Source organism: Nonomuraea glycinis (assembly GCF_014646515.1).
Classification (GTDB): domain Bacteria; phylum Actinomycetota; class Actinomycetes; order Streptosporangiales; family Streptosporangiaceae; genus Nonomuraea; species Nonomuraea glycinis.
Genome location: NZ_BMNK01000002.1, coordinates 107,326 through 207,963, shown reverse-complemented (window position 1 = coordinate 207,963; position 100,638 = coordinate 107,326). Strand labels below are relative to the sequence as shown.

103 protein-coding genes, 3 tRNA genes, 1 other RNA gene and 2 pseudogenes (1 of these 109 only partly in view) are annotated in these 100,638 nt (G+C 69.6%); 48 read left to right on the top strand and 61 right to left on the bottom strand.

Annotation, left to right across the window (positions count from 1 at the left end):
• Positions 1 to 15: 15 nt before the first annotated feature.
• Positions 16 to 750: an ABC transporter permease gene (locus IEY87_RS06180; protein ID WP_189137517.1), complete on the bottom strand. Its 735-nt coding sequence runs from the start codon at positions 748 to 750 to the stop codon at positions 16 to 18.
• A complete protein-coding gene (locus tag IEY87_RS06175; RefSeq protein ID WP_189137516.1) occupies positions 747 to 1,652 on the bottom strand; it encodes an ABC transporter ATP-binding protein in 906 nt (301 codons plus the stop codon). The genes IEY87_RS06180 and IEY87_RS06175 overlap by 4 nt, the downstream gene beginning before the upstream one ends.
• 110 nt (positions 1,653 to 1,762) lie before the next feature.
• Here IEY87_RS06175 and IEY87_RS06170 point away from each other — a divergent pair, with 110 nt between their 5' ends.
• The 3 genes from IEY87_RS06170 to dnaN all read left to right on the top strand — a co-directional run bounded on the left by IEY87_RS06170 (position 1,763) and on the right by dnaN (position 5,014).
• The gene (locus tag IEY87_RS06170) at positions 1,763 to 3,169 is read left to right on the top strand and encodes a sensor histidine kinase (RefSeq protein WP_189137515.1); all 1,407 of its coding nucleotides are present in this window, start codon (positions 1,763 to 1,765) and stop codon (positions 3,167 to 3,169) included.
• 29 nt (positions 3,170 to 3,198) lie between these two features.
• A complete protein-coding gene (locus tag IEY87_RS06165; RefSeq protein WP_225277149.1) occupies positions 3,199 to 3,852 on the top strand; it encodes a response regulator in 654 nt (217 codons plus the stop codon).
• Positions 3,853 to 3,916: 64 nt separating this feature from the next.
• Positions 3,917 to 5,014: a DNA polymerase III subunit beta gene (dnaN, locus tag IEY87_RS06160; protein ID WP_189137514.1), complete on the top strand. Its 1,098-nt coding sequence runs from the start codon at positions 3,917 to 3,919 to the stop codon at positions 5,012 to 5,014.
• 40 nt (positions 5,015 to 5,054) lie between these two features.
• Here dnaN and IEY87_RS06155 read toward each other — a convergent pair whose 3' ends face one another.
• From IEY87_RS06155 to upp, 7 genes are all read right to left on the bottom strand, one after another.
• Positions 5,055 to 5,675, bottom strand: a complete 621-nt coding sequence (locus IEY87_RS06155) for a TDT family transporter (RefSeq protein ID WP_189137513.1) — start codon at positions 5,673 to 5,675, stop codon at positions 5,055 to 5,057.
• Positions 5,676 to 5,808: 133 nt separating this feature from the next.
• The gene (locus IEY87_RS06150) at positions 5,809 to 6,483 is read right to left on the bottom strand and encodes a FadR/GntR family transcriptional regulator (RefSeq protein WP_189137512.1); all 675 of its coding nucleotides are present in this window, start codon (positions 6,481 to 6,483) and stop codon (positions 5,809 to 5,811) included.
• A 103-nt stretch (positions 6,484 to 6,586) separates the two neighbouring features.
• Positions 6,587 to 7,930 carry a helix-turn-helix domain-containing protein gene (locus IEY87_RS06145; protein WP_189137511.1) on the bottom strand — a complete coding sequence of 448 codons (1,344 nt, stop codon included), beginning with the start codon at positions 7,928 to 7,930 and terminating at the stop codon, positions 6,587 to 6,589.
• Positions 7,931 to 8,026: 96 nt separating this feature from the next.
• A complete protein-coding gene (locus tag IEY87_RS06140; RefSeq protein ID WP_189137510.1) occupies positions 8,027 to 8,560 on the bottom strand; it encodes a PH domain-containing protein in 534 nt (177 codons plus the stop codon).
• Complete coding sequence (locus tag IEY87_RS06135; protein WP_189137509.1) at positions 8,557 to 8,715, bottom strand: hypothetical protein; 159 nt, start codon at positions 8,713 to 8,715, stop codon at positions 8,557 to 8,559. The genes IEY87_RS06140 and IEY87_RS06135 overlap by 4 nt, the downstream gene beginning before the upstream one ends.
• Positions 8,716 to 8,811: 96 nt before the next feature.
• On the bottom strand, positions 8,812 to 9,036 hold the full coding sequence (locus IEY87_RS06130; RefSeq protein ID WP_189137508.1) for a hypothetical protein: 225 nt from the start codon (positions 9,034 to 9,036) through the stop codon (positions 8,812 to 8,814).
• 131 nt (positions 9,037 to 9,167) lie between these two features.
• Positions 9,168 to 9,806, bottom strand: coding sequence for a uracil phosphoribosyltransferase (gene upp, locus IEY87_RS06125; protein WP_189137507.1), 639 nt, complete (start codon positions 9,804 to 9,806; stop codon positions 9,168 to 9,170).
• Positions 9,807 to 9,962: 156 nt separating this feature from the next.
• Here upp and IEY87_RS06120 point away from each other — a divergent pair, with 156 nt between their 5' ends.
• The 4 genes from IEY87_RS06120 (at position 9,963) to IEY87_RS06105 (ending at position 11,513) form a co-directional block, all read left to right on the top strand.
• Positions 9,963 to 10,472 (top strand): tRNA adenosine deaminase-associated protein, encoded by a 510-nt coding sequence (locus IEY87_RS06120; protein ID WP_189137506.1) that lies wholly within the window; start codon positions 9,963 to 9,965, stop codon positions 10,470 to 10,472.
• 15 nt (positions 10,473 to 10,487) lie between these two features.
• Complete coding sequence (locus IEY87_RS06115; RefSeq protein ID WP_189137505.1) at positions 10,488 to 10,961, top strand: tRNA adenosine deaminase-associated protein; 474 nt, start codon at positions 10,488 to 10,490, stop codon at positions 10,959 to 10,961.
• Positions 10,958 to 11,413 carry a tRNA adenosine(34) deaminase TadA gene (gene tadA, locus IEY87_RS06110; RefSeq protein ID WP_268241353.1) on the top strand — a complete coding sequence of 152 codons (456 nt, stop codon included), beginning with the start codon at positions 10,958 to 10,960 and terminating at the stop codon, positions 11,411 to 11,413. Before IEY87_RS06115 ends, tadA begins: the two co-directional genes overlap by 4 nt.
• Before the next feature lie 10 nt (positions 11,414 to 11,423).
• Positions 11,424 to 11,513, top strand: a tRNA-Ser gene (locus IEY87_RS06105).
• Positions 11,514 to 11,550: 37 nt separating this feature from the next.
• Here the strand turns inward: IEY87_RS06105 and IEY87_RS06100 are convergent.
• The 5 genes from IEY87_RS06100 to ypfJ all read right to left on the bottom strand — a co-directional run bounded on the left by IEY87_RS06100 (position 11,551) and on the right by ypfJ (position 15,272).
• Entirely contained in the window at positions 11,551 to 11,952 is a 402-nt protein-coding gene (locus tag IEY87_RS06100; RefSeq protein ID WP_189137504.1) for a TIGR03668 family PPOX class F420-dependent oxidoreductase, read from the bottom strand.
• 27 nt (positions 11,953 to 11,979) lie between these two features.
• A complete protein-coding gene (locus IEY87_RS06095; RefSeq protein ID WP_189137503.1) occupies positions 11,980 to 12,984 on the bottom strand; it encodes an ArsR/SmtB family transcription factor in 1,005 nt (334 codons plus the stop codon).
• A gap of 127 nt (positions 12,985 to 13,111) precedes the next feature.
• Entirely contained in the window at positions 13,112 to 14,128 is a 1,017-nt protein-coding gene (locus IEY87_RS06090; protein ID WP_189137502.1) for an ABC transporter substrate-binding protein, read from the bottom strand.
• The gene (locus tag IEY87_RS06085; RefSeq protein ID WP_189137501.1) at positions 14,100 to 14,396 is read right to left on the bottom strand and encodes a type II toxin-antitoxin system VapB family antitoxin; all 297 of its coding nucleotides are present in this window, start codon (positions 14,394 to 14,396) and stop codon (positions 14,100 to 14,102) included. The genes IEY87_RS06090 and IEY87_RS06085 overlap by 29 nt, the downstream gene beginning before the upstream one ends.
• A 48-nt stretch (positions 14,397 to 14,444) precedes the next feature.
• On the bottom strand, positions 14,445 to 15,272 hold the full coding sequence (gene ypfJ / locus IEY87_RS06080) for a KPN_02809 family neutral zinc metallopeptidase (protein WP_189137500.1): 828 nt from the start codon (positions 15,270 to 15,272) through the stop codon (positions 14,445 to 14,447).
• 99 nt (positions 15,273 to 15,371) lie between these two features.
• On the opposite strand from ypfJ, the gene IEY87_RS06075 reads away from it, so the two are divergent.
• A complete protein-coding gene (locus IEY87_RS06075; protein ID WP_189137499.1) occupies positions 15,372 to 16,013 on the top strand; it encodes a LysE family translocator in 642 nt (213 codons plus the stop codon).
• A 24-nt stretch (positions 16,014 to 16,037) separates the two neighbouring features.
• Here the strand turns inward: IEY87_RS06075 and IEY87_RS06070 are convergent, their stop codons facing one another.
• The gene (locus IEY87_RS06070) at positions 16,038 to 16,565 is read right to left on the bottom strand and encodes a PadR family transcriptional regulator (protein ID WP_189137498.1); all 528 of its coding nucleotides are present in this window, start codon (positions 16,563 to 16,565) and stop codon (positions 16,038 to 16,040) included.
• Positions 16,566 to 16,638: 73 nt separating this feature from the next.
• Here IEY87_RS06070 and IEY87_RS06065 point away from each other — a divergent pair, with 73 nt between their 5' ends.
• A complete protein-coding gene (locus IEY87_RS06065; RefSeq protein ID WP_189137497.1) occupies positions 16,639 to 17,685 on the top strand; it encodes a serine hydrolase domain-containing protein in 1,047 nt (348 codons plus the stop codon).
• A gap of 139 nt (positions 17,686 to 17,824) precedes the next feature.
• On the opposite strand, the gene IEY87_RS06060 is transcribed toward IEY87_RS06065, so the two are convergent.
• A tRNA-Ser gene (locus tag IEY87_RS06060) sits at positions 17,825 to 17,912 on the bottom strand.
• Between the two features lie 118 nt (positions 17,913 to 18,030).
• Here IEY87_RS06060 and ffs point away from each other — a divergent pair.
• Both ffs and IEY87_RS06050 read left to right on the top strand, forming a co-directional pair.
• An RNA gene (ffs, locus tag IEY87_RS06055) (signal recognition particle sRNA small type) lies at positions 18,031 to 18,126 on the top strand.
• A 30-nt stretch (positions 18,127 to 18,156) separates the two neighbouring features.
• Entirely contained in the window at positions 18,157 to 20,832 is a 2,676-nt protein-coding gene (locus IEY87_RS06050) for a DNA polymerase III subunit gamma and tau (RefSeq protein WP_225277151.1), read from the top strand.
• Between the two features lie 73 nt (positions 20,833 to 20,905).
• Here IEY87_RS06050 and IEY87_RS06045 read toward each other — a convergent pair whose 3' ends face one another.
• Entirely contained in the window at positions 20,906 to 21,796 is an 891-nt protein-coding gene (locus tag IEY87_RS06045; protein ID WP_189137496.1) for a helix-turn-helix domain-containing protein, read from the bottom strand.
• Between the two features lie 130 nt (positions 21,797 to 21,926).
• Here IEY87_RS06045 and IEY87_RS06040 point away from each other — a divergent pair, with 130 nt between their 5' ends.
• On the top strand, positions 21,927 to 22,652 hold the full coding sequence (locus tag IEY87_RS06040; RefSeq protein ID WP_189137495.1) for an alpha/beta fold hydrolase: 726 nt from the start codon (positions 21,927 to 21,929) through the stop codon (positions 22,650 to 22,652).
• A gap of 119 nt (positions 22,653 to 22,771) precedes the next feature.
• On the opposite strand, the gene IEY87_RS06035 is transcribed toward IEY87_RS06040, so the two are convergent.
• Positions 22,772 to 24,202, bottom strand: a complete 1,431-nt coding sequence (locus IEY87_RS06035) for a GAF domain-containing protein (RefSeq protein ID WP_189137494.1) — start codon at positions 24,200 to 24,202, stop codon at positions 22,772 to 22,774.
• A gap of 322 nt (positions 24,203 to 24,524) precedes the next feature.
• Here IEY87_RS06035 and IEY87_RS06030 point away from each other — a divergent pair, with 322 nt between their 5' ends.
• The 5 genes from IEY87_RS06030 to IEY87_RS06010 all read left to right on the top strand — a co-directional run bounded on the left by IEY87_RS06030 (position 24,525) and on the right by IEY87_RS06010 (position 28,416).
• Positions 24,525 to 24,875: a YbaB/EbfC family nucleoid-associated protein gene (locus IEY87_RS06030; RefSeq protein ID WP_189138137.1), complete on the top strand. Its 351-nt coding sequence runs from the start codon at positions 24,525 to 24,527 to the stop codon at positions 24,873 to 24,875.
• Between the two features lie 3 nt (positions 24,876 to 24,878).
• Positions 24,879 to 25,478: a recombination mediator RecR gene (recR, locus tag IEY87_RS06025; protein WP_189137493.1), complete on the top strand. Its 600-nt coding sequence runs from the start codon at positions 24,879 to 24,881 to the stop codon at positions 25,476 to 25,478.
• Positions 25,471 to 26,001: a DUF5063 domain-containing protein gene (locus IEY87_RS06020; protein ID WP_189137492.1), complete on the top strand. Its 531-nt coding sequence runs from the start codon at positions 25,471 to 25,473 to the stop codon at positions 25,999 to 26,001. The genes recR and IEY87_RS06020 overlap by 8 nt, the downstream gene beginning before the upstream one ends.
• Positions 26,002 to 26,086: 85 nt before the next feature.
• On the top strand, positions 26,087 to 27,361 hold the full coding sequence (locus IEY87_RS06015; RefSeq protein WP_189137491.1) for an aspartate kinase: 1,275 nt from the start codon (positions 26,087 to 26,089) through the stop codon (positions 27,359 to 27,361).
• Positions 27,358 to 28,416 (top strand): aspartate-semialdehyde dehydrogenase, encoded by a 1,059-nt coding sequence (locus tag IEY87_RS06010; protein WP_189137490.1) that lies wholly within the window; start codon positions 27,358 to 27,360, stop codon positions 28,414 to 28,416. The genes IEY87_RS06015 and IEY87_RS06010 overlap by 4 nt, the downstream gene beginning before the upstream one ends.
• Before the next feature lie 21 nt (positions 28,417 to 28,437).
• Here the strand turns inward: IEY87_RS06010 and IEY87_RS06005 are convergent, their stop codons facing one another.
• Positions 28,438 to 29,340: a hypothetical protein gene (locus IEY87_RS06005; RefSeq protein WP_189137489.1), complete on the bottom strand. Its 903-nt coding sequence runs from the start codon at positions 29,338 to 29,340 to the stop codon at positions 28,438 to 28,440.
• A gap of 35 nt (positions 29,341 to 29,375) precedes the next feature.
• Here IEY87_RS06005 and IEY87_RS06000 point away from each other — a divergent pair, with 35 nt between their 5' ends.
• The 3 genes from IEY87_RS06000 to IEY87_RS05990 are packed head-to-tail and all read left to right on the top strand — an operon-like array spanning position 29,376 to position 31,462.
• A complete protein-coding gene (locus IEY87_RS06000) occupies positions 29,376 to 30,044 on the top strand; it encodes a TetR/AcrR family transcriptional regulator (protein WP_189137488.1) in 669 nt (222 codons plus the stop codon).
• Positions 30,045 to 30,077: 33 nt separating this feature from the next.
• On the top strand, positions 30,078 to 31,046 hold the full coding sequence (locus IEY87_RS05995; RefSeq protein WP_189137487.1) for an LLM class F420-dependent oxidoreductase: 969 nt from the start codon (positions 30,078 to 30,080) through the stop codon (positions 31,044 to 31,046).
• 56 nt (positions 31,047 to 31,102) lie between these two features.
• Positions 31,103 to 31,462 carry a YkvA family protein gene (locus IEY87_RS05990; protein ID WP_225277152.1) on the top strand — a complete coding sequence of 120 codons (360 nt, stop codon included), beginning with the start codon at positions 31,103 to 31,105 and terminating at the stop codon, positions 31,460 to 31,462.
• Here the strand turns inward: IEY87_RS05990 and IEY87_RS05985 are convergent.
• The 4 genes from IEY87_RS05985 to IEY87_RS05970 form a co-directional block, all read right to left on the bottom strand.
• The gene (locus tag IEY87_RS05985; RefSeq protein WP_189137486.1) at positions 31,450 to 32,655 is read right to left on the bottom strand and encodes an amidohydrolase family protein; all 1,206 of its coding nucleotides are present in this window, start codon (positions 32,653 to 32,655) and stop codon (positions 31,450 to 31,452) included. The genes IEY87_RS05990 and IEY87_RS05985 overlap by 13 nt on opposite strands.
• Before the next feature lie 69 nt (positions 32,656 to 32,724).
• Positions 32,725 to 33,468 (bottom strand): tyrosine-protein phosphatase, encoded by a 744-nt coding sequence (locus IEY87_RS05980; protein WP_189137485.1) that lies wholly within the window; start codon positions 33,466 to 33,468, stop codon positions 32,725 to 32,727.
• Between the two features lie 9 nt (positions 33,469 to 33,477).
• Positions 33,478 to 34,272 (bottom strand): SURF1 family cytochrome oxidase biogenesis protein, encoded by a 795-nt coding sequence (locus IEY87_RS05975; RefSeq protein ID WP_189137484.1) that lies wholly within the window; start codon positions 34,270 to 34,272, stop codon positions 33,478 to 33,480.
• Positions 34,273 to 34,342: 70 nt separating this feature from the next.
• Complete coding sequence (locus IEY87_RS05970) at positions 34,343 to 34,810, bottom strand: winged helix-turn-helix transcriptional regulator (RefSeq protein WP_189137483.1); 468 nt, start codon at positions 34,808 to 34,810, stop codon at positions 34,343 to 34,345.
• A 73-nt stretch (positions 34,811 to 34,883) separates the two neighbouring features.
• On the opposite strand from IEY87_RS05970, the gene IEY87_RS05965 reads away from it, so the two are divergent.
• On the top strand, positions 34,884 to 35,381 hold the full coding sequence (locus IEY87_RS05965; protein ID WP_225277153.1) for a GNAT family N-acetyltransferase: 498 nt from the start codon (positions 34,884 to 34,886) through the stop codon (positions 35,379 to 35,381).
• A 4-nt stretch (positions 35,382 to 35,385) separates the two neighbouring features.
• Positions 35,386 to 35,982 (top strand): TetR/AcrR family transcriptional regulator, encoded by a 597-nt coding sequence (locus IEY87_RS05960; RefSeq protein WP_189137481.1) that lies wholly within the window; start codon positions 35,386 to 35,388, stop codon positions 35,980 to 35,982.
• 52 nt (positions 35,983 to 36,034) lie between these two features.
• Here the strand turns inward: IEY87_RS05960 and IEY87_RS05955 are convergent, their stop codons facing one another.
• Positions 36,035 to 36,337 (bottom strand): hypothetical protein, encoded by a 303-nt coding sequence (locus IEY87_RS05955; RefSeq protein WP_189137480.1) that lies wholly within the window; start codon positions 36,335 to 36,337, stop codon positions 36,035 to 36,037.
• A gap of 154 nt (positions 36,338 to 36,491) precedes the next feature.
• Here IEY87_RS05955 and IEY87_RS05950 point away from each other — a divergent pair, with 154 nt between their 5' ends.
• Positions 36,492 to 37,889 (top strand): DUF7059 domain-containing protein, encoded by a 1,398-nt coding sequence (locus IEY87_RS05950; RefSeq protein WP_189137479.1) that lies wholly within the window; start codon positions 36,492 to 36,494, stop codon positions 37,887 to 37,889.
• A gap of 432 nt (positions 37,890 to 38,321) precedes the next feature.
• Here IEY87_RS05950 and IEY87_RS05945 read toward each other — a convergent pair whose 3' ends face one another.
• Together IEY87_RS05945 and IEY87_RS05940 are read right to left on the bottom strand one after the other, a co-directional pair.
• A complete protein-coding gene (locus IEY87_RS05945) occupies positions 38,322 to 41,315 on the bottom strand; it encodes an AfsR/SARP family transcriptional regulator (protein ID WP_189137478.1) in 2,994 nt (997 codons plus the stop codon).
• Positions 41,316 to 41,564: 249 nt separating this feature from the next.
• Positions 41,565 to 42,815 (bottom strand): pyridoxal phosphate-dependent aminotransferase, encoded by a 1,251-nt coding sequence (locus IEY87_RS05940; RefSeq protein ID WP_189138135.1) that lies wholly within the window; start codon positions 42,813 to 42,815, stop codon positions 41,565 to 41,567.
• Positions 42,816 to 42,894: 79 nt separating this feature from the next.
• Here IEY87_RS05940 and IEY87_RS05935 point away from each other — a divergent pair, with 79 nt between their 5' ends.
• From IEY87_RS05935 to IEY87_RS05925, 3 genes are all read left to right on the top strand, one after another.
• Positions 42,895 to 43,830 (top strand): LysR family transcriptional regulator, encoded by a 936-nt coding sequence (locus IEY87_RS05935; protein ID WP_189137477.1) that lies wholly within the window; start codon positions 42,895 to 42,897, stop codon positions 43,828 to 43,830.
• Between the two features lie 187 nt (positions 43,831 to 44,017).
• Entirely contained in the window at positions 44,018 to 44,689 is a 672-nt protein-coding gene (rnhB, locus tag IEY87_RS05930) for a ribonuclease HII (protein WP_189137476.1), read from the top strand.
• Positions 44,690 to 44,828: 139 nt separating this feature from the next.
• Complete coding sequence (locus IEY87_RS05925; RefSeq protein WP_189137475.1) at positions 44,829 to 45,797, top strand: LLM class flavin-dependent oxidoreductase; 969 nt, start codon at positions 44,829 to 44,831, stop codon at positions 45,795 to 45,797.
• 45 nt (positions 45,798 to 45,842) lie between these two features.
• Here the strand turns inward: IEY87_RS05925 and IEY87_RS05920 are convergent, their stop codons facing one another.
• Together IEY87_RS05920 and IEY87_RS05915 are read right to left on the bottom strand one after the other, a co-directional pair.
• Positions 45,843 to 46,229 (bottom strand): SCO5389 family protein, encoded by a 387-nt coding sequence (locus IEY87_RS05920; protein WP_189137474.1) that lies wholly within the window; start codon positions 46,227 to 46,229, stop codon positions 45,843 to 45,845.
• 86 nt (positions 46,230 to 46,315) lie between these two features.
• Entirely contained in the window at positions 46,316 to 47,245 is a 930-nt protein-coding gene (locus tag IEY87_RS05915) for an ATP-binding protein (protein WP_189137473.1), read from the bottom strand.
• 72 nt (positions 47,246 to 47,317) lie between these two features.
• Between IEY87_RS05915 and IEY87_RS05910 the strand changes: the two genes are divergently transcribed.
• Entirely contained in the window at positions 47,318 to 47,842 is a 525-nt protein-coding gene (locus tag IEY87_RS05910; protein WP_189137472.1) for a tetratricopeptide repeat protein, read from the top strand.
• A gap of 3 nt (positions 47,843 to 47,845) precedes the next feature.
• Here IEY87_RS05910 and IEY87_RS05905 read toward each other — a convergent pair whose 3' ends face one another.
• Positions 47,846 to 49,216, bottom strand: a complete 1,371-nt coding sequence (locus IEY87_RS05905; RefSeq protein WP_189137471.1) for an LCP family protein — start codon at positions 49,214 to 49,216, stop codon at positions 47,846 to 47,848.
• A gap of 128 nt (positions 49,217 to 49,344) precedes the next feature.
• Between IEY87_RS05905 and IEY87_RS05900 the strand changes: the two genes are divergently transcribed.
• From IEY87_RS05900 to IEY87_RS05890, 3 genes are all read left to right on the top strand, one after another.
• On the top strand, positions 49,345 to 50,115 hold the full coding sequence (locus IEY87_RS05900; RefSeq protein WP_189137470.1) for a class I SAM-dependent methyltransferase: 771 nt from the start codon (positions 49,345 to 49,347) through the stop codon (positions 50,113 to 50,115).
• A gap of 40 nt (positions 50,116 to 50,155) precedes the next feature.
• Positions 50,156 to 51,595, top strand: coding sequence for an MFS transporter (locus tag IEY87_RS05895; RefSeq protein ID WP_189137469.1), 1,440 nt, complete (start codon positions 50,156 to 50,158; stop codon positions 51,593 to 51,595).
• Positions 51,596 to 51,758: 163 nt separating this feature from the next.
• Entirely contained in the window at positions 51,759 to 53,012 is a 1,254-nt protein-coding gene (locus IEY87_RS05890) for an ATP-binding protein (RefSeq protein ID WP_225277154.1), read from the top strand.
• A gap of 9 nt (positions 53,013 to 53,021) precedes the next feature.
• Here IEY87_RS05890 and IEY87_RS05885 read toward each other — a convergent pair whose 3' ends face one another.
• On the bottom strand, positions 53,022 to 53,231 hold the full coding sequence (locus IEY87_RS05885) for a hypothetical protein (protein ID WP_189137467.1): 210 nt from the start codon (positions 53,229 to 53,231) through the stop codon (positions 53,022 to 53,024).
• 146 nt (positions 53,232 to 53,377) lie between these two features.
• Here IEY87_RS05885 and IEY87_RS05880 point away from each other — a divergent pair, with 146 nt between their 5' ends.
• Positions 53,378 to 54,319 carry a serine hydrolase domain-containing protein gene (locus tag IEY87_RS05880; protein ID WP_189137466.1) on the top strand — a complete coding sequence of 314 codons (942 nt, stop codon included), beginning with the start codon at positions 53,378 to 53,380 and terminating at the stop codon, positions 54,317 to 54,319.
• A 6-nt stretch (positions 54,320 to 54,325) separates the two neighbouring features.
• Here the strand turns inward: IEY87_RS05880 and IEY87_RS05875 are convergent, their stop codons facing one another.
• Both IEY87_RS05875 and IEY87_RS05870 read right to left on the bottom strand, forming a co-directional pair.
• Complete coding sequence (locus tag IEY87_RS05875; protein WP_189137465.1) at positions 54,326 to 54,727, bottom strand: DUF234 domain-containing protein; 402 nt, start codon at positions 54,725 to 54,727, stop codon at positions 54,326 to 54,328.
• A gap of 157 nt (positions 54,728 to 54,884) precedes the next feature.
• The gene (locus tag IEY87_RS05870; protein ID WP_189137464.1) at positions 54,885 to 55,754 is read right to left on the bottom strand and encodes a LysR family transcriptional regulator; all 870 of its coding nucleotides are present in this window, start codon (positions 55,752 to 55,754) and stop codon (positions 54,885 to 54,887) included.
• A gap of 72 nt (positions 55,755 to 55,826) precedes the next feature.
• On the opposite strand from IEY87_RS05870, the gene dapA reads away from it, so the two are divergent.
• Positions 55,827 to 56,702 (top strand): 4-hydroxy-tetrahydrodipicolinate synthase, encoded by an 876-nt coding sequence (gene dapA, locus IEY87_RS05865; protein ID WP_189137463.1) that lies wholly within the window; start codon positions 55,827 to 55,829, stop codon positions 56,700 to 56,702.
• A gap of 100 nt (positions 56,703 to 56,802) precedes the next feature.
• Here dapA and IEY87_RS05860 read toward each other — a convergent pair whose 3' ends face one another.
• The 3 genes from IEY87_RS05860 to IEY87_RS05850 are packed head-to-tail and all read right to left on the bottom strand — an operon-like array spanning position 56,803 to position 64,296.
• Positions 56,803 to 61,641 (bottom strand): DNA repair ATPase, encoded by a 4,839-nt coding sequence (locus IEY87_RS05860; protein ID WP_189137462.1) that lies wholly within the window; start codon positions 61,639 to 61,641, stop codon positions 56,803 to 56,805.
• 4 nt (positions 61,642 to 61,645) lie between these two features.
• Entirely contained in the window at positions 61,646 to 63,742 is a 2,097-nt protein-coding gene (locus tag IEY87_RS05855; protein WP_189137461.1) for a flotillin family protein, read from the bottom strand.
• Positions 63,742 to 64,296 (bottom strand): hypothetical protein, encoded by a 555-nt coding sequence (locus IEY87_RS05850; protein WP_189137460.1) that lies wholly within the window; start codon positions 64,294 to 64,296, stop codon positions 63,742 to 63,744. The genes IEY87_RS05855 and IEY87_RS05850 overlap by 1 nt, the downstream gene beginning before the upstream one ends.
• Positions 64,297 to 64,426: 130 nt before the next feature.
• Here IEY87_RS05850 and IEY87_RS05845 point away from each other — a divergent pair, with 130 nt between their 5' ends.
• The gene (locus IEY87_RS05845) at positions 64,427 to 65,353 is read left to right on the top strand and encodes an NADP-dependent oxidoreductase (protein WP_308112941.1); all 927 of its coding nucleotides are present in this window, start codon (positions 64,427 to 64,429) and stop codon (positions 65,351 to 65,353) included.
• Between the two features lie 73 nt (positions 65,354 to 65,426).
• On the opposite strand, the gene IEY87_RS05840 is transcribed toward IEY87_RS05845, so the two are convergent.
• Positions 65,427 to 66,347 carry an aminoglycoside phosphotransferase family protein gene (locus IEY87_RS05840; RefSeq protein ID WP_372462247.1) on the bottom strand — a complete coding sequence of 307 codons (921 nt, stop codon included), beginning with the start codon at positions 66,345 to 66,347 and terminating at the stop codon, positions 65,427 to 65,429.
• A gap of 79 nt (positions 66,348 to 66,426) precedes the next feature.
• A pseudogene (locus tag IEY87_RS05835) lies at positions 66,427 to 67,580 on the bottom strand (RNA-guided endonuclease InsQ/TnpB family protein).
• 13 nt (positions 67,581 to 67,593) lie between these two features.
• Here IEY87_RS05835 and tnpA point away from each other — a divergent pair.
• The gene (tnpA, locus tag IEY87_RS05830) at positions 67,594 to 68,022 is read left to right on the top strand and encodes an IS200/IS605 family transposase (protein ID WP_189137458.1); all 429 of its coding nucleotides are present in this window, start codon (positions 67,594 to 67,596) and stop codon (positions 68,020 to 68,022) included.
• Positions 68,023 to 68,232: 210 nt separating this feature from the next.
• Here the strand turns inward: tnpA and IEY87_RS46600 are convergent, their stop codons facing one another.
• The 6 genes from IEY87_RS46600 to IEY87_RS05800 all read right to left on the bottom strand — a co-directional run bounded on the left by IEY87_RS46600 (position 68,233) and on the right by IEY87_RS05800 (position 71,596).
• The gene (locus tag IEY87_RS46600; RefSeq protein WP_263651763.1) at positions 68,233 to 68,355 is read right to left on the bottom strand and encodes a hypothetical protein; all 123 of its coding nucleotides are present in this window, start codon (positions 68,353 to 68,355) and stop codon (positions 68,233 to 68,235) included.
• A gap of 6 nt (positions 68,356 to 68,361) precedes the next feature.
• Positions 68,362 to 69,495 (bottom strand): ATP-grasp peptide maturase system methyltransferase, encoded by a 1,134-nt coding sequence (tgmC, locus tag IEY87_RS05820; RefSeq protein ID WP_189137457.1) that lies wholly within the window; start codon positions 69,493 to 69,495, stop codon positions 68,362 to 68,364.
• The gene (tgmB, locus tag IEY87_RS05815; RefSeq protein WP_229699300.1) at positions 69,492 to 70,445 is read right to left on the bottom strand and encodes an ATP-grasp ribosomal peptide maturase; all 954 of its coding nucleotides are present in this window, start codon (positions 70,443 to 70,445) and stop codon (positions 69,492 to 69,494) included. The genes tgmC and tgmB overlap by 4 nt, the downstream gene beginning before the upstream one ends.
• A gap of 20 nt (positions 70,446 to 70,465) precedes the next feature.
• Positions 70,466 to 70,705 carry a putative ATP-grasp-modified RiPP gene (gene tgmA, locus IEY87_RS05810; RefSeq protein ID WP_189137455.1) on the bottom strand — a complete coding sequence of 80 codons (240 nt, stop codon included), beginning with the start codon at positions 70,703 to 70,705 and terminating at the stop codon, positions 70,466 to 70,468.
• Positions 70,706 to 70,868: 163 nt separating this feature from the next.
• The gene (locus tag IEY87_RS05805) at positions 70,869 to 71,093 is read right to left on the bottom strand and encodes a DUF397 domain-containing protein (protein ID WP_189137454.1); all 225 of its coding nucleotides are present in this window, start codon (positions 71,091 to 71,093) and stop codon (positions 70,869 to 70,871) included.
• An 80-nt stretch (positions 71,094 to 71,173) separates the two neighbouring features.
• Positions 71,174 to 71,596 (bottom strand): helix-turn-helix domain-containing protein, encoded by a 423-nt coding sequence (locus IEY87_RS05800; protein ID WP_189137453.1) that lies wholly within the window; start codon positions 71,594 to 71,596, stop codon positions 71,174 to 71,176.
• A gap of 257 nt (positions 71,597 to 71,853) precedes the next feature.
• Between IEY87_RS05800 and IEY87_RS45350 the strand changes: the two genes are divergently transcribed.
• Complete coding sequence (locus tag IEY87_RS45350; protein ID WP_194511309.1) at positions 71,854 to 72,279, top strand: hypothetical protein; 426 nt, start codon at positions 71,854 to 71,856, stop codon at positions 72,277 to 72,279.
• Between the two features lie 137 nt (positions 72,280 to 72,416).
• Here IEY87_RS45350 and IEY87_RS05795 read toward each other — a convergent pair whose 3' ends face one another.
• Positions 72,417 to 73,295 carry a 1,4-dihydroxy-2-naphthoyl-CoA synthase gene (locus IEY87_RS05795; protein WP_189137452.1) on the bottom strand — a complete coding sequence of 293 codons (879 nt, stop codon included), beginning with the start codon at positions 73,293 to 73,295 and terminating at the stop codon, positions 72,417 to 72,419.
• A 44-nt stretch (positions 73,296 to 73,339) separates the two neighbouring features.
• Complete coding sequence (locus IEY87_RS05790) at positions 73,340 to 73,672, bottom strand: ArsR/SmtB family transcription factor (RefSeq protein ID WP_189137451.1); 333 nt, start codon at positions 73,670 to 73,672, stop codon at positions 73,340 to 73,342.
• An 86-nt stretch (positions 73,673 to 73,758) separates the two neighbouring features.
• On the opposite strand from IEY87_RS05790, the gene IEY87_RS05785 reads away from it, so the two are divergent.
• Positions 73,759 to 73,929, top strand: a complete 171-nt coding sequence (locus IEY87_RS05785; protein ID WP_189137450.1) for a DUF3073 family protein — start codon at positions 73,759 to 73,761, stop codon at positions 73,927 to 73,929.
• Here IEY87_RS05785 and IEY87_RS05780 read toward each other — a convergent pair.
• Both IEY87_RS05780 and IEY87_RS47115 read right to left on the bottom strand, forming a co-directional pair.
• A complete protein-coding gene (locus tag IEY87_RS05780) occupies positions 73,892 to 74,776 on the bottom strand; it encodes a cytochrome P450 (RefSeq protein WP_189137449.1) in 885 nt (294 codons plus the stop codon). The genes IEY87_RS05785 and IEY87_RS05780 overlap by 38 nt on opposite strands.
• 106 nt (positions 74,777 to 74,882) lie before the next feature.
• Positions 74,883 to 75,188 (bottom strand): annotated as a pseudogene (locus tag IEY87_RS47115) (cytochrome P450); the annotation flags it as partial.
• Between the two features lie 69 nt (positions 75,189 to 75,257).
• Here IEY87_RS47115 and IEY87_RS05770 point away from each other — a divergent pair.
• Entirely contained in the window at positions 75,258 to 75,848 is a 591-nt protein-coding gene (locus IEY87_RS05770; RefSeq protein WP_189137448.1) for a TetR/AcrR family transcriptional regulator, read from the top strand.
• A 42-nt stretch (positions 75,849 to 75,890) separates the two neighbouring features.
• Here IEY87_RS05770 and IEY87_RS05765 read toward each other — a convergent pair whose 3' ends face one another.
• From IEY87_RS05765 to IEY87_RS05755, 3 genes are all read right to left on the bottom strand, one after another.
• A complete protein-coding gene (locus tag IEY87_RS05765) occupies positions 75,891 to 76,790 on the bottom strand; it encodes an alpha/beta fold hydrolase (protein ID WP_225277155.1) in 900 nt (299 codons plus the stop codon).
• A 53-nt stretch (positions 76,791 to 76,843) separates the two neighbouring features.
• The gene (locus IEY87_RS05760; protein ID WP_189137447.1) at positions 76,844 to 79,549 is read right to left on the bottom strand and encodes a helix-turn-helix transcriptional regulator; all 2,706 of its coding nucleotides are present in this window, start codon (positions 79,547 to 79,549) and stop codon (positions 76,844 to 76,846) included.
• A 98-nt stretch (positions 79,550 to 79,647) separates the two neighbouring features.
• Entirely contained in the window at positions 79,648 to 80,148 is a 501-nt protein-coding gene (locus tag IEY87_RS05755) for a hypothetical protein (protein WP_189137446.1), read from the bottom strand.
• Between the two features lie 157 nt (positions 80,149 to 80,305).
• On the opposite strand from IEY87_RS05755, the gene IEY87_RS05750 reads away from it, so the two are divergent.
• Both IEY87_RS05750 and IEY87_RS05745 read left to right on the top strand, forming a co-directional pair.
• Positions 80,306 to 80,842 carry a peptidylprolyl isomerase gene (locus tag IEY87_RS05750; RefSeq protein ID WP_373294328.1) on the top strand — a complete coding sequence of 179 codons (537 nt, stop codon included), beginning with the start codon at positions 80,306 to 80,308 and terminating at the stop codon, positions 80,840 to 80,842.
• Positions 80,843 to 81,029: 187 nt separating this feature from the next.
• Entirely contained in the window at positions 81,030 to 81,899 is an 870-nt protein-coding gene (locus tag IEY87_RS05745; RefSeq protein ID WP_189137444.1) for a rhomboid family intramembrane serine protease, read from the top strand.
• A gap of 31 nt (positions 81,900 to 81,930) precedes the next feature.
• Here IEY87_RS05745 and IEY87_RS05740 read toward each other — a convergent pair whose 3' ends face one another.
• Positions 81,931 to 82,176: a cell division protein CrgA gene (locus IEY87_RS05740; RefSeq protein ID WP_189137443.1), complete on the bottom strand. Its 246-nt coding sequence runs from the start codon at positions 82,174 to 82,176 to the stop codon at positions 81,931 to 81,933.
• 144 nt (positions 82,177 to 82,320) lie between these two features.
• Here IEY87_RS05740 and IEY87_RS05735 point away from each other — a divergent pair, with 144 nt between their 5' ends.
• From IEY87_RS05735 to IEY87_RS05725, 3 genes are read left to right on the top strand one after another with little or no spacing between them, the layout of a single operon-like run.
• Positions 82,321 to 82,923: a class E sortase gene (locus tag IEY87_RS05735; RefSeq protein ID WP_225277156.1), complete on the top strand. Its 603-nt coding sequence runs from the start codon at positions 82,321 to 82,323 to the stop codon at positions 82,921 to 82,923.
• A 1-nt stretch (position 82,924) separates the two neighbouring features.
• Positions 82,925 to 83,083, top strand: coding sequence for a hypothetical protein (locus IEY87_RS05730; RefSeq protein WP_189137441.1), 159 nt, complete (start codon positions 82,925 to 82,927; stop codon positions 83,081 to 83,083).
• Complete coding sequence (locus IEY87_RS05725; protein WP_189137440.1) at positions 83,080 to 83,652, top strand: anthranilate synthase component II; 573 nt, start codon at positions 83,080 to 83,082, stop codon at positions 83,650 to 83,652. Before IEY87_RS05730 ends, IEY87_RS05725 begins: the two co-directional genes overlap by 4 nt.
• 230 nt (positions 83,653 to 83,882) lie before the next feature.
• Here the strand turns inward: IEY87_RS05725 and pknB are convergent, their stop codons facing one another.
• The 7 genes from pknB to IEY87_RS05690 form a co-directional block, all read right to left on the bottom strand.
• Entirely contained in the window at positions 83,883 to 85,766 is a 1,884-nt protein-coding gene (gene pknB / locus IEY87_RS05720; RefSeq protein ID WP_189137439.1) for a Stk1 family PASTA domain-containing Ser/Thr kinase, read from the bottom strand.
• Between the two features lie 85 nt (positions 85,767 to 85,851).
• Positions 85,852 to 87,237, bottom strand: coding sequence for a serine/threonine-protein kinase (locus IEY87_RS05715; RefSeq protein WP_189137438.1), 1,386 nt, complete (start codon positions 87,235 to 87,237; stop codon positions 85,852 to 85,854).
• Between the two features lie 21 nt (positions 87,238 to 87,258).
• Complete coding sequence (locus IEY87_RS05710; RefSeq protein WP_189137437.1) at positions 87,259 to 88,719, bottom strand: peptidoglycan D,D-transpeptidase FtsI family protein; 1,461 nt, start codon at positions 88,717 to 88,719, stop codon at positions 87,259 to 87,261.
• Entirely contained in the window at positions 88,716 to 90,110 is a 1,395-nt protein-coding gene (locus tag IEY87_RS05705; RefSeq protein ID WP_225277157.1) for an FtsW/RodA/SpoVE family cell cycle protein, read from the bottom strand. Before IEY87_RS05705 ends, IEY87_RS05710 begins: the two co-directional genes overlap by 4 nt.
• Complete coding sequence (locus IEY87_RS05700; protein ID WP_189137436.1) at positions 90,110 to 91,399, bottom strand: Stp1/IreP family PP2C-type Ser/Thr phosphatase; 1,290 nt, start codon at positions 91,397 to 91,399, stop codon at positions 90,110 to 90,112. Before IEY87_RS05700 ends, IEY87_RS05705 begins: the two co-directional genes overlap by 1 nt.
• Positions 91,396 to 91,866, bottom strand: a complete 471-nt coding sequence (locus IEY87_RS05695) for an FHA domain-containing protein FhaB/FipA (RefSeq protein WP_189137435.1) — start codon at positions 91,864 to 91,866, stop codon at positions 91,396 to 91,398. The genes IEY87_RS05700 and IEY87_RS05695 overlap by 4 nt, the downstream gene beginning before the upstream one ends.
• Before the next feature lie 17 nt (positions 91,867 to 91,883).
• Positions 91,884 to 92,624 (bottom strand): FHA domain-containing protein, encoded by a 741-nt coding sequence (locus IEY87_RS05690; RefSeq protein ID WP_189137434.1) that lies wholly within the window; start codon positions 92,622 to 92,624, stop codon positions 91,884 to 91,886.
• Positions 92,625 to 92,822: 198 nt separating this feature from the next.
• On the opposite strand from IEY87_RS05690, the gene IEY87_RS05685 reads away from it, so the two are divergent.
• A tRNA-Leu gene (locus IEY87_RS05685) sits at positions 92,823 to 92,905 on the top strand.
• Positions 92,906 to 93,081: 176 nt separating this feature from the next.
• On the opposite strand, the gene IEY87_RS05680 is transcribed toward IEY87_RS05685, so the two are convergent.
• Together IEY87_RS05680 and IEY87_RS05675 are read right to left on the bottom strand one after the other, a co-directional pair.
• The gene (locus tag IEY87_RS05680) at positions 93,082 to 94,119 is read right to left on the bottom strand and encodes a hemolysin family protein (protein WP_189137433.1); all 1,038 of its coding nucleotides are present in this window, start codon (positions 94,117 to 94,119) and stop codon (positions 93,082 to 93,084) included.
• Positions 94,116 to 95,462, bottom strand: coding sequence for a hemolysin family protein (locus IEY87_RS05675; protein WP_189137432.1), 1,347 nt, complete (start codon positions 95,460 to 95,462; stop codon positions 94,116 to 94,118). Before IEY87_RS05675 ends, IEY87_RS05680 begins: the two co-directional genes overlap by 4 nt.
• A 246-nt stretch (positions 95,463 to 95,708) precedes the next feature.
• Between IEY87_RS05675 and IEY87_RS05670 the strand changes: the two genes are divergently transcribed.
• The 3 genes from IEY87_RS05670 (at position 95,709) to IEY87_RS05660 (ending at position 98,629) form a co-directional block, all read left to right on the top strand.
• The gene (locus IEY87_RS05670) at positions 95,709 to 97,013 is read left to right on the top strand and encodes an LCP family protein (RefSeq protein ID WP_225277158.1); all 1,305 of its coding nucleotides are present in this window, start codon (positions 95,709 to 95,711) and stop codon (positions 97,011 to 97,013) included.
• A gap of 90 nt (positions 97,014 to 97,103) precedes the next feature.
• Positions 97,104 to 97,709, top strand: coding sequence for a TenA family protein (locus tag IEY87_RS05665; protein ID WP_189137431.1), 606 nt, complete (start codon positions 97,104 to 97,106; stop codon positions 97,707 to 97,709).
• Between the two features lie 41 nt (positions 97,710 to 97,750).
• The gene (locus IEY87_RS05660) at positions 97,751 to 98,629 is read left to right on the top strand and encodes an Fpg/Nei family DNA glycosylase (protein ID WP_189137430.1); all 879 of its coding nucleotides are present in this window, start codon (positions 97,751 to 97,753) and stop codon (positions 98,627 to 98,629) included.
• A gap of 4 nt (positions 98,630 to 98,633) precedes the next feature.
• Here the strand turns inward: IEY87_RS05660 and IEY87_RS05655 are convergent, their stop codons facing one another.
• Positions 98,634 to 100,037: an MFS transporter gene (locus tag IEY87_RS05655; protein WP_189137429.1), complete on the bottom strand. Its 1,404-nt coding sequence runs from the start codon at positions 100,035 to 100,037 to the stop codon at positions 98,634 to 98,636.
• Positions 100,038 to 100,115: 78 nt separating this feature from the next.
• On the opposite strand from IEY87_RS05655, the gene IEY87_RS05650 reads away from it, so the two are divergent.
• Together IEY87_RS05650 and IEY87_RS05645 are read left to right on the top strand one after the other, a co-directional pair.
• Positions 100,116 to 100,553, top strand: a complete 438-nt coding sequence (locus tag IEY87_RS05650; RefSeq protein ID WP_189137428.1) for a winged helix-turn-helix transcriptional regulator — start codon at positions 100,116 to 100,118, stop codon at positions 100,551 to 100,553.
• Positions 100,550 to 100,638, top strand: partial view of a rhodanese-like domain-containing protein gene (locus IEY87_RS05645; protein ID WP_189137427.1) — the start only. It continues 235 nt past the right edge of the window; the window shows 89 of its 324 coding nt (coding positions 1–89); its start codon is at positions 100,550 to 100,552; its stop codon lies off the right edge, out of view. Before IEY87_RS05650 ends, IEY87_RS05645 begins: the two co-directional genes overlap by 4 nt.

Here is a 100,638-nt window from a genome sequence, read left to right as displayed (position 1 = left end):
GCCCCCCTCGCTGTGTCATTCCCACCTGAAGAGCTTGACGGCCAGCGCGCTGAACAGCGCCAGCCCGACCACGATCACGGCCAGGTGCGGAAGTTGGGGCAGCTCGCCCGCCCAGGTGTCGCGCATGGCGTTGACGAACGGCCCGACCACTGAGTAGTCGCTGACCGTGCGCAGCGTCTCCGGCATGATCTCGCGCGGGATCCACATGCCCGCCACGAACATCAGCGGGAACATCACGACCGACCCGATGCCGGGCGCGGACTTGCTGTTGGGCGCGACCGAGGCGATCACCAGCCCGATGGCGAGCATCGCGGCGGTGCCGAGCAGGAACACCAGCAGGAACGCGACGAGATTCGCGGGGATCTGCGACCCCAGCACCAGCCACCCGGACCCGATCACCAGCACCGCGGCGGCGAGGGCCACCATCAAGTTGATCAGAAGTTGCGCGCCGAGCAGCCGTGCCGGGGGCACCGGCGTCGTCGACATCCTGCGCAGCACGCCCCGCTCCCGGTAGGTGGTCAGCACACTGGGCAGCACGGTGAAGGAGATCGTCAGCAGCGCCAGCAGGATCATCTGCGCGGGCAGCTGGGCGTCGACGAACCGCTGCCCGCCGAACGCGGGGTCAGGCTTCGACAGGTCCGGGATCTGCCCCAGGATCAGCAGCAACCCGACGGGCAACCCGATGCTGAAGGCCACGCCGGGCCAGTCACGCAGCAGCAGCTTAGCCTCGACGGCGAGGATCTTCTTCATGCCAGTTTCCTTCCGGTGAGCGCGAGGAACGCGTCGTCCAGCGAGGCCTGCTCGATGCGCAGGTCGTTGGGGACGATCTGCTTCTGGGCCAGGGCGAGGGTGACCACGTGCGCCAGGTTCCCGGTGCCGGTCACCGTCACCTGGGCGCCGCTGTGGCTGACGTCCGTCACACCGGGCAGTTCTGTCAGTACGGAGTCCGCCACGGGAGCCGACGGCCGGAACCGCACCCGCTGCTCGGCGCCCACCCGCGCGATCAGCCCGGCGGGTGAGTCAGTGGCGACGACCCGGCCGGCGTCGATGAGCGCGATCCGGTCGCAGAGCCGCTCGGCCTCCTCCATGAAGTGGGTGACGAGCACGATCGTCACGCCGGAGTCGCGGATGTTCTCGACCAGCTCCCAGGTGTCGCGCCTGGCCTGCGGGTCGAGCCCGGTGGTGAGCTCGTCGAGCACCGCGATGCGCGGCTTGCCGACCAGCGCGAGCGCGACGGACAGGCGCTGCCGCTGGCCGCCGGAGAGCTTGGCGAAGGCGGTGTCCCGCTTGCCGGACAGCCCGACCTGCTCCAGCAGCGCCCGCCAGTCGGCCGGTTCCGCGTAGAAGGAGGCGTACAGGTCCATCGCCTCCCAGACCTTGATCTTCTCCGGCAGCGCCGCGCTCTGCAGCTGGGCGCCCAGGACGCGGCGCAGCGCGTCGCGGTCCTTGGCCGGGTCGATGCCGGTGACCCGCACCGTGCCGCCGTCGGGCCGGCGCAGGCCGGACACGCATTCCACGGTGGTGGTCTTGCCCGCGCCGTTCGGCCCGAGGATGCCGAAGATCTCTCCGGCCCGCACCTCGAACGACACATCGTCCACCGCCACATGGTTGGGGTAGCGCTTGTGGAGGTTCTCGACCTCGATGACGTTCATGGCTTCGAGCCTAGGAACGGACCTTACGCGGGAGAATCGTGCTGGTTGCCGGGCCAGGGTGTATCTAGGTGCAGTGTGCGCATCGCCCCGCGTAAAGCACACTAAGGGGCATGCTGCGGAAGTTCGGTCATGTCCTGGCGCTGCTCGCGCTGCTCGTCGTCGAGCTCATCGCGCTCGCCTCGTCGGTGCTCACGCTGCTGGCGACCTTCGGCCTGGGCATGGTCTTCCTCTTCCCGCCGCAGGTCCGGATGATCCGGTGGGTGACGAGGGCGACCAGGCACGTGGTGCACGCCTCCGCCGGGGTCACGATCGAGCCGCCGTACCTGCCCCAGCCGCCGCCTCCGCAGCCGCAGTCCGACGGCATGTACCGGTCGAACCGCACCCTGTACAAGACGCCGCGGATGCCGGCCTGGAACGACCGCTGGAAGTGGCTGCTCACCGACCCGGCGACCTGGCGTGACGGCCTCTGGCTGCTGCTGGACCCGCTGGTCAAGGTGCTGCTCGTGCCGCTGTTCATCCTGCTGCCCGGCCGCGGCCTGCGGGTGTACGCGATGTGGTGCGAGATGCTGCTCGCCGCGACCGTGGCCAGCCGCCTGGCCGGCCAGGTCAACCACCTCAGCAAGGTACGCAACCTCGCCGTGGACACGCAGGCGGCCGAGATGCGCAGGATCGAGCGTGACCTGCATGACGGCACACAGGCCAGGCTGGTGGCGATCGGCATGACGATCGGCGCCGCCGAGGAGCTCATGACCACCGACGCCGCCGCGGCCAAGGCGCTGATGGCCAAGGCCAGGGAGGCGTCCGCGGAGACGCTGACGGAGCTGCGCCGCATCGTCCGCGGCATCCACCCGCCGGTGCTGGCCGAGCGCGGGCTCGCGGACGCGGTGCGGGCGCTGGCGATGGACAGCGCGCTGCGGGTGACGGTGGACGCGGACCTGCCGCACCGGCCGGAGGCCCCGGTGGAGGCGGCCGCCTACTTCGCGGTCAGCGAACTGCTGGCCAACAGCGCCCGGCACGGCGGGGCCAAGTCGGTGGTGATCGACCTCAGCTGCAACGGCCCCAACCTGCGGATCACGGTGGCCGACGACGGCTGGGGAGGCGCCGACCCGGCCAAGGGAAGCGGTCTGGCCGGCATCGAGCGCAGGCTGGCGGCCTTCGACGGGGTGATGGCGATCAACAGCCCGCCCGGCGGCCCCACCACGGTCACCATGGAGCTGCCCCGGGTGCTGCCCGAGTACTGGGCCGGCGAGCTGCCCAAGCTGCCGCGCTGGAAGCTCGTCACGGTGCTGGCCCTGCACCTGACGGCCTGGTGCCCGCTGTTCCCCCAGGGAGTCGTGGCCGCCATCTTCAAGATCTTCGGCGTCGACGAGGAGACCTGGTTCCTCGCCCTGCACCTGCCGGAGCCCTGGCAGTGGCCGGTCATCGCCTTCATGATCACGCTCGGCCTCATCATGTACGTGACGGCCGTGGCGTTGCCCGCGCTGCACGAGAAGAAGGGGGGAGCCGCGAGGTGCTAGGCGACCCCGAGCCGCCTATGGTGCCAAGCGTGCCCCTACGCGTACTCATCGCCGAAGACCTCTACCTGCTCAGAGAAGGGCTGGTCCACCTGCTGCAAGCACACGGCTTCCAGGTGGTCGCGGCCGTGGAGAGCGGCCCCGAGCTCCTCAAGGGCCTGCTGGAGCTGCGCCCGGACGTCTCCATCGTGGATGTACGGCTGCCGCCCACCTTGACCGACGAAGGGCTGCAGGCCGCGCTGGCCGCGCGCAAGCAGGTGCCCGGCCTGCCGATCCTGGTGCTCTCCCAGCACGTCCAGCAGCTCTACGCCCGCGAGCTGCTGGCCGACGGCTCCGGGGCGATCGGCTACCTGCTCAAGGACCGGGTGTTCAACGCCGAGCAGTTCGTCGACGCGGTCCGGCGGGTCGCCGCGGGCGGCACCGCGATGGACCCGGAGGTGATCGCCAAGCTGCTGGCCAGCAACGCCGCGCACGAGCCGCTGGCCGCGCTCACCCCGCGCGAGCGGGAGGTGCTCGAAGCGATGGCGGAGGGGCGCTCCAACGCCGCCATCTCCCAGCGTCTCTACCTCAGCGAGAGCGCCGTGGCCAAGCACACGGCCAGCATCTTCGGCAAGCTCGGCCTGGCCCCCTCCGACGACGACAACCGCCGGGTCCTGGCCGTTCTCGCCTACCTCAACAGCCGCTAGGGAGCTCTTTGTCGGTGGGCTCGGCTATTTTCTGTAGGGCACGCCGAGAGAAAGGGTGGATCAGGTGAAGATCCGGGTTAACCGCGATGTCCTGGCCGAGGCGGTCGCGTGGGCTGCCAGGGTCCTGCCCAGTCGCCCGGTGGCGCCGGTGCTGTCCGGGTTGCTGCTGGAGGCGGGCGAGGAGCTGAGCCTGTCCGCGTTCGACTACGACGTGTCCGCCCGCGCCACGATCGACGCCGACGTGGCCGAGACGGGCAGCGTGCTGATTCCCGGCCGGCTGCTCGCGGAGATCAGCCGGAGTCTGCCGGCCGATGACGTCGAGATCGTCACCGAGGGCTCCGAGGCGGTGCTCACCTGCGGCACCGCCGAGTTCGGCCTGATCACCATGCCGGTCGAGGACTTCCCGACCATGCCCACGATGCCGCCGAGCATCGGCGCGATCGGCGGTGGCATCTTCGCGCTGGCCGTCGGACAGGTCGCCCCGGCGTCCAGTCGCGACGACACCCTCCCTATGCTCACCGGCATCAGGGTGGACATCGACGGCGCTGCGATCACGATGGCCGCGACCGACCGCTACCGCATCGCCGCCCGCGAGTTCGCCTGGCGCCCGGTCGCCCCCGACACTTCGATCTCCGCCATGGTCCCCGCCCGGGTGCTGGTGGAGGTGGCCAAGTCGCTGCGCGGCGGCGAGGTGTCCGTGGCGCTCGGCGACGGCGTGGCCGGGTTCGAGAGCGCCGGCCGCAGCACCACCGTCCGGCTGCTCGACGAGCAGTTCATCGACTACCGCACCCGGCTGACCGCCGACTGGTCGATCAGGGCCGACGTGCGGGTGGCGCCGTTCGTCGCCGCCATCAAGCGGGTGGCGCTGGTGGCCGAGCGCAACACCGCCGTCCGGCTGTCGTTCACCCAGGGGCAGGTGCTGATCCAGGCGGGCGGCGGTGACATCGGCCGGGGCACCGAAGTGGTCGAGTGCGAGCTGCGCGGCGACGACATCCAGATCGCCTTCCAGTCGCAGTTCCTCCTTGACGGCCTGACCGGCATCGACAGCGAGCTGGCCCGCCTCAACATGGAGTCGCCGACCAGGCCCGCCCTGATCCAGGACGTTCCCGGCGACGCCGAGCCGGCCTTCCGCTACCTGGTGATGTCCCTGCGGCTGAGCTGACCGCCCGGCCCCACGGCGCGGTCTCGGCTCGGGATGCCGCTCAGGACGCGACGAGCAGGGTCTGCGGGGCGGCGGCTTTCATGCGGCCGCGTAGCCAGGCCAGCCGTGCGGTGATATCAGGGCCGCAGGTGGCGACGCAGGTGGCGACGACGTTCAGCAGGGCGCGGTCGCGTGCGCCGGCGGCAGCCTGTCCGACCAGCACCCAGGTGATATCGACCAGGTGGGCAAGCTGGTAGAGGTCCTGTAGATCGCGTAGCAGCCCGATGGGTCCGGCGCGGGCCACGGAGATCGCCGGCGGGCTCAGCCGGTCGGATTCGGCCTGCCGCCGATCCTGATATCGCCGCAGGATCGGCGTGAGCGTCCCGGCGTGCTGGGTGCAGCGGTGGTCGAAGTGGACGCAGGAGCAGCGTACCCCGGTCAGCATCAGGTACAGGATCACGCCGATCCCCCAGAAGCCCACGGCCAGGTGGTGGTCGAGGGCCAGCCGGATCCCCAGCACGTTGGGCGCCGCCACCAACGAGAAATAGCCGAAGGCCCGGCCAGGACCCCGGGCGTCGGCCAGGGCGCGTCGCGGGTAGGCGACCAGCCGCCAGACGTAGGCCGCCAGCAGAACGGCGAACGTTCGAGAACTTCGACGCCGACCATGCAAGACGCCGACCACGCCGGACCCTGACCACGTCGGACCCTGACCACGCCGGACCCTGACCACGCCGAACTCTGACGACGCCGAACTCTGGCGACGCGGAACGCCGACGACGCCGAATGCCGCGCGGGCCGGGTGGCCGCCGCTGTGGTTAAGCGTCGGTCAGGGCGATGAGGATGTGCTCCATGCACGCGTGGCCGGCCCGCTCGGCGGCGGTGGCGTCGCCGGCGGTGATGGCGCGGGCTATCGCGTCGTGCGGGATGTAGCTCTTGTTGAGCGAGGTGCCCGCCGCGGTGATGCTGGCCCGCAGCGCGGCGGAGAAGTCCTCGTACAGGTCGATGAGCACGAAGTTGTGGGTGGCGTGCGCGACGGCCATGTGGAAGGCCAGGTCGGCCTCGACGAAGAGGTCGGGGTCGTCGGCCTCCCAGGCCTTGTCCCGCTCGGCGAGCGCGGCCTCGATGAGGACGATGTCCTCGTCGGTGCGCCGGGTGGCGGCCAGGCGGGCGGCCTCGATCTCCAGAGCCCGCCGCACCTCCAGGATCTCCAGCTGCTCGGCCTGCCGCAGCCGCCTGAGCATGGCCCCCGAGAGCTCGCTGGTGGCGCGGACGTAGGTGCCGTCACCCTGCCGGCACTCCAGGAGCCCGGCATGAGTGAGCGCGCGCACGGCCTCACGAACGGTGTTGCGTCCAACCCCGAGTTGCTCCGCGAGCACGGTCTCGGTCGGAATCTTGCCGTTCATCGGCCACGACGCTGAGGTGATCTGCTCCTTGAGCTGGTCGATCACTTGATCAACCAGCGAAGCCCGCTGCGCTGTACGCAGACTCACAGTCGCGCCTCCTCCGGGGGAAACCAATCATCCTATGAGTCAATGACTGGAGAACCCTAGTCTACTCCAGGCCGGAAGAAGCCGACCTGGAGCCCCCCGGAGGTCAGTGGGAAAGGGTGGCGTCGACCGTGAGCCCGGCCATCATGGAGCGGACTCCGGCGGATTCGAGGGCCTTGCGGTAGGCGGCCGTCTGCTGCGCACGGTCCCCCACCTGGCCGTACAGGTCGCCGAGCTCGCGCCAGCAGCGGGCGGCCGGCCGGTCGGAGCCGAACACCTGCCGGTCACGGTCGGCCAGCAGCGCGCGAGCCCTACCGAGATGCGTGGCCGGGTCGCCGTGCAGGCTGAGCGCGGCCGTGGCGAGCACCAGGTTGGCCTCGGCCGCGGCCGTGCCGGGAGCGTCAGGCAGCAGGTCGAGGGCCTCGCCCGCGAGCTTGCCCGCGAGCGCGATATCGCCTGCGCGCACCTTGACTCTGGCGCGCACGATGAGACTCTCACCGTGCTCGCGCTCCCTGCCCGTGGCCGAGGCGAACGTGTGCGCCGCGGCCGCCGACAACCGCTCCGCCTCGCTCAGGGGGGCGCTCTCCAGCCGGGCCCAGTGCATGGCGGTCCTGGCCAGCTGCAGCGCGAGCCGCTCCTGACGGCCGGCGTTGACGGCGTCGTCGGCGAGGCGTACGGCCAGCGCGGAGTCGTCGCCCGCGGCCGCCGCGCTGCTCGCCTGCCAGAGCGCGTGGATCTCTCCGGAACGGTCCACAATTTCAGGAACGCCGGCTACGTCCAGCACCTTCTTGACGAAAGCGAGCTCGGCGGACTGCCCCTCGCGGTCGCCGCGCGCCACGACGAGCGCGGCGGCCAGGTCGATGGCGATCTCACCCTGGGTGATGGACATCTGCTCGGCCTGCTCCAGCGCCTTGCAGGCGAGGTCGCGGGCGCGCAGCCGGTCGCCGGCCCGCTGGTAGCAGCGGCTCAGCGCGACGGTGAGCGGCAGGTCCGCCAGTCGCTCAGGGTGCGCGGCGGCCTCCTTGCGCAGGCGTTCGAAGGCCTCGACCGCCTGGCCGAGCCGTCCCTGCGCCTCCAGAGCCCGCGCTCTGCCCAGCCGCGCGTGCGCGGTGAGCATGGCGTTGTCCTCGTCGGCGGCCTTCACGATCTCCGTGAAACGTTCCGCGGCGACGGCGGGATCGCCGTGCTGCAGCTCCAACTCGGCATGACGCAGGCCGAGCTCGGTGTCGATGCGCTGCCGAGGCTCGATCCCATGCAGGAGGAACTCGGTGGTGCACCCCAGCCGTTCGGCCAGCAGGCGTGCGACGACAGGAGTCGGTGTGCGCTTACCCGACTCTATGAGCGAGACATAACTGTCCGACAGGTCGGGTCCGGCCAACTGGGCCTGCGACATGCGCCTGTTCAGCCGCAATCCTCGGACGCGGTCACCGATGGTTCCCTGACTCGGCATCTCATCTCTCAAGGCGGGGAAGGGTCAACAACACGCAATGATTGCATGAAGTAGCCGAATCGGGTATCCCCGCGTGAAGAATTCTCCACGCGGAGATTAATCGTCTGGGTCGTCCTTGCCTGGGAAAAGCATCTGACAGACCTCCAGGTAGAGGGTCTCGGGATACGGAATGTACTCGACGGTGGAGAGTGCCTGGTCCTGACCGGCCGACTCGAGGATGAACTCTCCGTAGCCGAGCATGCGCCCAAGCAGACTTCTCTGGAAGCTCATGTCGGTGACTTTTCCGAGGGGCATCATCGCGACCTTGCGCGTGATCAAGCCCGTAGTCAAGAGCATCCGCTTAGAGGTGACCACAAAGTAGTCGACCGACCACTCAGCGACTTTCCAGACAAAACGGATCAGGAGTAGCAGCCAGAGCCACCACACGACGACCAGAGCCGTGCCACCCCCCGCGCTTCCGCCGAAGAACCTGCTGAGCAGTCCGGCGACGATCAGACCGCCGAACACCTCGGCGATCGGACGAAGCAGCACGGCGGGGTGGCGCCGCACCATGATGACCTGTTGTTCGTGGGGGAGGAGATAACGGTTGACCGACGACGGAGCAGAGTCCCCGTGGGTCACAAGTCTCATGCGAGTTGGTTCACAAATTGAGCCAGAGAGTCGGCTGCGTTGAACACGGTGTCGAACGCTCCTTTGACCGCGTCAGCGGCATCGGATGGTCGTGCGAACAGGTAGTACGCGACAAACGCGACACCACCGTAGCTGAGGACTTTTTTGACCTGCACTGTCGCCTCCGTACACTTACTCACTCCGCCCGCCCTATACATTACCCACCCTGTAGCCGGGGTAAAGGTGGCATCGCGAGCTAGTTTCGATCTTGCTTAGCCACGTTCGCTGGCCACCAGAGCCAGAACGTGAAGATGCTTGCGCGCGATCCGCTCGACGAGACTCGGATGCGCGTAGCCTGTGACCTCCAGCGCGCCGTAGTGCGCCGCATCCACGCAACGCGTTACGGTGGCAGCGGAGTGGACACCCGCGAACTCCTCGCGCAGCGCCGTCTCCACTTCCGCGTACGGATTCGGATCCGCCTCGGTGCGATCGTTCACGAGAACACCCCGGCGATCGGACAAACGCTCATCCTGCTCCCCCACCAGCGGAAGTTGCCTTCCTCGCTCTTCGTACCCATGCAAACACAGTATGTAACGAAGAGGGTGGTCCGTGTGCTGGAAAAGACCTGTCAGACGACGCCGTAGAGGCGGTCGCCCGCGTCGCCGAGACCGGGCACGATGTAACCGTTCTCGTTGAGCCGCTCATCGAGCGCGGCCGTCACCACCCGGATCGGCTTGCCGCTGCCGGCGAACACCTCGTCCATGTGCGCCAAGCCCTCGGGTGAGGCAAGCAGGCACAGGGCCGTGACGTCGTCGGCCCCCCGGTCGAACAGGAACTGCACGGCCGCCGCCAGCGTGCCGCCGGTGGCCAGCATCGGGTCCACGACGTAGCACTGCCGCCCCGACAGGTCGTCCGGGAGCCGGGTGGCGTACGTCTCGGCCTGCAGCGTCGACTCGTTGCGGACCATGCCGAGGAACCCGACCTCCGCCTTGGGCAGCAGCCTGGTCATGCCGTCGAGCATGCCGAGCCCGGCGCGCAGAATCGGCACGACCAGCGGGTACGGCTTGGCCATCCGCACGCCCGTGGCCGTGGCCACCGGGGTCTCCACCGTCACCTCGGCGACCCGTACGTCCCGCGTGGCCTCGTACGCCAGCAGCGTCACCAGCTCGTCCGCCAGCCGGCGGAAGGTGGGCGAGTCGGTACGGACATCGCGCAGCGCGGTGAGCTTGTGAGCCACGAGCGGATGGTCGACGACGAGGGTTTCCATAAGGGACAACGCTATCTTGTGTGGAACGTACCGGCATGATGCGTCCGCTGTTTTGATCACAATTTGGTCGGAGGGGCACACGCCGGCCGGTCAGGTCTGGAACGATTGGAAACCGAAGAGGCTCTGTACTGACAGGGTCGGGTGTGGGGGATCGCGATGACAGACGAAGACGCACTTGATTTCGCCATCGTGGTCTATCTCGAGGATGACTGCTGGGACGCCGAGTTGCTGCCCGTCGCACTCACGTCCGATCTGCACGGGCTGATCAAGGCCCTGCGCCAGCAGCCGAGCGAGAGCGGCACGATTGGCCTGGTCGCCGTGGGGGATGAGTTCTTCGTGGCGTTGCGCGTGCTCGGCGAACGGGTCGATGTCTTCCTCTCCGACATCGCCGCGTCCTGGGACTTCCCGCTGGCCGAACAGGTTCTCGACTACCTCGACGTGCCGGTCCCCGACGAGGACGAGCTCGACGAGATCCTTCAGGACGAGGACACCGCGCTGCCCGCCGGCGATCTGTCGATCTTCGCTGACCTCGGACTGGACGAGATGGAGCTGGGCATCCTGTCCGGCGACGTCGACCTGCTGCCCGACGAGGTGCTGTCCAGCATCGCCGCACGGCTCGGCTTCTCCGAGCCGTTCGAGCGGGCCATCGCATCGGTCTTCGACTGACCCCCTGGAGCGCACATGGCGAACACCTTCTCCGCGGCCTTCGTCAAGACCTCCGACGGCTGGAGCGGCGCCGAGGTCGACCTGCGTGATTCTGAGATCGTCGACGACTTCGGCGACGCCGTGGTCGAAGCGCTCGGCCTGGCGGGCGACGAGCTGGCGCTGCTCTGCGTCGAGGTGGAGGACGAGTGGTTCGCCATCGTCCGCTACCGCGGCGACGACGAGCCCCGGGTGTTCCTCTCCGACGCCCACGCCATCCTCTCCGACCGCCTCGGTGAGCTGTTCGCCGAGTTCGCGGGCGTGGCCCCCGACAAGGAGGCCACCGAGCTCGGCGTACGCCCCGCAGGCGACTTCGAGCTGCTCAGCGACCTGGGCGTGACCTCCGAGGAGTTGCTGGAGCTGAGCGTGGAGGAAGGGATGCTCCCGGCCGACATCCTCTCGGTGCTGGCCGAGCGGCTGTCCTTCGCCGACGAGCTCGACCGCTTGCGGTGAACCACGCGGACGCGATGCGCCTGGCCCTGGAGCAGGCCGTCGCCGCCGGAGCCAGGGGCGAGGTGCCCGTGGGCGCCGTGGTGCTCGGCCCGCTCGGCGAGGTCCTGGCCGCCGCCGGCAACGACCGCGAAAGCACCGCCGACCCGACCGCGCACGCCGAGGTGCTCGCCCTCAGGCAGGCCGCCCGCCGGCGCGGCGAGTGGCGGCTGACCGGCTGCACGCTCGTCGTCACGCTCGAACCCTGCACGATGTGCGCGGGCGCCGCCGTCCAGTCGAGGATCGACAGGATCGTGTACGGCGCTACCGACGACAAGGCCGGAGCCGTCGGCTCGCTCTGGGACGTGGTCAGGGATCGCCGGCTCAACCATCGCCCGGAGGTCGTCATGGGCGTACTGGCCGAGGAGAGCTCCACGGCCCTAAAGAAGTTCTTCGCCACTCGGCGGATCCGGTAAGCTCGTCGACGGTGGTGTCGCCTAGTGGCCGAGGGCGCACGCCTCGAAAGCGTGTGATGGGGCAACTCATCCGTGGGTTCAAATCCCACCACCACCGCCACTCGTCCGGGCCCCCGATCTCTCGGGGGCCCTTCGTGTCATCGGGCCGACCAGCCTTGCCACCTGTCCACCGTGATGGTGACGACGGGGCCCTGCGGCGGACGCTCCCGATACTGCGCATAGCGGTCCGCCAGGCGCTCGATCCATCGGGCGGGATCCTCGGCGATGACGGCCCGGCCGTCGGCTCTGACCCACCACAGGCGTGACCAGTCGTCGTCGTAGTGGTCGACCAGCAGGCAGACGCGGTCGTTCTGGGCGATGTTCCGCAGCCGCCGGAGGTTCGTGGTGGTCTTCGGTTTGTGGTCGACGGCGAAGGCGATCACGTCCCCGTGCACGGCGAACACGACGGGCACGAGATGCGGGGTCCCGGCCGCGTCCACGGTGGCGAGCGTGGCGGTTCGTGCCGCCGCGAAACGCTCGCGGGCGGCTGCCTGGTCCATGAGGTCATTGAACCAGTGCGCCGGTGGTCATAGCCGGGTTCGGTGGTGGATCAGTTCGGCGCCCAGGCGGGTGATCTGGTGGATGACCATGTTGGCGTGGCGGGTGCTGGTGATCAGTCCGGTGCGGTGCAGCACCTGGGCGTGGGCGCTGGCGGAGGAGAGCGAGGTGCCGGTTCGGCGGGCGAGCTCGCTGGTGGTGCAGCCGGTGGTGGCGGCGACGCAGCGCAGGATGCGGGTTCTGGTGGGGCCGAGCAGGTCGGGCAGCGCGTCGTCGAGGACGGGGTCGGGTGCCGGGGTTCGGCGGGGGGCGGGGAAGATCAGGACGGGTGGCAGGCTCGGGTCGGCCAGCGCGACCGGGGTGTAGCGGCAGAAGTAGGACGGGATCAGGGTCAGGCCGCGGCCGCGCAGCTGGATCTCGTACCGGCCGGCGGCGTAGTCGGTCTCCAGGACGGGGGATCGCCAGCGCGTGCGCGGTCCCAGGGCGGTGAGCATCGCCTCCACGCCGTGGTCGCTGAGCAGGCGGGTGAGCCGGGTGCGTTCGCGGCCCAGTGCGTGCTCCATCGTGGTGCGGTGGCCGGCGAAGGCGGTCCGGCAGTAGCGGGCGGCCAGGCCGGCCAGCCCGGAGATGGCGCGCCGGTCGCCGCGGGCGAGGTCGTCGAGGGTGGCGGGCAGGGCGGCGTGCCGGCGCAGCTGGTCGACCTCGTGGCGCACCCGGGAGGGCGGGGTGTCGGCCAGCGCGTCGATGCCGCTCCGCGGTCCCGCTTGGGCGTGGTACGGGGTGAGGAAGTCAGGGAAGTAGGCCTTGATCGGCATCAACGGCACCAGCCGCTGCCGTACCGGTGTCAGCAGGCCCGCCTCGGCCAGGTCGGCGCGGGCCTGGCGTCGCCAGCCGGTCAGGTCCGCGCCCCCGCCGGGTCTCTGCAGCACGTGCAGGCTCATCGCCATTTCCCACAGCTCATCGATGCGCGAGGCGATGCGCACCCGGACCAGATCCTCATCGGTAAAGACGATCTTCAAGGTTCCCCCGGTCATGCCCGCATCCTCCGTGGCGGGGATCGCCAAGCGATTGACGCCCGGTGGACGGGGCGAAAATCGTCGGGCGGTGCTGAGGCGATCGATCAGGGGCCCTCGTTAATCGAGCCACCGGTCTTCGGCCGGATCAGAGTCGGCGGAGTGCGACAGGGCCGTCGACCGCCCAGCGGGCGAAGGCGGTCTGGTGTCCGACCTGGACGCCGGTGTGCGGGTCGATCTTGAAAGCGCCGAAGAGCGTGGTGGTCTCCAGGGCCGCGGCCACCGGCCACAGGGCCTCGCGCGCGGTGCTGCCCGCTCGCTCCGCGCAGTGCGTGGCGATGGCCGCCGTCGCAGCGGCCTGCACCGCCGGATAGTCCGGCGGGGCGCCGGCGTGCTTCTGGTAGGCGGTGAGGAAGTCCGACTCCGTCATGAAGAGCTCAGGGGCTCCACCGGCCCCCGGAAACCACTGCCCGACACCGTACGTGCCCTGGGCGTCCTCGACGGCCGAGCCGAACGCGCGGACACCAGCCGCCACCGCGCAGGTCGACCGCGGCGGATTCGGCAGGGCTCGGGCTCGCCGTACCGTCTGGACGTCCTCCTCGAACGTGCCGGCGCAGAGCAGGCTCCACGGCCCCGGTCGCTGGAGGTCGTCGTCCGGGCCCAGCCGGACCACCTCCTTGCCCAGCTCGTGCGCCAGCGTCACCGCACCGTCGGCGACCTGCCGGCCGAAGCCGCCCTTGCCCTGGACGATGACCAGCTCCGATGCCACGTGCTGAACGAACGGGTCCGCGTAGCGGCTCGCCGGCGTCAGCACGGACACGAGGTGGCCGGGATGGGCATGCTGGACGTCGTCCCCCGAGCCGCCGTGATTCCAGATCAGCCGGTCGAGGTGGGCGCCGATGTCCCCCGCGCGGCGCATCAGGTGCGTCGAATAAGGGCCGAGGATCAGGTCGCACCGTCTGGCCAGGTCGGGAAATGCTGAATCCAGGGACTTCGGGTCGCTTCTGTCGTCCTCGACGACCAATTCGGCGGCCTCGGTCCTGGACCGCCAGATCGTCAGTCCGTGCAGGGCCTGCGTGCCGAACCGGGCGAACCTGCCGGTCAGGGACAGGCAGGCGCCGAGGCGGAGTCCGTTTCTAGCTCGGCAGCTCGAGAACTCTGGCATGCAGGATCGATCGTTGGTGCAGGGCCGCGCGCAGTGCCCGGTGCAGGCCGTCCTCAAGGTAGAGCTCGCCGCGCCACTGCACCACGTGCGGGAACAGGTCACCGTAGAAGGTGGAGTCGGCGGCGAGCAGCGAGTGCAGGTCCAGCATGGCCTTGGTGGTGATCAGGGAGTCGAGCCGGACCTGCCGCGGGGGTATCTGGGCCCACTCGCGGTTGGACGTGCCGTGTTCGGGATAAGGGCGTCCGTCGCCGACAAGCTTGAAGATCACCCCACTGATTTTAGGCGTGATTTCGATTACTTGTGTTCTCGGCCGAGTTCAGACCAGGTCGCCGGCCGTGCATTCGGCGGCTTTTCCGGTGGCGTATCCGCGCTGGAAGGCGGCCACCCGCTGTTTCGAGCTGCCGTGCGTGAACGATTCGGGGTCGACGCTGCCACCACCGCGTTGCTGAATCCGGTCGTCGCCCACGGCCGCCGCCGCGTCGAGCGCCTCGGCTATTTCGGTGTCGGTGAACGGCTTTTCGTAGAAGCCGCCCTGGTAGGCATTCTTGGCCCACACGCCCGCGTAGCAGTCGGCCTGCAGCTCGGTCGCCACCGAACTGCCGCTTTCCAGGGCGCCGAGCAGGTTCTGCACATGGTGGCCGTACTCGTGGGCGATCACGTACGCCTGCGCGAAGGGGCCGCCCTTGGCGCCGAACTGGCTCCGCAACTGGTCGAAGAAGCTCAGGTCCAGGTAGACGCGCCGGTCGCCGGGGCAGTAGAAGGGGCCGACGGAGGAGTCGGCGGCGCCGCACGCGGTGCGCACGCCGCCGGAGTAGAGCACGGTCTTGGCCAGGCGGTAGGTCGGCAGCTCGGTCTTCCAGTAGTCCTGGATGCTGTTGACCACGCCCACGACCTGGCACTTCTCCGTCTGGTCGGCGTCCTTGCCCGTCTGGCACCGCTCGGCCAGGTTCGCCGGCGGGGGCTGGCGCTGGGCGGGCTGCTCGGTGCCCACGTTGTTCAGCACGAAGACCAGGACGAGCGCGATCAGGCTGACGATGCCGCCACCGCCCACGACCACGCCGCGCGGGAACCCGCCACCGCCTCCTCCGCCGCCGGCGTCCTCGACCTGCGAGGAGTCGAGGTTGACGTCGTCCCTGAAGTCCATGGCGGTGTCCCTTCCGCTGGGTTGCCAGGTGGCAACTTCCCCAAAAGCGAGACTCGACGCGGCCAAGAGCCTCGTACGGCCGTCCGTTAACATGCCGATATGACGGGTGGAATGTTAGGGATTGCCCTTGTTTCCCTGGGTATGGTGCTTACCCCAGGGCCGAACATGATCTACCTGGTCTCCAGGTCGATCACCCAGGGGCGCAAAGCGGGACTCATCTCGCTCATGGGCGTCTTCCTGGGCTTCACCACCTATCTGGCCGCCACCTGCCTGGGCCTGACGGCCATCTTCGTCTACGTGCCGGCCGCGTACACGACCCTGAAGCTCGCCGGCGCCGCCTACCTGCTCTGGCTCGCCTGGAACGCGCTCAAGCCGGGCGGCACCTCGGCGTTCGAGACCCGCGAGCTCCCGGTCGAGCCGCCTCGCAGGCTGTTCGCCATGGGCTTGCTCACCTGCCTGCTGAACCCCAAGATCGCGATCCTGTACCTGTCGCTGCTCCCGCAGTTCATCGACCCCGCGATGGGCAACGTCCTGCTGCAGAGCCTCGCCCTCGGCTCCGCGCAGATCGCCGTCGGCACCCTGGTCAACGGCCTCATCGTCATCTCGGCAGGCGGCCTCGCCACCTTCCTCGCCACCCGCCCCCTGTGGGTCCGCGTACAGCGCTACTTCATGGGCACCGTGCTCGGCGGCATGGCCATCCACCTCGCCACCGACCGCTCCAAGGCCCTCACCACGGCCTAGATCAGAGGTTCGCCGGATGGTGGGTCAGCGACTCAGGGTGTCGGTGTGGGCGCGGAACCAGGCGAGCATGAAGCGGCCCGAGGCGATGCCGTAGTCGAGGGCGGCGCGCTGATGGGTGGCGATGTCGCGGTGCTCCTCGGGGATGCTCACGGTGTCAAGGCGTTCGTCGAGGTCGGTGAGGGTGGCGAGTTCGGTCTCGATGCGCGCCGTGATGCGGTGCAGGACCCGTACGCGTTCCGAGTGGTCAAGCAGGCCCAGGAAGTAGAGCCTGGCCAGCGCCGCGGTCTCCAGATCGGGCCCGGTCGGCTCTGCCTTCATCCAGGTGCGAAACTCCTCGCGGCCGGTGTCGGTGACGCGGTACAGCTTCCGTCCCCGGCCGCCCTCGACGCTGGCGACCTCGATGAACCCTCGGGCGAGCAAGCCGTCGAGCGCGCGTTTGATGCTGCCCGAGCTGGCGCTGTAGAAGAGCGCGACTCCGCTCTCGAACGCCTTGATGAGGTCGTAGAAACTCTGCGGGGCGATCAGGAGCAGACCGAGGATCACGTAGGCCATCGGCCGAGTCTAGTCCGTTGACTCTCATAGACATATCTAATAGACATGTCTATGAGAGAGATGAGGTTTCGTCATGGTTCCCGCTGACATCGACGCCCGCCTGACGCGCCTGCTGGAGAAGCTCGGCGCTCGGCGCGGCCTCCATCACGTCAACCTCGCCCTCGCCGGCGGGGAACAGCACTGGTCGGGCGCCGTCGGCTTACCCGGCCCCGACACCCCGTTCTTCATCGCCAGCATCACCAAACGGTTCATCATCGCGCTGGTCCTGCAGGCCCACGAGCGCGGCGAGCTCGCGCTGGACGCGCCGATCACCACCTACCTGCCGGCGGAGACCACCGACCGCCTCCACGTCCTCGGCGGAGTCGACCGGACGGCCGAGATCACCGTGCGCCACCTCGCCGGTCACACCTCCGGCCTCCCCGACTTCTTCGAGCATCGCGGCGAAGGCCCCAGCCTCTTCGACCACCTGGCCGCCGGCGAGGACGTCTCCTGGACCTTCACGGACGCCATGCGGATGGCCCGGCGGCAAGGCCCTCACTTCGCGCCCCAGGACCTCACCGCCCGCCGCCAGAAGGCCCGCTACTCCGACACCGGCTTCCAACTGCTCATCCGCATCCTGGAGACGGTGACCGGCCGCCCGTTCGCCGGCCTGCTGGCCGACCGCGTCACCGGCCCGCTGGGCCTGACGAGCACCCGGCTCCCGGAACGCCCCGTGCCCCTCTACGCCGGACGCCGCCGCGTCGACCTGCCCGGGCTGATCGCATCCGCCAACGACTTGATCAGCACCACCGGCGACCTTCTCACCTTCCAGCAGGCTCTGCTCAAGGGGGAACTCTTCAAAGACCCGCGCACGGTGGGCCTCCTCACTGAGCGCCGCAACCGCCTGCGCAACGTGCCCGTCCTCCAGTACGGCCTGGGCACCATGATCTTCACCATCGGCCGCCTGGCGGCACCGAGCCACAGCTCCGCGACCCTCGTAGGCCACTCAGGGGTCACTGGCACCTGGCTCTTCCACTGCCCCGAGCTCGACGTCCACCTGGCCGGCACCGTCGACCAGATCAAGGGAAGGGCCATTCCCTTCCGGATCATGGCCCGCTGCCTGAACATCTGGCGCGCGTAGAAATCGACCGCCGAGCGCTCACCGAGTGCCGTCCCCTTCTCACGCTGCCCTGGACCCATGGAGAGCCCCAAGGCGAAACGGACGCCGCCCCTGGAATGCCAGAAGGGGTGTGCCGTCGAAACGGCACACCCCTCTGGACTGGCGGAGGATAGGAGATTTGAACTCCTGAAGGGTTGCCCCTTACACGCTTTCCAAGCGTGCGCCCTCGGCCACTAGGCGAATCCTCCGTCGATGAGCTTACCGGACTATCGGGGGTGTGGAGACCATCATTTTCCGGCGGCGCCGTACGAGATATTCCGGCGTGATGGGCTGGAGCGAGCACTGCCGTGTCCCGCTAGACTGTCGAAGGACCCCTCGCGCGGCGTCATCCTGTGAACCTCCCCAGGGCCGGAAGGCAGCAAGGATAAGCGGGCTCTGGCGGGTGTGCGAGGGGTCTCTTCGTTGGGAGCCCCTCGCAGGCGGGATGGTCGCATGAGCCTTGCGCTTTACCGCAAGTACCGGCCCGGGACCTTCGCGGAGGTCAAGGGTCAGGAGCACGTCACCGACCCGCTGCGGCAGGCGTTGCGCACGGGCCGCATCAACCACGCCTACCTGTTCAGCGGCCCCCGCGGATGTGGCAAGACCTCCAGCGCCCGGATCCTGGCCCGCTCGCTCAACTGCGCGCAGGGCCCCACCCCCGATCCCTGCGGGGTCTGCGAGTCCTGTGTCGCCCTCGCCCCGACCGGGCCCGGCCACCTTGACGTGATCGAGATCGACGCCGCCTCCCACGGTGGTGTCGACGACGCGCGTGACCTGCGGGAGCGCGCCTTCTTCGCGCCGGTGTCCGCGCGTTACAAGATCTACATCATCGACGAAGCGCACATGGTGACCCGTGAGGGGTTCAACGCGCTGCTCAAGCTCGTCGAGGAGCCTCCGCCGCACCTGAAGTTCATCTTCGCGACGACCGAGCCGGAAAAGGTCATCGGCACCATCAAGTCGCGGACCCACCACTACCCGTTCCGGCTGATGCCGCCCGCGACGCTCCGCGCGCTGCTGGAGGAGATCCTCTCCTCGGAGAGCGTCCCGTACGAGCCGACCGCCCTGCCGCTCGTCGTCCGGGCCGGCGCCGGATCCGCGCGTGACTCGCTGTCCATCCTGGACCAGCTTCTCGCCGGGGCCGACGACGAGGGCATCACCTACGCCAAGGCCGTCTCGCTGCTCGGCTACACCGACGGCGACCTGCTGGACGAGGTCGTCGCCGCCTTCGCCGCGCACGACGGCGCCCAGGTCTTCCACGCCGTCAACCGGGTCATCGAAGGCGGTCACGACCCGCGCCGCTTCGGCGCCGACCTCCTGGAGCGCTTCCGCGACCTGGTCATCCTCGCGAACGTCCCCGAGGCGGCCTCCAGCGGCCTGCTCGACCGCCCGGCCGACGAGCTGGAGCGGCTGGTCCAGCAGGCGGCGTCGATGGGGCCCGCCGAGCTCACCCGCGCCGCCGAGATCTTCAACAGCGGCCTCACCGAGATGCGCGGCGCCACCTCGCCGCGCCTCCTGCTGGAGCTCATGTGCGCCCGCGTCCTGCTCCCGGCGGCCGCGCAGGGCGAGGCCGCCCTGCTCGCCCGCCTGGAGCGCCTCGAACGCGGCGGCGCCGTAGCGCACCTGGCCGCCCGCTCAACCGGCGCACCCGCCGCTCCGGCAGGTTCTGGTACGCCGTCCGCCCAGGCAGGTCCCCATGCGGCCGCCGCGCCGGCAGGTCCTGGAACGCGTGCCGTACACGATGGCTCTGGTACGGCGGCCGTGCCAGATGCCGCGCACGGGGGTTCGGCGACGGTCAGCACTCCGAGCGGGCCGGCGCTCGACTCCTCGGGGGCGGACGCCCAGGCGCCGCGGCCGGCCGCCGACGACTGGCCCGAGACGGCTCGCCCCGGGGCTCCGGCGGCGCAACCACCGGCCTCCGCCGCGCCACCGGCTCACGCCCAGTCAGGGGTCACAGCGGGGGGTACGGCCTCGATCCAGCAGCAGTGGCCGGTGGTCCTGGCCGCGCTGAAGCAGCGCAGCATCGCGGCCTGGTCGAACGTGAGCACCAACGCTCAGGTGGTGGGCGTCGAAGGCAACGTGGTCACGCTCGGCTTCCTCCAGGTCGGCGCGATGAAGAACTTCACCGGCGGCGGCAAGGACGCCGTGGTGGCCAGCGCGCTGGGCGACGTGCTCGGCGGCACCTGGCGGGTCGAGGCGGTGGTGGGCGGCGGCTCCGCGCCGCAGCAGACCTCACGCGGCCCCCAGCCCGGCCCTCACTCGGGCCCGCCGTCGGGGCCTCACCAGGGGAGTCCTTCGGGCGGCCTGTCGGGTCCGCACTCGGGTGGGCCAGCGGGGCCGCATCCCGGCGGGCCCTCGGGTACGCATCCAGGCGGTCCCGCCGGTCCGCACTCGGGTGGTTCCGTACGCTCATCGTCGGATGCTCACGCAGGCCAGGGCGGCGGACCGGACGCCCAGGCGGGCACCCCGTCGGGCCCGCGACCAGGCTCAGGGCAGGCCGGTGCAGGGCCCGGCCCGGGCGCGGCGCTAAGTTCGGGGCCGGCCGGCGGCATGGCGGCCCCTGCGGTCGAAGCCGCCGGTGGGCAGTGGGGAGCGGCCCCGGATTCGCCGGTGGGTGCTCAGGACGGGTCGCAGGTCGCGGTGCAGACGCCGCAGGGAGTCGCCGTCCAAGCCGACGGTGCGACGGCACCGGCGCGGAGTCGTACAGCGGTGGACGAGACTCGTTCCAGCGGCCCTTCGTCGCCCGGCGACCATCCGACGACGGACGAATCCTGGCCGTCCGCTCCTGACGATCCCGGTCCCGGCTCGCCTCCCACCCCCGACCCCTCCCAGACGTCGGCGGGTCCGGGGCACCGGGGAGCTGGGGCACCGGGCACCGGCCTGGCCGCTGCCCGTTCGGCCGCCAGAGCCGCGGCCCAGGCGGGCCCTCGCGTGGCCGGCGCCCGCAAAGCGGCCGCCTCCCCTGCGGCCCCGGCCTGGCCGGACGCCGTCCCCGGCCGCGGCAAGAACGCCGACGCCGACGACGTCGACCCACTGAACGACGCGGACGCCGATGCCGATGCGATGTCGGGCATGGCCCTGCTCCAGCGCGAGCTGGGCGCCCGCGTGATCGGCGAGATCGACCACTCCTGACGCCGCACGCCCTGGCGAGATCGACCACTCCTGACGCCTGACGCCCTGGCGAGTACGACGCCTCACGGGTGTGTTACCGGTCGGCGGGCGGGCTCGCCCCGAGGCCCGTCCGGTCGTGGGCGTGCGTGTCTCGAGGTGCGGTCGGGGTCCGGGTGGCCAAAGCCAGGAGTGCCAGTTTGTCGGCGTTGTCGCTGTCGGGGTCCGGGTGGTGGATGACGAGCATCAGGCCCGCCGCGCCGCTGATGCCCAGCCGCTCCCGATTCAGCCACAGGTCACCGACCTGGGGGTGGTCGAGGCGCTTGGGGGTGCCTTCGCACGCCTCCACGTCGTGGCGGGCCCAGAGCCGGCTGAAGAGAGGGCTGGCGAGGGAGAGCTCGCCGACGAGCTCGATGAAGCGGGGGTCGTCCGTGTCGGTGCCGACGGACTGGCGGAAGCCGGCGACCATGCCCGCGGCGGCGTCCTCCCAGTCCGGGTGGAGGGCCTGCTCGGCGGGGTCGAGGAACACGTCACGCAGGCGGTTGCCGCCCGCCGCGAGGCGCGGCGACAGAGCGGTCGCCAAGGCGTTGGCGACGAGGACGTCGAAGTAGCGGTCCTCGACGTACGCCGGTAGCGGGAGCGTGGCGACGAGCTTGGCGATGCCCGGCGGGACGGTCTCCTTCCTGGACCGGCGCCGACGCCGGCGGGGTTTGCCGGCGCCGAGGCGCAGGAGGTAGGCCGTCGCGTCGTCATCGAGCCGCAGCACGCGGGCGAGGGACTCCAGGACCTGGGCGGAGGGGTTGCGGTCGCGGCCCTGTTCCAGGCGCAGGTAGTAGTCGGCGCTGATGCCGGCGAGCATCGCGACCTCTTCCCGGCGCAGGCCCGGCACGCGCCGTACTCCCAGAACGGGGATGCCGACCTGCTCAGGAGTGACGAGCTCACGGCGGGCGCGCACGTAATCGCCCAGCAGGTTCGATTCGTCGCTCATCTGTCCACCGTAGTTCGCGCGACCGTGCGCGTGCCTGGTCCTGTCACCCCCAGGATCGCAGGGGCACTGGCTGCGTCAGGGCTCCGGCGGCAGCGTGGCCAGCGGCCCATCCATAAGCAAGGAGCACACCATGTCGACATATCTGCTGGTACACGGCGCCTGGCACAGCGGACAGTGCTGGGAGCGGGTGGTCCCGTTCCTGGCGGCGGCCGGACATCGGGTGGTCGCACCCTCGCTGACCGGTTACGGCGACAAGGCGCGGCTGCTCGGCCCCGAGGTGGGGCTGGACACGCACGTCGACGACATCGTCGGGCTGATCACCGAGGAAGACCTCACCGACGTGGTGCTCGTGGGACACAGCTACGCCGGGCTGGTCATCTCGTCCGCGGCCAACCAGATCCCGGAGCGGATCGCCCAGTTGGTCTACCTCGACGCGATGGTCCCGGAGGACGGCGAGAACGCGGTCGACGTCATGCCCATGACCCAGGCCCTGATCGACCTCGCCGTACGGTCCGGCGGCGGCTGGCGGGTTCCGCCGCTGCCCGAGGGGCCGCCGCCTCTGGGCCTGTTCGGGGTCACCGACCCGTCGGATGTCGCCTGGCTGCGCACGATGCTGTCGGATCAGCCGGTGCGCTGCCTCCAGCAACCGGTCCACCTGGACAACCCGGCGGTGCGCACGATTCCACGGACGCACATCCACTGCACCGCCGGCGTGCCGGAAGGCGTCGTCCGCCGGCCCGTACCCGCGCTGCAGCCCAACGGCACGCCGGCGCAGGTGTGGGAGCTGCCGACCGGCCACGACTGCATGGTCACCATGCCGGGCGAGCTCGCCGAACTCCTGCTCAAGCTCGGCTGACCCGCGCACGCGGCGGCGAGGCGCCCTGACACCCGCGCACGCGGCGGCGAGGCGCCCTGACACCCGCGCACGCGGCGGCGAGGCGCCCTGGGACCCGCGCACGCGGCGGAGATGCGTCGCTAGCTGGTGCGGAGGCGGGCTCGGGCGGCGGCGGCGCGGGGGTCGGCCGGGGGGAGCGCCCTGATGATGCGTTCGAGGACCTGGAAGTCGTCGCGGCCGTTGGCGGTCTGGGCGTAGGCCCACAGGTCCTGGGGGGAGCCCCGCTGCAGGAGGCAGGTGCGGACCTGGACCTCGAGCTCGTCCCGCTCGCGGCGGATCTCGGGGGACTCGGAGCGGGGCAGCAGCGGGCCGGGGTAGGCGCGGGCCAGGGAGGTGGGGTCGTTGGTCGACAGCAGGCGGCGCAGGTCCAGGAAGTCCGCTTCCACCGGAGAGGTCAGGTGGTAGGGCTTGGCGTCGATGGCGGCGCCGAGTTGGCTGCGCAGGCGGTGGATCTCGGCTCGGATGGTGACCGGGTTGCCGTCGTCGCCGTACAGGTGGAAAGAGAGTTGCTCGGCGGTCAGGCCGCGTGGGTGGAGGGCGAGGAGGGCGAGGATCTCGGCGTGGCGGAGGGAGAGCGGGAGCTTGCGACCGCTGACGAAGGCGGACGGCGGGCCGTCGCCGAGGAGGCAGAGGGTGAGCGGGGGCGGCGGGGCGTCGGGGGTGGGGCACAGGAGGTAGCCGTCGGAGTAGGGCTCGAGGTGCGCCACCCGGCCGTCGCGCAGGATCATGCGCTCGCCGGTGGCCGGCAGGTCGATGCGGCCCCCCAGGTCGCCCGCGGGGTCACCGGCGATGACGCGGCCGGAGGGGGAGAGCAGGATGGCCGAGTTGAAGCGCGCGGACTCGTAGCGGCGGCGAAGGAGCTCGTCACGCTCGTGCATGCGTACGGTGAGCTGGGTCTCGGCGAGTCTGGCCGTGGCGCCCACCAGGGCGATGGTGGCGGGGTGGAGGCTGGGCGCGGTGCCGCTGACGTCGAGGCAGCCGAGGATCCGGCCGGTCTCCGGGTCGGTGATCGGGGCGGCGCAGCATGACCAGATGTGCAGCACGCGCATGAGGTGCTCGTCGGAGTAGACCTGCACCGGCCGCCGGGTGGCGAGGGCGGTGCCGATGCCGTTGGTGCCGACGGTCTCCTCGGTCCAGCGGTGGCCGTCGGTGAGGCCCACGCTGTCGGCCCGGCGCAGGGTGCTCGGGTGGCCGTCGCGCCACAGGATCAGGCCCTGGTCGTCGGTCACGACCATGATGTGCTCGCTGTCGTTGGTGGCCTGCCGGAGCGTCTGGGTGAGGAGCGGGAGCAGCGGCTGGAGTGGGTGGGACTCGCGCACCTGGTCGAGGAGGGCGGGGCCGTAGGCGAGGGGGGCGGCCGTGGCGTCGGGATCGATGCCGGCGGCCATGGAGCGTCGCCAGGATGCGCTGATCAGCCGGCGGGGCACGGTGGGTGTCAGCGTCCCAGACGGCACCGCCTCGTGCGCCGTGGGCAGCAGACGGGAGTATGCGTCAAGGTGAGCGTAACTCATCAGCCACTCCAAGTAATCAACGCCTATGGCGAGCATCTGTCTTGGGGGCCGGTCAGCGCAACCAGTTCGGGGGATTGCTTAGGGTGATTGAATCATCGCAACGTGTGTGCAACGTTCTCGTGGCTAGCGTTCCGGTGTAACGCGTCGGCGTGGTGCGGCCGCTCCGGTCGACGTGCGGCCGGGTCTCGGGCACTGGAGGGGGGCCGGGACCCGGCCAGACCGGAGCCGGTGCGAAACACCTGTATCCCCTCAGTACATGACGAGGCACAAACACCGTAGGCTCGTGGCAGTCAAGAACCGGAGCCACGAGGAGCGCACGACGGTGAACCCAGGGGATGTCAACCTGCAGCAGCTGCTGGAGCAGGCACAGCTCATGCAGCAGCAGCTTGTGAGCGCCCAGCAGGAGCTCAACGACGCGCAGATCGAGGGCTCGGCCGGTGGCGGCCTGGTCACGGCCGTCGTCAACGGCTCGGGCGAGCTGCTCGAGCTCAAGATCAATCCGAATGTCATCGACGCCGCCGACCCGCAGGACACCGCCGACACGATCGCCGATCTGGTGATCGCCGCCGTGCGCGACGCGGTCAGGGCGGCGGCCGACCTGCAGCAGGAGAAGCTCGGTCCGCTGGCCCAGGGCCTGGGCGGCGGCGGCCTCGGCCAGTTGCCAGGGTTTTAGACGATGTACGAAGGGGTCGTCCAGAATCTGATCGACGAGCTGGGCCTGCTGCCCGGCGTCGGTCCCAAGAGCGCGCAGCGAATCGCGTTCCACCTGCTGGCGGCCGATCCTGCCGACGTCAAGCGGCTGGCGCACGCGCTGTTGGAGGTCAAGGACAAGGTCCGATTCTGCCGGACCTGCGGCAACGTGGCCGCCGAGGAGGAGTGCCGCATCTGCCGCGACCCGCGCCGCGACACGCACGTGATCTGCGTGGTGGAGGAGTCCAAGGACGTCGTCGCGATCGAGAAGACGCGCGAGTTCCGCGGCACCTACCACGTCCTCGGCGGCGCGATCAGCCCGATCGACGGCGTCGGTCCCGAGGACCTGCGCATTCGTGAGCTCATGACCAGGCTGGCGGACGGCCGGGTCACGGAGCTCATCCTCGCCACGGACCCCAACCTTGAGGGGGAGGCGACGGCTACCTACCTTGCCCGGCTGGTCAAGCCGATGGGCATGAAAGTGACACGACTGGCCAGCGGTCTGCCTGTCGGCGGTGATCTGGAGTACGCCGACGAGGTGACCTTGGGCCGTGCGTTCGAAGGACGGAGGCTGCTGGATGTCTGACGAGTGGAGCACCCTGGCGGAGGAGATCGCCGGACACGCCCAGAACTATGTGGACGGCCTGGCGAGAGTGGCCGGCGGCGAGGGCGGCGATGCCATCTGGTCGCTGCTCCTCGTCGAGGTGGCGCAGGTGAGCCTGGCGGGAGCCAAGCTCGGCGCCAACCAGGACGTGATCCTTTCCGGCAACTACGAGCCCCCGCTGGGCGAGGACCCCGACATCGACGGGGTGCGCACGGCTCTGGGTGAGCTGCTGGAGGCGGTGGACGACTACGCCGAGGTGTTCGATCCGTACAAGGACACCTCTGTGACGCCCTACCGGCTCTCGGACGACCTGACGGCGGTCGCCGCCGACCTCATCCACGGGCTGCGCCACTATCAGGCGGGCCGGCCGCACGAGGCTCTGTGGTGGTGGCAATACTCCTACTTCAACACCTGGGGCAACCACGCGGGCGCCGCCATGCGCGCGCTGCAGGCCCTCGCCGCCCACTCGCGGCTTGACGTGGCGGAGGAGGCCACCACCGCCTAGGCACGTCCACATACTGGTCCGCATCTTAGTGGCATGAGACACCCCAAGTAGACTGGCATCTCACAGTCCAGACCGGGAGACTCTTGTGGCCCTCGTTGTGCAAAAGTACGGTGGTTCGTCCGTTGCCGATGCGACCAGCATCAAGCGGGTCGCGCAGCGCATCGTCACGACGAAAAAAGCCGGCAACAGCGTGGTCGTCATCGTCTCCGCCATGGGCGACACCACCGACGAGCTCCTCGACCTGGCCGAGCAGGTGTCGCCGCTGCCTCCGGGCCGCGAGCTCGACATGCTGCTGACCTCCGGGGAGCGCATCTCGATGGCGCTGCTGGCGATGGCGATCGCCAACCTGGGGCACGAGGCCCGCTCGTTCACAGGCTCGCAGGCCGGTGTGATCACCGATTCGACGCACGGCAAGGCGCGCATCATCGACGTGACGCCGAGCCGCATCCGTGAGGCGCTCGACCAGGGCCACATCGCGATCGTGGCCGGCTTCCAGGGCGTCTCGCAGGACACCAAGGACATCACCACGCTGGGCCGGGGCGGCTCGGACACCACCGCGGTCGCGCTGGCGGCGGCGCTGGAGGCGGATGTCTGTGAGATCTACACGGACGTGGACGGCATCTTCACCGCGGACCCCCGCATCGTGCCCGGAGCACGCCAGATTCCCAAGATCTCCTATGACGAGATGATGGAGATGGCGGCCTGCGGGGCGAAGATCCTGCACCTGCGCTGCGTCGAGTATGCTCGCCGCTTCGACCTGCCGATTCACGTACGAAGCTCTTTCAGCAATAAGGAAGGCACGTGGGTCGTCTCCGACCCTTACACCGAAGGAACCGAGATGGAGCAGCCGATCATCTCCGGCGTCGCGCACGACCGGAGCGAGGCCAAGATCACTGTTGTCGGGGTGCCCGACAAGGTCGGTGAGGCTGCCGCGATCTTCAAAACACTGGCCGAGGCCGGGGTCAACATCGACATGATCGTGCAGAACGTCTCGGCCGCGGCGACCGGCCGCACCGACATCTCCTTCACGCTGCCGACGGCGGACAGCTCGACCGCGCTGACGTCGCTGAAGAAGATCCAGGGAGACATCGCCTTCGAGTCTGTGCTCTTCGACGACCAGATCGGGAAGGTGTCGCTGATCGGCGCGGGCATGCGCTCACACCCCGGCGTCACGGCGACATTCTTCGCGGCCCTCGCCGACGTGGGGGTCAACATCGAGATGATCTCCACCTCGGAGATCCGCATCTCCGTGATCGTCGAGCAGGACGGTGTCGACGCGGCCGTGGCCGCCGCGCACCACGCCTTCGATCTCGATTCCGACCAGGTCGAAGCCGTTGTGTATGGAGGTTCAGGACGATGAGCAGGCCCAATCTGGCGCTGATCGGCGCCACCGGCGCGGTCGGCACCGTCATGCGGGACATCGTCTCGACCCGGGACGACATCTGGGGCGAGGTGCGCCTGGTGGCCTCGGCGCGCTCGGCGGGCAAGGTGCTGCGGGTCCGCGGCGAGGACGTGGTCGTCCAGGCGCTGGCACCCGAGGTGTTCGACGGCATCGACATCGCCATCTTCGACGTGCCCGACGAGGTGTCGGCCGTCTGGGTGCCGATCGCGGCCGAGCGTGGCGCGATCGCCATCGACAAGTCCGGCACGTTCCGGATGGAGCCCGACGTCCCGCTGGTGGTGCCCGAGGTCAACCCGCAGGACGCCCGCAACCGCCCGCGCAACATCGTCTCCACGCCCAACTGCACCACGCTGTCGATGATGGCGGCCATCGGCGCGCTGCACGCCGAGTATGTGCTCACCGAGCTCGTCGTCGCCTCCTACCAGGCGGTGTCGGGCGCGGGTGTGGCGGGCTCGGCGCGGCTCTACGACGAGGTCGAGGCGCTGGCCGGGGACCGCACGATCGGCCAGGTGGCCGGTGACGTGCGCAAGGCGCTGGCCAACAAGCTGCCGGAGGAGTCGCCGTTCCCGGCGCCCGTCGCGTTCAACGTGGTGCCGTGGGCGGGCTCCTACAAGGACGGTGGCTGGGCCTCCGAGGAGCTCAAGCTCCGTAACGAGTCCCGTAAGATCCTCGGCATTCCCGACCTCAAGGTCTCCGCGACCTGTGTCAGGGTGCCGGTGATCACCACCCACTCGCTGGCCGTGCACGCGCGCTTCGAGCGCGAGATCACGGTGGCCGACGCGCATCGGGTGCTGGAGGCGGCGCCGACGGTGGTGCTGCGGGACGACCCGGCCAACGGCGTCTACCCGATGCCCGCCGACGTGGTGGGCACCGATCCCACTTACGTGGGCCGGGTGCGTCAGGCGATCGACTTCCCCAACACGCTGGACCTGTTCGTCTGTGGCGACAACCTGCGCAAGGGAGCCGCCCTGAACGCGGCGGAGATCGCCGAGCTGGTCGCCTCGGAGTTCTGACCGGAGCATGGGACATCCTGTTCATCGGAAGAGGATGTCCCAGTGGTCGCCCTCGTCGGCGAAGACGGTGCCCGACTCGGAGCGGTACAACCGGGAGCCGTCACTCCGCATCCCCGCTCGATCGTGATTCTGTGTGATGAAGCGATCGATGCATGGGTTGGGCGAGATGTCGGCCTTGTAGCCCGCGCCATGGCTCAACGGGCCGGGCGCGTGGCCTGCTTCGGTGCCGCCGGTGACCATGACCCGGCACCCACTGCGCTGCTTGAGCTCGATGAGCCCGGAGACGGTCGACGTCCGGACCGCATCCAGCGAGGTGCAGTAGCGCAGTCGCTTGTCGGTGCAGTTGCCCGTCGATCGCCAGCGCAGACCCGCCTGCTTGAGCCAGCGGGAGGCGTTGGCGTGCGACAGCTGCACTGTCGCCTGCCTCGGCAGGGCTCGGCGCAGGTTCACCAGCGGCCGGCGGGCCTGCTTGGCCCGCGGCCGTGCCGACTGCTTCCAGCCGATCCCCGCCTTGCCCGCGCGCGCTTCGGGGCGCCGCTCGCGCGGAACCGCCGCCTCCTGGGCGGTCGGCACGTTATAGGTCTCCGCCAGGGTCGTCGCGGCCTCGTCGAGCGCGTCGTGCCACTGGGGAGCCTGGTACGCCCCCCCGAGGTGATAGACGCGAATGATCGGGGCCGGCGCTGGTCCTGGCTCTTCAGCTGGCGTGATCGGTGCGGCGGAGGCCGCGGACGCCAGTGCGATTATGGAGATTTCGTGAGCAAAGAGTGCAACCACGAGGAGCCGCACTGTCCTACGTATCCACATGTCGATGCCTTTTCGCGGAATAGCCCTTCCGCTGGAATCATCAATCCCACTGTTCACGCCGGATAACCCCTGCCACACCAGGATCTTTGCCTTGTGGCGCCGATCACCGTGCGGCTTCATGACCTAACCCCGCATTAAGCCGTAAAGTGACGAACGTGTCCGAAGCCCGAAACCGAGAATCGGAGAGCACTCGAGAGGTCATCGTCGAGACGGCCTTGCGCCTGTTCCGGGAGCGCGGCTTCGAGGCGACGACCATGCGGGCGATCGCCGCCGAGGCCGGGGTGTCCGTGGGCAACGCCTACTACTACTTCGCGGGCAAGGAGGCGCTGGTCCAGGCCTACTACGACCGCGCCCAGATGGAGCACGAGCGGGCCTGCCAGGAGTTGCTGGCCACCGAGTCCACGCTGGCCGCCCGGCTGAGTGGGGTGCTGCGCGAGTGGGTACGGGTCTCGGAGCCGTACCACGAGTTCGCCGTGAAGTTCTTCAAGCACGCGGCCGAGCCGACGAACCCGCTGAGCCCGTTCAGCGCCCAGTCCTCGCCGGCCCGTGAGGCGTCCATCGGGATCTACCGGCAGGTGGTCGAGGGGTCGCGGGACCGGATGAACGCCGAGCTCCGTGCGGAGCTGCCGGAGCTGCTCTGGCTGCTGTCCATGGGCATGGTGCTGTTCTGGGTGCATGACACCTCGCCGGGGTGCGCGCGCACCTACCGGCTGATCGAGGTCACGGTGCCGCTGGTGGACCGGCTGGTGAGCCTGTCGCATCTGCCGGGGCTGCGGGGGATCACGCAGGACTTCATCGCCGCGGTGCACGAACTGCGGGCATAGTACGACGACCGACCGGTTGGTACGGTCGGGGGCATGACGCAGAACTGGGGCATGACGATCCCCTTCTACGACCGTTCGCTCGCCCAGTCGCAGGAGTTGATCGCGGAGTTGCCCGCACTGGGCTACACCGACGTGTGGTCGTCCGAGGTCAACGGCGCGGACGGGCTCACGCCGCTGGCCCTGGCCGCGCAGTGGGCCCCCGGGGTCAGGCTGGGCAGCGCCATCGTGCCCGTGTCCACCCGTGGCCCCGCGCTGCTGGCGATGTCCGCCGCCACGCTGGCCGATCTCGCGCCCGAGCGGTTCGTGCTCGGCATCGGCTCGTCCTCCCCGGCGATCGTGGAGCGCTGGAACGCGGTGGAGTTCGTCAAGCCCTACGCGCGGACCCGGGACACCCTGCGCTTCCTGCGGGCGGCGCTGGCCGGCGAGAAGGTGTCGCAGGCGTACGAGACGTTCGAGATCAAGGGCTTCAAGCTGGAACGGGCGCCGAAGGTGCCGCCCAAGATCGTGCTGGCCGCGCTCCGGCCGCGGATGCTGCGCCTGGCGGCCGAGGAGGCCGACGGGGCGATCACCAACTGGCTCTCGCCGGACGACGTGCGCACGGTCCGCGCGGAGATCGGGCCGGACACCGAGTTGATCGCCCGCCTGTTCGTCTGCGTGAACGAGGACGCGGACCAGGTGCGCGAGACGGCCAGGTGGATGCTGGCCAGTTATCTCACCGTGCCCGCCTACGCCGCCTTCCACGACTGGCTGGGCCGGGCCGAGGTGTTGCGCCCCCTGCACGAGGCGTGGGCCGCAGGCGACCGTCAGGCGGCGCTGAGGGCCATCCCTGACGAGGTGGTCGACGCCCTGGTGGTGCACGGCGACGCGGCCACCTGCCGGGCCAGGATCCAGAAATATGTGGACAACGGTCTCGATACGCCGATTCTTGCCCCCATCCCTGGCGGCGAGGTCTCCATCACCCAGGCGGTCCGCGACCTTGCCCCCGTAAAGGAAGATCGTTAGGAACGAATCTCCCTGGGTAACACGTTATGTCGTGATGACCGGGTAAGGGGGATCACATGATGGCGAAACCAGCACGGGCGGCGGCGGCATGGCGCACCTACCAAGAGGTCACCAAGCCGGGCACGCCGGGCCTGATGACGCGAGTGCGCGCGATTCCGCGCATGATCGGCGCGGTGATGCGCGGCCGGTACACCGGCCTGGGCAAGGGCAAGCTCGGCCTGATGGCGCTCGGCGTCGTCTACATGATCTCTCCGATCGACGTCATCCCCGACTTCCTCGTCCTGATCGGGGTCGCGGACGACTTCGGGGTGTTCCTCTGGCTCATGGCCTCGCTGCTCGGTGAGAGCGGCCGCTACGTGGACCACGAACGCCAGATCATCACCGGCCGGGTCGAAGGAATCCCTCAGGAAGGATAGATCTCTTCCATCCTGAGCCAGGCGCGCGACGGCAACGGGTGCCCGAACAGCCGGGCCGCGTTGCCGTACGCCACCCTGGCGATGTCGGCGGGCGGCAGCGCGCCGAGATTGCGCGAGACCGCCTGCTGGGTGTCGGGCCAGGTCGAGTCGGAGTGCGGATAGCCGCTCTCCTGCAGGACGTGGTCCAGGCCGACCGCGAGCCGCACGCCGGACAGCGCGTGGTCGTCGAGCGTGCCGAAGAAGAAGTTGCGGCGCAGCACCTCGCTGGGCTTGATCCCGCCGTCCCACTCCGCCTCGCCCGCGACCGGGTGGTCGAGCGCGTAGTCGGCCCGCTCGGCGAGCATCGGCAGCCAGCCCACGCCGCCCTCCACGATGAGGATGCGCAGGTTGGGGAAGCGTAGCGGCAGTCCGGACCAGAGCCAGTCGGCACAGGCGAACATGGCGCTGGTCGGCATCAGCGTGGTGATCGCCTCGATGGGCGTGTCCGGCGAGGGCGCCGGCGACCAGCTCGACGCGCCGGTGTGCAGGGCCACGACGGTGCCGGTCTCCTCGCAGGCGGCGAAGAACGGGTCCCAGTGGCCGGTGTGGATCGACGGCAGCCGCAGCCGCGTCGGGAACTCGGGGAACACCACGGCCTTGAAGCCCCGCGCCGCGTTGGCCCGGATCTCCTTGGCGGCGATGTCGGGATCGGGCAGCCAGGGGAGCTGCAGGCCGATGATGCGCTCGGGGTAGGTGCCCGCCCAGACGTCGATGTGCCAGTCGTTGTAGGCCTTGACCAGCGCCAGGCCGAGCTCCTGGTCGCGGGTCCTGGCGAACGGCATGCCCGCCTGACCGGCCACCATGCCGGGGAAGCACAGAGCGGCCCAGATGCCGGCCACGTCCATGTCCTCGATGCGGGCCTCGATGTCGTGGCAGCCGGGGCGCATGTTGTCGAACCTGACCGGGTCCAGCGTCCACTGCTCGCGTGGCAGCCCCGCGCCCACGTCCAGGCCCGCGCAGGGGTAGGTGGCGCCTCCGTAGCGCCATACCTGGTGACCGGCCTCGGTCTCGACGACCTTGGGCGCGACATCGGCGTACTTCTCCGGCAGCCTGTCCTCGAAAAGGTCAGGGGGCTCGATCAAGTGATCGTCCGCCGAGATGATCACATAGTCGCGCCGCCTCGGGTCTGGGTCGGGGAGCAGCGGCGTAGTCACGCAGGTAACCGTACGACGGCGGGATAACGTCGAACAAGCTGCGACGTATCCGTTGGGTCTCCGAGCCGGTCACTCGGCCGGGATCGGTCCGGTCAGAAGGTGCTCGCGCAGCCCGCCGATGACCGCGGCATCCAGGCCGAGCACGTCGGTGACGTATCCCTCGACGGAGCCGTGCCTGCTCGCCAGATCGTCGAGGAAGAGCCGCATCGTCTCGGCGGGCGCCAGCCCGAAGCCGTCCCACATGGGCGCGTCGGGGTGCCTGAGGCGCCAGTCGGCGATGAAGCGCTCGGTGGCCAGTCCGGTCAGCGCGTAGTCGGCCACGATGTCGTCCTCGGCCACGCCCACCAGGGACAGGATCATGGCCGTGAGCAGGCCGGTGCGGTCCTTGCCTGCGGCGCAGTGGACGACCACGGGGGCGCAGTCGGCCTGGGCGATGGTGGTCACGGCGGTGCGCAGGTGCGCGACGCCGTCCTCCGTCACCTCCAGGTAGCGGTCGGCGAGGAAGCGCGCCACCGGCGGCGTGCCGTCGTAGGGGACGTTGTTCCAGCGCCGGCCCTCGACGGGCAGGTTGTGGTAGGCCAGGCCGTCCTCCTCGGGCACCCGGCCCGATCCCGCCACCTCATGGGCGTGCCGCAGGTCGATGACCGTCTTCACGCGCAGCGCACGGAAGGTGTCGAGGTCCTGACCGGACAGCCGGCCGAGGGAGTCGGCACGGTAGAGCCGCCGCCACCTGACGGTGCGCCCGTCCTTGGTGGCGTATCCACCGACGTCTCGAAAATTGTGGATATTGGTGAACTTGATGTGGCGACTCATGAACCCACGTTAACGGGGAGAAACTTCCGCCTCCAGGGGTGTGCCTGCGTCCTCCTTGGCCTTGCGATCGGCCAGCTCACGCCGGATCAGCAGCACCCAGCCGCCGATCGCGATCCCGATGAACAGCCACCACTGCACGCCGTACGCGAGATTGAGCCCGCCGCCCGCCCCCACGTCGGGCGCGGGCACCGGCGCGGGCGCGGCGGGGCTCTCCGGCCGCTGCTCGACCAGCTCCACGTAGCCGCCCACGAGCCGGTACGGCAACGCCGCGCCGATCTTGCCGGGATCGATGAGCAGCACCTGGCCGGGCGGCAGCCCAGGGCGGTCCCTGAGCCCGCTGTTCTCCTCGGTCTCGCCTGGACGTAGTCGTCCGGTGACAGTTACCTCACCAGAGGGTGGGGCGGGCACCTCGGGCGGCGTGTCGGCGGTCGCGCCGGCCTTCACCCAGCCCCGGTTCACCAGCACGGCCTGCCCGCTGCCGAGCACCAGCGGGGTCAGCACGTAGAACCCGTTGTGCCCGTCCTGGGGTCGCCGGCGCACCACCAGCGCGTGCTGGGCGTCGTAGGTGCCGGCCGCCACGACCTTCCGGAACCGGTCGGACTCCTTGACCGGCTGTCCGGGCCGGGCGAGCTCGCCGAGCGGCACCGGCGCGCTCTCGATGTTGCCGGTGACCAGGTCGCTGTTGGCCGAGCGCTCCTCGAAGCGCCCGAACTGCCACCGGCCCAGGAACACGAAGGCGGGGATCACGAGCAGCACGACGAGGTGAAGCGCGACCCAGCGCGGAGTAAGCAGGAACCGGTACACCCTCCAAGGGTAGGCACCAGGACCGATGCCTCTCCACGCGCCTCCAAGGCTGGGCACCAGGGCCGATGCCTCAGGTCGTGGGGAGGCCCGAGCCGGGGCCGGGCCGGGCCGTGACCTCGCGGGGACCGCCCACCTCGTGGCCTTCGGCGCAGCGGAAGTGCTGCTCGATGGGGGCGCCGCAGTCGCGATGGCTCAGCAGGACGGGCGGGCCGTCCTCGCCCGCGAGATATCGGTCGCCCCAGTGCATGAGGGCGACGAGCAGGGGATAGAGGTCACGCCCCTTGTCCGTCAGCCGATATTCGTCGCGCTGCCGCTGGCCGGGCTCGCGGTAGGGGACCTTACGGAGCAGGCCCTCGTCCACCAGCCGGGTCAGCCGCGCGCTGAGGACCTGTCGCGGCGCGCCGATGATCGCCTGTATGTCGGCGAACCGCCGGACGCCGGCGAACGCCTCGCGCAGCACCAGAAAGGTCCACTTCTCTCCGACGATGTCCAGAGTGCGCTCGATCGAGCAGTGCTCAACCCGGAGGGGCACGTTCATGAACACATGATACCTGAGTTTGATTGACAGACTTAGGTGCATGGTGAAGGCTGAGTCCATGCTTGGAACCCAGATGCCTCTCATCCGGCCGACCAGAGCCGACGACGAGGAGGGGATCCGTCGCTTCCTGTCGGGACTCTCCGTGCACACGCAGACCCTGCGCTTCTTCGCCGGGGTCAGCCGCCCGGCCGCCGCCGTGGTGCGCGCGCTGATCGAGGTCAGCGAGCGCAGGGACGCGCTCGTCGCCGTGCGCGAGGGTGAGATCATCGGCCACGCCATGAGCTACCGGGGCGGCGTGGCCGACGTGGAGATCGCCGTGGTGGTCACGGATCGGTGGCAGGGGTTCGGACTGGGTCCCGAACTGGTCAGCAGGCTGCTGCTCAGGGCGACGGTGCGCGGCGCGACCACGGTCGGCATGGACGTGCTCGGCGAGAACCGGCGGGCGCTGAGGATGATCCGCAAGATCTGGCCCGGGGCCGAGATGAAGGTCGCTTCAGGGTGTGTGGAGGTGACGGCTATGATCCATCAGGGCGAAGTATTTGCGGAACAAGGTTCTGGTGCAGCACCATGATGACGTGAAGAGTGTCAAGAGCGGCCGCGACGGACGGACTCGCATCATCGAGGGCGCCCTGCGCCGCTTCAGCCAGGACGGGGTCTCGGCCACCACCCTGGCCAGCCTCCGTGAGGAGAGCGGTGTCAGCGTCGGTAGTTTCTACCACCACTTCGCCAGCAAGGAGCACGTCTTCGGCGTGCTCTACACCGAGATCCTCGAGTCCTACCAGGAGCGCTTCGTCGCCGAGCTGGTCAGCCACCAGGAGGCGCGCGACGGCATCGAGGCGGTCGTCGCCTTCCACATGCGCTGGGCCGGTGAGCACCCCGAGCGGGCCAGACTGCTGATCAGCGAGCGCCCGCCGCGCAAGCAGGAGCCCGGCGGCGCCGAGGTGGCCCAGGCCAGGCACGGCTTCTTCCGCCAGGTCTCCGACTGGTGGAAGCCGCACATGAAGAACGGCGTCCTCCAGCCCGTCCACGCCACCATGTGCTACGTGCTGTGGCTCGGCCCCGCGCAGGAGATGTGCCGCCTGTGGTTCGCCGGGGCGCACACCCCGACCGAGGAAGAGATCAAGGGCCTGGGCGCGGCGGCCTGGCAGAGCCTGCGCGTGACCTCCGCCTAGACCTGCCTATGCCTGCCTAGACCACTTGATCCGCCTAGGCCACGTGAACCGCTCAGGCCGGCTGGCGGACCCGCGTGAGCACCCGCCAGCTCGCGCTGTCGAGTGAGATGTCCAGCCGGAGCTCGCCGCGCTGCCTGCGCAACCCCGGCACGCGTACGCGATCGAGCACGTCGAACCGGCCCCGGGACGGATAGCCGAACCCGAGCTCGCCCGGCAGCACGCGCAGATCATCGCGGTTGCCGCAGTCCGGGCAGGTCCACGACACCAGGTCGAGCCCCCGGTTGTAGTCCGAGCAGGCTCCGAAGTAGTCATCGGGCAGAAAGCGCGACCCGCAGGCCAGGCAGGGAATGAGCATGTGAGTCCGCTCCTCTTCGAACGGCGTACGACCTCCTTAGAAGTATCGCGTCCCACTTGTCCGACGCTTGCGGAACGCTTGGGTATCTCTGTAACAGTATGATCACTGTGGGTATCGGATCATGCGTAGAGGTCTGCGGTGAAAGGATGGACTCGTGGAACGACTGCGCGATCATCTCCTGGAGACCGGCTACACCATCGACGGCGTCCGTGATCGGCTCGGCGACGTGGCGGCCTCGGCGCTGGCCCGTGAGGAGCTGGTCCCGGCCCTGCGCGCGACGGCGGGCGGAGACCCGCTGGCCGCGCTGATCCGGCTGTGGTGGCTCGGCGTCGAGGTGGACGCGGGCGACCTGCCCGCCGCGGTGCTGGAGTCCGGCCTGGTGCGGCTGACGGGCACGCGGGCCAGGGCGGAGGTGCACCTGCAGCCCTGGGAGCAGGACGGCTACGTCGTCTCCGACCGCAAGGTGCGCCCCGGCGATCCGGCGCTGCGCCCCGATCACGTGGTGGGCGCGGGCGGCGCGTCGGCCAACCTGGCCCAGCTCGTCACCCGCCGGCCGGTCGAGCGCGCCCTCGACCTCGGCACCGGCTGCGGCGTGCAGGTGCTGTCCCTGGCGGAGCGGGCGCAGCGCGTCACGGCGACCGATGTGAACCCCCGGGCGATCGAGCTGGCCAGACTCAGCTGGCGGCTGTCCGGCGTCACGAGGGTGGAGGCCCGCACCGGCTCGCTGTACGAGCCGGTGGCGGACGAGCTGTTCGACCTGATCGTCGCCAACCCGCCGTTCGTCATCTCGCCCGGTGGTGAGCTGACCTACCGCGAGTCGGGAGCCGAGGGCGACGACTTCTGCCGCGAGCTCGTACGCCGCACGCCCCGCCACCTCAATCCCGACGGCCAGGCCCACTTCCTGGCCAGCTGGCTGCACGTCGAGGGCGAGGACTGGCGCGAGCGCGTCGGCGGCTGGCTGCGCGACGGCGGCTGCGACGCCTGGGTGGTCGAGCGTGACGTCCAGGACCCGGCCGAGTACGTCGAGCTCTGGCTCAGGGACGCCGCCGAGCACGGCACCGCCGGCTACACCGAGCACTACGACCGCTGGCTGGCCTGGTTCGAGGAGCACAAGGTGGAGGGGGTCGGCTTCGGCTGGATCACCATGCGCAACTCGGGCACGCTCGACCCGGTCGTCCGCGTGGAGCAGCTCACCCACAAGGTCGCCCTTCCCGTCGGCGACTACGTCGACGACGTGCTGGACGCGATCACGACCGCGCACCGCGTCCCCGATCTCGACTCGGCGCTGCTGCGCACCGCGGAGGGGCTGCTCGACGAGCGCGTCGGACTGCCCGGCGCCGAAGACCCCATGCGGATCGTGCTGCGCCAGACGACGGGCCTGCGGCGCAGCAGGGAGGTGGGCACGGTGGAGGCCGCGCTGGCCGGCGTCTGCGACGGAGAGCTGGCCCTCGGCCCGCTGCTCAACGTGATCGCCGAGCTGGTCGGAGATGGTGCGATGCCGCACCCCGACGCCATCCGCCCTCTCATCGCCGAACGCTACTTCCTTCTCTGATCCGCTGAGCCGTTCCCTCCTCCATGATTCGCCTCTTCCTGGGCCCGCCGGGCCCACCTTCCCTTGATTTGCCAGGTCCACCCGCTTCCTTTGCTTCGCCGGACGCACCCCGGTGCCCGTGCTTCACCGGGCCCTCTCTTCTTTCTTTGATTCGCCGTTGATTGGTTGTTGAGCGCCCCCGGGCAGGCTGTGATCTGCGACACGGACCTGGGGGGTTCGAGGGCCGTGTCGGGTCCGGCCGGCCGTCGATGTGAGGCGGCTAGCCGCTACGCGGAGCATCCGGATAACCGGGCCCCCTAGCGAAGCGTGGCGGTCAGACGGCCGGCCGGGCCGAATTCCAGCTCGGTACGGATCGGCGGGGGCTCCTGACGCCCGAAGAGGACAGCCTTGTTCAATCATGTGTGGATGACACGTCTGGACGACGAGCTGTACTCAGGACTCGACGACCTGAGCGCCGTCCAGGAGGAGCCTGAGGTCCCCGGCCTCGGGGGCGCCGAGGCGGGTGAAGATGTCGAAGGCCTGCCGTAGACAGTCGGTGCTCCTCGTGGCGCTGCCGAGCCCTTTGAGCGCCTTGCCCAGCACCGTGAGGGAGAGCGCTTCCCCGAACGGATGGCCGATCTCCCTGGAGACCACCAGGGCCTCCTCCGCGTGGCGCACGGCGTCGCTGTAGCGCTCGGCGGTGATGAACGTCTCCGCCAGCCGGGAGCAGACCCGCTGCTCCCAGACGCGCTGCTTGCTCGCCCTGAAGAACTCCAGGCATTCGGCGTGGTGGTGGACGGCCTCGGTGAGCCGGCCGACCCGCGACAGCACGATGCCGAGGTGGTAGCGGGCCCTTGCGGTGCCGGCGCCGCTGCCGATCTCGGTGAAGATGGCCAGGCCCTTCTCGGCCGCGGCGATGGCGTCCTTGGCGTGGCCCAGGCCGAGGTGGTCGCGGGCGGAGTAGCTGAGCACCAGCGCCTCACCGGCGGGCACGCCGTTGTCGCGGTACCACTGCGAGGCCGTCTCGAACCAGGCCAGCGCCTCGGTGTGGCGGCGCTGGCGGCCGACGACGACGGCCAGGGCGTTCAGCACCTCGCCGGTGACGATCTTCTCCTGGCGCGCCGTGGACAGCTCGTGCACGATCTTGAACTGCTCCTCCGCCTCCGGCAACCGGTTCCCGGCGAACAGCACCCTGCCGAGCACGTACCTGGCACGCAGCTCACTGGCCTGGTCGCCGATCTTCATGGCGGCGGCGAGCACGGCGCGGGTCCCGTGGTCGAACTCGCGGGTGTGGGTGCCGGACTCCAGCAGCGGCTCCATGGCCACCAGCAGGTCGCCGGCGGGCAGGAGCTGCTCGGCGGCGCGCGAGGAGGTGGCGGCCTGGTTGATCGCGGCGAACAGCGAGTCGCCCTCGGCGATCAGCCAGGCGACGGCCTCGTCGGTCGTGCCGAACACGCGGCCGCTGCCGGCCACCGCGAGGTTGCCGGAGATCATGCTGCCCTCGTAGGCCAGCCGGTGCGCCGACTGGCAGGAGGCGAGATAGAAGTCGAGCAGCCTGCGCAGCGCCATGGTGCGGGCCTGCGGCCGCTCGCTCTTCTCCAGCGCCCGCCGCGCGAACAGCTTGAGCAGGTCGTGGAAGCGGTAGCGGCCGGGGGCGGGCGCCTCCAGCAGGCTCGCGTCGACGAGCGACTCCAGCACGTCCTCGGCCTGGCGCGCGGTCAGCGACAGGACGGCGGCCGCGGCTCCGGTGGAGATGTCCGGCCCGGTGGGCAGCGACAGCAGCCGGAACGCACGAGCTTGGGCGGCTTCGAGCTGGCCGTACCCGAGCGCGAACGTGGCCTCGACGGCGAGGTCACCCACCCGCAGCTCGTCCAGGCGGCGCTGCTCGTCGGCCAGCCGGGACACCAGCGAGCTCACCGTCCAGGACGGCCGGGCCGCCAGTCTGGCCGCCACGATCCGTACGGCCAGCGGCAGGAACCCGCAGGCGGCCACCACGTCCATGGCGGCGGCGTGCTCGGCCGCCACCCGCTCGGGCCCGGCCACCGCGGCGAACAGCGACAGGGCCTCGTCCGGCTCCATCACGTCCAGGTCGATCAGCCGGGCCGACGGCAGGTCGGCGAGCTTGACCCGGCTGGTGACCAGCGCCGCGCATCCGGGCGAACCGGGCAGCAGCGGGCTCACCTGCGCGGCGTCGCGAGCGTTGTCGAGCAGCACCAGGATGCGCCGGTCGGCGAGCAGCGACCGGTACAGCGCGGAGCGCTCGGCCGGCACTTCCGGGATCACGTCGGGCGGGATGCCGAGGGCCCGCAGGAACGCGCCGAGCGCCGACTCGGGCGCGGTGGCCTCGTCGGCGTACCCGCGCAGGTCGACGTAGAGCTGCCCGTCGGGGAACACCTCGCCGCTCGCGTGCGCCACGTGGACGGCCAGCGTCGTCTTGCCGACGCCGCCGATGCCGCAGATCACCGCGACGGGCACCCCTTCGGCCGACGACTGCGCCGACAGCAGCGTACGGAGCCGCCCGGCGATCTCCCTGCGCCCGGTGAAGTCGTTCACCGCGGCCGGCAACTGCGCGGGGCGGGGCAGCTCCGGCGCCGGATCCTCCTCCGGCTCGGGCGCCTGCGCGGCGGCCCCGGCGGCGGCTCCAGTGGCGGCCGGCGTGACGGCCAGCGTGGGGTCGGCGGCCAGGATGCGCTGGTGCAGCGCGGCCAGCTCGGGGCCCGGCTCGATGCCGAGCTCCTCGATCAGGGCCTCGCGCGTCTCGGTGAACACCGCCAGCGCGTCGCCCTGCCGCCCGCACCGGTAGTAGGCCAGCATGAGCTGGGCGCGCAGCCGCTCGCGCAGCGGGTGGTCGGCGGTCAGCGCGATCAGCTCGGAGACCACCGCCGCGTGATTGCCGAGCTCCAGGTCCAAATCCATGAGCGACTCGATGACGTTGAGCCGGCGCTCGACCAGCCGGTCGCGCTGGTGCTCGGCGTAGGGGCCGACGGCTCCGGCCAGCGGCTCGCCCTCGAACAGGCCGAGCGCGACGCGCAGGCACTCGGCGGCGGCCGACAGCTTGCCCGCCCGGCGCGCGGTCTCCGCCTCGGCGATGCCCGCCTCGAACCGGGTCAGGTCCAGGGAGTTCGGGGGCAACCGCAGGGCGTAGCCCCGGCCGACGGAGGTGAGCAGGTCAGGACGGGTACGGGCGGGCCGGTGCGGCTCCAGGACCGTGCGCAGCCGGGAGACGTAGGTGCGCAGCGCGCCCAGCGCTCTCGGGGGCGCTTCCTCACCCCAGACGGCGTCGATCATCTCGGACGGCGTGACCGCCCGGCCCTCGCGCAGGAGCAGCATGCCGAGGATCGACCGCTGCAACGGGGTGCCCAGATCGAGCTCGCTGCCATCGCGCCACGCGCGGACGGGACCCAGCACGGCGAACCGCAGCCTGCTTTCGACGTCCTGACCAGCCATGCCCGCTTGTCTCCAACGCAATGGAACGATTTGTTACCGAATGATAGATCCATAGTCGCCGAGCACCTAGGCACGGAGGCATTCGTTAACCGAAGCGTTGATTCGCCTTTGATTCGGCATTGAGCCGTGCACAGCATCCTGTGGTCAGCGAGCGTGACCCAGGAAAAACGGGGGCGTCACGCTCGAAGAGAAATAGGTGCCAGGAAAATTGCGGCCCCGCCCATTTCCGTCGGGCGGGGCCTCGCGGGTTCACGGCACGAGCGCTGCTTGCCGTACCAGGGAAAGCTCCTTCAGTCCCATCGACAGGTGGTCGAGCGCGGCCGCGATCCAGGGGAGCTGGAGTGGATCCGCGCTGTTCAGCGCGGCGGTGCGGTCGTCGGCCGTGGTCCCGTACAGCAGGCTGACCGCGACGCGCACCCGCGCGGCGGCGGGGTCGTCGCCGAACGCGTGGCCGGGCAGCACGCCGATGCCGTGCTCGTCGAGCAGGATTCTGGTGATCTCCGCCGCGCCGCCGAGCCGCAGGTGGCTCAGGTCCGGATAGAGATAGAAGCCGCCCTGGGGGACGGGCACGTCGGCCCCGATCGCGACGAACCGGTCGCGTACGGCGTGCGCCAGCGTGCCGTGCAGCCTCCCGCTCAGCGCGATGCGCTCGGTCAGCTCGGGCGGATCGGTGAAGGCGTACGCCGCGGCCTCCTGCACCGGGGCGGCCGGGGCCGACCAGATCTCGCTGGCCACCGCGAGCAGGCCGGCCCGCAGGTCGGCCGCGTCATCGGGCAGCCGGGCCACGCCGATCCGCCAGCCGCCGAGCGCCAGGCTCTTGCTCAGGCCGGTGGTGACGACCGTGCGCTCGGGAGCCAGGTCCGCCGGTGAGGTGTACGGCGTGGCCGGGTCGTGCAGCAGGTCACGGTAGATCTCGTCGGAGATGATGTAGAGGTCGAGCTCGCGGGCGACCTCCACCAGGCGGCGGATGGTCGGGGGCGTCGCGAGCCGGCCCGTGGGGTTGTCCGGCAGCGTCACGAGCAGGGAGCGGACGGTCCGGCCCTGGGCCCTGGCGCGCTGCACGGCCGCGGTGACCAAATCCGGGTCCGGCACGCCACCCTCGCCGTGTGGCGTGGGGACCAGGATGGGGTGGGAGCCGACCAGGTCGGCCTGCGCGGCGTAGCTGACCCAACTGGGTCTGGGCAGGACGATGTCGCCGCCGATCGCCAGCAGCAGGCCGTACAGCAGCGACTTGCTGCCCGGTCCGCTGACGACCTGCTCGGGGTCGGTGGTGAGCCCCCGTCGTGTCCAGTAGCCCGCCGCCGCGCTCCGGAGCTCGGCCGCCCCCGCGACCGGCCCGTAGCCGTTGCGATCGGAGGCGGCGACCAGCTTGTCGCGCAGCGCCGGGTGCACGGGCAGCCCTGCCTCACCGAAAGCCAGGTGGAGCACGTGTTCCCCGGCGCGGCGTCTTCGCTCGATGTCTTCGTTGGCCGCCAGGGTGGCGGACAGGGTCACGGTCATGTTTGTCACGTTCCCAGGGTGGTTGGATAGAGGCATCAGGACAAGCGAGGCTTTTGGTGGGTAGGCATAAGGAAGTCTGATGCTCGATTTGCGCCGTCTGACGTTGATCTGCGAGTTCGCCCGCCGGGGCAGCATCGCCGGGACCGCCGCGTCCACGGGCTACAGCCCGTCGGCGGTCTCCCAGCAGCTCGCGGCGCTGGAGCGGGAGACCGGCACGGCCCTCATCGACAGGACCGCACGCAGCGCGGAGCTCACCGACGCCGGCCGGAGGCTGGTGGCGCATGCGGAACGCATCCTTTCCATGGTCGAGGAGGCGGAATCGGACCTGTCGGCCCACGCGGGCAGCCCCGCCGGGCGTGTCGTCGTAACCGCCTTCCCCACAGCGGCCGTCGCATTCGCCCCAGCTCTCGCCCGCTCCCTCCGCCGTCACACCGAGCTCACGCTCAGGCTGCGGCAGAGCAGGTCGGGACGGGGGATGCGGGAGGTGCAGTCGGGCGAGGCGGACATCGCGCTGATCGACGACTGGTACGGCCAGGCCCGCGACAGCGAGAGCCTGCGGGTCTTCCCGCTGCTGTACGACCCGCTGGTGCTCGTGGTGCCGCGCAAGCACCGCCTGGCCGACCCCACGGTGCCGCTGGACCTGCGCGAGCTGCGCGACGAGCCGTGGATGGCCACCCCGGACGGCGAGCCGTCGCGGCTGGCGGTCGACCGGCTCTTCGTCGACGTGGGCGGCACCCGGCCGGTGCCGTGGGAGTTCGAAGGGCTTGGAACGATCCTCTCCCTGGTCGCCAAGGGCATCGGCATCGCCGCCGTCCCCGCCCTGGCGCTGGCGGCCGGGGTGCGCGGGCTGTCGGTGCGCCAGTTCCCCGGCAACCCGGTGGCGCGCGAGGTGCAGGCGGTCGCGCGCGCCTCCAGCGTCAACCGCCCGTCGGTGTCGGTGACCCTGCGGGCCATCCACGTCGCCGCCCGCTACATCGCCGCAGACCTCGCTCCGGTACGCCCAGCCGAACGCTGACGCCCGGTACGGCCTGGCTGAGCGGTGACGTCCGGTACGGCCTGGCTGAGCGGTGAGGTCCGGTACGGCCTGGCTGAGCGGTGAGGTCCGGTACGGCCTGGCCGGGCGGTGAGATTCAGTACGGTCGGCCGGGCGGTGAGATTCAGTACGGTCGGCCGGGCGGTGAGATCCGGTAGCGTCTGCCGTCATGGCGCCGACGTACGACATCGAGCAGTTGCTGCTCGCCCAGCCCAGCGTCCGTACGGTCGCGGGCGTGGACGAGGTGGGCCGTGGGGCGTGGGCGGGGCCGGTCACCGTGTGCGCCGTCGTCACGGATCTGTCGGCGCCTCCGACGGGCCTCACGGACTCCAAGCAGTTGTCGGCCGCCAAGCGGGCGAAGGTGGCGGCGGAGCTGGCGCCGTGGGCGGTGGGCATCGGCCTGGGCGAGGCCACGCACACCGAGATCGACGAGCTCGGCATGACCCAGGCGCTGCGCAGAGCCGCCCGCCGCGCTCTGGCGGCGCTCCCGGTCCGGCCCGACGCGCTGATCCTGGACGGCAAGCACGACTACATCGGCCCGCCCTGGCCGGTGCGGCTGGAGGTCAAAGGCGACGCGGCCAGCATCTCGGTGGCCGCCGCCTCGGTGCTGGCCAAGGTCCACCGGGACGCTTACATGACCACCATCGGCTGGGACGACTACGGCTTCGCCGAGAGCGCGGGCTACCCGTCGCCGCAGCACCAGGAGGCGCTGGCCCGCCTCGGCCCGACCCCGTACCACCGCCTGTCCTGGTCCTACCTCGACGACCTCCCGCGCTGGCGCCACCTCAAGCAGCACCGCGACCCGGCGGCGGGCGAGGGCCAGGCCAGCCTCTTCGGCTGACACCGGCAGGGCCGGCAGGCTTCCCGGGTGGCACCGGCAGGTCTCCCGGGTGGCACCGGCAGGTTTCCCGGGTGGCACCGGCGGGGCCGGCAGACTTTCCGGGTGGCACCGGCTGCCGGGCTCGGCCATCATCGGTGGGATGCGGATCGGCATCTTCCTGCTCGCCGCCCAGTTCCCCGGCCAGGAGCCGGGGCGGATCCTGGCCGACGCGGTCGAGCTCGTGGTGGCCGCCGAGCGGGCCGGGTTCGACGACGCCTGGATCGCGGAGCACCACTTCATGTCGTACGGCGTCTGCCCCTCGCCGACGACGCTGGCCGCGGTCGCGATCGGCCGTACCACCCGCATTGGCCTCGGCACGGCGGTGAGCGTGCTGTCCACGCAGCACCCGGTGGCCCTGGCCGAGCAGGCCGCCATGCTGCACCACCTGTCCGGCGGGCGCTTCACGCTGGGAGTGGGCAGGGGCGGCCCGTGGCAGGACCTGGAGGTCTTCGGCACCGGCCTGCCCCGGTACGAGCGGGGTTTCGCCGAATCGCTCGATCTGCTGATCGCCGCCCTGTCCGGCGGGCCGGTCTCGGCCGGCGGCGAGTTCTTCGGCTTCCGGGAGACGACCGTGGTCCCCGCCGCCCGGATGCGCCCGGTGGTGGCCTGCACCTCCGAGGCCACCACGGAGCTGGCGGCCGAGCGCGGCCTGCCGATGCTGCTCGGCATGCACATCGGCGACCAGGACAAGGCGGCCATGGTCAGGAGCCACGGGGGATCGGCGAGTGACCACATCGCCGCGGCGCTCGCCCACGTCGCGGACACCACCCCGCAGGCGGTCCGGGAGCTCAAGCAGGCGATGCCCGCCTGGCTGGAGCCCGGCCTGGCGGGATACGTGCCGGTGGACGGCCGTCCGCGCCCGGCCAGGGACGTGCCGGCCTACGTGGACTTCCTCACCCGGGTGCACCCGGTCGGCTCGCCGGAGCACTGCGCGCGGACGTTGGTCCGTACGTCACGGACGACCGGGATCGAGCATTTCATCCTCATGGTGGAAGGTACGGGAGACCACCGGCGGACCCTGGAGAACATCCGCCGGCTGGGCGCCGAGGTGCTGCCCGCGCTGCGGTGACCGTACGGCCACCCGCCGGTGCGGCGGGTGGCCTGCACGCTCGGCTCAGCAGTCGACCAGCTCGGGCTTCTGGTTGAGGATCTGCGCGCGGGGGGTGACGAACTCGCGCAGGGCCTCGCGGGCCGACGGGTCGAACACGGCCACCCGGTGGCAGTTCTGGAAGGCGAGTTTGACGCTGAAGTGGCGCTCCAGCGCACCGCGCATCGAGTCGCTCGCCAAGCAGCGCAGGAGCTGCCCGCGAGCCTCCTCGTCCGGCGGCGGCACCTGGTTGTCGACGAACTCGGCTCCTGTCTTGTCACGCTGCTCGACCAGCTCGGTGATCATCGACCAGGCGTAGGGCAGGGAGTCTCGGACGCAGGCGAGGAACGCCGCGTCATCGACCTCTCCGGCTCGGGCCTGATCGAGCAGATCGTTCGGAACGGTCAGCGACATGCTGTCTCCTTTCGAAAGACATCGAGTCCGACGCTAGATCGGCTTCGGGGAACCCTCCAGATGGCTGAAGGGGGACAGTCGTGTGGTCAGGGGCCGTAGACGAACTCGGGGTCGATCTGCGCGCCGAGGTCGACGCCGGTCTTGTCGTTGGCCCAGGCGTGCGCGTTGCGCAGGTGGAACTCCGCCGTCTGGCGGCCGAACCGGACCCAGTCCTTCTCCTGCTCGTCCACGTGCTTGAGCAGCATGGCCAGCGTGTCGGCGTTGCCGGGCTCCAGGTCGTCGAGGGTGAGCGGGCGGCCCTGCTCCATGGCGCGGACGGCGGCGGAGTGCTCCATCCAGGCGAGCAGGTGGTGGCCGACGTGCTCGCGCAGGAAGTCCACGTCGGAGGGGTCGTGCACCTTGTTGCCGACCACGGCGAGCGGCACCTGGAAGTCGGCGGCGTAGTCGCGATATTGCCGGTAGACGCCCACGCCCTGCCTGGTCGGCTCGACGACGAGCAGGGTCAGGTCGAAGCGGGTGAACAGGCCGGAGGCGAAGGAGTCGGAGCCTGCCGTCATGTCGACCACGACGTATTCGCCCTGGCCGTCGATCAGGTGGTTGAGCAGCAGCTCCACCGCCCCGACCTTGGAGTGGTAGCAGGCGACGCCGAGGTCGTCCTCGTTGAACGGGCCGGTGGCCATCAGGCGGACGCCCTCGGCGGTGGTGACGCCGTGCTCGTAGGAGGCGAGCTCCTCGAAGGACAGGAGCTTGGAGCCGCGGCCCGGCGGGGTCGTCTTGACCATGGCGGCGGCCGAGGGGATGCGCGGGTTGTCGCCGCGCAGGTGGTCCTTGATCTCGGTGAGGTGTGCGCCGAGCGGCTCGGGCGGCTCCTCGACGCCGAGGACGAGGGCCAGGTGCTGGTTGATGTCCGCGTCGATGGCGACGACCGGGGCGCCCTGGCTTGCCACATATCTCGCGAACAGCGCCGACATCGTCGTCTTGCCGCTGCCGCCCTTTCCGACGAACGCCACCCTCACGGGGTCCTCCTTGAAGCTGATTATGAAAACCGTTGTCGATCCGTACGATGGTCATCATGCCACACTGGCGGGATGAGAGAAGGAGATTCGGCGAGCGTGGCGCGGCCGTCCGGCGACGCCGCGGCGCAACTGGCCCGTGGGGTCCGGCTGCGCGAGGAGGGCAACCGGGCGGAGGCCCGGGAACTGCTGGTGGCGCTGGCGGCGCGGCATCCGGACGACGCCGAGATCGCCTACCAGACGGCGTGGGTGCACGACGCGCTCGGCCTCGAAGCCGAGGCGGTGGCCTACTACGAGCGGGCGCTGGCCGGCGACGGGCTGAGCGCGGAGCACCGGCTGGGCGCCTTCACCGGGCTGGGCAGCACGCTGCGGGTGCTGGGGCGCTTCGGCGAGGCGCTGGCGCTGTTCGAGCGGGGGCTGGGGGAGTTTCCCGGCGCTCCCGGGCTGCGGACGTTCGCGGCCATGGCGCTCTACAACGAGGGACGGGCCCGGGAAGCGGTGGCCGGGCTGCTCAAGCTGCTGGCCGAGTCGGACGTGGTCGGACGCTACCGGCCGGCGGTCGAGTACTACGCGGACAACCTCGACGAGACGGTCGCGTAGAGCTCAGCGGCAGGTGGCGTCGAGGGCCACCGGACGCTCGGGGGTGGTGGGGGTCGGGCGGGGGGTGGTCGCGGCGATGCGGATGGGGCGTTCCGCGAGCACCTGGGAGACCTTCTGCCTGATCAGCCGCCAGTCCGGGGCGGCCGTGTTGATCAGCGGCGGGACGAAGCTCAGGCTCCGGATGTGGGAATCCTTGACCTTCTGCGACAGCTCGACCAGGGCGGGCAGGAGGCTCTGCGGGATGTCCGTGGAGATGGCCCGTTTGGTGGCGGTCGCCAGGTTCTCGAAGCTGTTGACCACGGTGACCGGGTCCGCCTGCTTGGCGACGGCGTTGAGCAGGCACTTCTGGCGGCCCATGCGCACGTAGTCGTCGCTGTCGGTGCGGGAGCGGCCGTACCAGAGGGCTTCCTCGCCGTTGAGCCGGCGGGTGCCGGCGGGCAGCAGGCCCTCGCGATAGCGGCCGTAGACGATGGGCTCGTCGACGGTGACCCGGACGCCGCCCATGGCGTCGATGATCTCGGCGAAGCCCCTCATGTCGATCATGGCGTAGTAGGACACCGGGATGCCGAGGATGCCGCCGATCGTCTCCTTGAGCAGGGTGGAGCCACGCTGTCCCTTGGCGGCCCTGGGGACGACCTCCGGGTGGTCCTCGGCGTACTGGAAGACCTCGTTGAGCAGGCCCGGATGGGCCTCGCCCGTGCCGGTGAAACCGTAGGGGAAGCGGTCGCGGGCGGGGCCACTGGGCAGCGGCACGTCTTCGAGGTTACGCGGCAGGCCGAACAGGGTCGTGGCGCCGGTCGCGGTGTCCACGCTGGCCACGGTCATGCTGTCGGTGCGCACCCCGGGCCGACTCGGGGCGGAGTCGGCGCCGACGAGCAGGAAGTTGACGCGCTGGGCGCCGTTCCACGGGTCCTCGGACATGACCGGAGGGCCGGCGTTGCCGGCGAACAGGTGGTGCATCACGTCGCGCGACAGGTAGGCGAGCCGGGCGGCGTAGGCGGTCGGGGCCAGGACGAGCGCGCACAGGCCGATGGTCAGGCAGGTGGTGAGCGCCCGGCCGGCGATGCCGCCGCCGGCGGGCCGTACCAGGGTGTAGGACCAGACGATCACGGCGGTCCAGGTGGCCGCGAGCACGGTCAGGGCGACCACCAGCGCGGTGATCCAGCGCGGCTGTACGGCGAGCGACAGCAGGTGCGTGCTGAACACGGTCGCCATCGTGAGGATGAAGGCCAGCAGGAACACATGGGCCGCCATGAGCGCCAGGCCGGTTCTGTGGCGGTGTGCCGCCAGGTGGGCCACGCCCCAGAGCAGGGCCGATCCCAGCGTGAGCGCGAGGCTCGTGCCGAGTCCGAAGTCGCGATCCTTTCCCGTCATGCCTGGTCAAACCCCCATCGCCCGCCATTCTCTGCAACGTTAGACACCGGTTGCGGATGATTGACGCTCGCCAAGGGAAGTGTCGCCCCAACATCGGGTCAAGGGATTGTTTGAGTTATAACGTGAATGTGCGCGATCGACGTGGAAAGTACGGGTTAGATGAGCCTTGGGCGGTCGGTGGTCTCGTCCTGGGCGCGGTTCTGCTGTTCGCCCTGGCGGGGATCTCGTTCGTCAACGACATCCCGGCGGTGGCGGTCGCCTTCCTCTTCGGCGCCCTCTACACGCTGGCCAGCGCGGCGAGCCATCTCTACACCACCCGCCGGGGCAAGTTCGCCGTCTGGGACGAGGCGCTGCGCGAGCTGACCGGCGAGGAGAAGGTGCTCGACCTCGGCTCCGGGCGCGGCGCCGTGCTGCTGCTCGCCGCCAAGCGGCTCAGCCACGGCATCGAGACGGGCCACGGCACCGCCACCGGCCACGGCACTGCCACCGGCCACGGCACTGCCACGGGCCTCGACCTGTGGCGGCCGAAGGGGCGGGCCAGCGAGGCGGCCACCCGGGCGAACGCCGACGCCGAAGGGGTGTCCGACCTCGTCGAGCTGACCCGGGGCGACATGCGGGAGCTGCCGTTCGAGGACGAGTTGTACGACGTGGTGGTCGCCGGGCCGGCCGTGCACCACATCTCCGACGCCGAGGGGCGTGCGGGGGCGATCCGCGAGGCCCATCGGGTGCTGCGCCCCGGCGGGCTCCTGCTGATCGCCGATCACGAGCACGTGCCCGCGTACGAGACCGTGCTGCGCGGGCTCGGCGTGGTCGATGTCCAACGGCGGGATCTCGGCTGGCGCTACTGGCATGGCGGCCCGTGGGCCAAGACCTGGATGCTTCGCGCACGTAAACCGTAGTCGCGGTTTGATATTCGCCCCGGGGGTACCGAGGGCCCTCATGAGTGATGTTGAAACCGGTGCCATCACCACCAAAGTGCCCGCCCGGCTTGACCGGCTGCCCTGGTCCCGCTGGCATTGGATGATCGTCATCGGGCTGGGCACCGTCTGGATTCTCGACGGGCTCGAAGTCACCATTGTCGGTAACCTGTCGGCCCAGCTCGCCAAGCCGGGCAGCGGCCTGGACATCACCCAGGAGCAGGTGGCGGGGCTCGCCGCGGCGCTCTACGTGGCCGGCGCGTGCTCGGGGGCGCTGTTCTTCGGCTGGCTGACCGACAAGTTCGGCCGCAAGAAGCTGTTCATCATCACGTTGCTCGTGTACCTCGCGGCCACGCTGGCCACCGCGTTCTCCTTCAGCGCGTGGTGGTTCTTCCTGTTCAGGTTCCTGACCGGTTTCGGGATCGGCGGCGAGTACGCGGCCATCAACTCCGCCATCGACGAGCTCATCCCCAGCAAGCATCGGGGCCGGATCGACATTCTCATCAACGGCAGCTACTGGCTGGGCGCGGCGGGTGGCGCGCTGCTGACCGTGCCGCTGCTGAACAACCTGCCGGTCAACATCGGCTGGCGCATCGCGTTCGGCCTGGGCGTGGTGCTCGGCCTGGCGATCCTGCTCGTCCGCAGGCATGTGCCGGAGAGCCCGCGGTGGCTGTTCATCCACGGGCGGGACCGTGAAGCGGAGGAGATCGTCCAGGACGTCGAGCGCCAGGTGGGCGGTGACCTGCCCGAGCCCGAGCAGTCGATGACCATCCACCAGCGCAAGTCGATCGGGTTCGTCCGGATCGCGCACACGATGGTGGCGCTCTACCCCAAGCGGACCGTGCTCGGGCTGTCGCTCTTCATCGGGCAGGCGTTTCTGTACAACGCGATCACGTTCGGGTACGCCCAGATCCTGTCGACGTTCTACAACATCGACACCTACACCGGTTATTACTTCGCCGTCATCGCCGTCGGCAACTTCCTCGGGCCGCTGCTGCTCGGCCGGCTCTTCGACACCGTGGGCCGGATTCCGATGATCTCGGCCACCTACATCGGCTCAGGACTGCTGCTCCTGGGCACCGCCTGGCTGTTCAACCAGGGCGTGCTCACCGCCGTCACCCTGACGGCCTGCTGGTCCGTGGTGCTCTTCGTGGCCTCGGCCGGGGCCAGCTCGGCCTATCTGACGGTGAGTGAGATCTTCCCCATGGAGACCAGGGCGATGGCCATCGCCTTCTTCTTCGCCATCGGCACCGCCGCGGGTGGCATCGCCGGTCCGCTGATCTTCGCCAAGCTGGTCGCGACCGGCGTCCCCGGCGACACGGCGCTCGCCTTCACGATCGGCGCCATCCTGATGATCGTCGCCGGCATCGTAGAGTTGATCTTCGGCGTCAAGGCCGAACGGAAGGGCCTGGAGGACATCGCCGCCCCCCTCAGCGCGGCTACCTCGAACAAGCCCGCCTGACCGCCTTTCGTACGAAGGGACTCCGGCAGACTGACCACGACCCCAGCGGCAGACTGACCACGGATCATGCGGCAGACTGACCACAAAACCAGCGGCAGAATGACCACGGATTATGCGGCAGACTGACCACAGGACCGATGTGAACTGCGATAACTTAGAGATCGTGGCCGAAGAGAATCTGTATCCACGTCGTGCTGAAACCATGGCTCTGGAAGCCTTGTCCGACACTCGGGTCGTGGTCGTCAACGGTGCTCGCCAGGTTGGTAAGAGCACTCTCGCCCGGTCGATCCTTAACGCCAAGTCGGGAGCCAAGGAGCTGTACCTTGACGACCCTGCCGTCCTGGACGCGGCGCGGGAAGATCCGGTCGGATTCGTCCGGCATGACGAGCTGCTCCTGATAGACGAAGTCCAGCGAGCCCCCGAGCTGCTATTGCCGATCAAGCGTGAGGTCGATCGAGATCCCCGGCCGGGACGCTACCTGCTTACCGGCTCCGCCCGCCTGCTCGACCTTCGTGATCTTCCTGACGCTCTGCCGGGACGGGCAGAGACGATCGAATTGTGGCCTCTCTCCCAGGGCGAGATCGATTCGGCGCCGGACGGATTCGTGGATGCCGTGTTTCGCCGGGGTGCCGACGTCGATCTCAGTACCACGCTGGGTAAGCGTGACTACGTCAGCCGGGCGCTGCGCGGGGGATATCCGGAGGCGGTCCGACGCGACCCTGGCCGCCGTCGTGCCAGGTTCTTCGACTCCTACGTATCCGATCTCATCACTCGGGACGTGCGCCAGTTGACCGATATTCAGCGGCCTGCGGAAATGCGCAGGCTCCTCAGCGTGGTGGCCGCGCGCATGGGCGGTCTTGCGGTCACGCAGGCACTCGGCAACGACGTGGGTATGTCCCGCGTGACCCTGTCGCGTTACCTGGACCTTCTGGAGCTGGTTTTCGTCATCAAGAGGATCCCGGCGTGGTCCTCCAACCTGACCACTCGTGCGATTGGCACGCCGAAGCTGCTCGTGGTCGATTCCGGGCTGGGCGGCAGACTGATCGGCATGGCCCCTGAGCGCGCTATGGAGCCGACCAGTGCCGTGAGGCCGCTGCTGAAGAATTTCGCCGTTGGGGAGATAGCTCGCCAGCTCACGTGGGCCGACGAGCCGGTGCAGCTCTTCCACTACCGCGACCGCGACAAGATCGAGGTGGACGCTGTGCTGGAGCATGCCTCGGGAGACCTCGTGGGTGTGGAGATCAAGGCGGCGGAGACCGTACGCAGGGACGATTTTGACGGCTTGCGTCATTTGCAGAGCCGTCTCGGGAGGCGCTTTCTGGCCGGGTTCGTGCTGTATTCCGGGCAGGAATCGCTGTCGTTCGGTGATCGGCTCAAGGCGCTGCCGCTGGCCGCGCTCTGGCGATTGAGCCCCTGAACAGGCGGCCTACGTCGACAGTTTTCTGAAGGTGACGGTGGCGCGGAAGTTGCCGGGGGCGGTGAGGTCCGGCTCTACCTTGGCGCTGACGACGTGCAGCTCGGCGCCGTCGCCGAAGAAGCGTTCGGCCACGGGGTAGGCGGCTTCCTCGATGCCGTGGGGTGTCGGCTCGCTCACTGTCACGGACAGCTCGAAGGGGAAGGGTTCGCGCTTGTGCATGTCACACCTTCAGGTCTCGCCGACCGGGGGAGCAGATCGACTTTCTCACCCGCTTGTCAGCGACCTACCCACAGGAGAAGAAATTACGACGAGACGGGCTGTATGCGAGTATTTGCCGCCGGAACTGCTGATTTCAGGAGGCAATCATGACGATGGCGGATCGGGTGGACGCCGTTCTGCGCGCTGGTGAAGCGCCGAACCTGCATGCTCTCGTGGTGCTCCAGCGGGGCCAGGTGGTGCTGGAGCGGTACGGCGAGGGCGTGGACCACCGGCTCGGCACCTCGCTCGGGCGGGTCCGGTTCGACGCCGGGACGCTGCACGACGTGCGGTCCATCTCCAAGAGCGTCGTCGCGCTGCTGTACGGGATCGCGTTGAAGGACGGGCTGGTGCCGGAGCCGGGCGAGGAGCTCGTACGGCAATTCCCGGAATATCCGGACCTGCTGGCCGAGCCGGCCCGCGCCCGCCTCACCATCGAGCATGCCCTGACCATGACGCTCGGCCTCGCATGGGACGAGAGCGTGCCGTACACGAGCGTGGCCAACAGCGAGCTCGCCATGGAGGCGGCCCTCGACCGATACCGCTACGTCCTCGAACGGCCCATCGTCGAGGAGCCAGGCCGGCGGTGGTCGTACTGCGGGGGAGCCACCGCGCTCCTCGGTGGCCTCATCGCGCGAGGCACGGGCCGGCCGCTGGCGGAGTTCGCGCGGGCCGCCTTGTTCGAGCCACTCGGGATCGGCGCGTTCGAGTGGACCGCAGGGGAGGACGGGGTGGCGATGGCGGCGGCGGGCCTGCGGCTGCGGCCACGTGACCTGGCGGCCATCGGGACCCTGCTGCTCGACGACGGCCGGGACATCGTGCCGGCCGCCTGGCTGGAGGAGATGCTGCGCCCCCGCGTGCCGATCGCCGACGACCGCTGGTACGGCTATCAGTGGTACCTCGAAGCCGAAGGCGCGTACGCCGCCCACGGCAACGGTGGCCAGCGGCTCGCCGTGCTCCCGGCGCGGGACATGGTGGTGGCGATCACGGCGGGCGACTACGACGACTTCACCCACTCCAGCACCACCGCCGTCTTCGACGCCTTGCTCTGATGACCGTCAGGACCGCCAGGCGGCGAGCAGGTCATCCGGCCCCCACTGCTGGAGAGGAAGACCGGGCTCGAAGCCGGCCCTCGACACGGCGATCCGGGGCGTGGCGGCGGTGACACCGGGAACCAAGTCGCCGTCCCGCACCAGCGTGTCGTAGTCATGCCGGTCGAACAGCCGCTGGTCGAACCATTTCACCGACCCGACGAAGTGGATCCGCTCGGCGACCGGTCCCTTGTCCGCGCCGATGAGGTCCACTTCCGGGTTGTTCCGGCGGTTCCACCAGCCGCCGATCTCCTCCGTGTCCGGCCATCTTTCATCGGGCAGTGCTCTGGCCAGCGACTCACGGATGATCGGCTCGACCGCGCGCCCGCGCCAGGCCGTCCAGGAGCGCTCGATGCGGCGCAGAGCCACGTGCCGTTCAGCGGCGGGTGGTGAGACGTCCCTCCAGCACTTGGCGGAGTTGCCCGTCGAGAGTTCTCAGATCGTCGGCACGGCCGGTGACGTGCGCATGCCACCTCCATGGTCGATCTCATCTAAGTAAGACTCCATCTTACTTAGATCGATCCGACTAAACCGGCAGCAGCGTGCTCGCCGACCGGAACGCGGCCACGGCCGCCCTGATCGCCGGGTGCTCCTCGTACCCGCGTCTGAAGGCCGCCAGGGTGCGGCGGCTCAGGGGGAGGCGGGTGAGGCGGACCTCGGGGGGCGGGGCGAGGGCGGCGAGGCGGGGCACCAGGGCGATGCCGTGGCCGGCGGCGGCGAAGGCGAGGACGGTGTCGAAGTCGTCGAGGTGGTGGCGGACGAGCGGGTCGAAGCCGGCCGCCTGGCAGGCTCTGATCGTCATGGTGTAGCAGAGGGTGCCCGGTTTGGCGGCGATCCACGGGTCGGCGGCCGCCGCGGCGATCGAGGGGCGGTTCGTCAGATAGATCGGCTCGCTGAAGAGCGGCTCGGTCTCCAGCGACGGGTCGGTGACCGGCGGCACGAAGTCGTACTCGTGGACCAGTGCCACGTCCAGCTCGCCCGCGCCCAGGGCGGCCGAGACGTCGGCAGGGTCGATCTCGGAGAGCATCGGGACCAGGCCGGGGTGGGCGCGGGTCAGGTCGGCGAGCGCCGGAGGCAGCAGGACGCGGGCCGCCGTCGGGAACGCGCCGACCCGCAGCGGGCCCGACAGGCCGCCGCGGACGCCGGCGAGCGCGGCGGAGGCGCGTTCGAGCTGCTCCAGTACGGCCTGCGCGTGCTCCACCAGCAGGTGACCGGCGGGGGTGAGGGCGACGGTGCGGCCGGTGCGCTCCAGCAGCGGCACGCCCGCCTCCTTCTCCAGCGCGCTGAGCTGCTGGGAGACCGCCGACGGGGTGAACGCCACGGCTTCGGCGACGGCGGCGATCGTGCCGCGCCGGGACAGTTCGCGCAGGAGGTGGAGCTTACGAGGGTCGAGCATAAGGTGAGCTTACGCTGAACCGCAGAAATCTTCGCTGGACCTAACGGGTTCGGACAGGGCACGCTCGAAGACATGCTGACGGGAATCCATGTACCACTGATCACGCCGTTCACCGCCACCGGCGAGGTGGCCGCCGACGCGGTGGAGAAGCTCGCCGACCACGTCCTCGACCAGGGCGCGTCCGGACTGGTGGCGCTGGGGACGACCGGTGAGGTCGCGGCGCTGAGCCCGGCGGAGCGCGCCCAGGTGATCGACGTCTGCGCGCGGGTCTGCCGGACCCGCGGCGTGCCGCTGACCGTGGGCCTCACCGGGAACGACACCAGGTCCACGGCCGAGGCGCTGAAGGCGCTGCCCGAGGGGGTCGCGGCCGCGCTGGTGACGGTCCCGTACTTCCTGCGGCCCGGCGAGCGCGGCGTCGTCGCGCACTTCGAGGCGCTGGCGGAGGAGACGCCGGTGCCCCTGGTGATCTACCACATTCCCTACCGGACCGGTCAGGCGGTGAGCGCCGCGACGCTGCGCCACCTGGGCGGCCACCCGATGATCGCCGGGGTGAAGTACGCCGCCGGCGGGATCGACCAGGACGCCATCGACCTGCTCGGCGACCTGCCCGACGACTTCGACGTGCTGGGCGGGGACGACGCGGTCATCTCGCCGCTGCTCGCGCTCGGCGCGTCGGGCGGCATTCTGGCCTCCGCGCACCTGGCCACCGACCGCTTCGCCGAGCTGGTCGACGCCTGGCGGGCGGGGGACGCCGCCCGCGCGAGGGCGCTGGGGCACCGGCTCGCCCGGCTGTCGGCCACGCTGTTCGCCGAGCCGAACCCGACGGTCATCAAGGGCGTCCTGCACGCCCGGGGCCTGATCCCCACCGCCGACGTCCGGCTGCCGCTGGTGCCCGCGAGCGAGCGGGCCATCTCACAGGCCGACTCCGCCGGTACGGCACCGGCATAGCTCCTCCAGCGGCGTCACCGCCGTCCGGCGCGAGGCCGACCGAGCGGCCAGGGATCGCGACGCGGTCATGACCTCCTGGCGGCAAGGGATCACGACGCGGTCATGACTCCCTGATGGCCGAGCCGACCTCGCGGACCTGGTCGGCCAGCAGCCCGAGGGCGCCGACCGCGCGGGACATCGGGTCGTCCTCGCCGCCGCCCAGCGCCTTGTCCCGCAGGTAGGCCGCCTTGACCTCCGCCCAGCGAGCCCGCTGCTCGGGAGTCAGGCGGCCGCGCAGCTCGGCGAGCTTGAGCAAGTTCGCCTCGGCGTCCGTGGTGAGGGTCTGCGCCTCGCCCAGGTAGTGGTCGTCGATCATCGCTTCGAGCTCCGCCTCGTTCATCGCGGGGACGATGCGCTCGGCCAGCTTGTTCATGTTCCGGTAGGAGCCCTGCAGCCGGTACGGCGGCTCGGTGCGGGCGGCGTCCGACTGCGCGGCCGAGGCGATGTAGGCCCGGTTGTTGGCCAGCACCACCTCCTGCACCCGCACCAGCTTGCGCAGCACGCTCAGGATCTGCTCCAGCTCGGGCCCCGAGTAGGGGTGGCGGAGCTGGTCGGGCCGGACGGCCTGGTCGCCCTTGGCCAGGCGGACCAGCAGCTCCACGTCGGACCGGTCGCGGGCCGACAGCGGCGCGAGCACCGGGTTGGAGGTGAGGGCGTTGTCCACATAGCTCAGCGCGAACTGCTCCTCCCTGCCCGACAGGACGTCCCCCAGGTTCCACACGTCGGCGCGGTTGGCGAGCATGTCGGGGATCCGGAAACGCTGCCCCGACTCGGTGTACGGGTTGCCCGCCATGCACACGGCGAACCTCTTGCCGCGCAGGTCGTAGGTGCGGGTGCGCCCGTTCCAGACGCCCTCGATGCGGCGCTGCGCGTCACACAGCGAGATGAACTTCTGCAGCAGCTCGGGCGAGGTGTGCTGGATGTCGTCGAGGTACAGCAGCGTGTTGCCGCCGCTCTCCAGCGCGAAGGAGATCTTCTCCACCTCCTGCCTGGCCGTGGCGTTCGGCGCCTCCGCCGGGTCCAGCGACGTCACCCCGTGCCCGAGCGAAGGCCCGTTGACCTTGACGAACATCAGTCCCAGGCGGCTGGCCACGTACTCCATCAGCGTCGTCTTGCCGTAGCCGGGCGGCGAGATGAGCAGCAGCAGCCCCATCTGGTCCGTCCGCTTCCCGTCACCGGCGGCCCCGAGCTGCTTGGCCAGGTTGTCGCCGATCAGCGGCAGGTAGACCTCGTCCAGCAGCCGGTTGCGCACGAACGCGCTCATCACCTTGGGCCGGTACTCCTCCAGCCGCAGCCTGGCCCGCTCGGCGGCGACGAGCTCGCCGCGCCGCTTCTGGTAGGCCCGGTAGGCAGGCACCCGCTCGGCCGCGAACCGCCTGGTCCGGGCCAGCATCTCGTCCAGCCGGATCTCCAGCTTCCGGTCCGCGATGCGCGGGTGGGCGCCCAGCAGCCCCTCCACGGTCGCCGAGACGGCCGCGCCGGAGTCGTACCGGGGCAGGTCGCAGAGCTGCACCGCGATCGCCTCGGCCAGCTCGGGCCCCTGGTCGAAGGCGCCGATCCAGGCCTGGGCGAGCTGCACCCGCTCCGGCAGCGCGACGGCCTTCAGGTCCGCCTCGAACTCCTTGACCTTGACCGGCCCGAGCTGCCGCTGGAACCCCGTCACCAGCTCCCGCGCGGCCTTGCTGGTCACGAACCCGTCGGGCTGACCGGCGAGCTCCTCGACGAGATACTCCCCGGCGATCGCCGCCACGCCGCCCGCGTCCCGCCGGCCGATGGTGCCCAGGAAGGCGTCGATCAGCCCGCCGAGCTCCCCGGCCAGCGCCGCGAGCGCGGGCGAGGCCCCGAAGACGGTCCGGGCCCGGCCGAGCGACCCGGCCCGGGTGGCGAATGTTTTACGTGAAACCTCCTGCACGCCGTACGTCCAGAAAAGCTGGGCCGCGGCCCGCGCCTCCGGTGGGTAGCGCAGCAGGCCCGCGCCCGCCCGCAGCCGGAGCAGGACGTCCAGGATGGCGGCGGCGTCATGGTCGTGGACTCCGCGCTCGTAGCCCTCGTCGTAGCGCTCCTGGGCGGCTTGCCGTACCAGATCGGGCAGGTCGGGGCCGGGGACGGCGGTGTCCAGGAGGGAGGCCGCCAGGTGCTCCGCGCGGTAGACCTCGGCGCTCTCCGAGACGAGCAGTTGATCCCAGAAGGGGCGGGTGTCGGCGAAGGAGGCGGGGGCCGGGGAGCGGTAGTCGGTGCCGGTGATGGCGAAGTTCATCGTCACGCCGTCGCCGTCCGGACCCCGCTGCGGGACCAGCGTCAGATCGATCGGCTGGGTGTTGACGGCGAAGCGGTGGCGGCCGAGCCGGATGCTCTCCCCGCCGTCGGTGAACAGGTCCAGGCGGTCGCGCAGGGCACGCCCGGCCTCCTGCTGCGCCGCCTTGACCCTGCCCTCCAGCTCCTCGGCCCGTACGGCGTCGCCCAGGTCACGCAGCTCGGCCGAGACGGATCGGAGCTTGGCCACCATGGGGTCGGTGGCGAAGTAGGTGTTGACCTCGTCGAGCGAGCCCAGCGTGGACAGCCGCCTGGTGATGCTGCCGAGGGTGCGTTCGGCGGAGGTGAACAGCCGGTCGGCCCGCTGGGCGAGCGCGTCGAGCTGGGCCTGCTTGCGGGCGGAGAACGCCTCGTACACGTCGTCGCGCTTGGCGTTGAGCTGGTCGGCGAAGTCGTCGAACTCACCGAAGCGCGACTCCAGGTTCTCCACCTGGATCATCAGCCGGCCGAGCTGCTCGTCGCACCTGGCCGGCGTGTCGGCGACGGCCATCGCGCCGGTGATGGCCTGGCCGAGCAGCGCGAACTCGGCCGCGAACGCGGCCCTGCCCTCGGCGCCGAGCAGCTCGCGCCGACGCCCGTCCAGCAGCGCCCGCGCCCGGTTGATGCCGCCCAGCACCTCGGCGATACGGCCCAGGATGGAGGTGCGTACGGTCGCGTCGGCGATGTCCAGCGAGCCGACCACCTCGGTGACGACGTCCAGCCCTTCCGCCTGGGTGGTCAGCCGCTCGGTGACCGGTACCGCTTCGGCCACGGTGGCGATCGCGGCGGCCTGCGCGGCGAGCTCCTCCACGGCCGCGTGATAGCCGGTGAACGCGTCGGGCCGTTCCAGGAACGCGATGGCCCGCCGGCCCGCCGAGGTGACCTCCTCGGTCAGGGCGGCGGCCAGCTCGTCCAGCCGGGCGAGGTCGAGGTAGCGGACCTCGCGCAGCGTCACCAGATGCCCCTGGGCCCGGCGCAGGGTGGCCAGCAGGGTGACCCAGGCGTCGGCGGTCGCGGGGGAGTCGCCCTTGGACCGGCGCAGCAGCTGGGCGACCTCCTCGGCGGCCTCCTCCAGCGTGTCGGCGGCCTGGCGGGTGAGCTGCGCCACGCTCTCGTACTCGTCGAGCACCTGCTCGGCGGTGGCGCGCACGTCGGCGAGCGGCCCGCGCAGGCCGTGCTCACCGAGCCAGTGGTAGCTGTCGAAGGTGCGCGTGCAGGCGGCGATCAGCGCCTCGAACGTGGCCGCCCCCGGTGCCATCTCCTCGACCATGCGCGACACCGACAGGCAGTCGGAGATGCCGCGCACCAGCTCGGCGTTGCCGATGCGCTCTAGCGGCCCGGTACCGGTCGGCTGCGCGGCGGCGTAGGTGTCGGAGACGTACGGCGTCTGCCACACCTGCATGGGGTGCACCCGCGTCGGCTCCTCGGAGGTGGCCCGGAAGACCACCATGGTGCCGTCGTCGAACAGCGAGAACCCGTGGCAGACGATCGGGTTGGCCACCTCCTTTCTGATCACGTTGTACGGCAGCAGCAGCGAGCGTCCGTCACCCCTGGCGTGGAAGACGTAGAGCACGTCCTCGCCGTTGGGCGAGCGGACCATCCGCTCGAACTCCAGGTCGCTGACGTCGGTGTCGAACGTCTTGCTGACCCCCGTGGCCAGGTAGTAGCCGCCGGGGAAGATCAACCCCTGGTCCTCGGGCAACCGCTGGCAGGCCTGCCCGATGCCGTCGAGCCTGGTCACGGCCTTGGTGCGGGTGTTGAAGACCAGATGCCGCCACTCGGTCTCCTTGTACGGCCTGATCCGCATGAGGATGAGCGGCCCGACGCGGGCGTACTCGACGTCGGCGTCGGCCAGGCTCTGCAGTTTCTCGGCGACGGGCTCGCTGTAGATGCCCGCGCCGGACTCGGTGTTGTTCTCGATCTTGATAGTGAGGTCGCCGCCGACGGTCTCGACGAACACCTCGTCCTCGATGGAGATGTGCGGGTGGCGGCCGAGGACGTGGTCGTCGCGACTGCTGGGGGTCCACTCGAAGTCGTGGGAGGGCGGGAAGACATGGTCCCGCTCCCCCCGACTGTCCTGATATTTCATGACCCCGGTGGGGGTGACCGTCCAGCGGAGGACCCGGAGGTCGGCCGGGCCCGTCTGGAAGACGGCCAGCAGCTTGCCCTCCACCCGCCTGAGCTGGGCGAGGCTGGTCTCCTTGTAATAGCGGTAGAGCTCGGAGAAGTCCTTGCGGAAGGCCGGGTCGTCCAGGGCCGGCAGCTTCTCGGCATCGAACCTGAAGGCGTCGCCCTCCCGGGTGAAGCGGTGCACGGCGAACACGTCGGTCACTGCGGTCTCCGGCTTGAGCCCGATGAACACGTTGTAGCCGAACAGCATGACGTCGCCCACGGAGACGATGTCCCTGGGGACGCAATTGTTCTCCGTACGGATCCGCTCGGTGCCCAGCAGTCGCAGCTCGGCCCCGCCGAACACCGTCAGGCGCTGCGCGTTGACGGCCTCGGCCGCCTTCGACAGCGCCTTGGCCTGGGCGCCGAGCCGGTTCCTGAGCACCTCGTACGTGCCGGCCTCAAGATTGGTGGTGCCTTCCTGAGCAGTGTCAGTCACGCTGTCAGACCTTCGCGGGGACCAGCGCCGTCACCGACGAGTCCGCCACGCCGAGGCGGCGGGCCGTGTCCAGCAGCTCGCCCAGCGGCCCGGAGTCCGGCCCGCCCCGCTGGATGAGCCGCATGAGCAGCGCCGACACGGTGAGGTTCTTCAGGTCCTCGGTGCTGACCCCGCTGACCACGCCGGCCAGGTCCTGCATCAGACTGGCGGACCCGTTCAGGTAGGGGCCGGCCATGGACCGGGCCACGTCGGAGTGCTCGACGAACCCGTCGACCACCTTGCCCGCGGTGATCGAGCCGATCACCTTGTCGAAGAACATCGTGTCGCCGCCGACGATGTCGATGTTCGCCTTGGCCAGACCGGCGGCCAGCACGCTCGCCTGCGCCTCCGCCACGTGGCGGGACACGTCGATCTGCTTGAGCCGTACTTCCTTGTCGGTCTCCAGGCGCAGCCGGTACTCCTCGTGCGCCCTGCTGGCGTCGTCCAGCGCCGCCATCGCGGCCGCCTTCTCCGTCAGACCCTCGGCCTCGGCCTTGAGCTTCTCGCCGATCGCGGCGGCGGAGGCCAGGGCCATCGCCTGCTCGCCCTCGGCCTGCGCCTTGAGCCGGTCGCCCTCGACCAGGGCCATCGCCCGAGCGCCTTCGGCCTCGGCCTTGAGCTTCTCGCCCAGCGCCATCGCCTCCGCGTGGCCGACCTTCTCGATCGCCTCCGCGCCCCGCTCCTTGACCTGCGCCTCGGCCAGCCCGGCCGCGGCGGTCTCGGCCTGTACGCCCTCGGCCAGCCGGATCTTGGCCCTGGCGTCCAGCTCGGCGGCCTGCTGCCTGGCCTCGGCGAGCACCAGCTCCTCGCGGGCCTTGAACTTCGACGCCTCCTCGGCCGCCTCGGCCGCCTTGATGCCCTTGACCAGGTTCTCCTGCGCCTCGGCCTCGGCGGCGATGATCACCGCCTGGCGGGTGCGCTCGGCCTCCTCGACCACGCGCAGCCGCTTGATGGCCTCCTCCTGCTCGGCCACCGTCTTGTCCACCGCGATGCGCTCCCGTACGACCTCGGCGATCGACCGCTTCTCGGTCTCGACCTCCTTGTCCTTGGAGATGCGTGACAGCTCGGTCTCCCGCTCGCGGGCGATGACCTCCAGCATGCGGTCCTTCTCGATCCGCTCGGACTCGATCGCGATCACCCGCTCGCGGTTCTTCTCCGCGACGGCCACCTCACGGGCCCGGTTCTCCTGCTGTACGCCGAGCTGCTCGTCGGTCTTGATGTTGGCCGCCATGGCCCGCAACCGCTCCTCGGCCTGCACGCGGGCGATCTCCGCCTCCTCGCGGGCCCGTACGGTCTGGATCTCGCGCTTCTGCTTGGCCTCGGCGTCGGCCTGGCGGCGCTCCAGCTCCAGGATGGCCTCGCGGGCGTCCACGTTCTGGCGGGTGATCTCCTTCTCCTCGGTGCGCTGGAACTCGTTCGTGCGCACGTGCTCGATCGCCGTCAGCTCGGTGATCTTGCGGATGCCCTGGGCGTCGAGGATGTTGCTCTTGTCGAGCGACGTCAGCGCGGTCTGCTCCAGGTAGTCGATGGCCGCGTCCTCAAGGCTGTAGCCGTTGAGGTCGGTGCCGATGAGGCGGATGATCTCGTCGCGGAACTCGTCGCGCTTGGTGTAGAGGTCGACGAAGTCGAGCTGCTTGCCGGCGGTCTTGAGCGCCTCGGAGAACTTGGCGTTGAACAGCTCCTGCAACGTCGACTCGTCGCTGGCCCGCACGGTGCCGATGGCCTGGGCGACCTTGATGACGTCCTCGGCGGTCTTGTTCACCCGGACGAAGAACGTGATCTTGATGTCGGCCCGGATGTTGTCCATGCAGATCAGGCCCTCGCGGCCGGTCCGCTCGATCTCGATGGTCTTCACCGAGATGTCCATGGTCTCGGCCCGGTGCACCACGGGAAGAACGATGGCGCCGGTGAACGTCACGTCCACCTTGTTGACCTTCGAAATGATCAGCGCTTTACCCTGTTCGACCTTTCTGAACAGCCGGCTGATGACGACGAGCAGACCTATGACGACGACAAGGACGACAGCGAGGAAAACCGCGAAGCCGGTGGAGATGACATCCATCAGTGCTCACTTTCGTAAGGCATGACCCAGAAGAACTCGCCGTCTGCGTCGTATTCGAAGATCAATGCGTTGTCGCCGCGGACCAGGCGATCCTGACCGGTCGTCCTGACCTGGACGACGGCGGAGGAGCCGTCGGCGGCGGTGACCTCGGCCTGGCCGAAGTCGTGGCTCGCCAGGCCGGTGCGGATCACGCACATGCGGCCGACGAAGTCGCCGCGCGAGGGGAGGATTTCCTTCGCCATCAGCCCCCGCAGCGGGCTGATCAGCGCCCGGGTGCCCAGCCAGCCGCCCGCCAGGGCGACGGCGGGCACGGCCCAGAGCAGCGGTCCGGTCGCGAACTGGCTCCCGATCAGGCTCAGCAGCCAGGCCGTCGCGATCAGCAGGGAGAGCGTGACGCCGGCCGGCACACCGCCGAACCCGAGCCAGGGCGCGTCCGCGCCGTCAAGGTCGAACAGGCCGGTGATCACCACGACCCAATAACCGACGACCACGATCAACAGAAAGCTGAAAAAGACCGTCGGAAAGTCCAACGCGACGTGCAGGAACTCGCTCAATACTCGTTGCCCCGTCCCCCGGTGCCTGACTCGTTGGACTATATCTAGATAAAGGCTGACTAAAGAAAAAAGTTCCCGAATGGTTAGACAGCTTGACCTCAAGCGCGCTTGAGGAAGCAGGCTGGCCCGCATGAGTGAAGAGATGATGCGGGCCGCGGCGTTCACCGCCTTCGGCGGCCCCGAGGTGCTGCGAGTGATGGAGCTTCCGGCGCCGCAGGCGGGAGCGGGCCAGGTGCGGGTGCGGGTCAGGACGGCGGGCGTCCAGCCCTTCGACGCCGCCGTGCGCGGCGGCTGGACCCCGCCCGGCGTGACCGGCGACCTGCCGCGCATCCCCGGCAACGAGTTCGCGGGCGTGGTGGACCAGGTGGACGAGGACGTGACCGGCGTGCCGCTGGGGGCGGAGGTGCTCGGCTTCTCGCTGCTCAACAGCTACGCCGAGTACATCGTGGTGAACGCGGGAGACGTGACCGCCAAGCCCGCCGGGGTGCCCTGGGAGGTCGCGGGCGGGCTGACCGCCGGCGTGCAGACGGCCGAGATCGCGCTCGACGGGCTGGCCGTGGGGCCGGGTGACACGCTGCTCGTCCACGCCGCCGCCGGCTCCGTCGGCACCGCCGCCGTGCAGATCGCCAGGATGCGCGGCGCCACCGTGATCGGCACCGCCCGCGAGGAGAACCACGCCTACCTGTGGGACCTCGGCGCGACCCCCGTGGCCTACGGCGACGGCCTCGCCGACCGGGTCCGCGCCCTGGCGCCCGACGGGGTGCACGCCGCGCTCGACGGCGCGGGCGGGCACGCGCTGGAGGTCTCGCTGGAGCTCGTCAAGGACCCCGACCGGATCCTGACCCTGGTCGAACACGCCAAGGCCGCCGCCCTGGGCGTACGCACCACCCAGGGCGTCCGTACGGCCGAGCGCCTGGGCCGCTACGCCGACCTGTACGCCACCGGCAAACTGAAGTTCCCGGTACGCAGGACGTACGAGCTGGAGAAGGCGGCGGACGCGCACAGAGAGATCGAGACCGGCCACGGCCGCGGCAAGATCGTCATCCAGGTAGGCTGACCGGCCACACCGGCCAGCCAACAGCCGGCGCCCCCACTGTCTACGGGCGTCGGCTGCCCACGGTGAGCGGCCCCTACTGGCGGTGGGTCATCGCCTCGGCCACCGCCAGTTGGATCTCGTCCAGGCCCGGCTCGCCGTCCTCGATGCTCCACAGCGAGTTCTGCAGCACCCGGCCCAGGGTCCACCCGGCCGCCCGCCGCCGGTCGAGCCCGAGCCGGTCGACCATGAGGTCGAAGCGTCGCAGCACCGCCCGCCGCACGTCCCCGGTGGCGACCACGTCGTCCCACCGGTTGTCCAGCGCCGGCAGGAGGTCGAACCCCGGGTCGCCGGCCAGTGGCTTGGGGTCGATGCTCAGCCACGGCTCCCGCTCGGCGGCCAGCACGTTGTCGTAGTGCAGGTCCCAGTGCAGGAGCCGGTCGCCCGGCTCGGCGACCAGCTCACCGACCGCTCCCGCGCACACCCGCAGCCAGTGCCGCTCGCGCTCGTCGCCCAGCGCGCCCAGCGCCTCCGGCACGTCGTCGAGCATGCCCTGAGCGATGTCCCCGAGCCGGCGCGACATCCCGGCAGGCGCGGGCACGGCCACCAGCCGGGCGAGCAGCCCGGCGAGGATCTCCACCGCCTCCATGTCGTCGGGCACCGCGGACAGCGGCCTGGCCGCGTCCAGCCGCTCCAGCAGCAGGGCACCGCCGCCAGGATCCTCGTCGAGCAACAGCACGGACGCGTTCCCGGCCCAGGCCCGCAGCCCCGGCCCCTCGGTCGCGTGCTCGTCCGTGACGGGCTGCAACTTGAGCGCCGCCGGCGTGCCGTCAGCCCGCACCACCGGCAGCACCAGCGACACGACCCCGTGCCTCGGCTCCCCGTCGAGCCGCAGCTCCCACTCCCGCAGATAACGCTCCGCCAGCGCGGGCAACCCCGCCGACCAGGCCCGCCCCGCCGCACCGTCCTGCTTCACATGATTCGCCACCAACGCCGGGGGCACCACGATCGTCACCACCCCAGTGTCAGCTTCTCGGTCGTAAAACGACCGAGCTTGCAGCTCCTCGCCGTCGATGGCTTCGACGGTCCGGTCCGCGTCAGGCAGCGTGACTGACTGCCCAGCCCGTCTCACCGCGTGAGGCGATGTTCCGGGCTGCGTTGACGTCGGCGTGCTCAGCGAAACCGCACGACGTACACGAGAAGGTGGCCTGGTCGGGCCGGTTGCGCCTGTCCACATGCCCGCAGTGCGAGCACTGCTGTGAGGTGTAGGCCGCATCCACGGCGATCACCGCCACGCCTGCCCGGACCGCCTTGTAGGCGATGAAAGCTCCGAGCTGGTAGAAACTCCAGGAGTGCAGCGTGACCCGCTGGGGCTTGCGAAGCCGTACCCGCTCGCGGATGCCCTGGAGATCCTCCAGAGCGATCCCGCGCCCGGTGCGTGTCGCCTCGGTCACGATGCTTTTGGCGATGACGTGGTTGACATTCGCGGCGAACCGCGCCTCGCGACGACGCCGCCGTTTCAGCAGCCGCTTGGCGGACTTGGTCCGCTTGGCCTGCAGGCGGCGGCGCAGGCGGCGATGACGGTGGCGGACCGCGTTCAGGCCCTTGCCGCAATGACGGACCCCATCGGAGGTGGTAGCGATGTTGGCGATGCCCAGATCCACCCCGACGAAGCCGTCCGGTTCCGACAGCGGCCGGTCGGCCACCTCGACCGTGGCATACAGGAACCACATCCCGTCCCGGCAGATCAGATCCGACTCACCCCGGCGGTGGGCGGCCAGCAAAGCCAGTTGCCCGGCCGAGCCGGTGAAGGCCACCCCTTTCAGCCGCCCGGCGCTCGTCCAGATCGACACCGTCCGCGCATCATGCTGCCAGGACAGGCACCGGTCGTCATAGGGCTGGGCCGCCAGCGGCCGGAAGGAGATCGGTTTGGTCTCGGCTTTGATCCGGCGTGGCGATCCGGGCTTGCCCAGGTTCCGGCGGCGAGGTTGGCGTGCAGGGTGCGGTAGGCGTCGCACACTTTCTTGATGACGTGCTGGGCGGCCTGGGCGGCCAAGCCGAAGTCGGCCTTGATCTGGTCGTAGGTGTGCTTGCGCAGGTCGAAGGTGCGGAAACAGCGTTGCTGGAACGCCAGTGCCGCGACCAGGTTCGCCGCCCGGTTGGCGGCGTGCAGGGTGGCTTCCAGCGCCGCCGCCTGCTGCGGCGTCGGCAGGAGCTTCACCTGCACCACCAGTTTCACAATCGAACACATTACCATTAGGTCTATGTCACCGCGATGGGAGCCGAACCCCAAGATCCGGCGGGGCCGTAGCGTGGTCCACAGCCTCCACGCCCATTTGGTCTTTACCACCAAATACCGGCGCGAAGTGTTCACCGATGAGACCCTGCGCCGCTGTGAGGACATCATGATCGAGGTATGCGACAGCTTCGGCGCCACGCTGGTGGAGTTCAACGGCGAGCACGACCATGTCCACCTGCTGGTGCACTATCCGCCCAAGGTCGCGCTCTCGACTCTGGTCAACTCTCTCAAGGGCGTCTCGGCCCGGCTGCTGCGCAAGGAGTTCCCGGTCCACATCCGCCGGTATCTGTGGGGCGGCCATTTCTGGTCCCCCTCCTATCTCGCCGCGTCCTGCGGCGGAGCACCCCTGTCGATCATCAAGGAGTACATCGAGAACCAGAAACGGCCAGACTGAGTCACCCACGCAGACCGACTGTCAGGGCACCGCTCGGGCCTGGAGGCCCTCCCGCGCTGTCGTTTCCTCCCGGGCGTGAACGCCCGGGGTTCCACGCCAGATCACGCTGAAACAGCCCGTCCGCTGAACGCGACGGGGTTTCCCACAGCATCTATGTAGATGCCATCTACGTAGATGGCATCTACATAGATGGTGGCCAGGCGACCTCGGCTAGTAGTGCCAGGGAGACCAGTCGGGCTCGCGCTTGTCCAGGAAGGAGTCGCGGCCTTCGGCGGCCTCGTCCGTCATGTAGGCCAGGTGGGCCGCCTCACCGGCGAACACCTGCTGCCCCACCTGGCTTCAGGCGGGTAGGTTCCACGACGGTCCGTCGGGGTGGCCCAGCCATACGCGCTGCCTTTCGGGCGTCACGGTCAGGCCGAAGGTGGACTGGTGCGGCTGACCGGCTTCCCGCCACAGCAGAACGGCGTCTTCGACGGCGTCCCACAGCTTGACCGGGCCATGCTGATGAACTGTCCAGCCGCCTGTGGACTGCGGCTCGACCACGGCGCGTGAACCGGAATCGACATCGATCAGGAAGGTCGTGTCGTTCTCGCCCCAGACGCACTGGGCCTGTGGCACGGCGAGCTGAGCGACCCACAGAGCCGCTTGGTCGTCCAGAGCCGACGGATCGATTCTGGTCTCGCGTACGTCTCCAACGCCTCTGACCAACGGCGGGAGCGGAGGAGGCAGGTGGGAGCGGGCGGTCATGAAAGACAGGTCGTCTTTCAGAAAGCGGCCACTCGCGGCGCCGTCACCCGCCACAGTGAGATGCGCGAACGCCACCCCACCCATCCATCCCCGCATCGGGGCTGTGATGGTGCCGCCATCGCGGACCTGCTGCGGCCACGCGAGCGGGATCGTGCGAACGGAACATGTTGCGATGAGCCGATCGTATTCAGCGTTCTCGGCGTATCCGTACAGCCCGTCTCCGACCACCAACGTCGGGGTGTAACCCGCCTTGAGGATCGCGTCACGAGCCCGGGCGGCTACCACCGGGTCGTACTCGATCGAAGTGACCGCGTCGCTGCCGAGCCGCTGACACATCAGCGACGTCGAGTAGCCCGTGCCCGTGCCGATCTCCAGAACCTTGTCACTCTCGCCGATCCGGGCGGCCTCCAGCATCCGCACAACCAGGCCGGGCAAGGTCGATGACGACGACGGCCGCCCTGTCACGAGCTCCGAGGCGTCTTCGGCCATGACGCCGCCCACCTGCGTCACCCAGGTCTCGTTGGCGTAGACCAGGGCAAGCCATTCGCCTTCGCCCGTGTCGGCACAGCGCATCGGGACCCATAGGTCGTCCCGGCCTTTGTGAGGCAGGTATATGGCATCACCCAGAAACCGTTCGCGAGGCACTATTTCCAGCGCCTTGCGCCAGTCGGCAGAACCTATTGTGTTCGCCAGTTCGAGGCGAAGCCCTGCGGCTGTTTCTGTCATGGCCACCATCCTTCCAGTAGTACGTCCGCGAAGGCATGCGCTATCGCGTCGCAGTCCGGCAGCCATCCCCATTGGCCATTCGGGTTACATTCGATGAACGTCCAGATTTCTCCCGCCCTGCTCTCTTCGATGGCGAAATCGAAACAACCGAACTCCAGGCCGAAGTGTGCGAGGTAGGTGTATAGAGCCTCCCTGATCGCTTCGGGTACTTCGATGGGCTCGTGGATCAGCTCACGCCAATCTCCGCGTCTCCAATCAAGCGCGCCATCGGGAGCGGTGATCCTGCTCGCAAACACCTTCCGGCCTACCACGGTCACTCTCGCGTCAGCGGTCTTCTGAATCTCCTTTTGAAACAGGTGAGCGGTCACCGACAATGACCCGTTCAGATCATCTGCACTGATCCGCTGCGTCCATATGGCGCCTACCTGGCAGCCCGCGCCCGGCGGAACCCCTCGGAACGACTTGTAGATGATGTGTTCGTGTTCAAGAGCGAATTTCCGGGCGGCGTCGAGATCGTTGGTAACCAACGTCTCAGGAATCTTCATCCCTGCTCGCACAGCCACCTGCAACTGCGCGACCTTGAAGTCCGCACCTTCGGTGGCGGCGGGATGGTTGACGTAACGGCAGTTCGGCAGGGTCCTCAGCAGCCCTCTGAGCCCATGGCGAGCCTCGGTGATCACGAACTGCCGTACCTGTTCGTCAGCGGCGTCACTACGCCAAGGGCTGGGGCGCCGGTAGTAGGTGGCCCCGATCTCCTCCAGGGAGACGTCACGGCTTGGCGTGAGAAGCCTGCCACCCCACGAGTCACGACCGTTACCGATATGGGCACTGAATGTCAGCGCAGTACCGATGTCGGCGGGATCGACGCGTACCACTCGCACTTCGCGCTCGATCAGGACTCTTATGACCGTGTTGGCCGTCTCGTCAATCAATGACGTGACAACCAACACAGTGGTCGGCGTTGGTGGCATCAGTCGTTGCTGTCGTCCGCGACCTTGGGCGAGTTGGCCGAGCCGTCACTACCACCCTGCGACGTGGTTACCGTTCCGCGCTGCATGTCCACGATCGCACCACCGGCGTCATGGAAGTGGGTGAGCTGCGTTTCGGGATCGAACGTGACCGTGGCGTATTCCAGGGGAGCGACTGAGCAATGCGGGGCCATACGACTCAAGCCCCACGGTCGCACTGTCTGATTTGGCGTCATGGCCATCGAGATTTCCTTCCGCTGGGGAGCCTTTCTCCCTTGACGCTACGGAGCCATCAAGGGATTGGGAAGAAAACCAGAGCCGTCTGTAACCGTACGGACACTCTTTGTGGTGAAGGGGGGAAGGGCGGAGGCCCCTGTAGTGATGGGGACCTCTTGTCCTGAGTGGTCAGATGTCGAACTCGCCGAGTTTCGCACCGCCCACGAAGGCGCGGAAGACGCTCCCACGCAAGAGCAGCGGCTCAACGTCCGGCTGCTCGGAGTCCCTGATCGCGTAGCGATCGCCACTCAGCTTGGCCACATAGAGACAGTCGCCTCCGCTGGAGCCGGAAAGTGTGGATTTCGTCCATTCTGCGGCATTCAGCTCGACGCGCAGCTCATCAGTGATTCTCATACCTTGCCGCCACCTCACGTACCAGTCGCTCGCTCACGTGTATGGGATGGGCCCACTTATGGATCGCGTCGTATCTGAGATTAACCTTTCGTCTCCTCGATCCAGGTGTGGGTGACTCCTGGCTCAGCACCGAGGATCGCTCGCGCGTAGGCCGGCGTCTGTAGAAGCCCCGGAATGACCAGGGGTTGCCATGTGCGGATCGTGTGGGCGTTCTCCTCCACTTTGGGCCACTCTCTGAACCACTTCGGAGCCGACACAACCGTGGCGCTTGACAGCAGACGAAGCAGTTCCCCGCCCAGATTCAGGACAGTTTCCGCCGAGAGGGTGAAATTCCTGGTCGGCTTTCGCTTGCCTCGTTCAATCAGACCGATCAAGCTTTCGCTGCACGGGATCAACGACCCCATGGCCGCCTGGGATAGGCCGGCCGCCATCCGGGCTTCCCTCAATGCCGCACCGTACGGGTTGCCCTCGTTCGGGGATGGAGTCTGTTCATCCGCCGACATGCCGCTCCTCCAATTGCTCCGGACAGCTCTCCCGAATACCGCACAGACAAGGCGTACAGCGGTTGTCTGGATACGGACAGTCGCTTGGTAGATACAAAGTAACTGGGAGAGAGCACTCTAGGAATGCTTCTCGGGGAAACCGGCAGACCATCCGGACAGGCCCTCATCATCCTGTCCGGATCAAGAGACGGATATTTCTGAGTTCTTGTTGCGGCGGATGCCGTATTTTCGGACACGGACAAGGTCGGTGATACTCGATGATTCACGAACTACGGGAGAAAATGGCTGAAGAGTCCCATACGGACCCCACTCGGGAGCCGATCAGCGACGTCATCGCGGCCAAGCACGACAAAACTCTCGCGGAACTGCGTAATCTGCTGATCCAGCGCGGAATACGTACCTACATCGTCGAATATCTCAAGCTCACTCTTAAGTCATCAACCTGGCCCGCGCCTCCAGGAAGCACGCAACATCGCCACCCGCCAGAGTTGCTGATCTTCGCTCCTCAAGGATGGCGTGTCGCCACCGTGCGGATAGCTCCGCGATCCGGTGCGTACCTCGTGGATGTGGCACAGGCTGACCGACGCGGCGGCCTGGCACCGGACAGGCGGTACATCATCCCCTCGCACGAGTCGGCCAGGGTCCCGCCGCTACTTCCTGGCTACGTGACGGACGGGTCATGACCCCGGAAGACTTGGAAACCAGGTTCGGCAGGGCATGGCAGATAGACGTTCTGCCCACATGGGGAGTCGCCGCATCGCTTGATCTTCGCGGTGGTCAGCTGTCGGCCTGGCGTGGGGATCGGATCCTGGGCGCCCGGCTAGTAGTGCCAGGGGTACGGGGACCAGTCGGGCTCGCGCTTGTCCAGGAAGGAGTCGCGGCCCTCGGCGGCCTCGTCCGTCATGTAGGCCAGCCGGGTCGCCTCACCGGCGAACACCTGCTGCCCCACCAGCCCGTCGTCGATCAGGTTGAAGGAGAACTTCAGCATCCGCTGGGCCGTCGGCGACTTGCCGTTGATCTTGCGGCCCCACTCCAGGGCCACCGTCTCCAGCTCCTCGTGCGGCACGACCGCGTTGACCATGCCCATCCGGTGGGCGTCCGCGGCGGAGTAGGTGTCGCCGAGGAAGAAGATCTCCCGGGCGAACTTCTGGCCCACCTGGCGGGCCAGGTAAGCCGAGCCGAAGCCGCCGTCGAAGCTCGCCACGTCGGCGTCGGTCTGCTTGAACAGGCCGTGCTCGGCGCTGGCGAGTGTGAGATCGGCCACAACGTGCAGGCTGTGCCCGCCGCCCGCGGCCCAGCCGGGGACCACGGCGATGACGATCTTGGGCATGAAGCGGATCAGCCGCTGCACCTCGAGAATGTGCAGGCGGCCGGTCGAGGCCGTGCCGTCGGCGTACTGATAGCCGTCCTTGCCCCTGATGCGCTGGTCGCCGCCGGAGCAGAACGCCCAGCCGCCGTCCTTGGGCGACGGGCCGTTGCCGGTCAGCAGGACGCAGCCCACGTCCGTGCTCTGGCGGGCGTGGTCGAGGGCGCGGTAGAGCTCGTCCACGGTCTGCGGCCGGAAGGCGTTGCGCACCTCCGGGCGGTTGAACGCGATCCGCACGGTGCCCTGGTCGACGGCGCGGTGGTAGGTGATGTCGGCGAAGTCGAAACCGTCGACGACCTGCCACGCCTTGGCATCGAAGAGCTCGGAGACCATGGGCCAGAGCCTAACCGATGAGGGCTCTGGCCCCTCAGGGCGGCCTAGGTGACCTCCGCCCGGAGCTCTGCCAGCAACTGGCCCTGGTCGGCGAGCATGTCGGTCAGGATGCGGCGGGCGGTGACGAGCAGGTCGGCGAGCTCCGGAGTGGCCAGCGTGTAGACCACGGTGCTGCCTTCGCGGATGGCGCTCACGATGCCCGCCCTGCGCAGGACCGCGAGCTGCTGGGAGAGGCTGGACGCCTCGATGTCGATCTGGGCCAGGAGCTCCCTGACGGGCAGTGGCCCTTCCTGGAGTAGCTCCAACACTCGGATGCGAGCGGGGTGGCCGAGAGTTCGGAAGAAGTCGGCCTTGGCCTGGTTGACCTCCACGTGCATACTGCCAGACTAATCGAGCGCAGTTGCATAATTCTTCAAGTCGTAACGTTGTTGGCTAGGATGACAGCGGGGACTAGGGAGTAGCCATGGGCCGAGGAAGAGCCAAGGCGAAGCAGACGAAGGTCGCTCGCCAGCTGAAGTACACCAACCACAACATCGACTATGACCGGCTCCGCAAGGAGTTGGGCGCCGACGACGAGCGGGATGAGATGCGCTCGGCTACGGCGTCCGAGCAGGATAGTGAGCGCGCGCAATAACGCGCGTTAGTCGTGCGGGAGCGAAGGTGACGTTCGCGAGCCGCCTGGCCTCGGGCGCCGGATCCGGTGCCGTGAGCTCCAGGCGGCGTAGCACTTCGCGGATGATGACCCGCATCTCCAGCAGTGCCAGCTGCGCGCCGACGCAGAAGCGACGGCCGCCGCCGAACGGCATCCAGGCTCTGCTCTGCCGCCCGTCGAGGCTCTGCCGTCCGCCGAGGAAGCGTTCCGGCCGGAACTCCTCCGGCGACGGGAAGACCGCCGCGTCGTGGTGCACGAGCGGGATCGACGGTCCCGCGTACCATCCGGCCGGGATCTCATACCCACCCAGCCGTAGCGGGGCGTCGAGCACCCTGGGAGCCTCATAGACGACGGGCCGGACGCGTAGCACCTCCTTGATCACCGCGTCGAGGTAGGGCTCGTCGTCCGGCAGCCGTCGCAGCACGTCCGGCAGGCGCAGCAGTCGCTCGAAGGCCCACGCCAGGCCGGTCGCCGTGGTCTCGTGCCCGGCGATCAGCAAAGTGATCAGCTCGTCGCGCACCTCCTGGTCGCCGAGCCCGGTCGCCAGCAACCTGCTCAGTACGTCCGTCCCTTCGGGCTCCTTCCTGCGGCGGGCGATCTCCTCGAACAGGATCGCGTCGACGGCGGCGCGCACCCTGAGGAAGCGCACGTACGGCGAGAACGGCAGGCGGGCCATCGGCTCGCGCAGCCGGGGCGGCAGCATCGCCACGGACATGGACCCACCGGCTTCGATCAGCCGCGGGAGCAACGCCCGCAGCCGGCCGATGCGCCCGGCGTCGCGGATGCCGAAGACCAGCCGGATGATGATCTCCAGCGTGATCTCCTGCATGCGGTCGCGCAGCGTGAACGGCTCGCCCAGCGGCCAGGTGGCGATCTTCTCGGCGGCGATGGCCGCGATCTCGTCGTGGTAGCCGGCGACCTGCCTGGCACGCAGGGGGGGTGAGCGCCTTGCGGTGTTTCGCCCAGTCGTCGCCGTCCAGGGTCAGCACCGAGTGCGCGCCCACCAGGAGTTCGAGGAAGTCACGCCGGGCCTCGCCGGCGTTCCCTCCGCCCGCGTCGGTCCGGTAGACCTGCTCGGCCAGCTCCGCGGTGGCGACGTACACCTCGGGCGGGAAGCCGGGGTATCGCATCGTGAAGACCGGGCCGTACCTGCGGTGACAGCTCTCGAACAGCCCTGCCGGATCTCTCGCGAACCACGCCAGCTGGAGCGGCGAGGGGAGTCGTGGGCCGGGTGGCAGCATGACGGCATCTCCTCAGATGTATACGTACGTCTGTCATAGACGCTTGTATACATCAGTAGCATGGATCACGTGTCACGAAAAGAGGCCCGCGAAAGGCTCCTGGCAGGAGCGGTGACCTGCCTGGCCGAAAAGGGCTACGCCCGCACCACGGCCCGCGACCTGGTCGCCGCGTCGGGGACCAACCTGGCCTCCATCGGCTACCACTTCGGCGGCAAGGACGCCCTGCTCCACGAGGCCATCGCCGACTGCTTCGAGGCGTGGACCGAGCGGGTCGAGCGGACCATCTTCGGCCCGGGCGGCGTCGGCTCCCCCCGCGAGCTGCTCGAACGTGCCATGACCGCGCTCGTGGACGTGTTCGACGAGCTGCGTCCCCAGCTTGTCGTCTGCCTGGAGGGCTATCCGGCCGCACTGCGCGAGAGCGCCCTGCGGGACAAGCTGGCCGCCGCCTATGCCAAGAGCCGCCAGGCGGGCGTGGACATGCTCCGCCGGGCCGGCACCGAGTTCGGCGTCGAGATGCCCGTCGCGCCCGAGGTGCTGGTCTCCGTGCTGATCGCGATCACCGACGGCCTGATGATCCAGTGGCTCCTCGACCCGGAGAGCACCCCCGACGCCCGCCAGGTCGTGCAGGCACTCGCCGCCCTGTCGCAGATCACCGGCTGATTCGCCGTACGAGTGTGCAACGCGCCGCGATACGAGAGCGGGTCAACGCGCCGTGTGCGTGAGGAGCGCCCCGGCCAGCTCCTCCACCACCTGCGGCGCGATCAGGTGCCCCATGTCCCGGACCATCAGCAGCCGCGCCCCCGGGATCTGTTCGGCGATGATCGCGCCGTGTCCCGGCTTGACCGGCTCGTGCGTGCCCTCGATGACCAGCGTCGGCGCCTTCACCTGGCCGAGCACGCCTTCCGGCTCGAAGCCCGGGTTCTCCGCCCCGGCCCGGCGGTGGTTCACCAGCGCCGAGAGATCCCTCGCCCGCTCGTGCACCCGCTCGGCCAGCCGCCGCTCGGCGTCCTCGTCGAACGGCAGCGCGGTGCCGTTCAGCACCCTGGCCTCGGCGATCAGCCGGTCGATCTCCGCACCCCTGGTCGTGGGCGGCGTCCCCGTGATCAGCTCGGTGAAGCAGCGCACGAACTCCGGCGTGGGCGGCGGCAGACTGCCCTCCGGCTGCGGCTGTCCGGTGAGCGCCCGCATCAGCACCTCGCCCTCGCCCATCCCCAGCGGGGACGCGCCGAACAGGGTGAGCGTCAGCACCCGCGCCGGCTGCTCAAGGGCCACGATCTGGCTGATCAGCCCGCCCGCCGAATGGCCGACCAGATGCACACCCTCCAGCCCGTACGCGTCCATCACCCGCAGCACGTCGTCCTTGAGATCGAGCCAGCTGTACGGGTGCGCGTCGAAGTCCACGGTGCCCGACCTGCCGGTGTCGCGGTGGTCGTAGCGGATCACCCGGCGACCGCCCGCGACCAGCCGCCCGACGAGCTCGTCCGGCCACATGATGCCCTGGGACATCGAGCCGGCCACCAGCAGGACCGGCGGGTGAGCAGGGTCGCCGAACTCCTCGGTGTAGAGCTCGATGCCGTCCATGTCGATCAGTTTCGTTTGCATGCCCTCAGCCTGCCCGCCGCCCGTACCGGTGCCTTCCGTAGAACTACTGGCCTCTACAGAAGCCGGGCGAGCTCAGTACGGCTCGTGATGCCGAGCTTCGGATAGATCTTGTACAGGTGGTACTCGATCGTACGCGGGCTGAGGAACAGCCGGACCGCCACCTCCTTGCTCGACGCCCCCTCCGCCACCAGCCGCGCGATGCGCAGCTCCTGCGGCGTTAGCGCGACCCACGCGTCGCTCGCCGGCCTCTCGGCCGCCTCGCCCGCCGCCCGCAGCTCGTCGAGCGCCCGCCGCGCCCACGGCTCCGCCCCCAGCCTCTGGAACGTCTCCAGCGCCGCCCGCAGGTGCCCCCTGGCCTTTCCCGGCTCCTGGGTACGCCGCAGCCGCTCCCCGTAGAGCATGGCGGTGCGCGCCCCCTCGAACGGCTCCTGGTGCAGCCGCAGCGCCTCCTCGAAGTCCGCCGCGTCGCCGTCCAGCAGCCCCCGGCAGCGCAGCCGCAGCGCCCGCGACTCGGCGGACCTGGCCTCGCCCCACCGCTCCAGCCCCGCCAGCGCCTCCCGCGCCGCCTCGATCTCACCCACCGCCACCGCCGCCTCCACCCGGTCGGGGGTGGTGCGCCACACCACGGTCGGATGGCCCGCCCCCGGCCCGGCCCGCGTGATGGCCACGAAACGGTCATGCGCCGCGGCGAACCTGCCCAGCCCCAGATCCAGCAGGGCCAGCGCGTACGCCGCCACCCCCACCCGCAACCCGACCCGATGCGGCACCGCGATCGCCAGCGCCTGCTCCCCGTACCGCCGGCAGGCCTCCTCCTCGCCCCGCAGCGCCGCCACCACCGCCAGGTTGGCGAGGTGCGCCGCCTCGGAGTTCCGGTAGCCCGCCTCACGGGCCAGCGCCAGCCCTTCCTCGGCGATGGCGGCGCTCTCGGCCGGCCTCCCCTTCAGCCGCTCGGCCGTGGACAGGTACTCCAGCACCACCGGCAGCTGGCCCGTCATCCCCGACACCCTGGCCACCCGGCCCGCCCGGCCGGCCAGCTCGGCGGCGGCATCGGCCTCACCCAGGTACGAGGCCGCCGCCGACGCCCACAGGAACTCGGCCGCCTCCGCCAGCTCGTCCGCCCGTTCCACCGCCCCCCGCAGCAGCTCCCCGCCGCTGCCGTCCGCCAGCATCGCCCCGATCCCGACCACCACATCCCGTACGAACCCGCGCGGAAACGCTCGTGCCCTGCGCCCGATCTCGATGATGGCGTCCACATCGCCCACACAGTTCGCGGCCTCACACGCGTCCGCCAGCATCCCCATGCCACGCCCGGCCGCCAGCATCCGCATCGCCTCGGCCGCGTCCCCGGAGTTGAGCTCGAACCGCCCCCGCAACTGCCCGATCTCCTCGACCAGCCCACCATCCGCACCTGTCGCCAGGGCTGCGAGCCGGCGGGCGTCCGCGAGGTAGGTCTGTGCCTGGCCGGGGCGGCCGCCGAGCCAGGCGGCGGCGGACGCGTCCTTGAAGCGGCGGGCGCGGGTCAGCGGCTCCGGCGTGAGCTCCGCCGCCCTCGCCCAGGCGTTGGCCGCGTCGCCGTACCCACCCCTGGCCTGTGCCCGTGCCGCCGACGCGGCCAGTGCGGCGGCCACGGCCTCGTCCTGCCCGACGGTGGCGGCGGCCAGATGCCAGGCGCGCCTGTCACCCTCCACCAGGCCGGCCAGCGCCGCGTGCGCTCGCCGCAGCTCCACCGAACTGGCCGAGGCGTGCACCGCCGACCTGACGAGCGGATGCCGGAACCGCACCTTCTCCCCGGAAACGGTGACCAACCCGACGCTCTCGGCCTCATGCAGCCCTGCCATCGCCCGGCCTTCCAAGGGGTTGCCGTAGTCGCTCCGGGGGTTGCCGGAGGTCTCCTCGGGGCCTGGGGACGGGTCGCCGGCGGACAGGTGGGCGGCGGCGTACAGGACCAAGGAGAGGTCGCTCTCCAGGGAGGCGACGAGCAGGACGCGGCGGGCGTCCCCGGACAGGCGGGCGACCTGCTCACCGAAGAGCTGCTCGCCACCCGGCAACGGGTCGGGCAGCGGCACGCGCCCGGCGAGCCGGTCGGCGCTCAGCAACGCCACGGTCTCGCCCAGGACCAGCGGGTTCCCACCGGTCAGCGACACGAGCTGAGCCCGCACGCCGGGCGCCACCACCGCCTTGGAGTCCAGCAGCCTGACCGCGCTCTCCGGGTCGAGCCCGCCCACCGGCAGCTCCGGCACCCCCTTGCACTGACCGTCACCCCGTACGGCCAGCAGCATCGACACCTTCTCCGTCCGAAGCCTCCTGGCCGCGAACAGCACCGCGTCGGCCGAGGCCCGATCGAACCACTGGAAGTCGTCGGCGAGACAGAGCAGCCCGCCGCCGGCTGCGGCCTCGGCCAGCAGCGAGAGCACGCCCGCCGACACGAGGAACCGGTCCGCACTGGGCGCGGCCAGCCCGAGCGCCCCCGACACCGCGTCCCGCTGCGGCCCGGGGAGCGTGCCGAGCAGCCCGGTCACCGGCCGCAGCAACTGGTGCAGCGCCGCGAACGCCAGATCGGCCTCGCCCTCGACTCCCTGAGCCCGCAACACCACCACCGGCGCGGCCATCGCGGTCGCCCGAGAGGCCGCCAGGTCGAGCAGCGACGACTTGCCGACACCCGCCTCGCCACGCAGCACCAGCGCGCGCCCCGCTCCCGCCGCCGCCGCACCGATGAGGTCGTCGATCGCGGCAGTCTCCGCGGTCCTGCCGTAAAGCATGACAATGACCCTATAAGTCACATGCAGCGACAAAGCTCACAGTCGCCGGACATGGGAGAGCGCGCCCCCGTACCACGGGAGCGCGCTCTCACTGCGGATCACGACATCTTTCGTGAAGCCTCATCCGCCGTGCTGGACATCGTCGCACCGGCCTGGTCCGCCGTTTCCCTCGTCCTGTCGGACTTCTCGCTGACCCAGCGTGAGGCGTCGGACGCCGATTCCTTCATGTGATCGGTCCACTGCTGGGCATTGCGGCGGTAGAACATGTAGCCCACCGCTCCCAGCGCAAGACCGGTCATCAGGGTGAACATCGGCCACTGCCGGGACTTCCGCCTGACCGGACTCACCCTGTCCGCTGCCGTGGTCAGCACGTAGCTGACCTTCGGGGCGAGTTGGTCCTCGACCCGGTGTGCGGCATTCTCTAGCATTGGTGCCACCCTGTAACGGGCGTCTTCCACTCGCCGGTTGGCGACCAACTTGGCCTGATCCGCCATCGGCGCCATCCGTCGGCCGGTTCGCACGGCCTGGGCCTTCATCCGGCCCGTCCACGTGGTGGGTACCTCTATGACCACGCGTCGTCTTCTCAGTGTCAGGGACACGTCTACCTCCCCTGTTGTTGGGGCCCCGCGCCTGACCTTCCCGGTACAAGGCGGCTCAATCATGGCGACCCATGGGAGGATGGCTACAGCGGCCCAACGGCCATAGGCATCAAAACCGTATAAATCAATGTCGTACATAGAGGAAGGCAGCTGTCTCGTGGCTGAGAAGCTGATCGCACATCTGCAGACCAATCGTGGCAATATCAAAGTCGAGCTTTTCCCCAACAAGGCGCCCAAGACGGTGCGAAACTTCGTCGAGCTCGCCGAGGGCAGCCGCGAGTGGACCCACCCGGGCACCGGTGAGAAGAGCACGAACCGCTACTACGACGGCACGATCTTCCACCGGATCATCCCCGACTTCATGATCCAGGGCGGCGACCCGCTCGGTCAGGGCATCGGCGGCCCCGGCTACGAGTTCGACGACGAGATCTACCCGGACCTCTATTTCGACCGTCCTTACCTGCTGGCCATGGCCAACGCCGGGATCCGGTTCGGCAAGGGCACCAACGGCTCGCAGTTCTTCATCACCAGCGTGCCCACGCCGCACCTCAACGGGAAGCACACCATCTTCGGAGAGGTGGTCGAGGGCCAGGACGTGATCGACGCGATCTCCAAGACCCAGACCGGCCGCAACAACCGCCCGGTGGAGGACGTCGTCCTGGAGTCGGTCACCATCGAGCGGGTCCAAGCCTGACCTGACCGGACGCGACGGGGCCGCCCACCCGGCGGCCCCCGCATCGCCCGTCGTCCACCCGGCGGCCCGCACCGCCCTGCCGTCCACGCGGCGGCTGCCGGTGCACCGCCTGTCGCCGGTGCACCGCCTGCCGCACGAGGGCGCTCAGGCAGACGCGGCAGGGTCGTCGCTGCCATAGGCTGCGGTCATGACCAGCCAGCCGCCCAGCACGCCTTCGCAGCCCGAGCAGCCCGCGGAGGCGGTGCCGACGTGCTACCGGCATCCTGGCAAAGAGACCTGGGTCCGCTGCCAGCGGTGTGACCGGCCGATCTGCCCCGACTGCATGCGCGATGCCGCCGTGGGGTTCCAGTGTCCCGAGTGCGTGGCCGAGGGCAACAAGGGCATCCGGCAGGCCAGATCCACCTTCGGCGGCTCAGTCGTCACCACGCCCGTCGTGACCTGGGCACTGCTGGCCATCAACGTGGTCGTGTTCGGCGCCCAGCAGCTCCCGGATCTGGACGTCACCGAGCGGCTCGCCATGTGGCCGGCCGGGGTCGCCGTGCTGGACGAGTATTACCGGCTGATCTCCGCGGCGTTCGTGCACGGCGGAGTTTTCCACATCCTGTTCAACTGCTGGGCCCTCTACATGGTCGGCCCCTACCTGGAGCGGGCCTTCGGGCATGCCCGTTTCCTGGCCGTCTATCTGGTCAGCGCACTGGGCGGCTCGGTGATGGTGTTCTGGCTGGATCAGCCCAACTCGGCGACCGTGGGCGCGTCCGGGGCCATCTTCGGGCTGTTCGCCGCGATGTTCGTGGTGGGGCGCAAGCTGAACACCGAGGTGGGCGGCATCGCCGCGCTCATCGCGATCAACCTGGTCATCACGTTCATCGTGCCGGGCATCAGCTGGACCGGCCACGTGGGCGGCCTCATCACCGGGGCGGTGCTGGCGGGCGCCATCACCTTCGCCCCCAAGAGCAACCGGACCCTGTGGCAGGTGCTGGCGATCGTGGGAGCGCTGGCCATCCTCGTGGTGCTCGTGCTGGTCAGAGATGCCACGATCCTCGACACCCTGCGCTGACGTCCCCAGCTGTGGAAAAGCTGTGGAAAAACTAACGCCAGCGGGTGGAGAGAACCACACCGAAGATGATGAAGACAAACCCGATCAGCAGATTCCAGTTCTGCAGATCGCCGATGAAGGGTGCGTTGGGCGCCACGTAATAGGTGGCGATCCACAGGATGCCGATGATCCATGACGCGACCATCGTCGGCGCCAGCCAGCGAGGGCTGACCTTCACCGTCTGGGACTTCTGCGGCGGGGTGTAAACCGCCTTCTTGCGAGCCTTGGACTTGGGCACTGGATAACTCCTGCTGAGGGCCTGGGCTTCCGGATCGTCCGCAGGCTCTTCGTTAAGGGTAGTCGTAGCGTGCCCCAGGATAGTCGCCACGCGCGGGACATGGCGATCCCAGGGATCACGATCGCGCACGCATACGCTGGCCGGGTGCGGGTCACGCTACGGACCGTGGGGGAGCTGAGCGTCACCGCGGGCCTGATCCTGACGCTGTTCTGCGCCTACCTGCTCTGGGGCACCGGCGCTTACACCGCGAGCCAGCAGCTGCTGCTCCAGCGTGAGCTGGCGGCGGGGCGGATCGAGAAGATCGAGCTGGGCGGGGCGCTGGCCATGCTGCGCATCCCGAGGCTGGGCCGCGGTTACGAGTACGCCGTGGTGGAGGGAGTGGACGCCGAGCATCTGAAGAAGGGGCCGGGCCACTACCCCGGCAGCGCCCTGCCCGGCAAGGTAGGAAATTTCGTGGTCTCGGGGCATCGGACCACGTATGCCGCGCCGTTCAACCGCATCGACGAGCTGGAGCGCGGCGACGAGATCATCGTCGAGGCCCGCGAGGCCCGCTACACCTACCGGGTGACCTCCCAGGACATCGTGGAGCCGGATGAGATCGAGGTGATCGCCCCCGTCCCCGGCAAGCCCGACATCCGGCCCATCCGTCCGTACATCACCCTGTCCACCTGCCATCCGGAGTATTCGGCCGCCCAGCGGCTCATCGTCCACGGCGTGCTCAAGCAGACCGAGCTCAGGAAGGAGTGACGTGTACGCCTGGCTGTGGCGCAAGCTCCCCGGTGACACCGGGACCAAGCTGCTGGGGGCGGTGGTGCTGGCCGCCGTCGCGGTGGCCATACTCTGGTATGTCGTGTTCCCCCTATGGGAGCCGGCTGTGACGCTCGACGAGGTGACCGTACGCAGATGAGCCGTGTGCTGGTGGTGGACAACCACGACAGCTTCGTCCACACCATCGTCCAATACCTTCGCATGCTGGGCGCCACGTGTGACGTGCGCCCCCGGGACGACGTGCGCGTGGCCGACGCCGAGGGCTTCGACGGCGTGCTCGTCAGCCCCGGCCCCGGCACGCCCGAGGCGGCCGGGGTGAGCATCCCCCTGGTCCACCACGCGCTGCGGCGAGCTCAGCCCCTGCTGGGCGTCTGCCTGGGCCACCAAGCCATCGCCTGCGCCTTCGGCGCCACGGTCGCCCGCGCCCCCGAGCTCGTGCACGGCGACACCAGCGCCATCTCCCACGACGGCAAGGGCGTCTTCGCCGCGCTGCCGTCGCCGGTGCGGATGACCCGCTACCACTCACTGGCCGTACGCCCGGAAACCGTGCCCGACGAGCTGGACGTGACCGCGCGCACCGACGACGGCGTCATCATGGGCCTGCGCCACCGCACCGCGCCGATCGAAGGCATCCAGTTCCACCCCGAATCCGTGCTGTCGGAGCACGGCCACCAACTCCTGGAGAACTGGCTGCACGCACTCCTGTGACGAACACCGGAGAACTGCACGCACTCCTGTAACGAACAACCGCCCCGAAACGACACAAAGACAAGCGTCCCCGCCGTTGCCCCCGAGCGGCGGGGGCGCTTCTCGCCGTCCGGCGCGGCCAGGCGTACAGAACGACCGGGCAGGCGTACAAAACCAGCACGCGGTACGGACTCAGCAGGCACACGCGAAGGCCGCCACCCCCGGTGGGGATGGCGGCCTTCACACGTCTGTCAGCCGTTGAGGCCGTTGTCGCTGAACGGATCGTCGTCGCCCGGTGGCTCCTCCTGGGTCGGGAAATCGTCCGTGGGCGGCTGGCCCGTGTCGTCGTTCGTCGGCTGGTCGTCGTCCGGGAAACCGTCCGGCGGCGGCTCGCTCGCGGTCGGTTCCGCCGGCCCCTCGGAGACCACGATCGTGACGGTCATCCGTGGTGAGAGCTTGGCGCCCTCGCCGGGGTTCTGCTGGATGACCGTGCCCTGGGCCTGCTGGTCGGGCTGCTTGCGCACCTGGACCTTGAAGCCCGCGCTCTCGAGCACCTTCTTGGCGTCCGCCTCGGTGAGGTTGAGCACGCTCGGCACCTCGGCCAGCTGCTTGGGGATGTAGAGGGTGACGGTGCCACCCTTCGCGATCGCGCTGCCGGCCTCCGGGTCGGTCTGGAAGACCTTGCCCTGCGCCCTGCTGGACGCCTTGGTCTTGACCGAGCCCTTCAGCCCCGCGTCCGTGAGGAGCTGGTTGGCCTCGTCGGTGGACAGGCCGATGAGCCCGTCAGGCACCTTGACCTTCTGCTGCCCCTTGGAGACGTAGACCTTGACGATGGAGCCCTTCTCCACCTCGACACCCGAGGCCGGGTCGGTCTTGATGACCGTGCCCTTGTCGCTGTCGCTGAACTCTTCGATCACCTCGGCCTTGAGCTCGAGAGCTTGCAGCTCCGTCTGGGCGTAGTCGAGCTGCTGCGTGGCCAGGTCGGGCACCTTGATCGCGGCGTCGGTCGACGCGCCGCCGCCACCGCCGCTGAGCACCACGTAACCCACGGTGATGAACGCGCCGATGATCAGCAGCGGGATGATGATCCAGGCCGCGGTCTTGACCGCGGTGTTGCCGCCGCCGCCGGCTCTGCGCCGCCCACCACGACCGCCACCGTCGTCGTACTCGTAGTCAGGCAGCGCGCCGGAGCGCTGAGTGGCCGGCCCGGCGGCGGACTGGGTCGCCGTCATCATCCGGGTGCCCTGGCCCTGGCCGTAGTTGCCGGACATCGTCATCGTCTGCGCGTCGACCGGCATGCCGGACATGGCCCGCTGAATGTCGGCCCGCATCTCGCCCGCGCTCTGGTAGCGGTGGGCGGGGTCCTTGGCCATGGCCTTGAGCACGATCGCGTCGGCCCACTGAGGGATCTCCGGGTCGATCTGCGACGGCGGGATCGGGTCCTCGCGGACGTGCTGGTAGGCGATCGCGACAGGGGAGTCGCCGGTGAACGGCGGCTGGCCGGTGAGCAGCTCGTAGAGCAGGCACCCGGTGGAGTAGATGTCGCTGCGGGCGTCGACCCGCTCGCCGCGCGCCTGCTCGGGCGAGAGGTACTGGGCGGTCCCTATCACCTGCGCGGTCTGCGTCATGGTCGCGGCCGAGTCGGCCATCGCGCGGGCGATGCCGAAGTCCATGACCTTGATCTCGCCGCCGGTCGTGATCATCACGTTGGCGGGTTTGATGTCGCGGTGCACGATGCCGCCGCGGTGGCTGTAGTCCAGCGCCCGCAGGATGCCGTCGACCAGCTCGACCGCGCGCTCCGGCAGCAGTCGCCGATCGGCGCGCAGCAGGTCGCGCAGCGTCCGGCCGTCGACGTACTCCATGACGATGTAGGGCACGGGGGTGCCCTCGCTGGCGTCCTCGCCGGTGTCGTAGACGGCGACCACGGCCGGATGGTTCAGCGAGGCCGCCGACTGCGCCTCCCGACGGAACCGGGCCTGGAAGGTGTGGTCCCTTGCCAGATCCGACCGGAGAGTCTTGATCGCGACTATTCGGTCCAGCCGGATGTCTCGGGCGCGATACACCTCGGCCATGCCGCCGCGCCCGACGACACCGTCGAGCTCGTAGCGACCTCCGAGTAGCCGAGGCTGAGTCATTTCCTGCACTGTCCCTTACCGTTCATCTTGTGGCCGGCCTGCTCGGGGGGCGGCCGCCGGTGTCCATCATCGACCCGTTGGCGCATCACGTCTCCTCCTTCGGCGGGTTTGTCTCACCCGGGTCCGGCGAGGCCGAAGGTGTCGCTGTCGGCGTCGTAGTCGGCGTTGGGGTCGGTGTGGGGGTAGGTGTACGGGTGGCGGTCGGGGTTGGCTTCGGCGTTGGCCGTCTCGTCGGAGTTGCCGACTTGGTAACCGTAGCCGACCGTGAGGGTACCGGCCTTGTCGACTTCACCGTAACAACTGGAGGGCGACGGGTCTGTGTCTTAGTACGGGATGGTTTGTGCTTGGGGCTCGCGACACCGCCCGCCGGCTCGGCGGGCTCCGCCGTGGGGGTGGGCACGGGCGCCGGCGCCACCTGCGGGGAGGAGAACGCGAAGGCGCCGAATCCGACCGCCGCCACGCATCCGGCGGTGGCGGCCAGCGCCAGGGTCCGCCCGACCCCGCGCCGCCGTCGCGGCCGGGGCGGGGGAGCGGACTCCTGAAGGACGGTCTCCGCCGCCGGCTCGCCGAAGTCGTCGGTGAGCCGCTCATCGTCCGGCTCCGCCGGGCGCACCTCGAACCCGGACGGATCGGTCAGCATGCTGAGCTCGGTGCCCACCGCACCGCCCACCAGCGACTCACGCAGCACGTACGCGCGGTCGGCGAGCTCCAGCGCGGAGCCGGGGCGCTGGGCGGGGTCCTTGGCCAGCAGCGCCATGACGAGCTGCCGCAGCGGGGCGGGCACGTCCACACCCAGCGGCGGCGGCTCCTCGTTGAGGTGCAGCAGGGCGATCGCCACCGCGCTCTCCGCCCGGAACGGAGTCCGCCCGGACAGGCATTCGTAGGCCACGACGCCCAGCGAGTAGAGGTCGGTGGCCGGTGTCAGCGGCAGGCCCTGAGCCTGCTCGGGACTGACGTACTGGGCGGTGCCGAGCACCGTGCCGGTCTGGGTGAGGGGCGCCGCCTCCAGCGCGCGGGCGATGCCGAAGTCGGTCACCTTGATGGCGCCCTCGGAGGTGACGAGCAGGTTGCCGGGCTTGATGTCGCGGTGGATGATGCCCGAGGCATGCGCGACGTGCAGCGCCTTGGCCGTCTGGTGCAGCACGTCCAGGGCCACCTCGGGGCCGAGGGAGCCGTTGCGCGTCAGGATGGCCGACAGCGGCTCGCCGTGCACCAGCTCCATCACCAGGTAGGCCAGGTCGCTGTGCTCGCCGTAGTCGAAGATCTGCGCGATGCCGGGGTCGGCCAGGCCGGCGGTGATCCGCGCCTCGTTGCGGAAGCGCTCGCGGAACCCGGGGTCGGCGTAGATGTGGCTGCGCAGCACCTTGACCGCCACTTCGCGGCCGAGCAGCTCGTCGCGGGCACGCCAGACCTCCCCCATGCCGCCTGTGGCTATGGGGGAGAGCAGTTGGTAGCGGTTACCGAGCCGCATGGTCCAGCACGTTACCGTCCATCACTGGTTCAGCACCGCCTCCATTACGACCTTTGCAATCGGCGCGGCCGTGCCGCCGCCCGTGGCCTCGGCGCCCACCTTCGCGGCGCCGGACTCCACGAGCACCGCCAGTGCGATCTTCGGATCGTTGGCGGGGGCGAAGGAGATGAACCAGGCGTGCGGCGGCTGACCGTCGGCGGTCTCCGCGGTGCCGGTCTTGCCAGCCACGTCGACGCCGGGAATCTGCGCCCGGTTCGCGGTGCCGTTGGCGACGACGCTGACCATCATGTCGCGCAGCTTGCCCGCGGTCTCCGAGCTGATCGCCTCGCTGAACTCCTCGGGATCGGCCTCGTCGAGCGCGTCGCCCTTGGCGTCGGTGATCTTGTTGACCAGGTAGGGCTTCATGACCGTGCCGTCGTTGGCGATGCCCGCGGCGATCATGGCCATCTGCAGCGGCGTCATCTGGACGCTGCGCTGGCCGATGGAGGCCTGGGCGACCGCGGCCTGGTCCTCTTTCTCGCCGAAGCTGCTCGTCGCCACCGACATCGGAACGGCCAGCGGCTGCCCCGCGCCGAACTTCGTCAGTTGCTCGTTCATCTTGTCGTAGCCGAGGTCCATGCCGATGCTGCCGAACGGCGTGTTACAGGACTTCTCCAGCGCGAAGACGAGCGTGACCTGCCCGGAGCCACAGGCCGCGCCGCCGTAGTTGGGCAGCCCCGCGGTGGTGTTGGGCAGCTGCAGCACCTGCGGCGCGTCGACCACGGTCTGGGCGTCCCGGCTGGAGTCGTCCTCCAGGAAGGCCGCGGCGGTCAGCACCTTGAAGGTCGAGCCGGGCGGGTAGGTGCGGTCGATGTTGCGGTTGAGCAGCGGCTGCGACTTCTGCTTGGCCAACTCGTCGTAGCGGCCGAACACCTGGCCCTTGTTGGTGCCCGACAGCTCGCCCGGGTCGTAGGTGGGCAGCGAGACCATCGCCAGGATCGCGCCGGACTTGGGGTCCATCGCCACCACGGCGCCGCGCTTGCCGCTCTGCTTGAGCGCGTCGTAGGCGGCCTTCTGCGCCTTGGGGTTGATCGTGAGGTCGACGTTGGCGCCCCGGGTCGGCTCACCGGTGAACAGGTCGATGCCGCGCTGCAGCAGCAGGTCAGGGCTGGAGCCGTCGAGCATCTTGTTCTGGCTGGCCTCGATGGCCGAGGCGCTCTCGGGGGAGAAGAAGCCGGTGAGGTGCGCGTACAGCTCGGCCTCGGGGTATTCCCTGAGGAACTTGAAGTCGCCCTTGGCCTCCTTGGACTGGGCGAGGATCACCTTGCCGCCGGCCGTGATGCGGCCGCGCTGGACCGCGTAGCGGTCGTAGTAGTTGCGGGTGTTGCGGGCGTCGTCGCGGTATTTCCCGGCGTTGATCGCCTGGAGGACGTTCACGTTGATCATCAGTAACGCGAACATGGCCAGGCAGGCCACGGCCGCACGCTTGATGGGCCCGTTCATCGCTGGAACACCTGCGTCATTCCTTCGTTCTGGATCGCCTGGGGCGGTGGCTTACGCGCCGCGTCTGACATGCGTACCAGCAGCGCGATAAGGATCCAGTTAGACAGCAACGCCGAGCCGCCCTGTGACATGAACGGAGTGACCAGACCGGTCAGCGGGATCAGGTTGGTCACGCCGCCGACGATGATGAACACCTGCCAGGCCAGCAGGAACGACAGCCCGCCGGCCAGCAGCTTGGAGAACGGGTCGCGGGCCGCGACCGAGGTGCGCAGGCCACGCTCGACCAGCAGGGCGTACATCATGAGCAGGGCCATCAGGCCCGTCAGCCCCAGCTCCTCGCCGGTGGCGGGGAAGATGAAGTCGGAGAAGGCCAGCGGGATGAGCTCGGGGTGGCCCTGGCCGAGCCCGGTGCCGAGGATGCCGCCCGACCCCATGGCGAACAGGCCCTGCATGAGCTGCGCGCTGCCGCCCACCGCGTCGAACAGCACGGGATCACCGGGGTTGAGATAGACGTTGAAGCGCTGCTGCACGTGGTTGAAGAGCATCCCGGCCATGATGGCGCCGCCGACGAAGAGCAGGATGCCGATGATCACCCAGGAGCTGCGCTGGGTGGCGATGTAGAGCATCGCGACGAACGTGCCGAACAGCAGCAGCGAGGAGCCCAGGTCCTTCTGCATCACCAGGACGCCCAGGCTGACACCCCAGGTGATGAGCACCGGGCCGAGGTCGCGGGCGCGCGGCAGGTCGATGAAGAGCAGTCTGCGGCCGGCCAGGGCCAGCACGTCCCGCTTGGCCACCAGGTAGCCGGCGAAGAAGACGACCAGCGCCAGCTTGGCGAACTCGGCGGGCTGGATCTGGCCGACGCCGGGAATGCCGACCCAGATGCGGGCGCCGTTGATCTCCTGGCCGAGGAAGGGGGTCAGCGGCGAGATCAGCAGGATCAGGCCCACCGCGCCGGCGGTGTAGGTCAGCCGCTGCAGCGCGCGGTGGTCACGCAGGAAGATCAGGGTGAGGCTGAACATCAGGATGCCGACGAACGTCCACATCAGCTGGGTGCTGGGTGAGGCGAGCTTGGCGGACGGCAGCGTCGAGGGCGACTCGGAGAGCCGGAAGATCATCACCAGGCCGAGCCCGTTGATGAGCGTCACCAGCGGCAGGATCAGCGGGTCCGCCCACGGGGCGAACCTGGCGAGCACCAGATAGGCCGCCAGCATCAGCGCGCCCAGGCCAAGGCCGTAGGTCAGCATGCCCGACGGGATCGCCCCGCCCATCGCCAGTCCCACGTTGGCGTAGGCGCCCATGACGATCGCGACGGCGAAGGCCAGCATGGCGAGTTGGGCCACGCGCCGCTTGGCGGGCATGGTCACGGAGGCTTCGGCCACTTCGCTCATTACTGGGGTTTCGTTTTCGTCGGGGTCGCGGATGGCGTCGAACTGGCGGCCGGGGCGGCCTTCTGCTCCGTCGTGTCCTTCGCGAAGCTCAGACCGTTGATCTTGGTGAGGCCCTCGGCCACGTTGGTGACCTCGATGCCGCCCTTGATCAGGGCCTGGTCGGGCGGCGAGAGCTCGGAGACGGACTTGCCGGTGCGCTCGACCACGGAGAAGAGCTGGAGGGGGCCCACCTCCTGCTGGATGCCCTGGAAGACGACCACCTCGTCGGCCGACGCGCCGACGAAGAACTGGTCCTGGGTCCACTGCCAGCCGAAATAGCCGCCGACGCCCGCGGCGACGACGGCCACGGACAGCACCGAGACCAGCACGGGCCAGACGCGCCGGCGCTTGCCCGCCCGCCGGGAGGTCCTGGCGGCCGGCTCGTCGAAGTCGTCCCCGCTGATCACCGGCTGCGGGGCGGTGGCCGAGTCGGCTCGCCCCGGAGCGGTCTCGTGGGGACCTGGCGGCAGCCGGGTCATGCCCGCCGCGCCGACCACGGCCGCCTCGGCGAGCGGCTGCTGGCCGTCACCGATCTCCAGCACGTCGGCGAGCACGCAGGTGATGTTGTCCGGCCCGCCCCCACGGTTCGCCAGGTCGATGAGCTGGCGGACGACCTCTTCCGGATCGTCGATGTTGGTGAGGGTGGCGTGCATCGTCTCCGCGCTCACCACACCCGACAGGCCGTCGGAGCAGAGCAGGTAGCGGTCGCCCACCTGTGCCTCGCGCAGCGTGAGGTCGGGATCGACCTCGCCGCTGCCGTCGAGCGCGCGCAGCAGGATCGAGCGCTGCGGATGCGTCGCGGCCTCTTCCGGGGTGATGCGCCCGTCGTCGACGAGCTGCTGCACCAGGGTGTGGTCGTGGGTGATCTGGTAGAGCTCGCCGCGTCTGAGCAGGTAGGCGCGCGAGTCGCCGACGTGCACGAGCGCGACCTGGGTGCCCTGCCAGAGCATCGCGGTGAGTGTGGTGCCCATGCCCTTGAGGCTGGGGTCCCGTCCGACCATCTCGTGCAGCTTGCGATTGGCGTCGCGTACGGCCGCTTCGATGGCGTTGAGCAGGTCACCGCCCTGCTGGGCCTCGTCGAGGGAGGCCATTGCGGCGATGGCGACGGAGCTCGCCACCTCGCCGTGAGCGTGCCCGCCCATACCGTCCGCGACGGCGAGCAGGCGGCCGCTAGCGTACGCCGAGTCCTCGTTTCCTTCGCGGAGGAGGCCGACGTCCGAGCGGGCGGCGTAGCGGAGTGCGATGGTCATTTGCGCAATTCAATGACTGTCTTGCCGACACGGACGGGAACGCCGAGCGGCACCGGGGTCGGACGGGTGACTTTCGAGCGCTCGAGATATGTGCCGTTGGTTGAACCGAGATCTTCCACGATCCACTGACCGTCCTGAGGGAAGAGCCGGGCATGCCGGCTGGATGCGTAGTCGTCGCTGACTACCAGCGTGGCGTCACTAGCCCGGCCAATGGTGATGGGCGTCTCCGTGAGGTTAATGGTGGTGCCTTGCAAGGGGCCACCTGTCACAACAAGCTGGCGTGGCTCGCCCTTCTTGCTCTTGGGCTTTGCCACGGCTTTGGCAGGCTTAACCCCCTTGCGTGGACCGGCGGGAGCCGTACGTGACCCGAACAAGTCAGTCCGGATCACGCCGACTGCGGCAATGACGAAAAACCACAGCACCGCCAGGAAGGCGAGCCGGATCAGCAGCAGCGTGAGCTCGGACATGGACCGTCTGTCTACCCCTAATCGCGCCGGAACACCAGAGTCGTGCGTCCGAGCGTCACTCGCGTGCCGTTCTGGAGCTCGATTCTGCGTACCGGCTGGCCATTGACGAACGTGCCGTTCGTCGATCCAAGATCGACGAGAGCGACCAGTTGACCCTCGACGCGTAGCTCCGCGTGATGACGCGAAACGCCGGGGTCGACGAGACGAAGATCACAGTCGGTGCCGCGTCCCAGCAAGGTCACCGGAGTGGTGAGCTCGTAGGAGCGGTCGCCCTGTGGGTCGTCCTGAGTGGAGACGAGCAGCCGGGGCCGCCCGCCGAAAGCGTTGGGCCTAGACGGTGGCAGATCGCTCGCCGGCTGGCGAATCTCGTCCTGCTCGACCGTCGCGCCACGGATGACGCCGGACCTGATGCGGAAGAGTCCCACAGCCAGGTCGGCGGCGGTCTCGAAACGGACCCGGACCGGTCCCACGAAGGAGTAGCCCTGTTCTTTGGCGTACTCCCTGGCGAGGTTGGCCAGCTCGTGGCTGATGTTGTCGGCGTAAACCTCAAGCCGCTCACTGTCGGTCGTGGACAGCTCGACCACGAAGTCGTTGGGCACGAGAGTGCGACCCTGGGCGACGATCGCCGCCCGCTCGTCCATCTCCCGTTGCACTGCGCTGGCGACCTCGACCGGTTGAAGGTCAGATTTGAACGCCCGCGCAAAGGCCCCCTCAACCAAGCCTTCGAGCCGTCGCTCGAAGCGCTGAAGGACTCCCACCGGGTACCTCCCTTCCTCCGTGCATATGATCGCGGCCCCCAGACGCTTGTGGCGCCCGGTCTCCGCTCGTCCCACGTCGCGGCGGTCCTGGCGCTCGTCGGCCCTCGCGCCCAGCTCCTCCGCTCCCGTGTCTTATGCGATCGTATCCGGGTTCAGTACTGGTGGCTGTTACGTGCTACTGTTTCTCAGCACCCACAAGGGCGAGTGGCGGAACGGCAGACGCGCACGGTTCAGGTCCGTGTGTCCGAAAGGACGTGAGGGTTCAAATCCCTCCTCGCCCACCTCGGATCTCCGATGAAATCGGTAGATCTACACTGACGAAAGACAGCCTCGGTTCGCAAGAGCCGGGGCTTCTTCTTTTTACCTGACCTCTCCGCGTGGCGTGGCCCCGGGGGCGAAAAGTACGCCCGGCCGGTTGCAACTCACTTTCGAGTTACTTTCGGCCGGGCGATGTGTTTTAGCCCACAGCGAACGTGGCGTCAGACGGTCGGCGCCGGGTGTCGAGCAACTGGCCGAGCAGATCCGTCAGGCTCACCATGCCGATGACCGTGCCGCCCGCCTCGGTGACCAGCGCCAGATGCGAGCGGGCCTCCTGCAGTGCCGTCACGGCCTCCGGGACCTGCGTGACGCAGGGCAGCCGGGGCACCGGGCGGGCCAGCTCGCCCGCCGTACGGTTGGGCTCCAGCAGGGCGTCACGGGCGTGCAGGACGCCCTCCACGGCGCCCTCGCCGCGCACCAGCAGCCTGAGGTGGCCGCTGGCCGCGGCCTCCTGCCGGATCCGGGCCGTGTCGGCGGACGACGGCACGGCCGTCACCTGGCCGATCGGGACCATCAGCCGCTCGATGCCCTCGGCCTCGAAGCGCAGCGCCCTGGTCAGCAGGTCGTGCTCCTCCCGGTCGAGCAGGCCCATCCGGCCGGACTCGCCCACCAGCATGGCGAGCTGGCGCGGCGTCCTGGTGGAGGCCAGCTCGTCGCGCTGCTGCACGCCGAACAGGCTCAGCATCGCGTTGGTGAGCCCGTTCAGCGAGGACAGCAGCGGGCGCATCACCCAGGTGAAGCCGCGGAAGGGCAGCGTCAGGATCAGGGCCGCCCGCTCCGGGTTGGTCAGCGCCCACGACTTGGGCGCCATCTCGCCCACGACCATGTGCAGGAACGTCACCAGCGCCAGCGAGATCGTCAGCGCGATCGGCAGCCGCAGCGACTCCGACACGCCCAGGGCGGCGAAGACCGGCTCCAGGTAGTGCTCGATCGCCGGCTCGGTGACCTGCCCGAGCCCCAGCGTGCAGAGCGTGATGCCGAGCTGGGCCCCCGCGAGCATCAGCGAGAGCTGGCGGCTGCCGCCCACGGCCGATCTGGCGGCGATTCTGATCAGGCGGTTGCCGCCCCCGGCCATCTCCTCCAGCCGGTGGCGCCTGGAGGACACGAAGGCGAACTCCGCGGCCACGAACAGCGCGTTGAAGGCCAGCAGGACGACACCGATCAGGATCATCGTCATCGCGCTGCCTCCACATGCCTGGTCGGCGCCAGCCGTACCCATTCGGGCACGCGGCGGTTGAGCGACATCACGGTCAGCTCCGCGAGGTGCTGGTCCTCGTCCTCGGTGAACGGGTCGTCCTCGGGGACGGTCTCGACCGTCACCGTGTCACCCGGCTCCGGCATCCGGCCCAGCTTGGCCAGGATCAGCCCGCCGAGGGTGTCGTAGTCGTCGCTCTCGGGCAGCGCCACGCCGGTGGCCCGCTCGACCTCGTCGAGCCGGAGCCGGCCGGGCACCTCCCAGGCGCCGTCCGGCTGCCGCACGGCGCCGACGGGGTCCGGGTCGTTCTCGTCGACGAGCTCGCCGACCAACTCCTCGGCCAGGTCCTCGACGGTGATCACACCGGCGAGGCCGCCGTACTCGTCGATGACGCAGACGATGTCGTCCTTGGCCACGCGCATCCTGTCGAGCACCACAGGCAGCGGCAGCGAGTCGGGCACCAGCAGCGGCGGCCGGGTGATGTCGGCGATCCTGCCCTCGTCCAGGCCGGAGGCGAGCAGCTCGCGCACGCCGGTCACGCCGACCACGTCACCGTCGCCGCCGAGCACCGGATAGCGGGAGTGACCGCACTGCCGCATCACCTCGACGAAGGCGGACAAAGGCTGAGAATCGCGGAGTGCGACCACTCGGGGGCGCGGTACCATGATCTCCTCAGCCGTGTGGTCGCCGAATTCCAGGGCGCGCTCCAGCAGTGCTGACAGCCGAGGGGGGAGTTCGCCCGCCTCGGTCGACTCTTCGATGATCCGGGAAAGCTCCTCGGGGGTGGCGCCGTGCTCCACCTCCTCGACCGGCTCGATCCCGATCTTCCGCAGCAGGCCGGTGGCCGCCGAGTCGAACAGCCGGATCACCGGGCCCACGACGGTCAGGTACGCCAGCGTCGAGCCCGCCAGAAACTTGGCCACGGGCTCCGGCCTGGCGATGCCGAGGTTCTTGGGGGCCAGCTCGCCCAGCACCATCTGCACGATGGTGGCCACGAGCACGCCGATGGCCACGGACAGCCCGGCGATCATGGCCTCGGACAGGCCGGCGTCCGTCAGCCAGGGACGGACGATCCCGGCGATGGCGGGCTCGGCCAGAAAGCCGACGAGCAGCGCCGTGACCGTGATGCCGAGCTGAGCGCCCGACAGCATGAAGGAGAGACGCGAGGTCACCCGCAGCGCCTTCTCGGCGGCGGCGTCACCGGCGGCGGCCTGCTCGCGCAGCACACCCCGGTCCGCGGCGACGAAGGCGAACTCCTGGGCGACGAAGTAGCCTGTCGCGGCGGTGAGCAGGAACAGGGCCAGCAGCCCCACATAGGCGCTCACCGAGGCGAGCTCTCAGGAAAACCCGTGCTCATGCACGGGCGACTATTCCATGAGTCCGGAGCGGACACGATCTTCCCTTCGGTAGAGGTCGTCGATAAACCTAACGATGCAGCTTGCTTCTCTGTTTCCGGGAGTGACTTAAGCCGCGTTCTGCGTACTTTTCCGTGGGAAAAGCTTGGCGAGAAGTCTGCACTGGCAGGGGGTTGGACGTAGCGTCTATGCCAAGCGAAGGGAAGTAGAAACCAAGTGTCTGAGGACGATCGGACGCGGGCCATGCGCTCGCCAGGCGACGGCAGGCCGCTGCCGCGCAGGAACGACGAGGAGCCCCGCTCGGCGGGCGCTCCGGCGCACGCGTTCCCGCAGCGGCCGGGCGCGCGCCCGACTTCGGGCGGCCCGCCGGTCGCCGATGACGCGACCGTCGTCAGCTCGCCGATGGCCGACCAGAGCCCCCAGGGCGGCGACCAGAAGCCCAAAGGCCGGGTGTACGGCAAGCAGCGGTCGGGCAGCAGCCCGGTCAGGCCGCTGCGCGGGGGCGCGGAGTCTCCCCCTTCGGGTCCGAAGCCACCACCTTCGGGGCCGAAGCCACCACGCAGGCGACCCCGCGCCCGGACCGTGCTCACGATCATCGCGGCGATCCTGGCGGTGCTGCTGGTGACGACCGTGGGCCTGTTCTTCTGGATCGACGGCAAGCTGGCCGGCATCGACAAGGTGCTCGACGACTACCCGGACCGCCCCGCCGACACCCCCGGCACCAACTGGCTGCTGGTCGGCTCCGACAGCCGCAAGGGCCTGTCCGCCGCCCAGCGCAGGAAGCTGGCCACGGGCCGCAGCGCGGGCCAGCGGACCGACTCGATGATGCTGCTGCACCTGCCGGACACCGGCGACCGGCCGACGCTGGTCAGCCTGCCCCGCGACTCGGCGGTCACCATCCCCGGCAAGGGCCGCAACAAGCTCAACGCCGCCTACGCGATCGGCGGGCCCCCGCTGCTGGTCCAGACCGTCGAGACGGTCACCGGCGTGCACATCGACAACTACATGGAGATCGGCTTCGCCGGCTTCGTGGACATCGTCGACGCGGTCGGCGGGGTCGAGATCGACGTGCGCGCCGCCGTGAACGACCCCAAGGCCGGCCTCAAGCTGAAGAAGGGCAAGCAGATCCTCACCGGCGGCCAGGCGCTCGGCTACGTCCGCACCCGCAAGGGCGGCGCGCTGCCCGACTTCGAGCGGACCAAGCGGCAGCGCCAGTTCCTCAGCGCGGTGGTGAAGAAGGCGGCCAGTCCGGGCGTCCTGATCAACCCCTTCACCTCGCTCCCGCTGGCCTCGGCCGCCACCGAGGCGGTCGCCGTCGACAACGGCACGGGCGTGTTCGACATGCTCTCGCTGGGCCTGGCCATGGGCGACAGCCCGGTGACCACGGTGGTGCCGTTCGGCGGCAGTGAGATCGCGGGCGGGGGCACGGCCGTCAAGTGGGACAGGACCAAGGCGCTGGCCCTGTTCAACGCGCTCAAGGAGGACAAGCCGGTGCCCAAGGACATCCTCGACGCCAGCTGACCCCGCCCGGCTCCGGTGCGGCGCGCACCGGAGCCGTCAGACGGTACGTCCGTTTCGTAGGCGATCGTCGCCTTCACTAACGTGCTGGCCATGACTGTCTCTGCGAAGTTGCACGCGATCGGCCGGCCGCTGGTGGAGGCCCAGCTCGCGCATCCCACGGTGGTGGGCATCGGGCGGGGTGATCTGGCCGAGCCGGTCTTCCGGTCGTGGCTGGAGCAGGACTACCTGTTCCTGCACGACTATGTACGGGTGTTCGCCCGGCTGGCCTGGCAGGCGCCGCCGGAACACCTGGGGGATCTGGTGGACCTGGCGCACGCCACGTTCCATGACGAGCTGGATCTGCACCGGTCGCTGTCGGCCGGGTTCGGGGCGGATCTCGATGGGGCGGTCAAGGGGCCCGCCTGTGCGGCGTACACGGCGTTCCTGTTGGAGTCGGCGGGTTCGTACGCGGACGGGCTCGCCGCGCTTTATCCGTGTATGTGGGGATATTCGACGTTGGGTCAGATATTGGCGGAAAATCCGCCGGTCGAGCCGCGGTACCGGGCCTGGGTGGACACCTACGCCGATCCCGGGTTCGCGGCGCTGGCCGCGCGGATCGGGCAGATGATCGACGAGGCCGATCCGGACCCCGCGCGGGCGGAGGCCCTCTTCGCCGAGGGGATGCGGCACGAGCTGGCCTTCTGGGAGGTGCCGTAGTCGTCCACAGGCTGTGGACAACCGATCAGTAGTCTGGTGGCATGCCGGAACTTCCCGAAGTGGAATCTCTCACCGGTTTCCTGCGCGAGCGGGCGGTGGGGCGCACGATCCTGGGCGTCGACGTGGTGGCCTTCCAGGCGCTCAAGACCTTCGATCCGCCGGTCACCGCCCTGGGCGGGCTGACGGTCACGGGCGTGTCGAGGCACGGCAAGTTCCTCGACCTGGACTGCGACGGACTGCACCTGATCTTTCACCTGGCCCGGGCGGGCTGGCTGCGCTGGCGCGAGGACCTGACGAACGCCAAGCCGGTACGGCCGGGCAAAGGCCCCCTGGCCGTACGGGTGCGCCTGGCGCCCGATGATGAGGGACTCGCGCCCGGCTTCGAGTTGACCGAGGCGGGGACGCAGAAACGCCTCGCCGTATATGTCACGAAAAATCCGGACGATGTGCCGGGTGTTGCCGCGCTCGGCCCCGATCCGCTCGACGACGCCTTCGACGTGGCCGCGCTCAAGCGCATCGTGGGCGGGAACCGTACCCAGATCAAGGGTTTGCTGCGCGACCAGAAGGTGATCGCCGGCATCGGCAACGCCTACTCCGACGAGGTGCTGCACGCGGCGAGGATGTCCCCGTTCAAGATCGCGGCGTCGCTGACCGACGACCAGATCGCCGACCTGCACGAGGCCATCATCACCACGCTGCGCGAGGCGGTGGAGCGGGCGCACGGCCTGGCGGCCAAGGACCTCAAGGCGGAGAAGAAGTCCGGCCTGCGGGTCCACAACCGGGCCGGGCAGCTCTGCGACGTGTGCGGTGACACGATCCGCGAGGTCTCCTTCGCCGACTCCTCGCTGCAGTACTGCCCCACCTGCCAGACGGGCGGCAAACCGCTGGCCGATCGCCGCCTGTCCAAGCTGCTGAAGTAGCGGCCTACACGCGGGCGGGCACCGGGGCCCGGGTCCGCCCGCGCAGGCCGGAGGCGACGATGACGGCCGCGAGCAGTGTGGCCGCCACCGGCACCGCCAGCCCCGCGCGCAGGGCGTCGATCCCGGTCGAGCCCGCGGCCAGCGCGGCCACGTTGACGGCGGTGACCGCCGACAGCCCGAGCGCGGCGCCGAACTGGAAGGACGTGTTGATCAGCCCGCCGGCCAGCCCTTGCTCGTGCTCGTCGATCCCCTCGGTCGCGACGATCGTCAGCGGGCCGTACACGAAGGCGAACATCAGCCCGATCAGCAGCATCGACGGCAGCATGGCCGCGTACGTCCAGTCCATCCCGACGCCCAGGAACAGGATGAAGGCCACCAGCCCGGACACCAGGCCGCCGAAGATCACCCGGGCGTTGCCGAAGCGGTTGACCAGCACGGGCGTGAGGGTGGGCGCGAGGACCACGTCGGCGGCGGCGGCGAGCAGCGCGAGGCCGGTCTGGATCGCCGACCAGCCGCGCAGTTCCTGCAGGTAGAGGGTGATCAGGAACTGGAAGCCGAAGAACGCGGCGGTGAGCAGGATCGCCGCCAGGTTCGCGCGCACCAGCGCCCCCGATCGGAACACGCCGAGGCGGATCAGCGGCTCGGCCGAGCGGCGCTCGATGGCCACGAACGCCGCCACCAGCGCCAGCCCGCCGGCGAACACGGCGGCGGTCCAGACCCAGCCCTCGGCCGGGTGCTCCAGCCGTACCACGCCATAGACCAGCAACATCATCGCGCCGGTGATGGTCGCCGCGCCCGGCAGATCGAATCGGCCGCCGGCGCGCGGCGGCACGGCGGGCTCCTTGATCAGCGGGATGGCGGTGAGCAGGATCGCCAGCGCCAGGATCACCGGCGCGAAGAACACCCACCGCCAGCCGAGTGCGGTCAGCAGGCCGCCGACCACCAGGCCGAGCGCGAAGCCCGCGGCGGCCGTCCCCGCGTAGATCAGCAGGGCCTTGTTGCGCAGTCTGCCCTCGGCGAACCCGGTGGTGATCAGCGAGAGCCCCGCGGGGGTCATGAATCCCGCGGCCACCCCGGTGACGAACCTGGCGACCAGCAGCACCCACCCCTCGTTCGCGAAGCCGCCCAGCCCGGAGAAGATCAGGAACACGGTCAGCCAGAGCAGGAACATCCTGCGCCTGCCCAGCAGATCGGCCGCCCGGCCGCCGAGGAGCATGAATCCGCCGTAGCCCAGCACGTAGGCGCTGACCACGCCGCTCAGCATCGTGGTCGACAGCCCGAGGTCGGCGCGGATGGCGGGCAGCGCGACGTTCAGCATGGCGACGTCGATGCCCTCAAGAAAGATCGCCCCGCACAGCACCATCAGCACGCCCAGCGGGCGGCCTCTGAGTCGTTCCTCAGCAATCATGGTGGAATCCCCCGGTTACGTTGGCGCACATCAGTTACCTCTTGTAACCGTCCACATCATGCGGCAGCATGGACAGGCATGGAAGACGGCACTTCAAAGTCACTCGGTTACTTCGACGGCACCGTCCCCGACGACGACTACGACATCCGCCAGTGGGACGTCAGGGAGGGCTGCGAGGTCCGGCAGATCCTCGACCGCGTCGCGGACAAGTGGTCGCTGCTCGTCATCGCCCTGCTCGACTGCCAGAGTTTGCGCTTCACCCAGCTGCGCCGCGAGATCGACGGCGTCAGCCAGCGGATGCTCAGCGTCACGCTGCGCCAGCTCGAACGTGACGGCCTGGTCGACCGTACCGTCCACCCCGTGGTGCCACCGCGCGTCGACTACGCGCTCACCCCGCTCGGCCGCACGCTGCACGAGACGATCAAGTCGCTGGTGACTTGGACCGAGCAGCACCAGCAGGAGATCGCCGAAGCGCGTGCGGCGTACGATGCGCGACGCGAGATGATGGAGACATGACGGTTCCCGAAGTCAAGGTCCGAGACGTCCCCGCCGACGCCTACCTGCTGGACGTCCGTGAGCAGGACGAATGGGTGGCGGGCCA

Excerpts from the sequence above, each read along its gene's own strand:
- IEY87_RS05760 (WP_189137447.1), bottom strand. The coding sequence starts at position 79,549 with ATGCTTTACGGCAGGACCGCGGAGACTGCCGCGATCGACGACCTCATC.
- IEY87_RS05910 (WP_189137472.1), top strand. The coding sequence starts at position 47,318 with ATGAGAGAAGGAGATTCGGCGAGCGTGGCGCGGCCGTCCGGCGACGCC.
- IEY87_RS05935 (WP_189137477.1), top strand. The coding sequence starts at position 42,895 with ATGCTCGATTTGCGCCGTCTGACGTTGATCTGCGAGTTCGCCCGCCGG.
- IEY87_RS05790 (WP_189137451.1), bottom strand. The coding sequence starts at position 73,672 with ATGCACGTGGAGGTCAACCAGGCCAAGGCCGACTTCTTCCGAACTCTC.
- IEY87_RS05880 (WP_189137466.1), top strand. The coding sequence starts at position 53,378 with ATGACGATGGCGGATCGGGTGGACGCCGTTCTGCGCGCTGGTGAAGCG.
- IEY87_RS06005 (WP_189137489.1), bottom strand. The coding sequence starts at position 29,340 with ATGAAGCCGCACGGTGATCGGCGCCACAAGGCAAAGATCCTGGTGTGG.
- IEY87_RS06035 (WP_189137494.1), bottom strand. The coding sequence starts at position 24,202 with ATGAGTTACGCTCACCTTGACGCATACTCCCGTCTGCTGCCCACGGCG.
- IEY87_RS05990 (WP_225277152.1), top strand. The coding sequence starts at position 31,103 with ATGATGGCGAAACCAGCACGGGCGGCGGCGGCATGGCGCACCTACCAA.
- IEY87_RS06045 (WP_189137496.1), bottom strand. The coding sequence starts at position 21,796 with ATGAGCGACGAATCGAACCTGCTGGGCGATTACGTGCGCGCCCGCCGT.
- tnpA (WP_189137458.1), top strand. The coding sequence starts at position 67,594 with ATGTCACCGCGATGGGAGCCGAACCCCAAGATCCGGCGGGGCCGTAGC.
- ypfJ (WP_189137500.1), bottom strand. The coding sequence starts at position 15,272 with ATGGACTTCAGGGACGACGTCAACCTCGACTCCTCGCAGGTCGAGGAC.
- IEY87_RS05785 (WP_189137450.1), top strand. The coding sequence starts at position 73,759 with ATGGGCCGAGGAAGAGCCAAGGCGAAGCAGACGAAGGTCGCTCGCCAG.
- IEY87_RS06050 (WP_225277151.1), top strand. The coding sequence starts at position 18,157 with ATGAGCCTTGCGCTTTACCGCAAGTACCGGCCCGGGACCTTCGCGGAG.
- IEY87_RS05660 (WP_189137430.1), top strand. The coding sequence starts at position 97,751 with ATGCCGGAACTTCCCGAAGTGGAATCTCTCACCGGTTTCCTGCGCGAG.
- IEY87_RS05885 (WP_189137467.1), bottom strand. The coding sequence starts at position 53,231 with ATGCACAAGCGCGAACCCTTCCCCTTCGAGCTGTCCGTGACAGTGAGC.
- tgmA (WP_189137455.1), bottom strand. The coding sequence starts at position 70,705 with ATGGCCATGACGCCAAATCAGACAGTGCGACCGTGGGGCTTGAGTCGT.
- dapA (WP_189137463.1), top strand. The coding sequence starts at position 55,827 with ATGCTGACGGGAATCCATGTACCACTGATCACGCCGTTCACCGCCACC.
- IEY87_RS05855 (WP_189137461.1), bottom strand. The coding sequence starts at position 63,742 with ATGGATGTCATCTCCACCGGCTTCGCGGTTTTCCTCGCTGTCGTCCTT.
- IEY87_RS05970 (WP_189137483.1), bottom strand. The coding sequence starts at position 34,810 with ATGAACGTGCCCCTCCGGGTTGAGCACTGCTCGATCGAGCGCACTCTG.
- IEY87_RS06020 (WP_189137492.1), top strand. The coding sequence starts at position 25,471 with ATGTCTGACGAGTGGAGCACCCTGGCGGAGGAGATCGCCGGACACGCC.
- IEY87_RS06145 (WP_189137511.1), bottom strand. The coding sequence starts at position 7,930 with ATGCCGAGTCAGGGAACCATCGGTGACCGCGTCCGAGGATTGCGGCTG.
- IEY87_RS06180 (WP_189137517.1), bottom strand. The coding sequence starts at position 750 with ATGAAGAAGATCCTCGCCGTCGAGGCTAAGCTGCTGCTGCGTGACTGG.
- IEY87_RS06120 (WP_189137506.1), top strand. The coding sequence starts at position 9,963 with ATGACAGACGAAGACGCACTTGATTTCGCCATCGTGGTCTATCTCGAG.
- IEY87_RS06115 (WP_189137505.1), top strand. The coding sequence starts at position 10,488 with ATGGCGAACACCTTCTCCGCGGCCTTCGTCAAGACCTCCGACGGCTGG.
- IEY87_RS06070 (WP_189137498.1), bottom strand. The coding sequence starts at position 16,565 with ATGGCCTACGTGATCCTCGGTCTGCTCCTGATCGCCCCGCAGAGTTTC.
- IEY87_RS05695 (WP_189137435.1), bottom strand. The coding sequence starts at position 91,866 with ATGTCCGAGCTCACGCTGCTGCTGATCCGGCTCGCCTTCCTGGCGGTG.
- IEY87_RS05655 (WP_189137429.1), bottom strand. The coding sequence starts at position 100,037 with ATGATTGCTGAGGAACGACTCAGAGGCCGCCCGCTGGGCGTGCTGATG.
- IEY87_RS05845 (WP_308112941.1), top strand. The coding sequence starts at position 64,427 with ATGAGTGAAGAGATGATGCGGGCCGCGGCGTTCACCGCCTTCGGCGGC.
- rnhB (WP_189137476.1), top strand. The coding sequence starts at position 44,018 with ATGGCGCCGACGTACGACATCGAGCAGTTGCTGCTCGCCCAGCCCAGC.
- IEY87_RS06175 (WP_189137516.1), bottom strand. The coding sequence starts at position 1,652 with ATGAACGTCATCGAGGTCGAGAACCTCCACAAGCGCTACCCCAACCAT.
- IEY87_RS05700 (WP_189137436.1), bottom strand. The coding sequence starts at position 91,399 with ATGACCATCGCACTCCGCTACGCCGCCCGCTCGGACGTCGGCCTCCTC.
- IEY87_RS05980 (WP_189137485.1), bottom strand. The coding sequence starts at position 33,468 with ATGAGTCGCCACATCAAGTTCACCAATATCCACAATTTTCGAGACGTC.
- IEY87_RS05800 (WP_189137453.1), bottom strand. The coding sequence starts at position 71,596 with ATGTCGGCGGATGAACAGACTCCATCCCCGAACGAGGGCAACCCGTAC.
- IEY87_RS06090 (WP_189137502.1), bottom strand. The coding sequence starts at position 14,128 with ATGCCAGAGTTCTCGAGCTGCCGAGCTAGAAACGGACTCCGCCTCGGC.
- IEY87_RS05665 (WP_189137431.1), top strand. The coding sequence starts at position 97,104 with ATGACTGTCTCTGCGAAGTTGCACGCGATCGGCCGGCCGCTGGTGGAG.
- upp (WP_189137507.1), bottom strand. The coding sequence starts at position 9,806 with ATGGAAACCCTCGTCGTCGACCATCCGCTCGTGGCTCACAAGCTCACC.
- IEY87_RS05765 (WP_225277155.1), bottom strand. The coding sequence starts at position 76,790 with ATGCAAACGAAACTGATCGACATGGACGGCATCGAGCTCTACACCGAG.
- IEY87_RS05920 (WP_189137474.1), bottom strand. The coding sequence starts at position 46,229 with ATGTCGCTGACCGTTCCGAACGATCTGCTCGATCAGGCCCGAGCCGGA.
- IEY87_RS05905 (WP_189137471.1), bottom strand. The coding sequence starts at position 49,216 with ATGACGGGAAAGGATCGCGACTTCGGACTCGGCACGAGCCTCGCGCTC.
- IEY87_RS05725 (WP_189137440.1), top strand. The coding sequence starts at position 83,080 with ATGAGCCGTGTGCTGGTGGTGGACAACCACGACAGCTTCGTCCACACC.
- IEY87_RS06040 (WP_189137495.1), top strand. The coding sequence starts at position 21,927 with ATGTCGACATATCTGCTGGTACACGGCGCCTGGCACAGCGGACAGTGC.
- IEY87_RS06095 (WP_189137503.1), bottom strand. The coding sequence starts at position 12,984 with ATGACCGGGGGAACCTTGAAGATCGTCTTTACCGATGAGGATCTGGTC.
- IEY87_RS06100 (WP_189137504.1), bottom strand. The coding sequence starts at position 11,952 with ATGGACCAGGCAGCCGCCCGCGAGCGTTTCGCGGCGGCACGAACCGCC.
- IEY87_RS05995 (WP_189137487.1), top strand. The coding sequence starts at position 30,078 with ATGACGCAGAACTGGGGCATGACGATCCCCTTCTACGACCGTTCGCTC.
- IEY87_RS05925 (WP_189137475.1), top strand. The coding sequence starts at position 44,829 with ATGCGGATCGGCATCTTCCTGCTCGCCGCCCAGTTCCCCGGCCAGGAG.
- recR (WP_189137493.1), top strand. The coding sequence starts at position 24,879 with ATGTACGAAGGGGTCGTCCAGAATCTGATCGACGAGCTGGGCCTGCTG.
- IEY87_RS06140 (WP_189137510.1), bottom strand. The coding sequence starts at position 8,560 with ATGAGACTTGTGACCCACGGGGACTCTGCTCCGTCGTCGGTCAACCGT.
- pknB (WP_189137439.1), bottom strand. The coding sequence starts at position 85,766 with ATGACTCAGCCTCGGCTACTCGGAGGTCGCTACGAGCTCGACGGTGTC.
- IEY87_RS05870 (WP_189137464.1), bottom strand. The coding sequence starts at position 55,754 with ATGCTCGACCCTCGTAAGCTCCACCTCCTGCGCGAACTGTCCCGGCGC.
- IEY87_RS05705 (WP_225277157.1), bottom strand. The coding sequence starts at position 90,110 with ATGAGCGAAGTGGCCGAAGCCTCCGTGACCATGCCCGCCAAGCGGCGC.
- IEY87_RS06065 (WP_189137497.1), top strand. The coding sequence starts at position 16,639 with ATGGTTCCCGCTGACATCGACGCCCGCCTGACGCGCCTGCTGGAGAAG.
- IEY87_RS45350 (WP_194511309.1), top strand. The coding sequence starts at position 71,854 with ATGATTCACGAACTACGGGAGAAAATGGCTGAAGAGTCCCATACGGAC.
- IEY87_RS05795 (WP_189137452.1), bottom strand. The coding sequence starts at position 73,295 with ATGGTCTCCGAGCTCTTCGATGCCAAGGCGTGGCAGGTCGTCGACGGT.
- IEY87_RS05965 (WP_225277153.1), top strand. The coding sequence starts at position 34,884 with ATGCCTCTCATCCGGCCGACCAGAGCCGACGACGAGGAGGGGATCCGT.
- IEY87_RS05715 (WP_189137438.1), bottom strand. The coding sequence starts at position 87,237 with ATGCGGCTCGGTAACCGCTACCAACTGCTCTCCCCCATAGCCACAGGC.
- IEY87_RS05650 (WP_189137428.1), top strand. The coding sequence starts at position 100,116 with ATGGAAGACGGCACTTCAAAGTCACTCGGTTACTTCGACGGCACCGTC.
- IEY87_RS05680 (WP_189137433.1), bottom strand. The coding sequence starts at position 94,119 with ATGACGATGATCCTGATCGGTGTCGTCCTGCTGGCCTTCAACGCGCTG.
- IEY87_RS05710 (WP_189137437.1), bottom strand. The coding sequence starts at position 88,719 with ATGAACGGGCCCATCAAGCGTGCGGCCGTGGCCTGCCTGGCCATGTTC.
- IEY87_RS05955 (WP_189137480.1), bottom strand. The coding sequence starts at position 36,337 with ATGCTCATTCCCTGCCTGGCCTGCGGGTCGCGCTTTCTGCCCGATGAC.
- IEY87_RS05780 (WP_189137449.1), bottom strand. The coding sequence starts at position 74,776 with ATGCAGGAGATCACGCTGGAGATCATCATCCGGCTGGTCTTCGGCATC.
- IEY87_RS06075 (WP_189137499.1), top strand. The coding sequence starts at position 15,372 with ATGACGGGTGGAATGTTAGGGATTGCCCTTGTTTCCCTGGGTATGGTG.
- IEY87_RS06170 (WP_189137515.1), top strand. The coding sequence starts at position 1,763 with ATGCTGCGGAAGTTCGGTCATGTCCTGGCGCTGCTCGCGCTGCTCGTC.
- IEY87_RS05805 (WP_189137454.1), bottom strand. The coding sequence starts at position 71,093 with ATGAGAATCACTGATGAGCTGCGCGTCGAGCTGAATGCCGCAGAATGG.
- IEY87_RS05940 (WP_189138135.1), bottom strand. The coding sequence starts at position 42,815 with ATGACCGTGACCCTGTCCGCCACCCTGGCGGCCAACGAAGACATCGAG.
- IEY87_RS05895 (WP_189137469.1), top strand. The coding sequence starts at position 50,156 with ATGAGTGATGTTGAAACCGGTGCCATCACCACCAAAGTGCCCGCCCGG.
- tgmC (WP_189137457.1), bottom strand. The coding sequence starts at position 69,495 with ATGACAGAAACAGCCGCAGGGCTTCGCCTCGAACTGGCGAACACAATA.
- IEY87_RS05945 (WP_189137478.1), bottom strand. The coding sequence starts at position 41,315 with ATGGCTGGTCAGGACGTCGAAAGCAGGCTGCGGTTCGCCGTGCTGGGT.
- IEY87_RS05745 (WP_189137444.1), top strand. The coding sequence starts at position 81,030 with ATGACCAGCCAGCCGCCCAGCACGCCTTCGCAGCCCGAGCAGCCCGCG.
- IEY87_RS06010 (WP_189137490.1), top strand. The coding sequence starts at position 27,358 with ATGAGCAGGCCCAATCTGGCGCTGATCGGCGCCACCGGCGCGGTCGGC.